The sequence below is a fragment of the Mesorhizobium sp. M1006 genome (assembly GCF_040318825.1).
Lineage (GTDB): Bacteria > Pseudomonadota > Alphaproteobacteria > Rhizobiales > Rhizobiaceae > Mesorhizobium.
Window position 1 is genome coordinate 1 of record NZ_JAMYMZ010000005.1, and the last position, 111,372, is coordinate 111,372.

Below are 111,372 nucleotides of genomic sequence, written 5' to 3' on the forward strand. Positions count from 1 at the left end.
ACCAACCGGCGTCCCTGTCCACGCCACCCTACTCACCTCCTCTTCCGCCCGTGCCGGACGCCCCAGCGCCCCCCCCCCGCGGCCTGCCCCTCCGGCCCGCCATGGGCGGTCGCCCACACGGCCTCGGCGGCGGCCTTGTCGATGCGGCCGCCGAGCGCCGAGAGCGCGGCTCGGGTCTCGGCGTCGTAGACCGAAAGCCGGCCACCGCGGTGGAAATTATGCTGCCCTGCCGGTGGCCCGTCGGCAGCGTCGATCCGGTAGAGCGCAACCAGAAAGCCGGCCAGCGAACGGGCGAACTCAGTAAGATCGGCAATCAGTCCACCAGCCGCCGGTCTGCCGCCAAGCCAGCGATAGACGGACCAAGGCCATGGATAGCCTTCCCCGGGCGCGCCTTTGGCCAGCGGCACGGGTATCGGCAGAGGTAGGTGAGGCGCCAAGCGGGGCAGCCAGCGATGCTCCTTCTCGACCTGGGCGACATAGGCGGCAGCGCTCGGCAGCCGCACCGACATGCTGTCGCCCAGCCGGAACGTGCGGTTGTCCCAGCCGCCAGGCTCGACCGTCTCTACCGGCAGGTCCGCCCATTTGGGGAACTGCGCGGCAATCAGCCGGCGAACAAGTGCGGCATCTATCGGCATGCCTGGCGTTCGTTCATCGGGCGGCATCGGGCTTGCTCCGGTCTTCTGAATAGCCGGCGGTCCATCTTTTTGTCGTCGCACTCTTGCGGCGCCAGTGATTCCCTTGCCGGCAAATTCTCTAAGCCTTGCGTTCCCAGCGCCGGTCAGGCGTTTGCTGCCAGTAGGTCACGGTGTGGCCGGCCTCCTTCATTGTCTTCCAGTGCGTGCGTGCCGCCTCTAGCTGGGCTGCATCGTGACCGTCGAACAGGAACACGGCGCGCTGGTAGCCGCCAAGCTCCGGCGGCACCGCCCCATCGACCAGGAAGCGTATCTGCGCCTGGTTCGGATTGTCAGGGCCGACGGTCAGAAGCACCGGCTGCTCGGCGGGATGGGCTTCGCGATCCGTTGCGTGGGCCAGGAATGAATCGTCCCGGAAAGTCCACAGATGCTGGTCCAGCGCGTCGCGCCGTTCCTCGGTGCCGGTCTGCACCACGGCACGCCAGCCGCGATCGATACTGCGCTCCAGGAGGCCGGGCAACGCATCCTCCAGCGTCGATTCGGTCAGGTGATAAAACAGAATCTCGGCCATGCGTTCAGTCTACATTGTCGGACTCCCGCCCCAGCCGCTCATTGCTCGTAATGATCGCGCACCAGCCGGTCGAGCAGCCTGACGCCGAAGCCTGAAGCCCATGACTGGTTGATCTCGTTGGAAGGCGCGCCCATCGCGGTGCCGGCGATGTCGAGATGCGCCCAGGGCGTGTCCTTGACGAAGCGCTGCAGGAACTGCGCGGCGATAATGGCGCCGCCATGGCGGCCGCCGATGTTCTTCATGTCAGCATTCTTGGAATCGATCAGCTTGTCGTATTCGGCACCGAGCGGCATGCGCCACACCCGCTCCTGCGTCGCCTGTCCGGCCGCCGTCAACCGGTCCGCCAACTCGTCATTGTTGGAGAACAGGCCGGCATAATGCTGGCCGAGCGCGACCATGATGGCGCCGGTCAGCGTCGCCAGATTGATCATGAATTTCGGCTGGAAGCGGTCGTTGCAGTACCAGAGCGCATCGGCCAGCACCAGGCGGCCCTCGGCGTCGGTATTGAGCACTTCGATAGTCTGACCCGACATCGAGGTGACAATGTCGCCCGGTCGCTGAGCGTGGCCGTCGACGGCGTTTTCAACCAGCCCGACAATGCCGACGACATTGACCTTCGCCTTGCGCGCGGCCAGCGCGTGCATCAGCCCGGTGACGGCAGCAGCGCCGCCCATGTCGCCCTTCATGTCCTCCATGCCCGACGCCGGCTTGATCGAATTGCCGCCGGTGTCGAAGGTGACGCCCTTGCCGACGAAGGCGACCGGGCTTTCCTTGGCCTTGCCGCCGTCCCACCGCATGACCGCGATGCGGGCGCCACGCGGCGAACCCTGCGCTACGCCCAGCAGCGAACCCATGCCGAGCTTCTTCATCTCCTTCTCGGCCAGGATCTCGACCGTGACGCCGAGCGCCTCCAGTTCGGCGATGCGGGCGGCGAATTCCACCGGTCCCAAAACATTGGCCGGTTCATTGACCAAATCGCGCGCCAGCAAGACGCCGTCGATCACCGCCGCTTCATCGGCGAAGGCCTTCTTTGCAGCTGCCGGATCGGCGGTGTGAATAGTCACCTTGACCGGCTTTTTTGGCTCGCCCCTGTCGTCACCATTGTTCTTTTTGGTCTTGTACTTGTCGAAGGAATAGCTGCGCAGCAGGATGCCCGCTGCAAGCTGAACGGCTTGCCTGCCGCTGACGGCCGCACCGGGAAGATCGAGCACGACGGCCACTTCGGTTGCCTTGCGAAAGGATGCGGCAATCGTGCCGCCGAGCTTCAGCCAGGCGTAATCATCGAGATTGGAGCCCTTGCCGGCACCGACCGCCACCAGCCGCTCGATCGATGTCCCTTCCGGTGCCAGCACTTCGACCAGGCTGGCGAATTTGCCGGTGAAGTCGGCGACCGGAAAAGCCCGCTCGAGGGTCTTTGCCGGATCGCAAGCCCTGGCGGCATCGCTGAGGCCGCCCTCGTCGGCCACCAGAACGAAAACGCTGCCTTTTTTGGGCGCGGCGAATTTGGCAAAGGCGATCGAGGGTCTCGAATTCATCATGTCCTGCTTTCGGGGAAGTGAGTTGGATTATTGCGAGAAACGTTCGTCAGTGAGCGGCGGGTTGAAACAGCTCGATAACATTGCCCGATGGATCTTCGAGCAGCGTCTGGGAACCGCCGACGCCCGTTATGATATCGTTGCGAAAGACAAGTCCAGCACTCTTGAGGCGCGCAACCTCTTCTTTCAGGTCCGGCACCACCAACAGGATGCGATTCCAACCTCCCGGCACCGGCTGCCGGCCATCCGGCATCGCCCGTGCACCCGAACTGCCGGGGCCGCTTAGAAGGAGCCGTAAAGCGCCGCGTGTCACGGAAGCAAAAGCCGGTCGCGCGTCCTGTTCAACAGCGAAGCCCAGATGTCCACAGTAGAAGTCGATCGAGGCGGCGACATCATCGACCATGTAGCGAATGCTGACTGGCGTCATGACCATTGACCTTTCGGTTCGAGCACGCTCAACAAGGCGTGTCTATTGCGGGCGGAACAATCGGCATAGTCCGGCTCATCATCGCTGCTTGACAATCCGCGCCGCTATCGCCCTGGCCTGAATGCGGGCGTTGGCGAAACAACCGCGAATGCTCGGCCGCATGCCGGTAAACCACAGACCGGGCAATTTCGGATCGGCATCGCCGCCGTTGAAAAGCGGAACGCCCTTGCCGTCGAGAACGCCGAGCTTGCCGAACATCTGCTCCAGACCGGTGCGATAGCCGGTCGCCGCAATGACGATATCGGGCGTGATCAACCTGCCGTCATTCAATACGATGCCGTCTTGGGTAAATTCCCGCAATGGTGGCACCACCACGATCGTGCCTGCCTTTATGGCGCGAACCGCGCCGTCATCGGCTGCGATCGCCGTGTAGTCGGCGCTCAGACGGCTCGCACCGCCTATGGGAGCCGGCGGAAGCCCAAATTTCGTCAGGTCGCCGAAAACCAGGCGCTGGGTTGTCGCCATCACCGCATCGGCCAGCCGCACCGGCAAGCTCGCCATCAACGGTGAAAGCCTGTGGACGGCGACCTTGCCGATGCGTTTCGGCAGCAGCGACGGGCCGTTGCGGGCCGACAGCCAGATGCTTTGGGCATCTGCATTCGCAAGATGGTTGAGTGCGTCGAACCCCGAATTGCCGGCTCCGACGACCAACACCTTTTTGCCGACGTAGTCCTTCGCCTCGCCAAAATCGGCCGAATGGATAATCCGGCCTGCAAAATCCTTCATGCCTTTCCACGCGGGAATAAACGGCTGCCGGTCGCGCCCGGTTGCGACGACGACATGACGCGCCAGACGACGTCCGGCGTTCGTCCGCACGGTCCAGTGATCGCCATCGAACGTGATCTCTTCAACGGCAACGCCGAATGCGACCGGCAGACCATGCGCCTGGCTGAAATCGTTCAGATGGCGAATGACGGCCGATTTATGCGGAAAAGCCGGGGTGCCTGCGGGATAGCCGATGCCGGGCAGCGTCGAGAGATCGCGATGCGTATTGAGGTGCAGCCGCTGGTGCCGCCGATGCCAGGGTTCAGCAAGCCGGCTCTCCTTTTCCAGGACGAGCGTCGGTACGCCGGCCTTCATCAAGGCGTGGGCGGCGGCAAGGCCGGCCGCGCCGGCGCCGACCACGATCGCGCCGTCAAAGACCGTTTCCCGACCGGTTTGACCGCGCAATTTTTCCGCTTCCATGCTGGGACTCAACAGATCCTGACCCGTCTTATCACGCCGCGGCGGTCGCGACCGGCGCGACATTTGGTCGTTTTGCCGCATTTGACAAGACTTTGGCCGAAATCGCTCCCATATGCGATATCGAACCATCCACGATTCGTCGCGGCACGGCCCCGCTTCCCGCCGCAACCTGTTGTTAACCAACAATGTTCGCTCTTTCTTATCCATTGCCGCCGACACTCCGGCCCAGCGGATTTTGCGATCCGGGACAGAACCCAGATCGAACCGCCAAACTGAGCCAGTTGTGCAGCCGGCGCCGGACGACTACCTTGTTCCAAGGCATGATGCCGTTCGAAATCGCCGAGAAAAGCCTTCATGAAGGTCGTTGAACGTTACATCATGCGCCGTGCTTTCGCGGTATTCGCGCTGGCGCTCGTCTGGACGCTGGCGATCGTCTGGACGACTCAGGTGCTCGCCCGCATCGACCTCGTCACCGATAGCGGTCAGTCGGCCCTCACCTTCTTCGAAGTCGCAGCGCTGATCATCCCGACGATCGTTCCGATCGTCGTGCCGTTCGCCCTGGTGGTCGCGGTCGCCCAGATCCTCAGCGTGATGAATTCGGATTCGGAGCTGGCCGTCATCAATGCCGCCGGCGCTTCACGCTGGACCATCGTCAGGCCGATCATGCTTCTGGCACTTGCAGCCAGCGTTTTTTCCTTCGCCGTCGACAATGGCGTCGACCCTTACGCACGGCAGAAGAACCGCGAGTTGATTGCGTCATCGCGTGCCGATCTGTTGTCGTTGATCATCCAGGAAGGCACCTTCCGCAAGATCGACGACGGCCTGTTCCTGCAGGTTGGCGAACGGCTTCCCGACAACCGCCTCGGCGGCATCTTCGTCGCCGATTCGCGCGAAGAAGGCGTCAATCTCATCTACTACGCCAAGACCGGCAGCATCATCGAACGCGGCGACGAGAAGGTGCTGATGATGAATGACGGCGTCATCCATCGCAAAACCATGACCGGCGACCTCTCGGTGATCCGGTTCACCTCCTACGCCTTCGACTTGTCCGCTTTCATGTCGGCATCATCTGACATCCTGCTTTTGCCGAAGGACCGGACGACCCAGTATCTGCTCAATCCCAGTCCGAACGACAAGATGTACCAGCAAAAGCCGAACAGGTACCTGGCCGAACTCAACCAGCGTTTTTCCGAGTGGTCCTATTCGCTCGTCTTCGCGCTGATCGCGCTCGCCGTTGCCGGAGATGCGCGCTCGCATCGCGAGGCGCGTGTGCACCCGCTGATCACGGCAATCGCGATCGCGCTGTTCGTGCGCTGGCTCGGGTTCTTTGCCGCCGGCAAGGCCGACAAGGTGCCGCAATATGCCTATATGGTCTACGGCGTCCCGATCGTGGCATCGGCGATCGCCATCTGGTTCATTGTTTCCAACCGGACCATGGAACTGCCGGTTGCCTGGGCCGATTGGATAACCAATCTTGCCGGCCGCTTCAGTGACGGCTGGAGCGCCATCAAGCTCCGTTTTGCCGGGCGTGGCGCATCCGGACAGGGAGCCGGCTGATGGGCTGGACTCTGGGTCGGTACTTCTTCTTTCGCTATGTGACGATCACCATCTGGTTCTTCATCGGCCTCTTGGCGCTGGTGTTCCTGATCGATTTCACCGAGCTTTCCGGCCGCACGACTGGCGTGCCGGGCTTCACCTACGCAACTGCGTTCGCCATTTCGGGGCTCAGGATGCCGATGATCATGCTGCAGACGGTGCCGTTCGTCGGCCTGTTCTCGGCGATGGCGACGTTGGTGTCGCTCAACCGCAAATACGAATTGGTCATTGCCCGTTCCGCCGGGGTTTCCGCATGGCAATTCCTGCTGCCGTGCTGCATCGGGGCGCTGCTGTTTGGAGCCTTGTCGGTCGGCGTCATCAATCCGGTAGCCGCGCACGCCTATTCCTGGTCCGAGGAGATCGAGACCCAGCTCCGCTCGGGCAAGTCGAACAGCGTCTCGGCCGATGCTGCGCCCTGGATCAGGCAGAAAACCAACGCCGGCGACACCATCATCGGCGCGCGCGCCATTCTCAATCAAGGCCTGGAGATGGCCGACGCGGTCTTCTTCAGCTTCAGCCCGCAAGGCGACATCATCGAGCGCAGGGATGCGGCGCGCGCCTTTTTGCGGGACGGCTACTGGGAATTGCAGGACGTCAAGGTGTTCCGGGACGGTACCATCCAGTCGTTACCCAGCGATCGGCTGCCGACCAATCTCAAGCCGGAATTCGTGCAAGAGCGATTGGCGCGCCCTGAGACCATTCCCTTCTACGATCTGCCCGGCAAGATCGAAGTGGCCCGCTCCTTCGGCCTCAAGGCAAATGCCTTCGCCATGCAGTTCAATTCCCTGATTGCGCTGCCGTTCCTGCTTGTCGCGATGACGCTGATTGCGGCAACGGTATCAATGCGATTTGCGAGGATGGGGCAGTCGGCAACGATGATTCTGGGTGGCATCGTGGCCGGGTTTCTGCTTTATGTCGTTTCGGTGCTGGTCAAGGCATTCGGCGTAGCGGGATTCGTACCCACGGCCGTAGCGGCTTGGGTCCCGGTTGTCGTGGCTATGTTCTTCGGGGTGACATTCCTGCTATACAAGGAAGACGGCTAGTGAGGGAGGCGGTTTTGCGCAGCCATAGGCACGCCGGTTTGGCACGCCTCTCTGCGGCGAGCGCCTTGGCATGCCTGCTTGCCAGCGCCGCCCCGGTTGCTCCGGCTTTCGCCCAGGATGTCAGTGAGCTGGCAACGAAGGTTCCGAGCGGCACGCAGATGCTGTTGGCAGCCGATACGCTGGTCTACGACAACGACAAGCAGACAGTGACGGCCGTCGGTGGCGTCCAGATCGACTACGGCGGCAACCGTCTCGTCGCCCAGCGGGTCGAATACAACCGCAACACCAAACGCCTCGTCGCCAGCGGCAATGTCGAACTCGTCAATAGCGACGGCACCAAAATCTATTCGCAACATGCCGACATCACTGACGATTTCGCCGACGGCTTCGTCAACGCGCTGCGGGTCGAGACCATAGACAAGGCGTATTTCGCCGCCGAAAGCGCGGAGCGCATGGGCGGCGTGCTGACGACGTTCCACAATGGCGTCTACACCGCCTGCGAGCCGTGCGAGGACAAGCCCGACAAAGCGCCGACCTGGCGTATCAAGGCCAGGAAGATCATCTGGAACGGCGAGAAGAAGACGGTTCGCTTCGAGAACTCGAATTTCGAGTTCTTCGGCTTTCCGCTGGCCTATCTGCCGGCTTTCGAGATCGCCGACCCAACGGTCAAGCGCAAGAGCGGCTTCCTGATCCCCGGCGTCGCCTACAAGAGCGATCTCGGCGTCGGTGTTAAAGTCCCCTATTATTTCGCGCTCTCGCCGACCTACGATCTCACTGTCACTGGCAGCGGCTATACCAAGCAAGGTTTCCTCGGTGAGGCCGAGTGGAGGCAGCGCTTCAACAACGGTCAGTACAGCCTGAAGATTGCGGGCATCCGGCAGGAGAATCCCGACGCCTTCATCGACGACAATGGCCACAACGTGAATTCGGGTACCGAAGGCGACCCGAACAGGTTCCGCGGCATGATGGGCACCCAGGGCCAGTTCGCCATCAACCCGCGCTGGGACTTCGGCTGGGACATCCTGCTGCAGAGCGACGAGAATTTCGCGCGCACCTACGACATCGATGGCTTCAACGATAGCGTGCACCGCTCCGAGGTGTACCTGACGGGGCTCAACGATCGCAATTACTTCGACGTGCGCACCATGCACTTCGCGGTTCAGGAAGACACGCTCGCCAGCGATCCGACTGCACGCGCCGCCAAGCAGCCCTGGGTGCTACCCTCGCTCGACTACGCCTATATCCCCGACATGCCGGTGGCCGGCGGGCAGCTGTCGTTCGACGTCAACGCGCGGGTCATTGACCGCGACAGGCTCGATACGGCTCTTGCAAATTCGGGCATCCCTTCGTCCGTCAACAACGTCCGCGGCATCGACGGTCAATCCGGGCGCCTTACCGCGGAAGCCGAATGGAAGCGCACCTTCACCACCGATGGCGGGCTGCTGCTGACACCGCTCCTGGCGCTGCGCGGCGACGCCGGCTACGTCAACGCCTCCTCGGCCTCGCTCGACGCCGTCAACCAGATGGCGACCAATCTCGGCGTCGAGGACGATATGCGTTCATCGCTTGCCCGCTACATGGCGACCGCCGGCCTTGAGATGCGCTGGCCGGTGCTGTTTTCGATGACCAGTTCCAGCCATGTCTTCGAACCGATGGCGCAGGTATTCATGCGTCCGAACGAGCAATATGTCGGCGGGCTGGCGGTCCCCAACGAGGACGCCCAGAGCTTCGTCTTCGACGCCACGACGCTGTTCGAGCGCGACAAATTCTCGGGCTATGACCGCATGGAAGGCGGCACACGCGCCAATGTCGGGCTGCGCTATTCCGGCGCATATGACAATGGCTGGGGCACCAATGCGGTGTTCGGCCAATCCTACCAGCTGGGCGGCCAGAACTCGTTCGGCACGCCGGACCTGGTCAATGTCGGCGCCTATTCAGGCCTTGAAACTGCAACCTCCGACTATGTCGGCCTTGTCGGCTTCAACAGCCCCAGCGGGTTTTCCGGCTCGGTCAGCGGCCGTTTCGACGAGCAAAGCTTCGAGATCCGCCGCGCTGAGGTAAAGGCCGCCTTTTCAGGCCTGCCGGTATCGCTGAGCGCCAAATACGCCTTCATCCAGGCGCAGCCACTCTATGGCTTCTCAACCGATCGCCATGAGGTTACGCTCGGCGCCTCGACACATCTTGCCGAGAATTGGCGCGTCTTTGGCACCGGCACATATGATCTGGAGCAGAGCGTTCTGGTCAAGGACGGGGTCGGCTTTGCCTATAGTGATTCGTGCTTTACCTATTTGATGACGTTTTCGGAAAGACGTGACCTGAACACCAAGGAAGTATCGCAGAACGTCGGCTTCAACCTGTCGTTCCGCACGCTCGGCGATTTCGGCTCGTCGCAACGCTCCATCGACACCATTCAATAACGGGCAGCGGTCGGCAACGGGGCGGCTGGCGGACGACATTGTTTCGCCGCATAGAGCAGGCACGAATTTTGACGGCCTGAACTGGGATAGGTTTCGGCTGAATCGGGATGGAATTGGGATGCTTTCGATGAGGAAATACCTCTTTTCGGCAGGGTTCGCGCTGCTGGTGGCGTTCTCGACCACCGCGGTAACGCGGCCAGTTTTCGCCACCGAGATCAAATACGTCGTCAACAATATACCGATCACCACCGGCGACATCCAGCATCGGGCCGCTTTCCTGCGCCTGCAGCACAGAAAGGGCGATGCCGGCCAGGAAATGATCGACCAGACGCTGCGCCTGGCCGAAGCCCGGCGGCTCGGCATCCGCATCAGCGACGAGCAGGTCGATGCCGCTTATCAGCGTTTCGCCACCAGCAACAAGATGCCGCTCAAGCAGCTTGACGGCGCGATGGCGCAATCCGGCGTCACCAAGGAGCATTTCAAGGACTTTATCCGGGCGCAGATGGCCTGGAACCAGGCGCTGACGGCGCGTCACCGTTCTAGCGACGGCGGCGGCGCCATGAGCGAGCAGGACCTCGTCAAGCGCATGCTCGAAAAAGGCGGCAGCAAACCGAGCGCCACAGAGTACATGCTGCAGCAGGTCATCTTCGTGGTGCCGGCGGCCGAGCGCAGCGCGACGCTGGCCAAGCGCAAACGCGAAGCCGACGCTATGCGCGCCCGCTTCAACGGCTGCAACACCACGCGCGAATTCGCCAAGGGCCTGATCGATGTCACCGTTCGCGATCTCGGCCGGGTGCTGGCGCCGCAATTGCCGGCGGACTGGGCCGAGCAGATAAAGGCTACAAAGGTCGGCGGCGCCACCACGACGCGCGAAACCGACCGCGGTGTCGAATTCATCGGCATCTGCTCGTCGCGCGAAGTGTCAGACGACAAAGCCGCGCAGATGGTGTTCCAGAGTGAAGGTTCGAGCGACAAGAACGCCGACGAACTCTCGAAGAAATATGTCGAGGAGTTGCGGAAGAAAGCCCGCATAATCGAGCGCTGAAGTCGAAGCGCCGTGGCTGACGCAGAGCTTCCGCTGGCGTTGAGCGTCGGCGATCCGTCCGGCGTGGGGCCGGACATCGCCATCGCTGCTTGGCAGGCCCGCGAAAGCGCTGGCGTTCCGTCATTTTATCTCCTTGCCGATCCGGCACTGATTGCCGCGCGAGCGCACAGGCTCGGCACCGATATCGCGATTGCCGAGACGACGCCGGCGTTAGCGCCGGGGGTGTTTTCGCGCGCGCTGCCGGTGGTGGCGCTTGCTGCCCGTTTCGTCGACAGTCCCGGCCGCCCGGATCCAGCCAACGCCGCCGGCATCATCGAGGCGATCGACCGCGCCGTTGCCGACTGCCTGGCCGGCCGCGCTGCCGCGGTCGTCACCTGCCCCATTGCCAAGAAGTCGCTCTACGACGCCGGCTTTCGCTTTCCCGGCCACACCGAATATCTGGCGCATCTGGCATCGCTTCACACCGGCACCGAAGTGACGCCTGTGATGCTGCTTGCCGGACCGGACCTGCGCACCGTGCCGGTCACCATCCACATCGCGCTGGCCGAGGTGCCGAAAGCGCTGACGACGGACCTTATCGTCGCCACCGGCCGCATCACCGCCGCCGACCTTGCGAACCGCTTCGGAATTGCCAAGCCGCGGCTCGCCATTGCCGGCCTCAACCCGCATGCCGGCGAAGGCGGCACCATGGGCACCGAAGACGAGCGGATCGTGCGCCCGGCGGTCGACCGGCTGAGGCAGGAAGGGATCGACGCCTTCGGGCCGTTGCCGGCCGACACGCTGTTTCATGCTCGCGCCCGCGCCGGCTACGACGTGGCGCTCTGTATGTATCATGACCAGGCGCTGATCCCGGCCAAGGCGCTGGCGTTTGACGAGGCGGTCAACGTCACACTCGGCCTGCCCTTCGTCCGCACCTCGCCCGACCACGGCACCGCCTTCGACATCGCCGGCAAGGGCATCGCCCGTGCCGGCAGCCTGATTGCAGCGCTGAAACTCGCTCGCGTTCTTGCCGATACCGGGAAAAGGCCGTAGGCCCTGAGCCCAATCAGCCATATTCGATGGCCTTAACCCGATGAGCCCGCCTGATGAGCCCAGCCCGATGAGCATAGACGGCCTGCCGCCACTGCGCGAGGTGATCGAGCGCCATGGGCTGCAGGCGAAAAAGGCGCTGGGCCAGAATTTTCTGCTCGACCTTAACCTGACAAGCAAGATTGCGCGAACCGCCGGCGACCTGAGCGACGTTACGGTTATCGAGGTCGGTCCCGGTCCGGGCGGGCTGACCCGGGCCCTGCTCCTCAACGGCGCCCGGCGGGTCGTCGCCATCGAGCGCGACGAGCGCTGCCTAGCGGCCCTGGCCGAGATCTCGAACCACTATCCGGGCCGGCTAGAGATCGTAGCCGGCGATGCGCTGAAAACCGATTTTGCAGCGCTTGCTAAAGGGGAAAGCGGCGGGCCGACGAAAATCGTCGCCAACCTGCCCTACAATATCGGCACCGAATTGCTGATCCGCTGGCTGACCGTCACCGAGTGGCCGCCCTTCTACACATCGATGACACTGATGTTCCAGCGCGAGGTCGCCGAACGCATTGCAGCCAGCCCCGGAAGCGATGTCTATGGTCGGCTCGGCGTGCTGGCAGGCTGGCGGACGGAGGCGAGGATTGCCTTCGACGTGCCGCCGCAGGCGTTCACGCCGCCACCCAAGGTGACGTCCTCGGTGGTGCATCTTGTGCCGCGTGCCAACCCCTTGCCGGCCGAGGTGAAACGGCTCAGCCGCGTCACCGAAGCGGCATTCGGCCAGCGCCGGAAAATGCTGCGGCAGAGCGTGAAAAGCCTCGGCGGCGAGGCGCTGCTCACCCGCGCCGGCATCGATCCGACCAGGCGTGCGGAGACGCTCAGCGTCGAGGAATTCGTTCGCCTGACCAACGCGGTGTGATGCCGGGAAGCGTCCGCGTGGAATTTCCGCTCTCATGGCATAGATAGCCGGACAAACCCTGCCCGGAGACAAACAGTGGCCGCCTATGTCATTTCCGACGTCACGATCCGTGACGCAGAGGCTATCGAAGCCTATCGCGCCCACGCGGCTGCCTCCATCGCCCAGCATGGCGGGCGCTATCTGGTACGCGGCGGCGAGGTGGAAATGTTGGAAGGCGACTGGTCTCCCGGGCCGCTGATCATCGTCGAATTCCCCGACATGGACACGGCGCGGCGCTGGTATCGCTCGGCCGAATACGCCGCTGCATTGGAGCTGCGCGACGCCGCGCTCAGCCGCAATCTGATCCTGGTCGCGGGGATAAGCGCCTTGATCAATCCGTCTTCTCGTCGAGCAGCCCCGAGACGAAATCGAACAGGCCGGGCCGGCGATCTCGTCTGAGCCGTTCGGCGGTGACGATGCCGCGCACCTCGGCGAAAGCGCGGTCGAGATCGTCGTTGACGATGACGAAATCATATTCCTTCCAGTGCTCGATCTCGTTGCGGGCGTTCTTGAGCCGCGTCTCGATCACCGCTTCCTGGTCCTCGGCGCGACGCTTCAGCCGCGCCTTCAATTCCTTCATCGATGGCGGCAGGATGAATATCGAGACGATGTCGGCGCGCATCTTCTCCTTGAGCTGCTGAGCGCCTTGCCAGTCGATGTCGAACAGCATGTCGCGGCCTTCGGCCAGCGCCTGTTCAGCCGGCTCGCGCGGCGTCGCGTAGCAATTGCCGTGCACCTCCGCCCATTCGAGCAGCGCATCGGAATCGCGCAGCCGCTCGAACTCGCGCATGGTACGGAAGTGGTAATGGACGCCCTCGATCTCGCTGCCGCGGCGTGGCCGCGTGGTGACCGAGACCGACAATTCCAGGCTGGAATCGCTCTCCAGCAGATTGCGCGCAATCGTCGACTTGCCGGCGCCTGACGGCGACGACAAGACCAGCATCAGCCCGCGGCGCCGAATGCGGGAACCCACATCCCTAGCGGTCATGGGGCTTGGCAGTCATGTGGCTTGGCATCGGGATCATTCCAGATTCTGGACCTGTTCGCGAAACTGGTCGACGACCGCCTTCAGTTCCAGCCCGATGGCGGTGACCGCGGCAGCATTCGACTTGGAACACAGCGTATTCGATTCGCGGTTGAATTCCTGTGCCAGGAAATCGAGCTTGCGGCCGATGGCCCCACCGCCGGAGAGCAGCGCCCGCCCCGACGCCACGTGCGTCTTCAGCCGGTCGATCTCCTCGCGTATGTCGGCCTTGGTGGCCAGGAACGCCGCTTCCATATGCAGCCGGCTGGCGTCCAGATTGGCGGACGCGTCCATCAACAGGCGGATCTGCTCGGCGAGCCTTTCGCGGATCGTGGCCGGCTCGCGTGATGGATCGGCCTCGGCCCGCAGCGTCAGCGCCTCGATGGCATCGATATGGCCGGACAGCAGGGAACGAAGTGCCGCACCTTCGCCCTGGCGCGCCTGCTGCAGTCCGTTCAGTGCTGCTTCCAGCGCCGACAGTATTGCGGTATCGAGCGCACTGCGCGCCTCTTCGGTTTCGATGGTTTCGGGAATGTCGAGGACGCCGCGCAGCGCAAGCAGGCCGTCGGCCGCCGCAGGGGCTACTCCGAACTGCTCCTGCAGCCGCTTGGCCAAGCCCGCCAGATCCTTCAGGAAAGCCTCGTTGACCACGGGTTGCGCTTGCGCGTCGGCGGCGCGGCCAATGGTCAGCGTCATCTGGAAATTGCCGCGCGCAAAACGCTTCTGCACCGTCTGCCGGACGGCCGGCTCCAACCGGTCGAAACCTTGCGGCAGCCGCAGCCTGACCTCGACGCTTTTGCCGTTGACGGACTTGGCTTCCCAGGCAATCGAAGTGCCGTCGTGTTCGGCGACACTGCGCGCAAAACCGGTCATGCTCTGCAAGTTCATGTAGCCGTGCGTCCCTTTGCCGAATGCCCCTCAAGCCGGAGCGATTTTCTCCGGACAGGACCATGTGAATTTCAATGCCATGGCAGCCCTTGCACATCCACCCGGATATGCACAGGGCCAAACTGATGGCGTCCGGCCCTACTGGGCGGCGGTGGGGCCTGCATCGTCAACGATGGCTCCCGCCGGCGTGTCGGCTCCGGTATTGGTTGCTCCGGCCTTGGCGGCGTCCTGCGCCTGCTTTTTCAGCAGTGCCCGGTAGCGAGCGACATTCTCGTTATGCTCATCGAGCGTCGAGGCAAAGACGTGCCCGCCGCTGCCGTCGGCGACGAAGTAGAGATCGCTGGTCTTCGACGGATTGGCGACAGCCTCCAGCGCCGCACGGCCGGGATTGGCGATCGGCGTCGGCGGTAACCCGTTGATCAGATAGGTGTTGTAGGGCGTCGGCTTCTGGATGTCCGACTGATAGATCGGGCGGTCGATGGGTTTGCCTTTGCCGCCGAACAGGCCGTAGATGATGGTCGGGTCCGACTGCAGCCGCATACCCTTGGCCAGCCGGTTGAGGAAGACGGCGGCTACGCGCGAGCGTTCATCGCCCTTGCCGGTCTCCTTCTCGACGATAGAGGCCAGGGTGACAAAATCCTCAACGTTGGCGATCGGCAGATCCGGCGCTCGGCGTTGCCAGACCTCGTCGACCAGCTTCTTCTGGTCGGCCAGAAGCTTGTCGACCATCTGCTGGCGTGTTGCGCCGCGGGTGAAACGCAGCGTGTCAGTGGCGAGGCTGCCCTCAGGTGGAGTGGTCGACGGCATATCGCCGGTCAGCGCGTCCTGCTCGGCGATCCGTTGCAGCGCCTGCTCGACCGTCAGCCCCTCGGGGATGGTCAGCGAATACATCACCGACTTGCCGCTCTTCAGCAGTTCCATGATATCGTGCATCGACGCCTGCGGCTTGATCTCGTATTCGCCGGCCTTCAGGGCGGAATCATTGCCGAAGGCGCGCACGCCAAGGCGGAAAATGCGGGCGTCGCTGATCAGCCCTCGCCGCTCAAGCTGGTCGGCGATCTCCTGGACGCCGCTATTCGGCTTGACCAGGAAAGTGTCGCCATTGGCCGACGGGCCGGGCTCGTTGAACTCCTGCTTGCCGAAATACAGCGCAACGCCTGCCGCCAGCACCATCAGCATCACCGAAGAGATGACGAAGTTCATGAACACGACGAACTGGCTGCGCGAGGCACGCGAGCGCTTCGGCGGCGGCGTGCCGGCCTCGGGCCGCAACGCCTCGCTGGCCGTCTTCGGCACGATCGGGCCGGGCGTGGGCGTTGCTGGCCGTTGCCCGAATTCCCCGTTATCGGCCGGATTTGTGTTCATAGCGCCCTACCATTTGATCTTGCGACGAATCCCCTCGGGCAGAGTAGGGGCGAATATGGCAAAATTGACGGCAGACGGAAACCGGCAGAGCGGTCAGCCATTGTAGCGCTGGAAGACGAGCGAGGCGTTGGTGCCACCGAAGCCGAAGGAGTTGGACAGCGCCACGTCTATCTGCCGGGCCCGCGGCTTGTGCGGCACCAGGTCGATCGCCGTTTCGCGCTCCGGATTGTCAAGATTGATGGTCGGCGGCGCGATGTTGTCGCGAATGGCGAGGATCGAAAAGATCGCCTCGGCAGCACCAGCCGCGCCCAGCAGGTGGCCAATCGACGATTTGGTCGACGACATCGATATCTTCGAGGCGGCGTTGCCGACCAGCCGCTCGACGGCGCCGAGTTCGATCGTATCGGCCATGGTCGAGGTGCCGTGCGCGTTGATGTAGTCGACATCGGCCGGCGTCAGCTTCGCCCGGTTCAGCGCCGCGGTCATGCAACGGAAAGCGCCGTCGCCGTCCTCGGCAGGCGCGGTGATGTGATAGGCGTCACCGGTCAGACCGTAGCCGGTGACCTCGGCATAGATCTTGGCGCCGCGGGCCTTGGCGTGTTCGAGCTCCTCGAGCACGACAACACCGGCGCCCTCGCCCATGACGAAGCCGTCGCGATCGCGATCATAGGGGCGTGAGGCCGTTTGTGGCGCATCGTTGCGCTCGGTGGAGAGCGCGCGGCAAGCGGCGAACCCCGCGACCGACAGTCTCGTCACCGGCGCTTCGGCGCCGCCTGCGACCATAACGTCGGCATCGCCCCAGATGATCAGCCGGGCGGCATCGCCGATGGCGTGCGCACCGGTCGAGCAAGCGGTGACGACGGCATGGTTGGGGCCTTTCAGCCCATGCCGGATCGAGACCTGACCGGAGACGAGGTTGATGATCTGGCCAGGGATGAAGAATGGGCTGATGCGGCGCGGACCGCGTTCCTTGAGGATCATCGCATTCTCGGCGATGCCTTCGATGCCGCCGATGCCCGAACCGATCAGCACGCCGGTGGCGCACTGTTCCTCATGCGTCTTCGGCTGCCAGCCGGAATCCTTGAGGGCCTCGTCGGCGGCCGCGATCCCGTACAGAATGAAGTCGCCGATCTTGCGCAGTTCCTTCGGCTCGAGAACGGCTTCAGGATTGAAAGTGGCATTGGAGCCGTCACCGCGCGGAATGACGTGGGCGACCTTGCAGGCAAGGTCTTCCACCTCGAATTCGGTGATGCGCTTGGCTGCGCTGCGGCCGGTCAGAAGCTCCTTCCAGCTGTGCTCGAAGCCCATGCCGAACGGCGAAAGCAGCCCAAGGCCCGTGACGACGACACGCCTCATCGCAGGTCCTCCCCGGTGATGACTGCAAATAGCGTCAGGCGGAGGCCTTGTCGATGTATTTCACCGCATCGCCAACAGTCAGGATGGTCTCGGCGGCGTCGTCCGGGATTTCGACACCGAACTCTTCTTCGAACGCCATGACAAGTTCGACCGTGTCGAGGCTGTCCGCGCCCAGATCATCGATGAAGCTCGCCTGCTCCGTCACCTTGTCGGCATCGACGCCAAGGTGCTCGATGACGATCTTCTTGACGCGCTCTGCGGTGTCACTCATTTGGGCATCCTCGTCTTTTGGTTGTCTGTCTTCGTTAGCGGGCAGAATGCCGCTAATCAAGCTGAAAGATGGTCCTGCCGGAAACGCAGCGGAACAGGACCGGTTTTTGCCCGAACCGCCGGGTTGCGGGCGGCATTACACGAAAAATCCCGTGCATCCAAGACGGAATGAAGCGTTTTCCCAAGTGTTAGATCATTGCCATGCCGCCATTCACATGAATGGTCTGGCCGGTGACGTAGGCTGCCTCGTTGGAAGCGAGGTAGGCGACGGCTGAGGCGACTTCGGCGCCCGTGCCCATGCGCCGGGTCGGGATCGCCGCCATGATCGCCTCTTTCTGCTTGTCGTTGAGCTTGGCGGTCATCGCCGATTCGATGAAGCCCGGGGCGACGCAGTTGACGGTGATATTGCGGGTGGCGATCTCCTGCGCCAGCGATTTGGAAAAGCCGATCATACCGGCTTTGGAGGCGCAATAGTTGGTCTGGCCGGGATTACCCATGACGCCAACCACTGAAGTGATGTTGATGATGCGGCCATGGCGGCGCCGCATCATCGGATGGGTAAGCTCGCGGGTCAGCCGGAACACGGCGGTCAGGTTGACCTCGAGCACGCTATCCCAGTCGGCGTCAGCCATGCGCACGAACAACCCGTCCTTGGTGATGCCGGCATTGTTGACGAGGATGTCGACGCCTTCGAGGTCAGCTTCCGCCTTCTGGCCGAGCGCCTTGACGTCGTCGCGGTTGGAAAGATTGGCCGGGAAAAGCTTGACCCGGTCCCCCAGTTCGGCGGCCAGCGCCTCCAATTTCTCGATACGTGTGCCATGCAGGCCGACGATGGCGCCCTGGCCGTGCAGCACGCGGGCGATCGCCTCGCCTATACCTCCCGATGCGCCGGTGACGAGCGCCTTGCGGCCGGTCAATTCGAACATGCTTTATCCTCTTCCCAAATCGTACTGGCCAATCATACGGGCCGGTGAGTTCGGCTATCTGTAAACGTTGCCGCGGTGGCCTATGGTTACCACCAGAATGACGAGCCGGTTATCCTGCACATCGCAAATGATGCGATAATCCCCGACGCGATATCTCCAAAAGGTTGCGAGCGGGCCCTTCAGCGGTTTGCCGAGTTCACGCGGGTTGTCGAGAACGGCAATGCGGTTTTCAATAAAATCACGGATACGGTGACGTGTCTGCGGATCCAGTTTTTCGACAAATTTTCGCGCCGAGTGGGCGTATTCAACCGTCCAGGCCACGCCAGAAGTCCTCGGCTCTCATGACGTCTTCTTCACCACGCCTGATCCGCTCAACGACTTCGGCAGCCAGGTAGTAATCCTCCAAGTCCTCCAGACCACGTTCAATGAGCTCGCGCAGATAGTAGGCCTTGCTGCGACCAGTCTTGGCCGCGAGAAAATCCAGGCGCTGCTCGACTTCAGGAGAAAGGCGGATCGATGTGGGCATGCCGCACCTTGTTGCGATACATGTATTCATGTAGCGGCAAGCACTGATGAATTCAAGCTACGTGGTCACCCAAGGCGGCAAGTGCCGTCTCGACCTCCGCCGCCGATCCGATGCTGCTGGTGGCAATGTCGCGGTTGATGCGGCGGGCCAGCCCCGACAGCACCTTGCCGGCGCCCACTTCGTAAAGCGTCACAACGCCGTTGCTGCCGAACCACTCCACCGTTTCGCGCCAGCGCACGCGCCCGATCACCTGTTCGACGAGTCGGCGGGCGATCTCGTCGGGATCGCTCGTCGGGGTCACCGTAACATTGGAGACCAGCGGCACGACCGGCGCACTCTTCGTCACGGCGGCCAGCGCCTCCCGCATGATCTCGGCCGCAGGCTTCATCAATGCCGAATGGAAGGGCGCCGAGACCTGCAGCATCAGCGCCCGCTTGGCGCCCTTCTCCGTGCATAGCCTCGCCGCCAGTTCGACCGCTGGCCTGGCGCCGGAGATCACCAGCTGGCCGCCGCCATTGTCATTGGCGATCTGGCAAACCAAGGCTTGTGCGGGATCTTTGGCGGCGCCCTGGGCGGCCTCTGCGCAAGCGGCTTCGACGTCGGCCTGTTCCAGCCCGATGATCGCCGCCATGGCGCCCTCGCCGGCCGGCACAGCCGCCTGCATGGCATTGCCGCGGATGCGCAACAGCCGGGCGGCGTCGGCGACCGAAACGAAACCTGCGGCCGCAAGTGCCGAATATTCGCCGAGCGAGTGGCCGGCGACATAGGTGACCTTGCCGTTCAGGGAGAAGCCGCGCGCCTCCAGCGCCCGGATTGCGGCAAGCGACACCGCCATCAGCGCCGGCTGGGCGTTGGCGGTCAGCGTCAGCGTCTCTTCCGGGCCTTCCCAGATCAGCTTCGATAGGTTTTCGCCGAGCGCGTCGTCAACTTCCTCGAAGATCCGCCGCGATTCCACAAAGGTATCGGCGAGGTCCTTGCCCATGCCGACAGCCTGGCTGCCCTGCCCCGGAAAGGTGAATGCGATGGCCATCGGCGGCTCCCAGCTGCTGGTTCACGTTGCCTGTGACGCAAGGCGTGCGGCCAAGTCAAGTCCAACCTTGATCGCGTAATATCGGCCGAGTGCCTGTTTCGGCAGGCTTTTTGGCGATCACTCATGATGAAAACCGCTCACGATTTGTTTGCTGGCTCTTCTTATTTCCGCCACAGGCGCTAGGCTTTGCGTGACAGTTCGATGACAATCGAGTGACGCTTTTGTTGCGGGCCGGGGAACTATTGAAGTGGCAAAGACCAAGCAGAGCGCAGCCGAGGCGGCGCCCCAGTTTCTTGAAGGCGATCCGTCGACCGGCTATCTGCCGGCGCGCAAATGGCCTGTCATCCGCTATGGCCTTATCAGCTTGCTGGCTGCGGCCATCCTTGTGTTTGCCATCGAACTGATCGTGCGCGGCAACTTTGCCGGCACCATTGATTTCTTTCTGCAGCCTTTCAAACCCGGCTGGACCACGATCATCATTTTTGCGCTGATCCTCATCGGCCTCGACGCCGTGCTCGGCCGCAGTCATCAGAGCCTGATGATCGTCGCGCCGCTGACATTGTCGCTGGCGTTCGTCGGCCACCAGAAGTCGCTGTATCTCGGCGATCCGCTCTATCCGACCGATTTCCTTTATTCCCGGCAGATCGTGGCACTGATGCCGCTTCTGGTACGCGATCGCCCGGGAACCGCCATTGCCCTGGCGATCGGCATCGTCGGCGGGCTGTCGCTGCTCGTCTATGGCTGGCGGCTATGGCGCCGCCGCGTTCCGGCGCTCAGCCACAAGGGCCGCCTTGCCCGGCTGACGCTGACAGTACCGCTGATCGCCTTCTTCGTTTCCATCATGGACTATGCCACTTTCTCGTGGACGCGCGACCGGCTGCAGATCATCCCGATCATGTGGGACCAGAAGGAAAACTATGCCTCGAACGGTTTTGCGCTCGCCTTCGCGCTTAACGTTCCGATGGCGCATGTCTCGGCGCCGCCCGGCTATTCCGACAAGGCGATCGAAGCGATCGGCAAACCGCAGGTGACCGCCTCGGTACCTGCCGAGAAGCCCGACATCATCGTCGTCATGAGCGAATCCTTCTGGGATCCGACCAAGCTACCCGGCGTCACCATCACACCCGACCCTATCCCCAATGTGCGGGCACTGCGCACGGGTTACATGTTCTCGCCCGAGTTCGGCGGCATGACGGCCAACATCGAGTTCGAGGCCCTGACCGGCTTTTCCAACGCCTTCCTGCCGGCGGGCAGCATTCCCTACCAGCAATATGTGCGGACACCGACTCCCTCGCTGGCGACCTTCCTGAAAAGTCAGGGCTACCGGGCGCGCGCCATCCATCCCGGCACCAATTGGTTCTGGAACCGGGGGGCCGTCTATGCCGATTTCGGCTTCAACGACTTCAAGTCCGAGGAGACGTTGCCGCCCATGCAGAAGCGCGGACCGCTCGCGTCGGACGCTGCGATGACCGACGAGATCATCCACGAAGCCGATACCAGCGCCGAGCCGGTGTTCTTTTTCGCCGTCAGCCTGCAGAACCACGGGCCGTATGAGCCGTATCGCTATAACAATCCGACCCACAAGGTGCAGGCGCCGATCAGCCAATGGGCCCGTGAATCGCTGTTGAGCTATGCCGAAGGCTCTTCCGACGCGGACCGCGGCCTCGAGCGGCTGATCGAATGGGCGAAGAAACGCGAGCGGCCGACCGTCATCGCGTTCTTCGGCGACCATCTGCCGCCGCTTGGGCCGGTCTACGTCGAGACCGGCTTCCTGAAGGACAATGTTGCGCCGCGCAAGGAGGCGGCGGACCAGATGCTGCTGCACCACCAGACGCCGCTGATCGTCTGGTCGAATCGCAGCGGCCCGGCCGAGGATCTGGGCGCCGTCAGCCCGTCCTTCCTGCCTTACCATATCCTGAAGACAGCCGGCATCAGCCATCCCTATTACACCGGCTTCCTCGGACAGTTGCGAGAGCGCTACCGCGTTATCGACCGCAATTTGCTTTTGGCACCGGGGGGCGACGCCACCCCCGATTGGTCGCGTCAGAAAGAGATCGATCCGGCAATCCGCGACTTCCGTCTGCTGCAATACGACATGATGTTCGGCAAGCGCCATGCGGCGCCCGATTTCTTCCCTGAAACCACAGGCAAAGTGGCTGCACACACGAGTTGAGCAGCGGCGGCGGGAGAGCGGCCGACGTCGTTCAGTTCGTCAAGTGCAGCTGCGAAATCGAGCTTCCGATTTTCAGGAAGACGCTTTCGAGCTGACTGACGTCGTTGGTCGGGTAATAATCCGACGGCGACGATGCGCAGGCCTCGTAGAGCTTGCGGTTGGCTGCGGTGTCGGCCTGCAGCAGCACTGTGAAGATCTGCACGTCCTGCTTCTTCAATGTGTTGCATACATTGGTTGTCCAATCGTCGACATTGCGCGCAGCCGCGGTCTGGTCGCTGGATCCAAACCGACCCGAGGCCAGGAATCCGTAGGAGCCATAGTCCGACTTCTGTGGCGTATCCTTCGCGCCATAGACAACATTCTCGCCGTCGGTGAGCAGCAGCACCGTTTTGGTCGTGCCTGACGCCCTGAACGGCGCGCCGTCGCTGTAAGGCGGTTCCGGCGAGAGCACCCGCATCCCCCATGACAAGCCTTCCGAAACATTGGTCCCCGAGCCGTTCCATTCGATCATCTCACCGACGGCCTTCCGCAATTTGTCGAAATCATCGGTCAGCGGCACTATCGGCGTGGGACAGGCCCGGTTTGGGCCGATAGTCAGTGGGCCTCTCTTGTCGTTGATCAGCTTCATCGTCGAAACACTGTACTTCGCCATGTCGCTGGTGAGGCCGGGAAGCAGGGTGACGACGGTATCGTCGAGATAGGAATTGTTGTAGCCGGTCGCTGAATTGCCGTAGGAGCTGTTTGGATTTCTAGCGTTACCTGGATCGTCCGGCGCGAAATAAGGTACGAACAGGGTGTCCGGTTTGTTTTGGTCGGGCGAAATCTCGGAAACATTGTTGGTTCCTGGCCGCGCTTCGACACAGCCTCTCCATTCGACGCCCAATTGCTTGAACAGATCTATATGGTTGACGCGCTTGCCGCCGACCGAGGGGAAATTGGCGCCGTTGTTCGGCGATTTGCCGGCCATGTCGATCCAGGCCGGATCGTAGTCCTCGCCCTTGACGTTGACCGCGGTGACGAACGGCACCACCGCGACACGTACGCTGCGCGTCGGCGACTTCGCCGCTTCGAGCATATCGATCAGGGCCGTTGCCGCCGTCCGCAATGCGCCGATGCGATCGTTGCTGGCCATCGACCCGGTATTGTCGAGCACCAGCACGACTTCGAGCTGATTGGTCGATTCGACGGCGCCGGCATCGACGGTGATGCGCCTGTCGTTGCCGAACAGGAAGGCGAAGTTCAAATTGACGTCCGCCGTGGCGACAGCTTTGGTCTGGATGTAATTGAGGCCCCTTTCCACGGTAAGCGTCGCTTCGGCGTTCCTCAACTCGCTGTGGCCGGCGACATTGGTCTGGAAGTAGCGGTCGAAGACGTCCTTGCGCGAAGCCTCGATGTCGCCGAGATGCGAAGATGCAAGGTTCGCGGCATCGAGCGCATTCTGCAAGCTGACCTTGGCCCTCATCAAGGTGGACACGTCCACGGCAAAGGCGACGGCGGTCAGAACCGCAGGCAGCCCGAACGCCAGCATCAGGGCAAAGTTGCCGCTCTTCGAACGGCAGAATTTGTCGAAAAGCATTTTTGTCCCCAAACCGCCTGCTGCCGAACTCGCGCAGACTGTTTGCTTTTGCATCCGCATGATGAACGAGGGGTTGCCGCCACGCCCGCCGGTGCTGGAACTTCGCATGGTGGTTAAGGTCCGGTTTCAGGAATCCGTAAGCCTTGCCGTCGAGACCCGTGGCGCTCTGGGACGGCAGGGCCGTTTGCTTCGTGGTTTGCCCTTGCTTTGCGGTCAAATTCCTGTATAGACGCCCGCAATCTGCCGGTCCTTGCTGGGGGCTGAACGGAGGGCCGGAGGTTTTTCGAAACCTTCGCGTGAAGCCAGAAGCGCTTCCGCCTCCCGTGTCTCCGCTCTCGACCGTCTCGTCATGCTCCTTTCTTCCCCGCCTTCGCAAGGATTGCGGGTCAGAGAAGTTGCAGAGGCTTTTGCCGCCGGGAACCGGGAGAGAAACGAAGAAAGGCACAAACACTATGGCTCTATACGAACATGTGTTTCTTGCCCGGCAGGACCTCTCGCAGCAGCAGGTCGATGCGCTTGTCGAACAGTACAAGGGCGTCATCACCGCGAATGGCGGGTCCGTCGGCCGGGTCGAGAACTGGGGACTGAAGTCCCTCACCTACCGGGTCAACAAGAACCGGAAGGCATATTATACACTCATGGACATCACCTGCCCGCCGGCCGCGCTCAACGAGATGGAGCGCCAGATGGGCCTGTCCGAGGACGTGCTGCGTTTCCTGACCATCAAGGTCGATGCGCATGAGGAAGGTCCGTCGGCAATGATGCAGAAGCGCGAAGAGCGCTCGGAACGCGGCGGCTTCGGCGACCGCGACCGTGGCGATCGTGGCCCGCGCTCATTCGGCGACCGCGATCGCGGTGACCGTGGTGATCGTCCGCCGCGCAGCTTCGGCGATGGCGGTGCCGATCGTGGCCCGCGCCGTCCGCGCGAAGGCTTTGAAGGAGCCGCAGAATAATGGTCGACATCAACCAGATCCCAACCCGGCGCCCCTTCCACCGTCGCCGCAAGACCTGCCCGTTCTCCGGCGCCAATGCGCCGAAGATCGACTACAAGGACGTGCGGCTTCTGCAGCGCTACATCTCCGAGCGCGGCAAGATCGTTCCATCGCGTATCACCGCCGTCAGCCAGAAGAAGCAGCGCGAGCTCGCCAAGGCGATCAAGCGCGCCCGCTTCCTCGGCCTGCTGCCCTACGTGGTCCGCTAACACTGATTAGTTGACCATGATCTTATCCGAAAACCGGTTTCCACTTTTCGGGATCATGGTCTAGCCAGCGGGCGGTTCGCCGCCCGCTTTTCACCGGCCACGACGGGCGTAGCCGGATCGAACACCAAATCCCGGGTTGGATTTCGACAAGAGATCCTAACTGCCGCGACAGGCAGGACAGCGACACAGGCGGCGACGCCCCAGCTTCCTGACCTGTTCCAGACAACTCGGCGCCGATCCTGAGGATAGCGCCCAAGCGAAGGAACAAAACCATGGAAGTCATTCTTCTCGAACGCGTTTCCCGCCTCGGCCAGATGGGCGATACCGTCAAGGTCAAGGACGGGTTCGCCCGCAATTTCCTGCTGCCGCAAGGCAAGGCGCTGCGCGCCAACGAAGCTAACAAGAAGAAGTTCGAGGGGCAGCGGGCCCAGCTCGAAGCCCGCAACCTGGAGCGCAAGTCCGAAGCCGCGCAGATTGCAGAAAAGCTCGACGGCAAGAGCTTCATCGCCGTGCGCTCGGCCGGCGAAACCGGTCAGCTTTATGGTTCGGTCTCGACGCGCGACATCGCCGAGCTGGTGACGGCGGAAGGTTTTTCGGTCAACCGCAACCAGATCCTGCTCAACCAGCCAATCAAGACCATCGGCGTCACCAATGTGGCGATCGCGCTGCACCCGGAAGTCGAGGTTACCATCACGCTCAACATTGCCCGCACGGCCGACGAAGCCGAGCGCCAGGCCAAGGGCGAAACACTGACCACCGCCGAAGCCATCTACGGCGAGGACATCAACGATAATGCGCGGCCGGAAAACTTCTTCGATCCGAATGCGGAGTTCGAAGGCGGCGAAGACAACGGCTGATCGTCATTCGTCGGCATTCGCCGGCTAATCGCTATTCTGGACCAATGCCCGGGCCTCGTACCCGGGCATTTTTATGCCAAATGGAACTTTTCGAACCCCTATATCTTGATGCAGAATAGGACAGCATGTCTGGCCGAGAGGGGACAATTGGTCATGAATATTCTGCTGAAACGCGTTCTCGACCGCCTGGTCCGCACAGGCAATCTCAAGGTGACAGGGCCGCAAGGCTCGATGGTGACTTTCGGTGACGGCAGCGGCGAGCCGGTGCACATGCACATCAAGACAAGGCATGCCGAGCGCGCAATAACCTTCGATCCGATGCTGGCGGTGCCGGAAGCCTACATGGACGGTGAACTCGACATTCTCGAGGGCGGCGTGCTGGGGGTGATGCGGATTGCCTTCCAGAACATGGGCAGCGGCGGTATCGATGCCACCTGGTCGAAGGCGATCGAAGGTCTGCGCCACGCCTTCCGGCGCCTGCAGCAGATCAACACGGCGTCGCGGGCGCGCCGCAACGTGCAGCGCCATTACGATCTGTCGGGCGACCTCTACCGCCTCTTCCTCGATGAGGACATGCAATATTCCTGCGCCTATTTCGAGCAGCCGGACATGACGCTCGACGAGGCCCAAGCAGCCAAGAAGCGCCATATCGCTGCCAAGCTCAGGCTGAAGGCGGGCCAGACGGTTCTTGATATCGGCTCCGGCTGGGGTGGGCTTGGGCTCTATCTAGCCAAGGCGTTCGACGTCGACGTACAGGGCGTGACGCTGTCGACCGAGCAGCACGGCGTCGCCACCGACCGCGCCCATGCGCAAGGCCTGCAAAACCGGGTGCATTTCGACATCAAGGACTATCGCGAACTCAATGAACGTTTCGACCGCATCGTCTCCGTCGGCATGTTCGAGCATGTCGGGGTCAATCATTTCCGCACCTTCTTCGACAAGTCGGCGACGCTGCTGAAGCCGGACGGCGTCATGCTGCTGCACACGATCGGCCGCTCCGGCGTGCCGTGGGCAACCAGCGCCTTCATCCGCAAGTACATCTTCCCGGGCGGCTACATCCCGTCGCTATCCGAAGTGATGCCGGCCATCGAAAAATCGGGGCTCGTCGTCACCGACATCGAGGTTCTGCGGCTGCATTATGCCGAGACGCTGAAGCATTGGGGCGAGCGCTTCGCGGCCAACCGCGACAAGGCCAGGGCGATTTATGACGAGCGCTTCTGCCGCATGTGGGAGTTCTATCTTGCCGCCTCGGAAGCTGCCTTCCGCTGGCAGGATCTGGTGATCTTCCAGATCCAGATTGCCAAGAAGAACGACACGCTGCCGATGACGCGCGACTACATGGCCAGTTGCGAGAAGGCGCTGGAGATGCGCGATCTTGGACGTCGCGAAAAGGCTCCGGTTGCCAAGCCCACTCGCCGCCGCAAGGTGGCGGATCCGGAGTAGACTGCCGGCATCACGCCATCGCCACTTGCCATTGCCGGCCGGCACGCTGAAAAGGGTCCCGTTAAACGCGGGACCTTTTTTCATGACCTACCTCCTCTACGTCGCCGCCGCACTTGCCGAGATCGCCGGCTGCTTTTCGTTCTGGGCGTGGTGGCGGCTGGACAAGTCGCCGCTGTGGTTGGCGCCCGGTCTCGTCTCGCTCGTGCTATTCGCGTGGCTGCTGGCGCTGGTCGACACCAGCGCGGCGGGCCGGGCCTACGCCGCCTATGGCGGCATCTACATTGCCGCCTCGCTGGCCTGGCTGTGGCTGGCGGAAGGCGTGCACCCCGACCGCTGGGATCTTGCCGGTGCCGCGATCTGCATCGTTGGCGCCTCGGTCATTCTGCTCGCACCTCGGACTGCCTAAGCGATGGAACTGCCCGTCCCGCTTAGACAAGGCGTCGACCGCCTTCTCGAACAGGTGCCTTTGCCGATGCTTAAGCACGCGGCAAAGACGCTGTCGGACCGCTACCGCGCAGAGTTGCGCGACGGTCGCCTGCACATGGCCGAAGACATGGCGGTGAAGGCCTATCTGGCAACGCGGCTACCGGCGACCTATGCGGCCGTTCGCGCCAGCCTCGATGCGGTGGGCGAGTCTCGGCCCGACTATGCTCCGAAGACCTTGCTCGATGTCGGCGCCGGCCCTGGCACGGTGCTTTGGGCCACAATCAATCTCTGGCCGGATCTCGAACAGGCGGTGCTACTCGAGGCCGGCGCCGCGGTACGAAGGGTCGGCGAAGCACTTGCCGCGGATGCGATCACGGCCAGGACCGCCTGGCGGACCGGCGACATCACCATCGACCTGGTCGATCTGGAGCCGGCCGAGCTGGTGACTTCAGCCTATGTGCTGGATGAGATCGCGCCGGCATCGCTGGCAAAACTCGTCGACCGGCTCTGGCAGCTGACCGCAGACACGCTGCTGGTGGTCGAGCCGGGCACGCCGGCCGGCTGGCAGCGTATTCTTGCCGTGCGGCGGCAGTTGATCGAGGTGGGCGCGCACGTGCTTGCGCCCTGCCCGCATGAGGCGCCCTGCCCGCTCGTTGCCCCCGACTGGTGCCATTTCGCCCGCCGCGTCGCCCGCTCGCGCCTGCACCGTCTGGCCAAGGATGCCGAGGTGCCGTGGGAGGACGAGAAATTCATCTTTGTCGCGGCCTCCCGCCATCCGGCCGCTCCGCCTCGAGCGCGAGTGATCGCACCGCCGAAGTCGGGGTCCGGCAAGGTCTTGCTGAAGCTTTGCAAACAGGATGGGGGTGCTGCCGAGCGACTGTTCACCAAGCGCGACGGCGAGACGTTCAAGGCCGCGCGGCGACTGGATTGGGGTGATGCCTTGCCGGAATGACCCGGCAGCTATTTTCCTGTTTTGTTCTCGCCTGAGAACGGCTAGGCTCGCCATCTTGATTCGAGTCAATCGAGATTCTTTCCACCGAAAGATCCTGGCTGTGAATCGCGGGCATCAAAGTTGGTTGGTTGGGGACTGATGCAGATAAGTCATCACCGACTTGTCTCGTTCTGATATCGAAAGACGGGGATCAGGACCGGGGACATCATGGCAGAGGCAGCACGAAAATTCGGCGTGGCGGAAACACCGCTCTATCGCGAGGCGCCGAACAATATCGAGGCCGAGCAGGCGCTGCTCGGCGCCATACTGGTCAACAACGATGCCTTCTACCGCGTCTCCGACTTCCTGAAGCCCGGCCATTTCTACGAGCCGCTGCATAGAAAGATCTTCGAGGTCGCGGCCGAGCTCATCCGCATGGGCAAGATTGCGACGCCGATCACGCTGAAGACCTTCCTGCCGGCCGACGAGAAGGTCGGCGACATGACGGTGGCGCAATATGTCGTGCGGTTGGCGGTCGAGGCCGTCACCGTCGTCAACGCCACCGACTATGGCCGCGCCATCTACGATCTGGCGACGCGGCGCGCGCTGATCACTGTCGGCGAGGACATGGTCAACATCGCCTATGACGCGCCGGTCGACATGTCGCCCTCCGACCAGATCGAGGATGCCGAGCGGCGCCTGTTCGAATTGGCCGAAACCGGCCGCTACGATGGCGGCTTCGAGAGCTTCACCGATGCCGTCAAGACCGCCGTCGACATGGCCAATGCGGCTTATATGCGCGACGGGCATTTGTCGGGCGTTGCTACCGGCTTGCGCGATCTCGACCGCCGCATGGGCGGCCTGCAGTCGTCCGACCTGATCATCATTGCCGGCCGCCCCGGCATGGGCAAGACTTCGCTCGCCACCAATATCGCCTTCAACATCGCCGAGGCCTATGTCCCGGCGCAGCAGGCGGACGGCTCGTTCAAGGCGGCCAATGGCGGCGTCGTCGGCTTCTTTTCGCTCGAAATGTCATCCGAACAGCTGGCCACCCGCATTATTTCCGAACAGACGGAAATCCCGTCGTCGAAAATCCGGCGCGGCGAGATCAGCGAGATGGATTTCGAAAAGCTGGTCGCCTGCTCGCAGACAATGCAGAAAATCCCGCTGTTCATCGACCAGACGGGCGGCATTTCCATCGCTCAGCTGTCGGCCCGCGCGCGTCGCCTGAAGCGCCAGCGCGGCCTCGACGTCATCGTTATCGACTATATCCAGCTGATGCAGGGATCGAGCGCGAAATCCTCGCAAAACCGCGTCCAGGAAATCACCGAGATCACCACCGGCCTCAAGGCACTAGCCAAGGAGCTGGCGGTGCCGATCATCGCGCTGTCGCAGCTGTCGCGCCAGGTCGAGAGCCGCGACGACAAGCGCCCGCAGCTTTCGGATCTGCGCGAATCGGGCTCCATCGAGCAGGACGCCGACGTGGTGCTGTTCGTCTACCGCGAGGAATATTATCTGAAGAACCGCGAGCCGAAGCCGGGCACCGACGAATACATCAAATGGGAACACGAGATGAACGAGATGCGCGGCAAGGCCGAGGTCATCGTCGCCAAACAGCGCCACGGCCCAACGGGATCGGTCAGCCTCGCCTTCCAGGGCGAGTTCACCCGCTTCTCGGACCTTGCGGAAGAGCATCATATTGCGGAGAGGTTTGAGTAAGCGTTTGGCAGATGTCGCAACAAGAATGCGGGAGTACGGCGTTCCTTCACGCCCCCCTCTGTCCTGCCGGACATCTCCCCCACGAGGGGGGAGATTGGAGATGTCCGGCAGGACAGAGGGGGGCGCTGTCCCGCCGACCTGTCTTTCAATTGTCGCAGGCCGCGCCTGATGGCCAAATCCCGCGTCCAGTTCATCTGCCAGAATTGCGGCTCCGTGCATCAGCGCTGGGCCGGCAAATGCGATGCCTGCGGCGAGTGGAACACGCTGGTCGAAGAAGGCACGGCAGGCGGCATCGGCTCGGGCCCGGCCAACATGCGCAACGCCCGCAAGGGCCGCGCGGTGGTGCTGACCAGCCTGTCCGGCGATATCGAGGACGCGCCGCGCATCGTCTCCGGCATCGGCGAGCTCGACCGCGCCACCGGCGGCGGCTTCGTGCGCGGCTCGGCGCTGCTGGTCGGCGGCGATCCCGGCATCGGCAAGTCGACGCTGCTCACCCAGGCCGCGGCCGCGCTGGCGGCAAAGGGCCACCGCATCGTCTATGTCTCGGGCGAAGAGGCGGTCGCGCAGATCAGGCTGCGCGCCCAGCGGCTCGGCGTCGCCGACACCCCGGTCGAGCTCGCCGCCGAAACCAATGTCGAGGACATCCTCGCCACCATCGCCGATGGTAAGCGGCCGGATCTGGTCATTCTCGATTCGATCCAGACGCTGTGGACCGATATGGCCGATTCGGCGCCCGGCACGGTGACCCAGGTGCGTGCCGCCGCCCAGGCGATGATCCGCTACGCAAAATCCACAGGGGCGGCGATCGTTCTGGTCGGCCACGTCACCAAGGAGGGCCAGATCGCCGGACCGCGCGTCGTCGAGCACATGGTCGACGCGGTGCTCTATTTCGAGGGCGAAGGCGGCCACCACTACCGCATCCTGCGCACGGTCAAGAATCGCTTCGGGCCGACCGATGAGATCGGTGTTTTCGAAATGTCGGACAAGGGCTTGCGGGAAGTCGCCAACCCGTCCGAGCTTTTCCTCGGTGAGCGCCATGCGAAGTCGCCGGGTGCCGCGGTTTTCGCCGGCATGGAAGGCACACGGCCGGTGCTGGTCGAGATCCAGGCGCTGGTGGCGCCATCGACGCTGGGCACACCGCGCCGCGCCGTCGTCGGCTGGGACGGTGCCCGGCTGTCGATGATCCTGGCGGTTCTGGAAGCCCATTGCGGCGTCCGCTTCGGCACGCACGACGTCTATCTCAACGTTGCCGGCGGCTACCGCATTTCGGAGCCGGCGGCCGACCTGGCAGTGGCGGCGGCACTGGTTTCCTCGCTCACCGGTCTTGCCCTTCCCGCCGATTGCGTCTATTTCGGCGAAATCAGCCTGTCGGGTGCGGTGAGGCCGGTTGCGCATGCGCAGCAGCGCCTCAAGGAAGCCGAAAAGCTGGGTTTCGGACGCGCGGTTCTGCCCTTGGGCAGCGAGGAACTTGTTGGTGGTAATGCGGTCGGGGGGATCGGAGCCAGCGCTTTCCAGCCCACCGAGCTTGCCGATCTCGTGGCGCGAATAGCCGGCTCTCGGCGCAGCCGCGCCGACGAGCAAGAGTGATGCGGCTCGTCGGGCCGTGAAAAAGAGATCGGAGTGGGGCGAAAAACATGCCGATTACGCTGCTTGACGGAATTCTCGTCGGCTTCACCCTGGTCTCGGCGATGCTCGCTATGGTTCGCGGCTTTTCGCGCGAGATCCTGTCGATCATCTCCTGGGCAGCCGCCGCGGCCGCCGCCTTCTTCTTCTACAAGCCGGTGCTGCCTTACATTCAGCCCTATGTCGACAACGAAAAGGCCGCCATGGCGGCGGCCGCCGGTATCGTCTTCATTGTCGCGCTGATCGTCGTTTCGGTCATCACCATGAAGCTCGCCGACTGGATCATCGATTCCAGGATCGGCGCGCTCGATCGTACACTTGGCTTCCTCTATGGCGCGGCGCGCGGCATCCTGGTCGTCGCTGTCGCGCTGCTTTTCTTCAATTGGCTGGCCGGCGCCAAGGCTCCAGGCTGGATTGCCAACGCCAAGTCAAAGCCATTGCTCGAATCGATCGGCGCCAAGCTCGAAAGCCTGCTGCCCGAGGATCCGGAAAACGCCATCCTCAACAAGCTCAATCCGAATCAGCCGGCCACCGAGACGCCTCTGGCCCCCGATGCGCCTGCAGCGGAAGCCCCTGCCGCCGGCGACGACGCCACTGCTCCGGCACCCGACGACAGCGATGCGCCGCCGGCCGACAATGCGCCCGCGACGCCGGCACCTGCAAACCCGGCGCCGGCAAACTGATTTCGACAGACTTGCGAGGCTCAAGACTGTCGATCATGTGAACGCCGCACGACGTGCGTTGCTTTCGATGCGCTATGACCTTATATGGCGACTTTAGCGGAGCTTGAGCCCCAATGGCAGCCTCAGTGGCAGACGCAGACGACGTGCTTTCCGCCGAAGCCGACGACCATTTCCACGACGAATGCGGCGTGTTCGGCATTTTCGGCCGGCAGGACGCCGCAGCCATCGTAACGCTCGGTCTGCATGCGTTGCAGCATCGAGGCCAGGAAGCGGCCGGCATCGTTTCCTATGACGGCACCCAATTCCATGTCGAACGCCATGTCGGCCTGATCGGCGACACCTTTACTAAGCAGCGTGTCATCGACAGCCTGCAAGGCAACCGTGCCATCGGGCACACACGCTATGCCACCACCGGCGGCGCCGGTCTGCGCAATATCCAGCCTTTCTTCGCCGAACTTGCCGATGGCGGCTTTGCCGTCGCCCATAACGGCAATCTCACCAACGCCATGACCGTTCAGCGCGCCCTCCAGAAGCAAGGCGCCATCTTCTCTTCCACCTCCGACACCGAAACGCTCCTGCACCTGGTTGCCACCAGCAAGGAGCGCGACCTGAATTCGCGCTTCATCGATGCGGTGCGCCAAGTCGAAGGCGCCTTCTCGCTGGTGGCGATGACGTCCAAGAAGATGATCGGGTGCCGCGACCCGCTCGGCATCCGCCCGCTGGTGCTCGGCGATCTCGACGGCGCCTGGATTCTCGCCTCCGAGACCTGCGCGCTCGATATTATCGGTGCGCGTTTCGTGCGCGACCTGAAGCCCGGCGAAATGGTCGTCGTCACCAGCAAGGGCATCGAAAGCCTGTTCCCGTTCGAGCCGCAGAAGACCCGCTTCTGCATCTTCGAATATGTCTATTTCGCGCGGCCGGATTCGTCGGTCGAAGGCCGCAACGTCTATGAAGTGCGCAAGCGCATCGGCGCCGAGCTGGCGCAGGAAAGTCCGGTCGAGGCCGACATCGTCGTGCCGGTGCCGGATTCGGGCACGCCGGCGGCGATCGGCTTTTCGCAGGCCGCGGGCATTCCGTTCGAGCTCGGCATCATCCGCAATCACTATGTTGGCCGCACCTTCATCCAGCCCGGCGATTCGATCCGCCACATGGGTGTCAAGCTCAAGCACAACGCCAATCGCCGCATGATCGAAGGCAAGCGTGTGGTGCTGGTCGACGATTCGATCGTGCGCGGCACCACCAGCCAGAAGATCGTCCAGATGGTGCGCGATGCCGGCGCCAAGGAAGTGCATATGCGCATCGCTTCGCCACCGACGCGCGCCTCCTGCTTTTACGGCGTCGACACACCGGAAAAGTCGAAGCTGCTGGCGTCGCGCATGTCGGTGGAGGAGATGGCCGAGTTCATCCGCGTCGATTCGCTCGGCTTCCTGTCGATCGACGGGCTCTACCGCGCCGTCGGCGAGGCCGGCCGCGACAACGAGCAGCCGCAATTCTGCGACGCCTGCTTCACCGGCCAGTATCCGACCCGGCTTGCCGACTTCGAAGGCTCCGACAATGTGCGCACGCTGTCGCTGTTAGCGGCCGGCGGGTCATAGGCCTTGCCGGTCCGTTTGTCTCCCTCCCCTTAGCCCCTCACGGCGGTTTCACCTTGCCTGTCGGAATCCATCGTATGAGCCTTGACCTCTCCGGCCGCGTTGCGGTCGTCACCGGCGCCTCGCGCGGCATCGGCTATTTCATCGCCAGGGAGCTTGCCGCGGCCGGTGCGCATGTGATTGCGGTTGCTCGCACCGTCGGCGGGTTGGAAGAACTCGACGACCAGATCAAGGCAGGTGGCGGACAGGCGACGCTGGTACCGCTCGATCTTGCCGACATGGCGGGGATCGACCGGCTGGGCGGCGCCATCCACGAGCGCTGGGGCAAGCTCGACATACTGGTCGCCAACGCCGCCGTGCTCGGCGTCATCGCCCCGATCGGCCATGTCGAGGCCAAGACCTTCGAGAAGGTGATGACCATCAACGTCACCGCAACATGGCGGCTGATCCGCTCGGTCGACCCGCTGCTCAGGCTTTCCGATGCCGGCCGTGCTATTGTGCTGAGCTCCAGCCTTGCCCACTCCGCACGCGCCTTCTGGGCGCCTTATGCGGCGTCGAAGGCGGCGGTCGAGGCCATGACGCGTTCATGGGCGCATGAGACCGAAAACCTCCCGCTCAGGGTCAATGCCGCCGATCCCGGGGCAACGCGCACCGCGATGCGGGCGCAGGCGGTACCCGGCGAGGATCCTGAAACACTGCCGCACCCTTCGGAGATCGCCAAGCGAATCGTGCCGCTGGCCAGCCCCACGCTCAAGGAGACCGGGCTGATCTTCCAGGCCAAGCACAATCGCTTTGTCGCCTACCGGCAGCCGGAGTAGCCACACATCGCATTTTGCCGGAAGAATTGCGCCGGCACCAACGTTGTTCGGGTGCCACAATTCGAGAAACGGAGGACCATATGCGGAGACTGCTTCTCTTGACTGCCACCGCGCTGCTTGCAGTGATCGGCGCCGCGTCGTCGCAGGAGGCAACGATGAGCTTTTTCGTCACCAGCGTCGGCTCTGGCAAAGGCGCCGATCTCGGCGGTCTCGCCGGCGCCGACGCCCATTGTAGTTCACTGGCCGAAGCCGCGGGCGTTACCGGCAAGACATGGCGCGCCTATCTCTCGACCAGCGATACCGATGCACGCGACCGTATCGGCAAAGGCCCGTGGTTCAACGCCAAGGGCGTCAAGATCGCCGATGATGTCGCTTCCCTGCATAGCGATGCCAACGCCATCACCAAACAGACGGCACTCGACGAAAAGGGCCAAATGGTCAACGGCCGCGGCGACGCGCCCAACCGGCACGACGTGTTGACCGGCTCCAAGCCGGATGGCACGAAAATAGCCGACCAGACCTGCGGCGACTGGACGCTGAGCGGAGCAGAAGGTGTGGCGATGATGGGTCATCACGATCGTACCGGCCTCGATGATTCGGCAGCCGCCAAATCGTGGAATTCCTCGCATGCGTCACGCGGTGGCTGCAGCCAGGAAGCGCTGAAGGGCACCGGCGGCGACGGCCTGTTCTATTGTTTTGCGGTGAACTGAACCAAAACGACCCGACATCACGTGGCTGTGATACCGTGGCTTAACGCCGCGCTTTGGCCCAGCTTTCGCCGCTGGGCCGGAGTTGCTAGGATCGTGCGACTCCCAAAACAAGCAGAGCGAGGAAATACTCATGGCGACACCGAGCGTAGCGTTAGTCTGGTATCTGGTGATCGCCGGCCCGCAAGGCGGCATGGTCGTGCTGCCCAGCACATTCGACACCCGCGAACAGTGCGCCTTCGCCATAACCGAATACCAGAAGCAACCGACGCCGGCCGGCTGGTCGGTGCAGTGCGTGCCGAGCGCCTCGCCCTTCGCCGACGAGGGCGACGCCGAGGAGCCGTCGGCGCAGTAGGACAGCGTGATCTCCCCACTTGAGGGGGAGATCGTCAGCGTCGCGCGCTTACCGTCAGCTCCGGCTTCTGGCTGATGGTCTGCAACACGACGCAGTAGCGCTCGGTCAGCTTGAGCAGCGCATCGATGCGCTCCTGCGGCTCGTCGGTGTCGAGGCCAAATGTCAGCCGGATGGCGCGGAAGCCAACCGGCGCATCCTTTGCCACGCCAAGCGTGCCGCGAAAGTCTAGGTCGCCTTCGGCCTCCACCGTGGCGGCCCCAAGCTTGAATTCCAGCGCCGTGGCCACCGCCTTCAGCGTGACGCCGGCGCAAGCCACCAGTGCCTCCAGCAGCATGTCGCCGGAGCAGAGTTCGAGCCCGGTGCCGCCGGTCGCCGGATGCAGCCCGGCAATGGCGATCGCCCTGCCTGTCTCGACCTTGCAGGCGATCGATTGGTCGTCGATCGAGCCTTTGGCGCGGAGAGTAATCAGCGCGCGCGAGGCGTCGTCGCGATAGGCCACCTTCAGCGGCGCCTGTATGGCCTTCAATGCGATCGCGTCCATTTCGTTTCTCTCCCATAGTTGCCTGGCTTCGCCGCCTAACGGCGATGCCGTCTGCCCAAACGCAAGTCTCCGCTGGCGTAGCGCTTGGCAGGGTTTCGCCCGTATAGCCTGACGATAAGGGGAGCATCCAACGCCTTCACACCGTCTCTCGCAACACATTCGTAAGGCCGCCGGACATATGGCCGACATCGCCATCGTGGAAACCCGCGAACGCGTTCTTGCCGGAATCCTGTTCACCGGGGCTGCCTACCTGCTGTTTTCGATGCAGGACGCCTCAAGCTGACACTATGGTGTCAGGAAGGGGCAGCGTAGGCTGGTGAGATGACGGGATCGCTGGACATGCCATGCACAGTGGAAAGCGCCCGCGAGCGTACCCTCGGCATCATCCTGGTCTCGGCATCGGCGGCCGTCTTCGGCCTCACCGGCGTGCTGACCAAATCGATCCATGCCGACCCGCTGACCATTACCTGCTGGCGCGGCTTCGTCGGCTCGATCCTGATCAGCCTCTATGTCCTATGGCGCCGCCAGCGCTCCGGCGGTCGCGACAGCTTGCGGCTCGGCTGGCGAGGCTGGCTGCTGGCGATCGAGGGCGCGCTCGCGAGCATCGCCTTTATCTCGGCGTTCAAGTTCACCTTTGTCGCCAATGTCGCGATCATCTATGCCACGGCCCCGTTCGTCACCGCGCTGCTGGCCCTCCTGTTGGTCCGCGAGCCGTTCCGGCTGCAGACGCTTGCCGCCGCTGCTGTGTCATTATGCGGTGTGGCAATCATGGTCTGGTCCGGCTTCGGCACCGGCCATTTGTTCGGCGACGGGCTGGCGCTGCTGATGACGATCGGCAGCGCGCTCTACATGATCATGGTGCGCGCCTTCCGCGACACGCCGGTGGTGTGGGCGGGTGCGGTGTCGGCATTCCTTTTGTTCGTGCTCGGCTGGTTCGTCGCCGATCCGCTGGCTGTCTCGGCCAGGGACGCTGTGCTTCTGGCCACCTTCGGCGCCTCGTTCGCGCTGGCTTCGATCCTGTGGACGGAGGGCACCCGGCTTATTCCGGCGGCCGAGTCCGGATTGCTGGGTTCAGCTGAAGTGCCATTCGCGATCCTGTTTGCCTTCCTGTTCCTGGCGGAGATCCCGCCGGCAGCCAGCATGGTCGGTGGCGCCATCGTGCTTTGCGCGGTGTTCGCTCACGCCGGCCGCGACTGGCTGATGGCCAGGCAGCGCGCAGCGGATGCATGACCAATCCTCGCCGCGTCCGAGCGCGAGTTGGTGGTCCGATCACGAGAAATCCGGTCCTGAAAATTAATTTGAAAAGTCATGGAACCATCATAGGGCTCAGGCATTATGGCTGCGACGGGCCACCCCAAGTCCCCCCAAACCCCTCGGCCCGTCCTACTCAGAAGCCGACCGCAAGGTCGGCTTTTTCTTTGCTGGCTCAATTGGCCAAGGCCAGGTTGCCGCTGAACAACGCTGCCAGATCCTGCGCCGGCCGGTCGGCATCCTCACGCAAGCGGACGGCGAATTCGGCGACCGGCACCGGCGGCAGATCAAGATCGCGCGGCGCCTCGACGATGCCGGAATGAGCGAAGCGCGCCGTCCTCAACGTCAAGGCGATGCCGGCGTGCACCGCCGTGCGCAGGCCGGCAAGGCTGGCACTGCCGGCAGCAATGCGGTAGCGACGGCCGGCCGCATCGAGTGCACTGGTCGCCGCTTCGCGAAACCCGCAATGGGGATCGAGCAACGCCAAGGGCAGTTCGTCGTGGCGGGTGGCCAGCCCGTTCTGTGAGCAAAGCCAGATCATTGGTTCCTTGAGCACACCGACTTCGTCCCGTGTCGGCACCTGCCGCATGGCAATGGCCAGATCAAGGGTGCCGGCCTGCAAAGCCTGCGCCAGTTCGGCGGAACGGCCGACGCGCAGTTCGATCCTGACGCGCGGATGGCTGACAGCAAAAGCCCTGAGAAGCTGCGGCAAGCCGCTGTCGGCGAAATCCTGCGTGGTGCCGATGGCGACGCGCCCGTCGGCGTGCGCGCCTTTGAGGGCCAGCCACGCCTCGCGGTGCGCGGCAAGGATGCGACGCGCGTGAACGATCAGATCCTCGCCTGCCGGCGTCAGGCCGCGCCCTCGCCCCTGCGGCACCAGCAGCGGTTCGCCGACAACATCCTCCAGCCGCTGCATCTGCGCGGTCACTGCGGACGGCGAGCGACCGACGATCGACGCGGCCCGCGCCAGGGAACCGCCATCGACGAAAGCGAGGAAAGTCTTGAGGAGGTCGGGATCGAACAACTGCATAATTCGATGCTATCAAAGTGTTTATCAAAAACAATTCTATTTTTTTGATCAAAGGACGATGGCATGATTTTCTCGACGGCGAAGAGGCGCCGCTTGAAACCGAGGAGAAGAAACATGCCGATCATCAATGTCAGCGTTACCGGCAAGCCCGATGCCGCTTTGTCCGCCGCCATTGCCAGGGAAGTGACCGAACTGACAGCCACGCATCTGCGCAAGGACGCGACGATCACAGCTGTTGCCATTTCCTATCACGACCCCGAGCACTGGTTCGCCGGCGGCAAGTCGCTGGCCGAGCATGGCACCAACACGGCCTGGCTCGACATCAAGGTTGTCGACGGTACCAACACCAAGCTCGAACTGGAGGCGTATCTGCAGGCAATTTTCGCGGCATTCGGCCGGCTGCTGGGTAAGGTGCATGAGGAAAGCTACGCCCTCGTGCATGAAGTGCCTGCGGCCGCCTATGGCTTTGGCGGCAAGACGCAGGAATTCCGCTTCATCAGCGGAAGGATGAAAGCGGCGTAGCTGCGATAAGCAGCCGAGCCGAATCAAACATAGGCGAATCAAACATAGGAGAGAAGGAAAAATGGAGCCGCATTGACGTTGATCCAACTTCGGCTAGGTTCTCACCCGAAGCGGCCGGTGAAGAGCCGCGACGTGAGATCGTTGGGAGATGCGGCGATGATCCTGACACTGGCGCTGCTTGCGGGTCTTGTCGCGGCCTGGCTGCTGATCGGCGTGGTGGAGAAGTTCCGCCTCGGCCTGCGTTTGAGCCAGGCGCTGCTCTACGTGCCGTTCAAGCTCGCCTACCGGATCAGCGACGAGCGCATCAAGATTGCGCGCAGGTCGGTGGCCCCGGTCATCTATGTCATCTGGCATCAGTCACGCATCGAGCCGGCGCTGATGCTGTCGCTGCTGCCGGAAGACACGCTGCACATCCTCGACCAGGCTTCGGCCAGATCGCCGTGGCTGGAGCCGTGGCGCGAGCTCGGCCGCACCATCGCCTTCAACGCCGAGCATGTCTTCGTCAGCCGCAGATTGGTGCGGGTGCTGAAGGGCAAGGGCCGGCTCGCCGTTTACCTGCCGGATGCGGTCGAGCCAGACGTCAAGTCGTTTCGGTTGTTTCGCGCCATCACCCGTATCGCCATGCAGGCCGACGCCCGTATCGTGCCGATCTTCGTTGCCGGCGCACGCAGCCTGCCGGCCTCGCTGACGCCGGCGGACAAGGCGCCGCGCCATTGGTTTCCGCAGCTGTCGATCAGCGCGCTGGAGCCGATGACCATCGCCGAGCTGGTGGCGCGGAACCCAGATCAGGCCTCCAACACCAATGCGCTGTTTGATCGCTTCGCCGAGGCCAGGCTTTTCGGCAGTGATCTCGACCGAGGGCTGTTCCTCGCCATGCGCGATGCGGCCGACCGTGTTGGCGCTTCGCACCCAATAATCGAGGACGTCATTGGCGGTGCCCTGAGCTACCGGAAAGTGTTCATCGGCGCCAGGGTTTTGGGCCGACGGTTCGAGGCAATAACGGCGCCGGGCGAAGCGGTTGGGCTGCTCCTGCCCAACGCCAATGGCGTCGTGCTGTCGTTCGTCGGACTTTTGTCGGCTGCGCGGGTGGCAGCAATGATCAACTATACCGCCGGCCCGGCCAGCGTCACCGCCGCCATCCGCACGGCGATGATCCGCACCGTGGTCTCCTCACGCGCCTTTGTCGAAAAGGCCAACCTCGCCGACATCGTCGAGGCGGTGGAAAAGGGCGGGGCGAAACTGCTGTGGCTGGAGGATGTCCGCGCAAGCGTGACCGTGCTGGACAAGGCCGCAGCCGCCTTGCTGTGGCGCCGGCCGTTGCAGCGCCAGGATGCGGCCAAGCCGGCGGTGATCCTGTTCACCTCCGGCTCGGAAGGCACGCCCAAGGCCGTGGTGCTGTCGCACCGGAATCTTCTTGCCAATGCGATGCAGGCGGAAGCCCGCATCACCATCTCGCCGGCCGATATCCTGCTCAACGTGCTGCCGGTGTTCCACTCGTTCGGGCTGACCGGCGGCACCATCCTGCCGCTGGTCACCGGAGTAAAGCTGTTCCTCTACCCGTCACCGCTGCACTACAAACTTATTCCGGAGGTGGCGCGCAAGGTCCGGCCGACGGTGATGTTCGGCACCGACACGTTCCTCGCCAACTATGCCCGCACCGCCAAGGACGGCGATTTTTCCAGCCTGCGCTTCGTCGTGGCCGGTGCCGAGGCGGTAAAGCCGGAGACGCGCCGAGTTTACCGCGAGCGCTTCCAGGCCGAGATCATCGAAGGTTTTGGCTTGACCGAGGCCGCACCAGTGGTTGCCGTCAACACCGCCATCCACGGCCGCGACGGAACGGTCGGGCGGCTGCTGCCGGCCATGCGCATGAAACTCGAACCGGTCGAAGGCATCAGCGACGCCGGCCGGCTGTGGCTCGACGGGCCGAACCTGATGATGGGCTACATGACCGGCGACCGGCCGGGCGAGTTGCAGCCGCTCGAAGGCTGGCACGACACCGGCGATATCGTTTCGGTCGATCGCGAAGGCTTCATCACCATTCGCGGCCGCGCCAAGCGCTTCGCCAAGATAGCCGGCGAGATGGTATCGCTTGGCGCGGTCGAGATGCTGGTGCAGTCGCTGTGGCCGGAAGAGCATCACGCCGTGGTGGCAGTGCCGGACAAGCGGCGCGGCGAGCGCCTCGTTCTGGTCACCACGGCCGACAATGCCGATCCCGACGAATTGCGGGAATTCGGCAAAAAAGCCGGGGCGGCCGAACTGATGGTGCCGAACGACATCGTCAAGGTCGAGGAGATCCCGGTACTGGGCTCCGGCAAGACCGACTATGTCTCGACTAGAAAGCTGGCGCTCGAGAGGCTGGGACTGAGCGCGGCCGCCTGAGGCTTGCTGTCGAAAACTCTAAAGCGCGTCGCGTTCGACCGGCCTTGTGCGACGCGCTTTAGATTCTTGTTTTTATGCATGTCGTTATCGCAAAACCGCTGCACACTTTTGCGCGAATGCATTAGAAGACCACCACCGACAACAGCAGAATGGCGCCGACGGCCATCATCAGAAGGCCCGGCCAGTTCTGCGACAGGCCGAGAAAACGGAGCCCGCGCCGCCGCGGCTCCAGGGTCGGACCTGGTGTTGCGAGATAAGGCGTCGGACTGTCCGGCGCGGTGGAGACAGCGGCCGGTTCACTAAGCCGCCCGCGCATGATGGCTGCTACCGCCATATAGACGAGGCCGGCGACAGTCAGTAACACGCCGATGAGGATGACAGCCATTTCTCCTCGTTTCCGATGGTTCTGCGCCCGATGCGGCAGCTTGCGCGACGTAGATGACATACCACGAGCAGCCGCTCAGACGGACCTACCAAACACAAACGGTCTAGCCGCCCAGCAAGTTCCGAAAACGGGGCTTTTGAGGTGCATTCCACAGCGCCGCGCGCTGTGTGAGCCGGTCCTGAGTCTAAACGGACGACCCTTTTCGGAATCATGCACTGCCAGGCGCGACGCGAACTGGCACCAAATCTGTCAGCCAATATCCGAGGACGGCACCTTCTCGCCTTCGCGCTTGGCGCGTCTCGAATAGGCGCGCACACTGAACGGCAAGAAGACCAGATAGCCGGCAACCGAGGCCGTCAGCGTATACCAGGGATAGGTCATCAAAAGCAGGACGTAGAGGACGACTGCGAGGATGATCGGCAGCACCCTGTCGCCCGGTATCCTGACGCTCTTGCCGGAATAGACGGGCAGTCTGCTGACCAGCAGGAACGCCACCAATATTGTAAAGCCGGTGGCAATGAAGGCTGCCAGGCGGCTGGGTTCAAGCCCAAGCCTTAGGAAGAACAGATAGAGCGGCAGCATCACCAGCACCGCACCCGCCGGCGCCGGCACGCCGACGAAATATTCGGTCTGCCACTGCGGACGGTCGAGCTCTTCGTCGAGCACGTTGAAACGGGCAAGCCTCATCCCACAGGCGATTGTGAACAGCAGCGCGGCGATCCAGCCCGGCGAACCTGCCCTGTCGAGCAGAAAGGCATAGAGCACCAGCGCCGGTGCCACGCCGAAATTGACGATATCGGCCAGCGAATCCATCTGGGCGCCGAATTTGGAAGTCGCCTTCAGCATTCGCGCCAGACGGCCGTCGATACCGTCGAGGAAGGCCGCGAGCAGCACCATCACCACCGCTGGCTCGAAGCGGCCCTCGAAGCCGAAGCGAATACCGGACAGGCCGGCGCAGATGGCGAGCACCGTGACCAGATTGGGCAGCACCATGCGCATCGGGATTTCGCGAATGCGCGGGCCACCGCCGCCATGCGCCTCGAATTTCTTGAACGGCGGGGCCACCGGTCAGGAGATCCGCACGAGCGGCGTTGCGGCAACGCCGCCGAATTCCGCCAGCACCGTCTCACCGCCAACCGCGGTCTGGCCGACGGCGACACGCGGCGTCGCGGTCGAGGGCAGGAATACATCGACGCGCGAGCCAAAGCGGATCAGCCCGAAGCGCTCGCCGGTGCCGATGGCGCCGCCGGGCTCGGCCCAGCAGACGATGCGCCGCGCCACCAGGCCGGCAATCTGTACCGCGGCGACCGTTCCATTGGGGCTTTCGATGACCAGCCCGTTGCGCTCGTTCTCGGTGCTTGCCTTGTCGAGTTCGGCGTTGAGGAATTTTCCTGGCCGATGCTCGATCCTGGAAATGCGGCCGCGCACCGGGGAGCGGTTCACGTGGCAGGAAAAGACGTTCATGAACACCGAGATGCGGGTCATTTCACCGCCGCCGAGGCCAAGCTCGCGCGGCGGCACGGCCGGGCCAACCGCCGAGACGATGCCGTCGGCCGGGCTGACAACCAGCCGGTCATCGATCGGCGTGACACGCTCGGGATCGCGGAAGAAATAGGCGCACCAGGCCGTCAGGATGAGACCGATCCAGAACAGGGTCGAGGAGAAGTAGCCAAGAAAGAGCGTCGCCGCGCCGAACGCAGCGATAAAGGGATAACCCTCGCGATGGATCGGAACGAACGCATTCTTGATCGTGTCAACGAGGCTCATGGGATGAGGGCAACCTTGGTTCCAAGTCCGGCCTCAATAGCGGAAACACCCCGCGGTCGCAACGCGACAATGAGAGCGCTCGGGGGGTGGCGGTCGCCGCCGTTTCGGGATGCCGTTAGCAGCATCCGGACTGCCGAAGTGATCAACCGGAAATGTTCATTGCGATTGTCGGAACGCAGCACTCTCGCCCGTCCTTGGCAAGACAGCGCCTCTCATCGGCCTTTCGGCCATGACGATTTGCGCAAAAACCCGGAGGTTCTCGGCCCATGCAGAAATCAGTAGCCAGGCAAGTGCAAGTGGTGATGAACGGCTTGGCCTTCGGCGAGTCACCGCGCTGGCACGACGGCCGGCTGTGGTTCTGCAACTGGGGCACAGGCCAGATCATCGCCGTTGACGCCCTAGGCAACAGCGAGATCGCGCTCACCGTGCCGGCCACCCTGCCCTATTCCATTGACTGGCTGCCGGACGGGCGCCTGCTTGTCGTGTCCGGCCGCGAAGGGCTGATCCTCAGGCAGGAGGCAGACGGGACATTGGTCACCCATGCCGATCTGAGACAACTATCAAAGAGCCCGTGGAACGAGATCGTCGTCGATGGACGCGGCAACATCTATGTCAATGGTGGTGGGCCCGCTCCGGGTCCCGGCCAGCATTTCGGCCCCGGCGCCATCGTGCTGGTCGCGCCTGACGGCTCGGTTCAGCAGGTGGCTGAGAACCTCGCCTTCGCCAATGGCATGGCGGTGACGCCTGACAACAAGACGCTTATCGTTGCCGAGTCCCACGCCAACCGGCTGACCGCCTTCGACATCGCTGCCGATGGTGGCCTTTCCAACCGCAGGATCTGGGCCAATCTCGGCAACGGTTTTCCCGACGGCATCTGCCTCGATGCCGAAGGTGCGGCCTGGTATGCCGACGTTCCGAACCGGCATTGCGTGCGGGTGCGCGAGGGCGGCGCGATGCTCGAAAGTGTCGATGTCGACCGCGGCTGCTTTGCCTGCATGCTCGGCGGCAGCGAGGGAAAAAAGCTGTTCATCGTCGCCGCCGAATGGCGCGGCTTCGAACATATGATCAGCGATGCCCGTACCGGCCAAGTGCTCAGCGTCGACGCTACTGCGCCGGGCGCCGGCTGGCCGTAGAGAGCTTACATCCCGGGAATCCGCTGATAGTTGGCAATATCGGCCTTGACGCCAAGTCGCGCGATGGTCTCCTGAGGCTTGAAGCCGCTGCGCTCATGCGCGGCCTTGATGATCGGCACGACCTTGTCGACCGCGGCCTGCCCTTCCCATTCGACAATGGTCACGAGGTTGAACTCGCCCGGCCCCGAGAATTGCTCAAGCAGGAAATCCTGGACGAACCCTTGCTGCTGGCGCAGCAAATCATGCGTCATCCGGACCTTGGCAAGAATCTCCTCGCGGGCGTTGGCCGGAACGACAAACTTGTCCACCCGGAATACACTGCCGCCACTAACTGCCTGATTTATCCCATTCATATCGATTGTCTCCGTTTTTGAACGACGCATTTTGCTGCGATCCAAAACGGCCTACGATCTCAACTTAAGTTGAGGTCAAGCACGAATTTTCAGCTCACCTCCGAGGTGCGGCGGCGGACGACGACGCCGAACTCGTCGCTTTCGCGGGCAATGCGCAGCCGCTCCTCGGCCTCGCTTGCCTCGCGCTGGCGGTCCCACATCGATGCATAAAGGCCGCGCTTGGCTATCAAGGCGACATGGGTGCCGCGCTCGGCGATCTGGCCATCCTGCAGGACGATGATCTCGTCGGCCGAAATCACTGTGGACAGCCGATGGGCGATGACGAGGGTGGTGCGGCCCTGGCTGACCAGGTCGAGTGCCGCCTGGATCTCCTGCTCGGTGTGGCTGTCCAGCGCCGAGGTCGCCTCGTCGAGCATCAGGATCGGCGGCGCCTTCAAAATGGTGCGGGCAATCGCCACCCGCTGCTTCTCGCCGCCGGACAGTTTTAATCCGCGCTCGCCGACCATTGAGCGATAGCCGTCGGGCAGCCGCTCGATGAACGGTCCGATCTGGGCCAGTTCTGCCGCCTTGCGCACATCCTCCTCGCTGGCGCCGACGCGGCCGTAGCGGATGTTGTAGGCGATGGTGTCGTTAAACAGCACCGTGTCCTGCGGCACCATGCCGATGGCAGCGCGCAAGCTCTCCTGCGTCACGTCGCGAATGTCCTGGCCGTCGATCAGAATCTTGCCGCGCTGGATGTCGTAGAAGCGAAACAAAAGCCGCGAAATGGTCGACTTGCCGGCTCCGGAGGGTCCGACGATGGCCACCGTCTTGCCGGCTGGCACCTCGAAGCTGATGCCCTTCAGGATCTTGCGGTTGGGGTCGTAGGAAAAATGTACGTCGCGGAACTCGACCCTGCCGGCATCGACGACCAGCGGCTTGGCGCCCGGCCGATCGACGATCTCACGCTTGACGTCGAGCAGATCGAACATGTTTTCGATGTCGGTCAGGCCCTGGCGAATTTCGCGGTAGATCATGCCGATGAAATTCAGCGGCACCGAAAGCTGCATGAGCATGGCGTTGACGAAGACGAAATCGCCGACGCTCTGTGTGCCCGCCTTCACCTCGAGCGCCGACATCACCATGACGACGGTCATGCCGATACCGAAGATCACACCTTGGCCGAAGTTCAGCCAGCCAAGCGAGGTCCAGGTCCTGGTCGCCGCCAACTCGTAGCGCGCCGTGGACCGGTCGAACCGCTCGGCCTCCATGGTTTCGTTATTGAAATATTTGACTGTTTCGTAGTTGAGCAGCGAGTCGATCGCCTTCGTGCTGGCTTCATTGTCGCTTTCGTTCATCTCACGGCGGATCGAAATACGCCAATCGCTCGCCCTGACGGTGAACCAGACATAGAGCCAGACCGTGACCGCGATCACCAAGACGTATAGCCAGCCATAGGTGACGGCGAAGATGCCGGCGGTGAGCGCGAATTCGACGATTGTCGGCGCCGTCGCCAGCATGGTGAAGCGGACTATCGTCTCGATGCCCTTGGTGCCGCGCTCAATGACGCGCGACAGTCCGCCGGTGCGCCGTTCGAGGTGGAAGCGCAGCGACAGTTCGTGCATGTGCACGAAGGTGCGGAAGGCGAGCCGGCGGACCGCATGCTGGCCGACCCGTGCAAACAGGGCATCGCGTAACTGGTTGAAGCCGAGCTGCACCAGCCGCACCGCATTGTAGGCGACGACCAGCATGACCGGCGCCAGCAGCAGGGCCGGCAGCGGCGGCGGCGATTTGCTATCGCCGGCCAGTGCGTCGGTCGCCCATTTGAAGAAATAGGGTCCGGCCACCAGGGTCAGCTTGGCGACCACCAGCAGTACGGTGGCCCATACCACTCGGGCCCTCAGGTCGGCGCGGTCGGCCGGCCACATATAGGGCCAGAGATTGCGCAACGTTCTGAAGGTCGAGCCGGAATCTGCGGAAACGGTTTTCTCGGCCATTCTTGTTTACCTTATGATTTTAGCGGCCGGAGCAGCAGGAATCGACCAGCGCGGCCAGCGATGCCGAAACATCGGCGAGCGCGGCGCGGTCGAGCTCATAGCGGGAGCGCTGGCGGTCAGGCTCGAAGCGGATCAGCCCGGCCTCGACCAGGATCTTCAAATGCTGGGAAACGGTGGACTGCGCCAGGTCGAGATGCTCGACGACCTCGCGACAGCAGCAGGAACGGCTTGCGGAAAGGTGTTTGAGAATTTCGATCCGCGCTGGATGCGAAAGGGCCGCGAGCCGGACAGCGACAGCGCGGCTATCCGGCATGCAGTTGGCCGGCGTGCAGTTGGCCGGCGGGCGTTCATCTGCCGCGCGGCTTTGGTCCGTTACGAGGGGGGATTCGGTCATCGTCCATCGGCGATAAACGATGACTGGCCCTGCCGCAAGCTATCCTGATGGGCAGAACGGCTATTCGGCCTTGACTGGCGCCGTCGTCATCTGGTCGCCCATTGCCTTGAGATCGGCGGGCTCGCCTTCCTTCGATTTCTCCGGCACCTTGAACACCTGCCCCGGCCAGATTCGGTTCGGATTGCTGATCTGGTCCTGGTTGGCGAGATAGATGGTCGAGTAGCGCATGCCCTGGCCATAGACCCGCCGCGAAATCCGCCACAGCGTGTCATGGCGGCGGATGATGACTGCGCCATCGGCATGTTCGAGCTTTGGCGCCACGGTCTCGGGCGTTTCGCCCGGAGGCGTTGCGACAGCCATTTCGGCCGGGGCCTCGGTTGTAGGAGCGGGGGCAGTTGCGGGCGTTTCGGCGGCCGTTGCCGGTGCGCCTTCGGTCGCCGGAGCATTCGGCTCGGCTGGTTTTATCCCGGCAGGCTTCTGCTCGGCCGGCGCCACGGCCGCAACCGCCTCACCAGGCTCGCGCTCGAACGGCACAGCCGCACGGGCCACCACCGTCACGCCGTCGGCGTCGAGCGCATCGACGTGGATGGTGTAGGTGCCGACCGGGATGTCGCGTGTCGCTTCGACCAGGAAGTGGCGGTCGGGCGAGGTCTTCGCGTCACCGAGCAGGATATCGTTGGCATACGCACGCACCTTGCGGCCGGGATCGGCGACGCCGGCAACGAAAATCTTGTTGCCGTCGATTTCGACAGCTTCGACGACGATCTTCCGCTCCGCCGCGGAAGTAGCGGGCGCTGCCGGTGTGGCGGGCGCTGCCGGAGCCGGCGCGGCTTCAACAGCGGCCGGCGCGGCAGGAGCAGACGCTGCTGGAACGTCAGCCGCCGGGGCGGCTGGCGCCGGCGCTGCGGCAGCCGGCAATTCGGTGCCCGTGGCGGGTGGCGGAACGGCCGCCTGTTCGCCGACAGGCGGCGAGGCGTCAGATTTCGCCTGAGGGGCCGGAACAGTGAGCAGTTCGGACGGCTTGCCCGGCTCCTCGACCATTGCCAGCACCTGGCCGGTGGAATTCTGGGGGATCGAAACGACCGCGGTCTGCGCCGAGGCGGTCACGACATTGCCAGCCGTCGAGCGCAGCGTGATCGTGTAGTCGCCGGGCTTCAGCGGATCGTCGAGAATAATGGCAAAGGCGCCGTCGGGACCGGCGACCGTCGAGCCGAGCACAGCCGAACCGTTGAGAATCTCGACCTTGGCGTTGGGCGCCGCATTGCCGGCGACGACGATCGAGCCGTTGCTTTCGACGCGCACGATGTCGAAGGTCGGCACGATTGCACCTGCTGTGGCCGGCGCGGCGGGCGCTGCCGCATCGGTGGACGCGGCAGACGCAGGCGGCAGCCGGTCCTCGGTCGCCGGAGCGGCCGGTTTCGAAGCCGGCGGCGTCAGCGCCGCGACCTCCGCAGGCCGGGTAGAATTGAGATACGGGTCGAGTGCGCCCGATACATAGGCGGTTCCCGCTGCTGCGACAGAGCCGCCAGCCGCGAACAAAAACGCCTTCAATGGATTAATTGCCATGTTTCCCTGCCCCTTAGCCACCTAATTTCGGTCTAGCCTGTTTTGCCAAAGCCGACAAGAAAAAGCCCGCCCTGGGGCTTGACCATGCCTATAGTCCCTATCACCAATCATAACATGAACACGATTCGATCTGTCTGCGTCTATTGCGGCTCGTCCCCGGGCCGAGATGAGACCTATATCAAGGCCGGACACCTGCTTGGCCGCTCGATCGGCAAGTCTGGCCTGCGTCTGATTTATGGCGGCGGCACTAAAGGGATCATGGGTGCCGTCGCTGAAGGGGCATTAAAGGCCGGTGGCAAGGTAACCGGCATAATTCCACGCTTTCTGATCAACCGGGAGGCGACCGAAACCGCGCTTAACCGGCTCGACGAGCTCGTCATCACCGACAACATGCACGAGCGCAAGCACAGGATGTTTGAGAAATCCGACGCCTTTGTGGCGTTGCCCGGCGGCATCGGCACGGTCGAGGAGATCGTCGAGATCATGACTTGGGCGCAGCTCGGCCATCACCGCAAGCCGATCGTCTTCGGCAACGTCGGAGGGTTCTGGGATCCGATGCTGGCGTTGCTCGACCACATGGCAACGGAGGGCTTCATCCACACGGCGCAACGGGTCAAGCCGCTGGTGGTCGAGGATCCGGAAGCAATCGTCGCCGCTATCATGGTGGCGGGATCCTCCGTCGATGCACCGACGGAGGGTGTGCAGTCGGTGATTGATAAGATGTAGAGTGAATGGTGAATGGTGAATGGTGAATGGTGAATGGTGAAGTAGAAGACTTTCCAAACCGGCGCCTGTCCATTCACTATTCACTATTCACTCCTTGCCTACTGCCTTCCTCAAGTCTCCGATGACCGCACGCTTGTCCTGACGCCGCCAGGCGAGATGGATCGAGACGGTGCGTTCAAACCACGGCAGATCGCGAAACACGGTCTGAGGCGGCGCGGCACTCCGCAGGCTGGCCTGCACCGTCGCCAGCCCAAGCCCGGCGCTGACCAGGCCCAACGACGTCAACGGATCGGTCGTCTCATAGGCAATGTCGGGCAGGAAGCCCGCCTTCGCGCAGGCGGCGAGAAATTGGCTGCGGTTGGTGTCGTCAGGCTGGCGCACCACCGTGATCCAGGTGCGTCCGTCCAGTTGCTGCGGCAGTATCTCCACGATATCGGCCAATGGATCGCCTTCCGGCATCGCCAGAACCAGCGGCTCGCGCATAATGAGCATGGCGGCGATGTCGGGATCGTCGGCAGGAGGAGGCGTGTAGACGAGGCCCAGATCGAGCGATCGTTCGCGCAGCGCTTCGATCTGGGCGGCGGAACGCTGACCCTTCAGTTGAAGATGAAATTCGGGCCGGTCGCGGCGAAACTGGCGCAGCATCCGAGCGACAAGCCCGGCATGGACCGCACCTTCCACATAACCGATGGCGAGACGGCCGACCGTACCGCTGGCGAGATTGCGGCCGAGCTCCTCCAGCCGTCTTGCATGGGCCAGCAGCGCACGCGCCTCGGCAAGAAAAGCGCGGCCCTCGGCATTGAGATGAACACGCTGCCTCGCCCTCTCGAACAGTGCGACGCCCAGCTGCTCCTCCAGCTGAATGATCTGACGGCTGAGCGGCGACTGCGAGATGTGCAGCAATTCGGCGGCACGCCCGACGTTGCCGGTTTCGGCCACCGTGATGAAATAGCGAAGCTGGCGCAGGTCGAACATTGTTGCTTCGATGCTCAAGTCCCGTGAGGTCTCAAATTTAGCCTAATCAGTCTTGGACTGTCTGGCCAGCAGAAGCGAATATTTCCGCCATTCCAACGGCCAACATCAGGAGATTCCGATGCAGTTCTTTGCCCTTCTTGCGCGCAACACCGAAAAGTTCACCGACGCCGATTTCGCGCCGCTGCTGCCTGGCGAGGCCGAGCAGCGCCGCACGCTCTATGCCGAAGGCGCCGTGCGTCAGGTGTGGAATCGGGGCGACATTCCCGGCAGCGGCATGATGTTCGAAGCCGGCAGCGATGCCGACGTGCGCCACCATCTTGCAACTTTGCCGCTGGTCAAGGCCGGCATGATGGATATTGCCGCCGTCGTGCCGCTGCAGCCATATCCCGGCTTCGGGCCGAAGCGCTGAGCGCTCGTGAAAGACGCGGCTGCCGGCATTAAGACCGGCCAGCCGCCTTTCTTCGTTACGCGGCTCGAGCTGATGCGGAAACGGTCTTGCGCGCCGAAGAAAACATCGACCAGGAGTACATCGCCAGTGCCGCCCAGATCAGCCCGAAGGCTATGGCCTGAACACTGCCGAAAGGTTCGCCGAAAATCAGCACCGCGATCAAAAAGACGATCGTCGGCGCGATATATTGCATGATGCCGATGGTGGAGAGGCGCAGCAGCCTGGCGCCGAACGCAAACAACAGCAGAGGCACGGCGGTGACCGGACCGCAGCCGATCAGCAAGGCGGTGTCGTTCAGCGAGCTCGAGACGAAATGATCCTGTCCTGTGGCGATCAGGAAGATGATGTAGCCGAGTGCCGGCACCGACAGCAGCAGCACTTCAAGCAGGAAGCCCTGGCTCGGGCCGATTGGCAGCGTCTTGCGGAAGAAGCCATAGGCGGCAAAGGAAAAGGCTAGCACCAGCGACACCCAGGGCAGTTTGCCAGCGTCGATGGTCAGCACCGCGACCGCGATTGCCGCCAGCACCACCGCCGCGATCTGCAGACGGTCGAGCCGCTCGCCGAGGAGCAGCGCGCCGACAACGACGCTGACCAGCGGGTTGATGTAATAGCCGAGCGCGGTCTCGATGGTGCGTTCGACCGCGATCGCCCAGACATAGATGCCCCAGTTGACCGAGATCAGCGCCGCCGTCAGCACCGCCATCGAAATGATGCGCGGCGAACGAACTGCCGCTTTGAAATCGGCAGTGCGACCGGCCCAGACCAGGACAGCGGCCGCGATCGGCACCGACCAGACGATGCGGTGGGCGATAACTTCGGCCAGCGGCAGATGCGCGACAGCCTTCATGTAGAAGGGCAGCAGCCCCCAAAGCAGGTAGGCGCCGAGCGCCAGCAGGAAGCCGCGACGAGCTTTGGTGTCGGCCTCGATGTGAAGTGCTTGGGTAGTCATGGCCCAAGGCTATGCGCCAGCGGCTTGCCCAAAACCATCGCAAATTGCTGATGGATCAATGGAGTCTTGCTGATGGTTCAACACGACCGCTAAACGTCGAACAATTGCCGCTGTCTGCGAGAGTGATTGCAGGCCCGGCACGACACGGTCTCAAGGCGGAGCAGGCTTCTCCTTGAGTTCGAAAAAGACGTTGTCGGGCGAACCTTCATCGTGCCGAAAGCCCGTCAGTTCCGCCGCAAGATCGAGGGGAAGGTCAAAAACAAGATCGACCTCTGTACCTTTGCTATCTTCTTCATCCTGCTTTGAAAAACACTGTTGCTTCAGCGCTTCGAAAGACGCAGGGAGATCACCCGTGACATGCAAGTCCCGCACGGTCTTGTCGCCGCTGTGCCAGACTTTCCAGATGTTCCTTCCGTCGCGCCAGAGCTCGGCGCGCGCGAACATTACATGCTCTTCTATGTGCGCGATCACGATTTCCCGCTCTTGCGAAATCGCGGCCAGATATTGCTGAGGCGGGTTCGGAAAGCTGCAGGGATCGAGGATGATGATCGCCCAGTTCTTTTCGCTGGCATAGGCGTTCACAGGCGCTTCGAAAATCTCCGATGGATCGCCAATCTCGCGTCCGAACAACGCCGCAGCTTCCTTTATCCCGTAACCGCGAAAGCCCAGCCAACTTATCGAAAAGCCCATTTCTTACTCCGCCGCCGCCAAGCCCGCCATGTCGCGGTTCTTCATCAGCTTATAGACGATCGAATCCATCAGCGCCTGGAAGGAAGCATCGATGATGTTTTCGGAGACGCCGACCGTCCACCAGCGCGCACCGGTGCCGTCATGCGATTCAATCAGCACGCGGGTGATCGCCTCGGTGCCGCCGTTGAGGATACGCACCTTGAAGTCGGCCAGTTCGAGATCGGCGATCTCGCTCTGGAATTTGCCGAGATCCTTGCGCAGCGCAATGTCGAGCGCGTTGACCGGGCCGTGGCCTTCGGCCACCGACATCTTCTCCTCGCCCTCCACCAGCACTTTCACGATCGCCTCCGAGACCGTCTTCAGCTGGCCGTTGGCGTCGAACCGGCGCTCGACCATGCAGCGGAAAGAAGTGACGCGGAAGAATTCCGGCAGGCCGTGCAGCATCTTGCGCGCCAAAAGCTCAAAGCTGGCGTCGGCACCTTCGTAGGCATAGCCCTCGGCCTCGCGCTCCTTGACCACGGCGATCAGCGCGTCGAGGCGATGGTCGTCCCGGGGCATGTCGATGCCACGCCGTTTCAGCTCAGCCAGGAAATTGGCCTTGCCGCCCTGGTCCGAAACCATGACGCGGCGGCGGTTGCCGACGGTCTCTGGCGGCACATGCTCGTAGGTCGCCGGCTCCTTTGCCAGCGCCGAGGCATGGATGCCGGCCTTGGTAGCAAAAGCGGAGGCGCCGACATAGGGCGCCTGCGCTTCGGGCGCACGGTTCAGCAACTCGTCGAAGGCGCGGGACAGGCGCGATATACCGGTCAACGCCTCTGCCGAAATGCCTGTAGCAAAGCGGCCCGAAAAGGCCGGCTTTAACGCCAATGTCGGCACGATCGAGATCAGGTTGGCGTTGCCGCAGCGCTCGCCGATGCCATTCAGCGTGCCCTGGATCTGGCGGACGCCGGCATCCACGGCGGCAAGCGAATTCGCCACCGCCTGGCCGGTGTCATCATGGGCGTGGATGCCGAGATGGTCGCCCGGTATGCCAGCGGCGATCACCTTTTCGACGATGGCGCGCACCTCGGAGGGCTGCGTGCCGCCATTGGTGTCGCACAGCACCACCCAGCGCGCGCCGGCATCGTAGGCCGTCCTGGCGCAGGCCAGCGCATAATCGGGGTTGGCCTTGAAGCCGTCGAAGAAATGCTCGCAGTCGACCATCGCCTCCTTGCCAGCAGTGAGCGCCGCCTCGACCGAGGCCTTGATCGCCTCGAGGTTCTCCTCATTGGTGCAGCCGAGCGCGACGCGGACATGGTAGTCCCAACTCTTGGCGACGAAGCAGATGGCGTCCGACTTCGACTGGACCAGCGCGGCAAGCCCAGGATCGTTCGAGATCGACACTCCTGCCCGTTTGGTCATGCCAAAGGCAACGAACTTGGCATCGGCCGTGCGACGCTCGGCAAAGAAGGCGGTGTCGGTTGGATTGGCGCCGGGGTAGCCACCCTCGACGTAGTCGATGCCGAACTCGTCGAGCAGCTTGGCGATGGCGATCTTGTCCTCGACGGAGAAGTCGATACCCGGCGTCTGCTGACCATCGCGCAGCGTGGTGTCGAACAGATAAAGGCGCTCGCGAGCCATGGTCATTTCCCGGCAAACATGTCCGTTGCGCGGATCAGCCTGTCGAGGATACCCGGCTCCGAATAAGCGTGGCCGGCGCCTTCGATCAGATGGAAATCCGCTTTCGGCCACGCCTTGTGCAGCGCCCAGGCGTAGCGCGCCGGGCACGGCATGTCGTAGCGGCCGTGAACGATGGTACCCGGGATATCCTTAAGCTTCCATGCATCGCGCAGCAGCTGTCCCTCTTCCAGCCAGCCGGCATGGACGAAATAGTGGTTCTCGATGCGGGCGAAAGCCAGGGCATAATCATCCTGGCCGAAGGGACCGCTGGTTTCCGGTTCCGGCAGCAGCGTGATCGTCTCGCCCTCCCACAGGCTCCAGGCGCGGGCTGCCTCGGCCTGCGCCACAGGATCGCTGCCGACCAGCCGTTTGCGGTAGGCGGCCATCATGTCGCCGCGCTCGGCCTCCGGGATCGGCGCCAGAAACCGCTCCCACTTGTCGGGGAACATCTCCGACACGCCGAACTGGTAGTACCATTCGAGTTCGGCGCGGGTCAGCGTGTAGATGCCGCGCACGACCAGTTCGCTGACCCGCTCGGAGTGGGTCTCGGCATAGGCCAGCGCCAGCGTCGAACCCCACGAACCGCCGAACACCAGCCATTTGTCGAAGCCGCACATTTTTCGCAGGCGCTCGATGTCGGCGACCAGGTGCCAGGTGGTGTTGGCTTCAAGCGAGGCATTAGGCGTCGATTTTCCGCAGCCGCGCTGGTCGAACAGGATGACATCGTACAGCTTCGGATCGAACAGCCGCCGGTGCTTTGGCGAAATGGTGCCGCCCGGCCCGCCATGCAGGAAGACAGCCGGCTTGGCCCCTCTGGTGCCGGAGCGCTCCCAATAGACCTGATGGCCATCGCCAACGTCGAGCATGCCGGACTCGAAAGCCTCGATCTCGGGATAGAGGGTACGGAATTCGCTGCTCATAATTTCAGGCCCTGCTGCGGCCAGTTGGCCGTCTCGTGATCGGGATGCTGGAAGGAGATGATGGATTCCTGTCGCGCGTAGAAATCCGGGTCGTCATGGATCGGCGCGTCGAAGATCGTCTCGACCCAAGGCAGCCTGGCGGCGTAGTTAACCTGGATCTGCGGCGCCAGATCGGAACGGTCGTCGAACGCGCCGATAGCGATCTCCAGCGCGCCGGGCTGGCGGTAGGTCAGCGGTGTGCCGCAGCGGGCGCAGAAGCCGCGATCGATGTTGACCGACGACTGAAAGTAACTCGGCTCCTCGCGCACCCATTCGACGCCGTCGCTCGGCACTGTCACCAGCGCGCCGAAAAACGACCCGAACTGTTTCTGGCACATGCGGCAATGACAAATGGACGGGCGGCCGAGCGCCCCGTGGATGCGGAAGCGCACGGCGCCGCACTGGCAGCCGCCGGTACGAACGGTTTCGGTCATGATTTTTCCTCCGGCGGCCATTGTTCGGTGTCGTGGTCGGGATGTTGGTAGGAGACGAGATCGGCGAGATAGGAGGCCGGCGAGACGTCGGCCATCGTTTCCTCACCTGGCAATTCGTGGACGTGATCCACGTACGGGAGCTTGGCTTCGACACCCCATTGGATGGTCGGCGCAATCTCCTCGGGGTGGTCGAATGTGGCGATGGCGAGGGCCACCCCGTCGGGCGCTTCGAAGGTCAGCGGCGTGCCGCATTCGGCACAGAAACCGCGCAAAGCCGCGTTGGACGAGCGGAAGCGTTTGGGCTCACCGCGCGTCCAGTCCAGCCTTGCGCCGCGCACCGAGACCAGCGGCAGGTAGAAATTGCCGCTCGCCTTCTGGCACATACGGCAATGGCATACGGAAGCATCGCCAAGAGCTCCTTCGACGCGGAAGCGCACCGCGCCGCACTGGCAGCCGCCTGTATAGACCGGTCTGTTGTCGAGGCTCATCGCGCACTACTCCGGGGCATGGCAAACCGCCTCGACATTGTTGCCGTCGGGATCGAAAACAAAAGCGCCATAATAGTTCGGATGGTAGTGCGGGCGCAGGCCCGGCCGGCCATTGTCCTTGCCGCCGGCGGCAATCGCCGCGGCGTGAAAGGCATCGACCTCGGCGCGGCTGCGAGCCGTGAACGCGACATGCTGATGATCCTTCGGCTTGTCCTTGCCGGCATGCAGCCAAAACACCGGCCGGTCGCGGCCGTAGCCGCCGACCTTGGCGCCGCCGGTATATTCCTGCGGCACCATGTAGAGCAGCGCGGCGCCGAGCGGCGCCATCGCCTTGTCGTAAAAAGCCTTCGACGCGTCGAAATCCGAAACGGTGATGCCGAGATGATCGATCATCTTTTTACCTCCCAGGTGGTGATGCGTTCGCCGGTGACGGGGTCCTTGCCGTCCTTCAACTGGATGCCTTGCGTCAGCAACTCGTCGCGGATGCGGTCGGCCTCGGCCCAGTTCTTTGCGGCGATCAGCGCGAGGCGTTTGGCGATCGCCTTGGCAATGGCGTCTTCATCCACCTTGGCTGTTGCGATGTCGAAGCCGAGGAACAGAAGCGATGCCTTCAGTGAAGCGGCAGCATCGTTGTCTTCGGCGGCTGCGTTGCCGCTACCTGCGTTGAAATCAACAGCATCACCAGCCAACTGCGTCAGCAACTGGAATGCGGCGTAGGTGGCAAGGTCATCCGACAGCGCTTCGATCACATCCGCCGGCACCGGCTTTGCCGTCGGCGGCGCCAGATCGGCCGCCCGCTTCCATTTGCGCAGCGTATTCTCCGCCTCTTCCAGCTTGCGCACGGAAAAGTCGATCGGCTCGCGATAGTGCGTCATCAGCATCGCCAGCCTGAGCACCTCGCCCGGCCATTTGCGGCCGCCAAAGGTATCCGTCTCCAGCAATTCGGTGATCGAATAGAAATTGCCCAGGCTCTTGGACATCTTCTGGCCCTCGACCTGCAGGAATCCGTTGTGCATCCAAACCTTGGCCATCGTTTCGGTGCCGTGGGCGCAACGCGATTGCGCGATCTCGTTCTCGTGGTGCGGAAAGATCAGGTCGAGACCACCGCCATGGATATCGAACACCTCGCCGAGATAGGCGGCCGACATCGCCGAGCACTCGATGTGCCAGCCCGGCCGACCCCTGCCCCACGGGCTGTCCCAGCCCGGCTCCTCGGGCGAAGACAATTTCCACAGCACGAAATCCTGCGGGTTCTTCTTGTGCTCATCGACGGCGACGCGGGCGCCGGCCTGCTGCTCATCGAGATTGCGCTTCGACAACTGCCCATAATCCGGCATGGAAGCGGTGTCGAACAAGACTTCTCCAGCCGCGACATAGGCATGGCCGCGTTCGATCAAGCGTTGAATCAAGAAGATCATGTCGACCTTGCCGTCGGGCCTGGGCTCGACGAACTCGGTGGCGCGCGGCTCGACCGTCGGTTCCAGGCAACCGAGCGCCGCAACGTCCTTGTGGAACTGACCGGCGGTCTTTTCGGTGACCCGCCTGATCGCTTCGTTCAGCGACAGCTTGCCCGATGCAATTTCGCCGCCGAAATCGCGCAGCGCGCGAGCGTTGATCTTGTCGTCGACGTCCGTAATGTTGCGGACGTAAGTGACGTGCGCTTGCCCGTAGAGATGGCGCAGCAAGCGGAACAGCACGTCGAAGACGATCACCGGCCGCGCATTGCCGATATGGGCGAAGTCATAGACCGTCGGGCCGCAGACATACATGCGCACGTTGCGCGGATCGATCGGGAAGAAATCCTCCTTGCTCCGCGTTAGCGTGTTGTAGAGGCGCAGGCTCTTCGATGCGTCAGACATACGTGCGTTCCCGGTGTGTTACTTTGGCATGACCTTTTGGGATCGTGCCTGGATGGAGTCGGTTACGCCGAGGCGCGAATCGGCTCCAGCCTGCTGGCCGGGGCGTTTGTCCAATCTGGGAGGAGATGAGGCGAAAACGTCCAGGACCAGCGCGAGGCTAGCCAATAATGCAAATGCCACAAATGGCGAAAGACGTTCTCATGGCCGGCTTTATCGCCTTGCCCGGTGTTGCCGTCAAGTCGCTACCTTCGCCAAAAATATCGTTGGCTCACAGGAATTGAGCCACTGAAACATTTTATTAAACAGGTCGGCACTGTGATGAAACATTCGCCGGCTAGATCAGCAAGCGTCACGATTTGGTCGGATTCGGCCAGCAAACGCAGACACGAAGACGTTACCAGGGAAGAGAACAATGCCTAAGCAAGAATCCAACCGCGCCAAGCAACCGGCGCTCGCCAGCCATTACCGGGCGATCGGCCCGGCAGCAATCGTCGCAGCTCTTCTGCACACCGCGAAGAAGAAGAAGCCGGCGCAAAAAATCGTTTCGCCGCGCGCTGCCTGAGAATGCCGTCGGGAAAGATTGAGGCGCTCACGGCGAACCAGTAATAGTAGCTTTTGCTAAAATAAACTCATCTGACTGTCGTTCGCGCCGGACTTCCGGCGCTTGACCTTGTCGGGCTCAAGCTCGACGACGCCCTTCTCCTGAATCTCCGGCCCGGTATTGGCGACCTTGTTGACGAGGTCGGAAATCGGGATCGCTTCGAAGAAATCGAGCTGGGCGGGTCTCAGCAGATCGGCCACGTCGCGCGGCTCGAGCGTGCGGCAATCCAGCCAGCGCGCGAAATCTTCGGGATGGATCACCACCGGCATGCGGTCGTGGATATGGGCAGTGTCGGCATTGGCGTGGGCGGTCAGAATGGCGCCGGTGTCCATTTCCGAGCCGCCCGGCTCGGCATAGGTCTCAATCAGCCCGGCGAAGGCGACAAGCCCGCCACCCCTTGGCCGCACCCAATAGGGCTGCCCTCTTCTGCCACCGGTTTGGTGCCATTCGTAGTATCCCGAAGCCGGTACCAGGGCGCGCCGATGGCGCATGGCAGCGCGAAACGACGCCTTTTCCGAAGCCCCCTCAGAACGCGCGTTGAACAGCAGCGGGAAGTTACGCGTATCCTTGACCCAGGCCGGGATCAGGCCCCAGCGCACCAGCATCGAGCGGCGGTCGGGCAGGTTCGAGCCCGGCGCCTGTGGCAATCCGGCGAACGCCATCAGCACCGGCTGCGTCGGCGCGATGTTGTAGCGGGCCGGAAACTCCTCAAGTTCCGCTAGGCTGAGAAAGGCGGCGGTCTGGTCCGGAGTGGCCGTCAAAGCAAAGCGTCCGCACATGAATTCAGCTCTCGAATTGATGGCATGTGAAAGTGGCTATGGAATCCGCCTTTCGCAACCGCTAAAGCTGTTCGCCGGCGGCCGGTCCACAACGGGCTATGCCAATCGAGCGATCCGAAGCCCATGGAAGCACGCAAGATCATTCCGGCAGTCTCGGTCTGCGTCGTGCGCGAGAACACGGTGCTGCTGGTCAAGCGGGCCAGGCCGCCCTCGCAAGGTCTCCATGCCTTTCCCGGCGGCAAGGTCGAAGCCGGCGAGACGCTGGAACAGGCAGCACGGCGCGAATTGCTGGAAGAGACCGGATTGCAGGCGCGCAGCTACCGGCCGCTGCGGGAAATCCACATCGACGGCAGCGGCGACGGGCATCCTGTCGACTACTGGCTGACGGTGTTTGGGGCCGAGTATGCTGGCGGCGAGGCGGTGGCCAGCGACGATGCCGAGACCGCGGGTTTCTATACGCTGGCCGAAATGACAGCGATGCCGCTCGCCGATGCAGTGTTTGAAATTGCCGACGATCTACTCGGTCCCGACAAAGACGGCGAGATCTGAGCCAGAGAACCGCCTTGCAGGCGACAAATTGTTTCAGCACAAGGACCCATGAGCCGCACGTCTTCGTTTCTCGCCGCATGCCTCGCCGTCAGTGTGGTTGTCGGTGCGCGCCCGGCGATTGCCGCCGAAGCACCGTTCGAGCCCGGGCTGATGCGGCTGGCGGAAGTGCTCGGCTCGCTGCATTTCCTGCGTAATCTGTGTGGCGAGAAGGGCGATCGGTGGCGAGCCGAGATGGAAAAACTGATCGCATCGGAAAATCCGAACCCGGAGCGGCGCGCCCGCTTCATCGCCAGCTTCAACCGCGGCTACCGGTCGTTCGGCGGTACTTATACGCAATGCACGGCCTCGGCGACGGAAGCCATCAGCCGCTACATGAAGGAAGGCGAGACGCTGTCTCGCGACATCGCCTCGCGCTACGGAAACTGACGGCGGCAGCCGCTTTGCGGAAAAGCCGCATCAAGGGTCGGCGCCGTTGCGGCGGACGCGTTCGACGCTTCTCCGCTTGCCTCGAGTGAGGTCTTGGTGCAAACCTGATGTTGCACTTTTGCAACTATGTTAACGAAACGTTAGCGCGCAGATGTGAAATTAACTCAAACTGAAGGTTTCCGTCCCCTTGGCCTGCCTAATCGGCTAAGTTTGAAACGGATCGGACGCAGGTTTGCTGGACGCGACGGAATTTGTAGACGACGACCAAAAAAATGTCGCATTTACAAATACTTACTGCGCCTGCGTGTAAAAGGACAACTCAAGCTTGATCCCTGTCCAACGGATCACCGCTTGAAAGGGTGGACATCGCAATGGAACATGGCGTCAACGACATCGACGCGCTGGTCAGGGAAGAAAAGCGCCTGACCGCCGTGGAAAGCCACAGCGAAGCCTGGGCAGAAGGATTGTCGGCCGGGATCGAGCCGGAAATCATCGCCGAGGCGGCCCTCGAAACGGCATTCGGCGAAATGCTGCGCACCAATGGCGAGACCTCGGCGCTTGCCCTGCTCGATCGCATGCGTGAAAAGGTGATTGCCGGGGCCTTCGAGCCCGAAAGACTGCGTCACTGACCCCCGTTCTTTGACGACGGCGCGCCGCCGGACATCGTGTCCGGGCACATGGATGGGCTGGAACCAGGGAGTAGCAGGCGGTGAATTTTTCGATATCAGGCAAGCCGCGCGGCCTGGTCCTCAGCATTTGGTTCACCGCTTCCTGCGCCATGATTCCTTCTGCACTGTTTCTTGCGAGCAGTCCCTCTCAAGCCCTCAGCGAGATCAAGCGCGAAGACCTTCCCTCACCGGTCACGCCGCCGCCCGACGCTGACATGTCGCCGCCCGGAAGTACCGTGCCGATGCCCGGCCCGCTCGGCACGACGCCACCACCGGCCAGCCAGCCGACGCCATCCGACGAGCCGGAACAAACCGAACCGAAAGGGCCGGCCAACGATGGCGGCATGGCCAATCCGCATGTCGATCCGGACGCGCCCGTGCCCGAAGTCGTCTACGACCTGGCCAAGTTGCCGGAACCGGTCAGGCGCATGCACGATCTGATAGTCGAGGCCTGCAAAAGCGGCGACATCGAAAAACTTCGACCGCTGATCGGCAAGGGCGACATGATGACCCAGTTGTCGCTGGGTGACATCGAGGGCGACCCGATCGCCTTCCTGAAGGGCCTTTCGGGCGATACGGAAGGCCAGGAGATTCTCGCCATCCTGGAAGAAGTGCTCAGTGCCGGTTTTGTCCATGTCGATGCCGGCACGCCGCAGGATCTCTATGTCTGGCCCTATTTCTTCGCCCTGCCGCTGGACAAGCTCGATGCCAGGCAGCGGGTCGAGCTGTTCAAGATCGTCACCGCCAGCGACTATGACGACATGAAGCAGTTTGGTGCCTACATTTTCTACCGCGTCGGCATCACGCCGACCGGACAATGGACGTTCTTCGTCGCCGGCGACTAGCGCGCCAGCGCCTCGGAAAATTCCACCGCCCTGCCCTGGCTTGGCGTGACGATCTCGCCTTCCCACATCACGCGCCGGCCGCGCACGATGGTGCCGACGGGCCAGCCGGTCACCTGCCTGCCGTCATAAGGCGTCCAGCCGGCCTTGGAGCCTTGCTGGGCGTTGGCGATGGTGTCGCGGCGCTTCAGATCGACGATGGTCAGATCGGCATCGTAGCCGGCGGCAATACGGCCTTTCCTGGCGATGCCGAAAATACGCTGCGGGCCGTGGCTGGTCAGGTCGACAAAGCGCTGCAATGTCAGCCGGCCGGCGTTGACATGATCCAACATGATCGGCACCAACGTCTGCACCCCGGTCATGCCGGACGGCGACGCCGGATAAGGCTTTGCCTTCTCGGCCAGCGTGTGCGGCGCATGGTCGGAGCCGAGCACATCAACGATGCCTTGCGCAACGCCGTACCAGACCCCGTCGCGATGGCGCGTGGCGCGCACCGGCGGGTTCATCTGGATCAGGGTGCCCAACTGCGCATAATCGTCGGCGCTCAGCGTCAGATGATGCGGCGTCGCCTCGCAGGTCGCGACATCCTTGTGCTGCTCGAGGAAGCCTACCTCCTCGGCGGTCGAGATGTGCAGCACATGGATCCGGGCGCGGACCTGGCGCGCGATGCGCACAAGGCGCTCCGTGCAGCGCAACGCAGCGATCTCGTCGCGCCACACCGGATGTGAGGACGGATCGCCCGCGATGCGCTCGCCAAGCCGCTCGCGCAGCCGGAACTCGTCCTCGGAGTGAAAGGCGGCGCGGCGGCGTGTGTTCCTCAGGATCGAGGCAACGCCTTCGTCGTCCTCGACCAGCAGGTCGCCGGTGGACGAGCCCATGAAAACTTTTATGCCGGCCGCACCAGGCAGCCGCTCGAGATCGCCAGCGTCTTTTGCATTGTCGCGGGTCCCGCCAACCCAGAAGGCAAAGTCGCAATGCATGCGGCCGGTGGCACGCCGCACCTTGTCGGCAAGGGTTGCCTCACTGGTGGTCAGCGGATTGGTGTTCGGCATCTCGAAGACGGCGGTGACGCCGCCGAGCACCGCTGCCCGCGAGCCCGTCTCCAGATCTTCCTTGTGCTCCAGGCCCGGCTCGCGGAAATGCACCTGGCTGTCGACGACGCCCGGCAGGATGTGCAGCCCGCGGCAGTCGATCGTCTCACCGGCCGACGCCTGGCGGAGGTCGCCGATCGCAGCGATGCGCCCACCATTGATGCCGACGTCGCGAAAACCCTGGCCGTCGTGATTGACCACGGTGCCGCCTGTCAGGATGAGATCGTAGATGGGGGCCATACGGATCCGGTCTCTTGCGGGGGGAGTGCCAGCGGCTTACGTAATGGCCGATAGTTTTGCAAGATCAGGCTCGTTTTCCCACCATGCCCTTTGCCCCGCTCAGAGATCGCGCACTCGTTTCCGTGTCCGGGCCGGATGCCGAGCACTTTTTACAGAACATCCTGACCACCGACCTCGACGTGCTCGGCAGCAGCGAAGCAAAGCCCGGCGCGCTGCTAACGCCGCAAGGCAAGATCCTTTTCGACTTCCTGATCTCGCGCGCCGGCGAAAATGCTTTCCGACTTGAATGCCGTACCGAGACCGCCGATGATTTCATGCGCCGGCTGACGCTCTACAAATTGCGCGCCAAAGTCGAAATTGCCAAGCTGGATCAGCCGGTTGTGGCCGTCGCATGGGGAAGCGATTCAACCACTTCGCAATTTGAATCAGCACCGTTTGCTGATGCGCGGTTTGTCGATACTGCCGTTAAGCGCTTCTACGATGACACCGCAGATGGCGGCGACCTTGCCGCATGGCAAGCCTTTCGCATCGCCCATGGCATTGCCGAAAGCGGTGCGGACTACCAGCTCGGCGACGCTTTTCCGCATGACGTGTTGCTCGACGAGATCGGCGGTGTCGGCTTCAAGAAGGGCTGCTACGTCGGCCAGGAGGTCGTCTCGCGCATGCAGCATCGCGGCACTGCCAGGCGTCGGGTGTTGATTGTCTCGGCCGAACGCACCCTGCCCACTTCGCGCGCAGAGTTGACCGTGGAGGGGCGACCGGTCGGGCAGCTTGGCTCGACCGCGGCCAGGACAGGCCTTGCCATTGCCCGCATCGACCGGGTCAAGGCAGCGCTCGACGCCGGCCTGCCGATCCTTGCGGAGGACGTCGCCGTGTCGCTCGCTATCCCGTCCTGGGCGAAATTCAGCTTTCCGCGGGAAGCCATCGGCGCGGAGGACGCCTGATGGCTGCCGATCGCGCCGGGGCGCCGCCGCGCGCCTGGCAGCGCATGCTGTCCGGCCGACGGCTCGATCTGCTCGATCCCTCGCCGCTCGACATCGAGATCTCCGATATTGCCCATGGCCTTGCCCGCGTCGCACGCTGGAACGGCCAGACCAGAGGCGAGCACGCCTTTTCTGTCGCCCAGCATTCGCTGCTGGTCGAAACGCTTGTCGGCGAGCTGATGCCGGATGCCGACGCCGACGCGCGGTTGGCGGCGCTGCTGCACGACGCGCCGGAATATGTCATCGGCGACATGATCTCGCCGTTCAAATCCGTGATGGGCGGCAGCTACAGGGATTGCGAGATCAGGCTGCAGCGCGCCATCCATCTGCGCTTTTCACTGCCGGCCGAACTCGACGCGGGACTGCGCAAGGAGATCAAGCGAGCGGATCAGATCGCCGCTTATTTCGAAGCAACGCTGCTTGCGGGTTTTTCGACGGCAGAGGCGACGGAGTTCTTCGGCCGGCCGCGCGGCTTCAATGCCGAGCGCTTCGACGTCACGCCGCGCTCGGTGACTTGGGCGCAGAATGCCTTTCTCAAACGCTTTGCGACGATCGAAAAGTCGCGACGCCAGACTGCCGTTCCAGCCGGCTGAAAACGGTAAATTAACCGGCAGGGACAACAGTGCCATGGTTAACCATGGTCCATAGGCTTGCCTCATGCCCGTTGCCGGTATCAAGGCTGGTTCGTCCGTCCGCCGACAGAGGGCCAAAGGCGTTGGTCAGCCGCAACCTATTGAAGACGAACTGCGCGAACAGAACGAGCGTTTTTCGGCAGCGGTCGAGAACATGTCGCATGGCCTGTGCATGTTCGATGCCGATGAACGGATGATCATCTGCAACGGGAACTACATCAGTATCTTTCGCCTCGACGCCGAAGTGGTGCGGCCCGGCATCCGGTTTTTCGACATCCTCCAGCACAGCGTGGATATCGGCATCGCCTCGCAAAGCGCTGAGCAACTCTATGCTATCCGCAAGCCCTATATCGACCAGGCAAAACCTTCCACCTATGAGGAAACGCTTGCAGACGGGCGTATCGTCAACATTTCGCACCGGCCGCTGGCGTCAGGCGGTTGGGTATCGATCTACGAGGACATCACCGAGCAACGGCGCGCCGAGCAGGAGTTGAAGGAGCAGCACCGCCGTTTCGACGCGGCACTTGCCAACATGTCGCAAGGCCTTTTGATGTACGATGCGGATGGCAAGCTGATCGTGCGCAACGAACGTTTCCTGGAACTTTATCATGTCAGGCCGGCCGACTTCCCGCTTGGTATGAGCCACCGTGATGCGTTCAAGCGGCTGCTGGAACTGGGCATTTATACAAAGCTCGACCCCGACAGCGAAATCTCGCAAATCGAAGCCTGCCTGCGGGCGGGGAAAACACACGTAACGCATCGCCATCTCGCTGACGGCAGGACGCTGCTGGTTGCGCGCCGGCCGATGAGCGGCGGCGGCTGGGTCGCGACGTTCGACGACGTCACCGAGCGCAGGCGCGTGGAAGAGCGCATGACCCATCTTGCGCACCACGACACACTGACCAACCTGCCCAATCGCTCGATGCTTCGCGAACGGCTCGACCAAGCCCTGAGTGAGACGAGAGACGGATCGCTGGCGATATTCTCGCTCGACCTCGATCACTTCAAGGCGGTCAACGATAGCTGGGGCCACCCCGCCGGCGACTGGCTGCTGAAATGCGTGGCCGAACGGCTGCAACGGTGCCTGCGCAATGAAACGGACGTTGTCGCCCGCTTCGGCGGCGACGAATTCGTCATCATCCAGTTCAATCTCAAAAGCCCGGGCGACGCGGAAAAGCTGGCCAAACGCATCGTCGAGATCATCGGAAAGCCGTTTCGCGACAAAAGACACGACATGCGTGTCGGCATCAGTCTCGGCATTGCGCTGTTTCCGAATGACGGCAAGGACGCCGACACTTTGCTGAAAAATGCCGATATGGCGCTCTATCGGGCAAAGAGCGAAGGGCGCAACCTGTACCGCTTCTTCGAACCAGCCATGGACGCGATGGTGCGGGCACGCCGGGCGCTCGAAATCGATCTCAGGGCAGCGCTGTCGCGCCGGGAATTCGAGCTGGATTTCCAGCCGATCATGAACATCGCCTCCGGCGAAATCGTCGGTGCCGAAGCCTTGATGCGCTGGCGTTCGCCGGTGCGCGGCCTGGTACGGCCGGACGACTTCATTCCGGCCGCCGAGGAGACCGGGCTGATCGTGCCGCTTGGAGAATGGGCGCTGCGAAAAGCCTGCACGACCGCGGCAGGCTGGGCGGCTTGGCGCATCGCCGTCAATGTCTCCGCCGTACAGATCAAAAGCGGTACCTTTGCCCGCAGCGTTATCTCGGCCCTGGCGTTCTCGGGCGTGCCGGCCAACCGGCTTGAACTGGAAATCACCGAAACGGTGCTGATGGACGAGAGCGATCTGGTGCTCAAGACACTCAGGCAGCTACGCGATCTGGGCGTCCGCATCGCGCTGGATGATTTCGGCACCGGCTATTCGTCGCTGGGCTACCTCAGGCGCTTTCCCGTCGACAAGATCAAGATCGATCGCTCTTTCACCCGTGACATCGACAGTCGCGATACCGCGGCGATCGTGCGCACCATCATCGGGCTTGGCGCACAGCTGGGCATCACCGTCACCGCCGAAGGTGTCGAGACCGAAGCGCAGCTTGAATTCCTGCAAAAGGAGGGTTGTGTTGAGGCCCAAGGCTATTTGATCGGGGTGCCGTCAAAGGCGTCGGACATTAATCGGCTGCTGAAGTCGAGCGCGACGATCCGGCAGTCCGGCTAAGTGCGACAGTCTCGCGGAAGCGCGGGCAACCGGCTCCTTGAGATGACGCTCGATCCGCGAATTCCTTGATAGGAGAAGGCGGCATTCAGGTGTGGCGAACCAGGAGGTTCCCAACGGGTCAGAGATGTCCGCTCAATGCCTCCACCATATCCTTGTTCGTCGCCACGGGAACGATCTCGAATTCGACCAGATCCGCCCATTCGATGACCCACCGCTGCAGGAGCGTGACGTCATCGGCCTCCACCAGCAGGAAGCAGCGGCTCATATCCGCTGCGATCCAGCTGTGGTGCACGAGAAGCCCGTCCGGCTTCAGGCGGCCCTGGTCGCGGAAACGGCGGTAGATCTCCTTGCGGTCGCAGCCACGAAAATCCTCGGTTACGAAGAACAGCATCTTTTTCCCCTCAGTTCGGATATTATCGCCCCGGCCGGTCCAGCCGCTCCAGGAACCACTGCGTCAGCCGCACCCAGACCTCGTCTTTTTCGCCGGAGTCTTCCCAGCCGTGGTCGAGGTTGGGGTTGTCGTTGACCTCGATGACGAAGACGCCGTCCCTGGTTTCCTTGAGGTCGACGCCGTAGAGGCCGTCGCCAATGCAGCGCGCCGCGCTCACCGCCGTCTCGACGACATGGGCCGGTGCTTCCTTCAGGGTGAACGTCTTGATGCCGCCCTGGTCGGGCTTGCCGTTGGCCTTATGATTGACGATCTGCCAATGTTTCTTGGCCATCAGATAATGGACGGCGAACAAGGGCTGGCCGCCGAGGACACCGACGCGCCAGTCATATTCCGTCGGAATGAATTTTTGCGCGATCAGGAGGTCGGAATCCTCCAGCCATTCGGTTGCGAGCGTCTTCAACTCTTCAAAGGTGCCGCATTTCTTGACGCCGCGCGAAAACGAGGAGTCCGGGATCTTCAGCACCAGCGGGAAGCCCAGCGTCTGTGCCGCAACTTCCAGGTCCGAAGTGCCAGCAATCATCACCGTCGGCGGCACCGGTACCTTGTTGTAGGTCATCAGCTCGTTGAGATAGACCTTGTTGGTGCAGCGGATCATCGACAGCGGATCGTCGATGACCGGCATACCTTCCTGCTGGGCGCGGCGGGCAAAGCGGTAGGTATGATTGGAGATCGAGGTGGTCTCGCGGATGAACAGCGCGTCGTAGTTGGCGAGCTTGGCCAGATCCCGCTTGGTGATCGGCTCGATTTCGACGCCCATCTTTTCAGCGATCTTGGCCCAGTGGCGCAGCGACGAAATCTCCGACGGCGGCAGTTCCTCATGCGGATCGACCAGCGTGGCGAAAGTGTAGCGCGCCGGCGTGCGGCCCTTGGTGTCGCGCCACTCGCGGTTGGTGTAGGTCTCCAGGCACTGGAGAAAGTGCGTTTCCTCGTCCTCGGTCATCCTGGCCAGGGGATGGAACCCGATCTTGCGGATCGAGGCCCATTCGGCGCTGTCCCTGATGTGAACCTCGAGCGCCGGGGCACGGAACCAGTCGAACAGAAGTTTTGCGAAGCGGTCCCAGATCCTGGATGGTCCGATGCCGAAGAAGATGCAGACCTTCTGCGGAAAAGCGCCGCCCAGGTCCTTGCGGCACTTGTTGAGTGCGAGTTCGAGTTCCGGCAACGCGTGCTCATAGAGCTTGCGTTCTGACAGGTCGATCATCGTTTCGACCGTCGGGATGACCTTATGGCCGCGCGAACCGGCAAGCAGCGACGCGTAATAGCCGCGGCTCTGGTAGCCGTAATTGTTCGACAGGTTGATTACCTTCGGCCGCTGACCGCGAAACAGTGCCGGATGGGCAAGGTAGTCGCGATTGGTGATGATCTTGTGCGGCGTCGCCACTTGGTCGAGATCGTTCTGCCGGCCGGTAAGGATGACCCAGGTCATTGGCTGTCGCGCTTTCCGAGAGTGATGGCGGCGCGCAATCCGTCGCGGCCGAATTGCGCCATGTTCATGAAGATGCCGTAAGGCACGGGAATGTTGGCAGCATCGAGGATCGTCTCCTGCCGCTCGTCCTCGACCCAGGGGTCGTGGATCAGGATATGATCGCCGTCGTCACCGATGGCCAATACCCAGTGCGGAACCTTCTTGCCGAACATCAGGAAGCCGCTGATCAGGACCAGTACCAGTTTTCCCTCTGCGATCGCGGTGCGAATGTCGTCAAGCCCGAATGAACGGTAATTCACCGGGATGCCGTAAAGTTCCGCGCGGCGGCGAAAGTCGACCTGCGCCAGCTCCATCACCCGGCGCTTGTCCTCGCTGCGCACCGACTGCAGGAACAGCGCGCCGTAGAAGGAGACATAGATCTCAGCAGCAAGCCCGCTCTCATAGCCGGCGACGGCCAGCCCGAACGGTTCGCAGCCGCCCGGCCCCGACATCATGAAAACGGTCGTCGCCTCACGCCACAGCCTGATTTCCATAACCGGATCCGGCACGAATCCGGGGTCGAAGTTAGCCATCGCCATCATCAGGCAGCATGGTCCGCAGGTGAATTCGCAAGTCTGCTGATAAAACGGCACTTCGGTGGCGACCGGAATGTCGCCGCGCAAGGTCTTTTCATAGCGCAGCGCAGTGGCGCCATCCTCGTAGTAGCCCGGTTCACGACCGATCTTGCGGTAGCCGCTCTGCTCGTAGATCTGGATGGCGCGCGGGTTGTCCTCGCGGACTTCCAAACGAAGCATCATGCGGCCATGCTCGAAAGCGGCGGCTTCAGCCTGTTCCAGCAGCAGGCGGCCAACGCCGCGGCCGCCGAAAAATGGACCGACGGCGATCGAATAAAGCCGCGCGACGCCGCTGCCCTTGCGAAACAGCACGACCGCATAGCCGGCGACGTGGCCATCGTTCTCGCCAACCAGCAGTTCGGCGGTGTCGCGTTCGATCAGTTGGCGAAAAGAGCGACGAGAAATGCGGTCGCTCGAGAAAACAGCTTTTTCGATGGCGGCGAGGTCATCGACGTCGGACGCGCGGGCCTTGCGAATCTCGGCAGGCATGCGGGCTCAGAAAACCTCGATTGGGTTGTGGAAACTGCCCTAGTCTAAACATCGGTCACACCAGCCGAAGTGCCAGCATTCAGCAAGCGCTATCGCACCTCGATTAGGGCCGAATTGTGACAGTTTTCAAGGCAGGCAGGTCGCGCAAAGGCTTTGAAACGACCTTCGTGTTTCGGCATCGGCGCGGCTCCGGAAAAACGAGATCCTGCTCAGCTTTTCAAGCCCGCCAGAAGCTGGCCATAGGCGCTCTTGGCCACTGCGGCCAGCTGCTCGCGCGGCAGCGATCCGACGACGGCGCAGCCATAACCCTTGTCCAGCCAGTAGACGGCCTCAGGACCATCTTCTTCCCCATAAGTGCCCTTGGCCTTGGCTGCCGATTCGGCGATGACGAAGAGCGAAATGCGCTCGCCCTTGTCGTCCTCGTAAAGCAGCATCGCGGCCTTGCCCTGGCCGGCAGGCAGCAGCCGGCCACCGACCAGTTGGAAACCTTGCGCCGCCAGATCCGGTGCGACGAGCTTCAAACCCACCTGGTTCGACAACCAGCTCTGCAAATGATCCTTATCGCTTGCCGGCACTTCCACCGCATGCCGCTTTTCGGCGGCATAGATGACATGGGCGGCGATCGCCTCTTCGGCAAGCTGGTCTTCGGCCGTGTTTTCCAGGCCGAGGCGGCCGATGCCGGCAAGGTAGCCGCCAGCGCCGCCAATCACCAGGATGGCGGCAGCGGCGGCCGCAAGCCACCAACGCGAGCGCGACGGCGACACTCTGACCACCGGCGCCTCGCCAAGCACCACCTTGGTCAGCCGCACCGGGACGGGCTCGTCCAGCACGCCGTTAAAGGCTGCGCGCAACGCTGCCCGGTCGGCGGCGTAGCGTGCGCTCCTGGCCTTCATCTCGGCATTGGCCTCGAGCCATGCCTCATAGGCCGTCCGCTCGTCGCCCGGCAACTCGCCATCGAGAGCCATGTGGATGTCGCGTTCGGAGAAATCGCGTCGGCTCATTTCTCGACGATCCTTATCGATCGACGGCGCGCGGTATCATCAAGCAGCGCGCGCAGTTCCTCGCGCCCGCGCGCGATGCGCGACATCAAGGTGCCGGCGGGAACCCCAAGGATGTTGGCGGCTTCGGCGTAGGAAAACCCTTCGATGGCGACCATCACAAGTGCCGCGCGCCGGTCAGGGCTGATCGCCTGCAGCGCGTCGACGATCTCGCGCGAGGCGATGCTCTCGACCTGCTCGGCGGGTGCTGCCTGCGCCTCGCTCGCCTCGAGCGGCAGCATCGCTGCCTCGCCGCGCCGGTTCACCTTGCGCATCTGGTCGATGAACAAATGATGCATGATCGTAAACAGCCACCTCCTGGGGCTTTCTCCTGTCTGCCAATTGTCGAGCCGCACAAGTGCCCGCTCGAGACAATCCTGGACGAGATCGTCAGCGGAATCGCGGTCGCGCAACAGCGAGCGTGCATAGCGGCGCAGACGCGGTATTTCACCAAGGATTGCTGCCTTCTTTTCGTCCATGACCGCTGGTTCTGGGGGGCCCTGTCCGTGATGATTGAACGCGCCTTTGCAGCGCGGCGCAAGCGGCCAGCGCGAAGCGGTCCGCCGCCCCGGTCACCCAAGCAACTGAATAACGCTGCCAGTGGCAGGTTTATTCCCGGCCGATCCCCACCTGAAGACCCCTCTACAAATTCCCCTTCGAGAGGTGCTGAACTTCAAATTGCAATCCGGCCTTTTCGACTGATACCGCAGCTGCGGTAAAGAACCATTGTACCTCGGCTGGCATAATAGACAACAATGCCACCGAAATCATAACGGGTCGCCCCACAGCATCCGGATGTTCTTTGTAGAATTGCCCTTCTAAAACGAAAACACAATATAGATTCAGTTTATTCTCTAGAAGCTCAAGATGATTTTCTACATCATCCCAATCGAGATCATCTACAATGCTGAGCAAATATTCACCATTTTTGCCTTTTGCGACAATATCGACGACGTCCGTATGCTGAACAGCCATCTGTCAATAGCCTTTTCCCGTGATCATAGACTCACACTAATTTACCTCTCTCGCCGCCCTTGTCAGCAGCCGCTGATAGAACAGGCCGATGCCGATGAGCACCGCGCCGAGGCCGATGAAGGACAGCGCCCGCAACACGCCTTCCAGTTCCGACATGTCGAAGATGAAGACTTTGAGCACGGCGATCGAGATCAGCGCCGCCGACGCTATGCGCAGCACCTGCGACTTCAGCCATACACCTGCGGTGAGCAGCACCACGCCGATGACCAGCCACAGTGCCGAATAAGTATAGGTCTCGAGCTGGCCGAGACCGCTCCACAGCCCGATGAACTCGCCCTTGAACAGGCGCCTGACCGACAGCGTGGCATAGGCGAAGCCGAGCACCGCCGCCACCATCGCCAGCATCTGCGCATACCATTTCGGTCGTTTGTCGCGGGCATAGAGCGCCAGTGCGCCTGCCGCAACCGCCGGCAAGAGGTAGGCGAGGAACAGAAGGTTGAACACCGGAATGCTGCCGGTCGATTCATCCGTCAGCAGCGGGTTCAGCGCCAGAAAATGCTGGAGGACGATGAACGCGACCGAGACCACGCCCGCTGCAATCGAGCCGTAGCGCAGCACCGAACTTGGCGAGCGCATGTCGATGGCGACCAGGATGGCGCCGGCACCGATGGCGATCAGCGTGTAGATCGCCTGTTCGGCAAGCGTCGCAGCAGCCGTATCGATGACGCCGCCATGCATGGCATGGCGCACCAGCATGGCGACGGTGAGCAGGGCAAACAGCGCGGCGCCGGCCTCCATTGCGAGGCGCGGTCGGCCGTTGATGGTTCGGGCAAGCTGCCAGGCGGCAAAACCGAAAGCGAGCGCCGGCACGCCATATCCAAGCAGCAGCCAGTTGAACACCGGCGTCTTCGACAGGAACTCGGCACCGACGATGGTCGGGTCGAAGGCAGCGCGACCAAGCACTGCAATCACCGCGCCAACGGAAATCCAGCCAAGCACCGGATAGCTGCGCCAGCGCGTCGCCAGCGCCGGCACGACGGCGGCTGCTCCGAGCAGGATGGTTGTCCAGCCGGAACCAAAGGCCATGTGCAGCATCAACAGGCCGGCGATTGCCGCGCCGCCGAGCGCGAAGGAGACGGCAGCGCCGCCGGTCAGCGGCGGCGCCTCGCCGCGCGCTATCCATTCGCCGCCGGCGACGAAGACTCCGACCAAAACGGCTGCGACCGCCGCATAAGCAAGGTCTCGGTCGAGATTGCCGAAGGTAGACCAGAGCGCCAGCAGGATGACCAGTGGCGCGACAACGCTCCACGCCGCCCATGCGGCGGCGCGCAGCCAGCCAGAGGCCGCAAAACAGCGCGCCGCCCAAAAGCCGGCGCCGATGAAGACCAGGCCGAGCGCGATGCCGACCCTGAGCATCAATGCATCGGACGCCACGACCGGCATGCCGTCGACGCCGAGAGCGCCACCCGAAAAATCGGAAGCGATCGTGGTCGGCGGAATGATGCCGAGATAGACCAGTACCGTCGCCAGCCCGGCGGCGTGCAGCAGTGCAAGCGCCTGCGGCCGGTAGAGCGCCACCGCCACCAGGGCTGCGACAAGGGCGGCCCCCGGCAATGCACCGCGGATGGCGGCGAAGGCCGGATCGACAAACAGGGCCAGCGCCGAAAGGCCGACGAAGAAGCCCGGCGCGATCGACGGCCAGTCGAAGCCGCTGCCGGCGACCGCTTCGTCGCGGCGGCCAAGCCAGACGAAGGCGAGCACGGCCAGTGTCACCCCGTCGATAAAGAGGATGACGGCAAGGTTCGCCCCCGGCGCATCGGTCATGTAGAAGATGGTCCAGATCCCCGTAGCGACGAAGGCTGCGGCCATCAAAAGCCTCCAGTCGCGGATGCGGGCAATGACGCAGGTGGCGGCGAGCACGATCGCCAGATAGCCGAACAGCGCCCACGGATTGGGCGCCTGCGAGGCGACCAGCAGCGGCGTCACCATGGCACCGAGCAGGCCGACGCCGGCCAGCGCCTGACCGTGGACCAGGCTTGCCGCGATCGTCGCCACCCCGATGGCGCCGAGCAGCGTGAAAGCGAGCGTCGGGCCGATGAAGCCGTAAATGCTGTACGCGGCGTAGACGGTACCGAACAGGATGAAAGCGCCGGCCGCCGTCAGGATCGCCGGGATATAGGCACCGGCGGCACCTTGCACCGGCACCCTGAAGCCGGTGCGCCGGATGAACTCGCCGCCGGCGACCAGCACCAGCCCGAGTGCCGCCGCCATGACAAGCCGCACGCGTGGCCCGAAAATGCCGGCCTCGATGGTGTAGCGGATCAGAAACAAGCCACCCAGCGCCAGCGCGATGCCGCCGACCCAGACCGCCCAGCGGGTACCGAGCGCCGTTTCGACGTCGGACTGGCGAGCTGCCTTCGCCGCTGTCGCCTGTTGCGCCGACTCCGGCGCGGACGGCGCCGTTGTATCGGCATCGGCCTCTGTAGCTGACACGACCGCTGCGGTCCGTGGCGATACGGCCATGTCGCCTGCTGCCGCAAGCGGGATTGCGGCATCCGCCGGTTTGCTGTCGTTTGCAGCCGGTTCCTTGGCTTGCGGCGGCAGCGCAGGCGTGCCCGAAAGCACAAGGCTGCGCAAGGCGCCAAGCTCGCGCTCGATCAGGCCGATGCGGCTCTGCTGGCGTGAAATGATGACGAACAGCACGATGATGGCGACGAGGCCAATCAGGCCTTCAAACATGGCGGTTCCCCCAAACCAGGCCAGTTGTCACTGACATTCAATGTTCAGTGACATTCAAATGCGGCGGCCAAACGGCCGGTCCATTCAACGTGCCGCCAGATTGGCCGGAAAGATCGAGCATGTTTCGGTGCCGAAAGCCAGCAGCTTTGCCGTTGGCGTCCTTCAGCGCCGCTTCCGAAACCGTCAGCGTGCGGCCCTTGTGCACCACTTTGCCCTCGCACACCACCTCGCCCGTCCTTGGCGTGATCGGCCGCGTCAAATTCACTTTGAACTCGGCCGTCGCATGGGCCTCGCCCACCTGCGAAATGGTGCCAAGGCCGAGCGGCGAAACGTTTTCGGGATCAGGTTCAACTTCGCTCATCTGGTGGTTTCCCCGGTGGCGGCTTCCCCGGCGCTTGCCTTGCCGGATTCACGGCCGGGTGAATGATGCCTGCGCAAGGCGGCGAGAAACCCGGCGCGGGCGCCGGGAGGCTCGATGCCGCGCGGTTCGTAGACACGGCGGGTCAAAAAGAAGCCGGTCAGCCGGAAGGCGTCCTCGATCGCCGCCGGATCGGCGCGCAGCCCGGAGCCGCGCTGCAGGAAGGCAGGCAGCGCCAGCATCTTGTCGCGCCACGGCGCGCCCGCCGCCAGCGACACGGCGCGGCCGGATTTCGGCGAGACATAGGCAAGGTCCTGCCTGGTGCCGGTCGCCGCACACTGGCTGAGATCGAGGCCGAAACCGAGTTCGTCGAGTACCAGCAGCTCGAAGCGGGCCACCAGCTCGCCGGCGGCATCGGCATCGTCGAGATGAGCGATCATCACCGCAAGCGTCTCGTAAAGGCCGCCATGGGCGTCACGCTCAGGCAGAAGACGCAAATGCGCGGCCATCGTCTGCAGGCCGTAGACGGCAACGGCGCTGTCCATCAGCCGGGCGGCGTTCATCTCGATAGCCTCGATCTGGAAGGTGCCGAGATGCTCGTCGAGCCGCGCCCGCCACAACAGGTCGACGCGATTGCCGGGCTGCAAGACAGGCTGCTGTTTGCGCGAACGGCCGCCGCGCACGAGACCGAGATGGCGGCCATGCGCGCGTGTCATCACCTCAAGAATGGCGCTGGTTTCGCCATGCTTGCGGGTGCCGAGAATGATTCCCTCGTCGCGCCATTCCATGACGAGAGCTTGTCACCGGTTGGATGGCGAAATCAAGATGAGCGACGAATCCGCCGCCAAACCAAAACGGCCCGTAGCGTATCGCTACGGGCCGTTTTTTACGAGATCGTCGTTTGATCAGAACGAGCGCTGGAAGCGGAAGATGCCGCCGATTGCGTCGGCATCGTCGGCATCGAAATTGTCGTAATAATCGACTTCGGCGGTGATCGTGTAACCAGGAACGATGGTGTAGGCGACGTTGGCCGCAACGGCGAAGTCTTGGTCGTCGGTATAGGAGACCTGGGCGTTCAAAGAGGTCTTCTTGTTGACGGCATAGCTGCCGCCGCCCCAGACGGCAAAGTTGCCAGTCCACGGCTTGTAGAAGTTCTTCGCGACGTTGTCGTCGCTGCCGTAGCCCGCCATCACGAACAGGGTCAGGTCAGTAATCGGCTTGACGTCGAGGCGAGCTTTGCCGGCCCATTCTTCCGACGTGCTGTTATAGGCGCCGACCGCGGTGATCGCACCCCAGTCGCCCTTGTATTTCACGCCGCCGACGACAAACGGAACGTAGCTGTCGATCGACTGGTCAGCGCCGGAGCCCGTTTCGACCGAGGCGACTGCCGTAAAGCCATTACCGCCGTCGAAATAGTAACTGATCAGGTTGGTGTCCTTGGTGCCGTAAGGAATGATAGTGTCCTGGACGACGTTGCCGGCGTAACCGATGAACGAATCATAGACAGTTTCATCCTTACCGACGCGGAAACCTCCAAGCTGGATCCAGGCGAAGTTCAGGGTAACCGCCTTGTTGTCCTGCACGCTGAAATCAACACCGCTCACGGTGCGTTTGGTATTGCCGAAGTTGAAACGGGTCTCGGTATAGGTCTTCAACGTGCCGAGCTCGGTTTCCTGGCCGGTCCACGTCTTCAAATTGAAGCGGGCATTCTTGTTCCAGGTCTGCTGCTCGTCACCGTCCAAAAGGTCGTGTGTCGTCGCGCCATCGAAAACGCGGCCGGCGTCGCCGAAGCTTGCGTCATAGCGGACATAGCCGCCGATGCGCAGGCAGGTCTCGGTGCCGGGAATGTAGAAGTAGCCGGCGCCGTAGACGTCGCAAATCTTGACGTATTCGGCGGGTTCCGGCTCGGCGACCACAACAGCGTCGGCGGCGCGCGCACCGGAGACCGCGACGAATGCCGCGGCTGAGCCGAGAAGAAGGCTCTTGATATTCATTTTCTGACCTCTCCAGTCAAAGTTAAAAATGGCTTTGGATTCATGGGTTGAACGGCTGAACGCCTCACCCACGTCGAAAAAGGCGCGCACCGCACCCCCTCTTCAGGCGGCGAACATACTCATCCGCATTCCAGTCTCAATGACGATTCCAAAAATAATCAATGTTTGCATAACAGAATAAATCCATGTTGCACAAATATCACTTCATATTTGCTTCACATTTGCCCATCGAAACAAACGAGACACTGTCACAATTGTACAAAAATATACTTATGCCATTAGCCAGCAAACCGGTAGGAATCCGACATACATTCCTTGTGCGTGTTCTTTTTTTAGAATAGACTTCTAGCGTTGGCAGCGAGATCAAGTCGACTTCGCCATCGCTGCGTTCTGTGCGGCAAGAAAGACTTCCGCCACCAGATCCCGTTTGAGCATTTCAATGGGAATACGTCCGGCGAGGCCGGGCGCGGGGCCGATCAGCCACGACCAGGCATGCCGTGGATCGGGCATCGCGGATAACACTTCCTTGATACCCGGCGCCGGCCTGCCGTCGATGAACTGCGCCAAAGGAAATACATGTTTGCGGCCACCGGTGCGCAACGCAACGACCGTGCCGCTCCGCTGCCAGCGATGCAGGGTCGAGCGCGATATGCCGAGATTTTGCTGCAGGAACGTCGACCCGGCGACCCGACCGGCCCAGTCCTCGAGCCGCATCGAGTCGAGGTCGCCCGTTCCGGCCAGGCGTTGGATGTCTGCCCCTTGGCCTTCGTGCGCCGTCGACAGATGCGTCCGGGCACGGCGTTCCGCCGCTTCGTCTGCCAATATCCGCACGAAACGCGACGCCATGCCGGGTAATCTTTCCTGCATGGTGTCGATCGCACTGATGTCGGTCGGCGCAAGCAAAGCGACGGCGGCGGCAACGGCGCCGGCGACCCTGCCCGCTGCAACGACCGCATCGCTGTTCGTCACCTTGCCTTGCCGCGCCAGCGCGCGCTCGATCTCAACAGCGACGGCGTTTGCAAACTCGATCTGACGGATGCGGTCGATGCGATTCCAAGTCCCTGTCATGTCCTGATCTGGCTGCTTGCCCGCCGGTTCCGGTTTGCTCGGAAGCGGGTCTTTCGCACAGCCTATAGGCAGAGTGTGTGACGGAGAGACGACGAACGGGAACCATGGACGATCGCAGTGTCGGCAGGTGCTCGAACCGGTCTAACTGGCCGGTTCTGCATGAAATATCGCAAATTTTTCAGAACCCGCTCAGGATTTCCCGTCGCGCCGGTACCAATAAGGAACGGGTCGACCCGACATGGCCGGCGCATGGTCTCCCGGAATGATTCGGTCGGCTGTTCAATATGCAAGTCGACCGATCGGGCAGCCCGGCGACCGCTCAGAAACCTGAGGCGGCCAACAGGCCGCTCTGCGGATCGCCCAAACAGGCTCAGTGCGGAAATTCGAGCCCCATTTCGCGGTAGCGCTCGGGGTCGTCACCCCAGTTCTCACGCACCTTGACGAACAGGAAGAGGTGCACCTTCTGTTCGAGTACGCCAGCTATTTCCATGCGTGCCGCCTGGCCGATGGCGCGGATCGTCTCGCCCTTATGGCCGAGCACGATTTTCTTCTGGCTGTCGCGCTCGACATAGATGGTCTGGTCGATGCGCACCGAGCCGTCCTTCTTCTCTTCCCATTTCTCCGTCTCGACATGGGAGGAATAGGGCAGTTCCTGATGCAGCCTGAGATAGAGCTTTTCGCGGGTGATCTCGGCGGCGAGCTGGCGCATCGGCAGGTCGGAGATCTGGTCTTCCGGGTAGTACCAGGGTCCGGCCGGCAGGGTCTCGGCGAGATAGTCGAGCAGGTCCTTGCAGCCGGATCCGGTCAGCGCCGAAACCATGAAGGTGCGCTTGAACGGCACCCTTTCGTTGGCTGCAGCCGACAATGCCAGCAGCGTCTCGTGCTTGACCCGATCGACTTTGTTGAGGATCAACACCATCGGCTGCCGAACATCCTTCAGCCGCTCGAGGATGGCGTCGGCATCGCCCCGGATGCCGCGCTCGGCGTCGATCAAGAGCAGCACGATATCGGCGTCCTTGGCGCCGCCCCACGCGGTCGTCACCATCGCCGTGTCCAGCCGGCGCTTCGGCTTGAATATGCCCGGCGTGTCGACGAAGACGATCTGCGCGTTGTTGTGGGTGGCAATGCCGCGCACGATCGCACGGGTGGTCTGCACCTTGTGCGTCACAATTGACACCTTGGCGCCGACCAATTGGTTGACCAGCGTCGATTTCCCCGCATTGGGCGCGCCGATCAGCGCGACGAAGCCGGAGCGGGTAGCGGGAGCTTCTGTTGCCGGAGCTTCGGTGGCGGTCATGCGGCACTCCCTTGATCGAGCCAGACGCCTTCCCGCTGCAGAAGTGCCGCGGCTGCAGCCTGCTCCGCCTCGCGCTTGGAGCGCCCGCTGCCGGTCGCCGGCGGATAGGCGCCAACCTTGACACTGACGGTGAACAGCGGATCGTGGTCCGGTCCCTCGCGGCTGTCGATTATGTAAACCGGCACTGCGCCTGCCGCCTGATGCGCCCATTCCTGGAGTTCGGTTTTCGCATCGCGACGGGCGGCGTCAATGGCTTGCGAGCGCGGCTGCCAGTATTTGTGGATGAAGGCACGGGCCGCTTCCAACCCTCCGTCGAGATAGAGCACGGCGATCAGCGATTCCAATGCATCGGCGCGCAGATTGACGCGCTTGCGCCCGTCGAGGCCGCGTACGTCCGAACCGGCGCGAATAAGTTCCGGCAGGCCGATCTCCTCGGCAATTTCCGCCAGGGCTTCAGCGTTGACCAGAGCGTTCAATCTCAGCGACAGCTCACCCTCGGCGGCGTCGGGAAATGCCGCCAGCAGCATATCGGCAACGACAAGGCCGAGAACGCGGTCGCCCAGGAATTCGAAACGTTCGTAGTCGATGCCGGCGTGACTGCCGCGAGCGCTGGCATGGGTCAGCGCCCGCTGCAGGCGCTGATGGTCGCCAAAACTGTGGCCGGTGCGCTCCCTGAGCGCCTCGGCGAGCGCATCGGCGGTCAGCCGTTTCGTCGCCGCCATGGCCCTAATTGACGAAATGGAACAGGCGCGAGGCGCGCATCAGTGACGGCCATTTCCAGATTTCGAGCGGGCTGGCGCTGCCGCCGATCGAGAAGAAAATGAGGTTGGCGCGGCCGACCAAATTCTCGTCCGGCACGAAGCCGACGGTGAAGCGGCTGTCCGACGAGTTGTCGCGATTGTCGCCCATCATGAAATAGTGACCGGGCGGCACCTTGAACTCTTTGGTATTGTCGCCGATCGAAGCCTGCGTCAGGTCGAGCGTGTCGTAGCTGACGCCGTTCGGCAGCGTCTCGCGATAGACATCGACCGGCCCGTTCTCCTCGGTGATGTCGCGGTTGTCGATCTGCCCGACCTTGACGCGCGGCACGCCCACGTCATTGATGAAGAGCTGGCCATCCTTGACCTGGATCTTGTCGCCCGGCAGGCCGACGACGCGCTTGATATAATCGACAGAAGGATCCGGCGGAAACTTGAACACCACCACGTCGCCGCGCTTCGGCTCTGAGCCCCAGATGCGGCCCGAAAAGATGTTCGGCCCGAACGGCAGTGAATAGCGGGAGAAGCCGTAGGACCACTTGGTGACGAAGAGATAGTCGCCTTCGAGCAAAGTCGGCCGCATCGACCCGGACGGGATCGAGAACGGCTGGAACAGGAGCGTGCGGATGACCAGCGCAAGCAGCAGGGCCTGGACTATGACGCTGACGGTTTCGCCAAGTCCGCCGGATTTCTTCTGGGTTTTTTCAGCCACGCTCATGTCGTCCTCGATTGTGCGTTGGATGGTATAGAGTCTCGGCGCGCGCTGGGCAACGTCATGCCGGTGGTCAGATGCAATCAATGTGGCGCTTCTTCGACCGGCAACGCTTCAATGATCACAAAGGCTTGAGCGAGCGGAAAATCATCGGTGATGGTGAGGTGGATCACCGCGCGGTGCCCTTCAGGCAGAATTTCGTCCAGCCGCGCTGCCGCCCCATTGGTCAGCGCCATGGTCGGCTTGCCGCTGGCCAGGTTGACGACCCCCATGTCGCGCCAGAACACACCCTGCGCCATACCGGTGCCCAATGCCTTGGCGCAAGCTTCCTTGGCAGCGAAACGCTTGGCGTAGGAGGCCGCACGCGCCGCGCGGTTTTCGGACCGCGCCTGTTCGATCTCGGTGTAGATGCGCTGGATGAAGCGTTGGCCATGGCGTTCCAGCGACTTCTCGATGCGTCTGATGTCGATGAGGTCGCTGCCAATACCGATAATCATTCGGCAGGAACTTCCGGCCCGGTTTTTCCAGCCTTTGCCGCTCTTTCGGCCAGCCGCTTGCGGCGCTGCTCGTGGAAAGTGATCATGCCCCAGCGGGTGATGCCGTAAAACAGCAGGCCGAAAACCAGGCCGAGCGGTATTGCGCCGATCGTCATCGGCTTCAGCACCGGTCCCCACAATTGCGCAAAGGAAAGATTATGCAGCATGTCGCCGAGATGCGCGGGCGGGCCATGCGCCGGCAGGTGTTCATGCAGGATCAGCTTGCCGACCTCCCAGGAGGCGGCCCATAGCAGCGGAAAGGTCAGGGGGTTGCCGAAGACCGTGCCGAGTGCTGCCGCGACAAGATTGCCGGCGATCAGCCAGCACAGGATGGCAGCAATGATGAAGTGAAAGCCAAGCGGGAAAAACGACGCGAATACGCCCGCCGCAACACCGGCGGCCACGGCATGCGGCGTGGCCCTAAGCCGCAGGATGCGTTTGGAGAAATACCGCAGCGAGCGCGAGAACGAGCGGCGCGGCCACAAATAAGTACGCACCCGCTCGAAAAAACCATCAGGCTTGCGCCGTCGAAAAAGCACTCTGTTCCTGTTCCTAGTTCCGTCGATGGCTTCACGCCGGCCTTTCCTGCCAGGCGCGACAGCCTATGCTGCGCTCTGCGGTCGCCGAAAAGCAACTACGACTTTGATATAGCGATGCGCTGGCCGAAGAACAACGAGGCCGAGGGCATCCGCTCGGTGGCCGGTCGCGCCAGCCTTGGGTATCGCCGTTTTGAACAGGGCATGATCGCGGCGAATTTAAGGAGCGTCACTCAGGATCGATATTCGCTGACCTCGACGAGGTTGCCGTCCGGATCGCGGAAATAGACCGACATCATCGCGCCCCGAGCGCCGACACGCTCGACCGGGCCGATCTCTATCACCACACCATTGGCGGCGAGGTTGGCACATATCTCGGCGAGCGGCCGGGCAGCAATCAAGCAGAAATCTCCGGAGCCCGGCGTCGGCGCCTTGGCCTTCGGCTCGAAGGTACGCCCGACCTGATGCACATTGATCTTCTGCATTCCAAACAGCAGCGCCGTTGGTCGGTCCGGCTCGTCGAGGCGCTTGAAGCCAAGCACGCGCTGATAGAAGGCGCAGGTATCGTCCACCGAACGAACCGTCAGCACGAAATGATCCATGCCGGCAATCACGGAAGCGCCTCTTGACTTGTTTTTATGCATGTCGTTGTCCCAAAACCGCCGCACACTTTTGGGCGACATGCATTAGATATTGCGGCTGCCGGGCTTGATCGCCGGTATGGCGGCGAGCTCGGGCGGCAGCCTGTCGGCCGGATAGGCCGGAACTTCATATTCGGCGAGCGCGATCAGCGGCACGCCGACATCGGTCTTGCCGGCCGAGCGGTCGATGATGCACGCAGCGGCAACGACATCGGCGCCAAGTGCGCGCAGACAGTCAATGGTCTCGCGGATCGACAGGCCGGTGGTGACGATGTCCTCGACAATGACGACGCGCGATCCCTTGGCGATCTCGAAGCGGCGCAGCCTGAATTCACCCCCTTCCCGCTCGACCCAGATCGCCGGCGCACCAAGATGGCGCGAGGTCTCATAGGCCGGGATCAGCCCGCCGATCGCCGGGCCGACGACGTAGTCGATCCTGCCGGGCACGTCAGTGCGGATCTTTTCGGCGAGCGCCTTGCACAAGCGCTCGGTCTTGTCGGCATGCATGAAAACACGCGCTTTCTGCAGAAAGACCGGGCTGCGCAGGCCCGACGTCAGGATGAAATGCCCTTCGAGCACGGCGCCGGCCTCGCGAAAAATACCCAGCACTTCATCGGTGTTCATCGTTCACTCCATGTCCATGGTGAATGGTGAATGGTAGTGAGAGCACCCTCTTCACTATTCACTATTCACCCATTCACGCGCCTTGCGTCACTGACGCTCGAATTGTCCTTTAGCTGCGACAGCAGCCGGTTCAAGTGCTTGAGGTCCCACACTTCGAGATCGATCAGCATTTCGGTGAAATCGGGCGCGGTGCGCACCATCGACAAAGTGTGGATGTTGGCGTCGTTGGATGCGACGACCTGTGCAATATCGGCCAGCGAACCCGGCGCGTTGATGGCGGTGACCGAGACGCGCGCCGGGAACCGCTCCTTGGTGCGCTCGTCAATGTCCCAGCGCACGTCGATCCAGCGCTCGGGCTGGTCGTCAAAGGCCTGCAGCGCCGGCGACTGGATCGGATAGATGGTGATACCGGTTCCCGGCTGCACGATGCCGACGATGCGATCGCCTGGCACTGCCCCCTCCGGCGCGAAGCGCACCGGCAGATCGCCGCGCACACCGCGGATCGGCACCGCGTCGTCGCGCGGCTGGTTCTTGTCCTTGCGTGCGGCGCGGCCCGGAATCTGGAACAGCATGCCGGCGGCGTTGCGGATCTTCGACCAGCCCTCCTCGCGCTGCTTGGGCGCTACCAGCGTGACACGCTCGTCCTTGTAGTCGGGAAACACCGCCTTCATGACATCGGTGGAGGCAACTTCGCCTCGGCCGACCGCGGCCAACACATCCTCGATGTCCTTGCGCGCCAGCCGGTGCAGCACCGGCTTCAGGCTTTCCTTGGTGAAGGTCTTGCCGGACCGTTCGAAGGCGCGCTCCAGAATGCGGATACCGAGACCTGAATATTGCTTGCGAATGGCGTTCTTGGTGGCGCGGCGGATGGCCGAGCGTGCCTTGCCGGTAACGACCACCGATTCCCACGCCGCCGGCGGGACCTGCGCCTTCGAGCGGATGATCTCGACCTCGTCGCCGTTCTTCAGCTCCGTCATCAGCGGCATGATGCGGCCATTGACCTTGGCACCGACGCAAGTGTCGCCGACGTCGGTGTGGACGGCATAGGCAAAGTCGATCGGCGTGGCGCCGCGCGGCAGCGCGATCAGCATGCCCTTCGGCGTAAAGCAGAATACCTGGTCCTGAAACAGTTCCAGCTTGGTGTTTTCGAGGAAGTCCTCGGGATTGTCGCCTTCGGCAAGCTGCTCGATGGTGCGCCGCAGCCAGGCATAGGCATTGGTTTCCTTCGAGATCGCATGGGCGGCACCATTCATCTTGCCACCGGTATCCTTATAGATCGAATGAGCAGCGACGCCGTATTCGGCGATCTTGTTCATTTGATAGGTGCGGATCTGCAATTCGACGCGCTGGCGCGACGGGCCGACGATGGTGGTGTGGATCGAGCGGTAGTCGTTCTGCTTCGGCGTGGAGATGTAGTCCTTGAAGCGGCCGGGCACCATCGACCAGGTGGTGTGGATGGCGCCGAGCGCCCGGTAGCAGTCCTCGACGGTATCGACGACGACGCGAAAGCCGAAGATGTCGGACAGCTGCTCGAAGGACAACGCCTTGGCTTCCATCTTGCGGAACACCGACCACGGCTTCTTCTGCCGGCTCTTGACCTCGGCCTTGATCGAATATTTGTCGAACAGCGCGGAGAGCGCCTTCTCGATCTCCGACAGCACGCCCTTGTTGCGCTCGAAGATTTCGGCCAGCCGTGCGGTGACGGCGCGGTAGGCTTCCGGATTGATGAAGCGGAAGGCAATCTCTTCCAGCTCCTCGCGCATGCCTTGCATGCCCATGCGGCCGGCCAGCGGCGCGTAGATGTCCATCGTCTCTTCGGCGATGCGCAGGCGCTTGGCTTCCGGCACATGGTCGAGCGTGCGCATATTGTGCAGGCGGTCGGCGAGCTTGACCAGAAGCACGCGCACGTCTTCCGAGATCGCCAGCAACAGCTTGCGCAGGTTCTCCGCCTGCTCGGCCTTCTTCGAGACGAGGTCGAGTTTCTTCAGCTTGGTCAGGCCCTCGACCAGCTTGCCCATTTCCGGGCCGAACAATTCGTCGATCTCGGCCCTGGTCGCCGTGGTGTCCTCGATCGTGTCGTGCAGCAAGGCAACGGCGATCGTCGCCTCGTCCATATGCATTTCGGTGAGGATGGCGGCGACTTCGAGCGGATGCGAGAAATATGGGTCGCCGGAGGCGCGTTTCTGGTGGCCATGCTTCTGCATGGCGTAAACATAGGCCTTGTTGAGCAGCGCCTCGTTGACGTCAGGCTTGTAGCGCTGCACGCGCTCGACAAGCTCATACTGACGCATCATGGGCGGGATCTCGCAATGCTGAAATGAATCATGCGCCGCACTGGCGTACGGCGCATGTCATAGATAGCCACGAAACTGCCGACGCGAAAGTGTCGGCAGTTGTCGCTAAGATCAATAATCGTCGCTTTTTTCCGGCGGCACCAGGCCTTCGATGCCGGCCAACAGGTCTTCTTCGGTCATGCGATCGAAGGTGACGTTGTCCTCGGCGTCGTCGGCATCGGTGGCCGCAACGGCGCTGCCGGTCTGGTCGGCAATCGCCTCGCCATCGGCTTCCGGCTCGTCGACCTCGACATGCTTCTGCAGCGAATGGATGAGATCTTCCTTGAGGTCGTCCGGCGACAGCGTCTCTTCGGCGATTTCGCGGAGCGCAACGACCGGATTCTTGTCGTTGTCGCGCGGTACGGTGATCTGCGCGCCCTGGCTGATCTGACGGGCGCGGTGGCCGGCCAGGAGCACCAGCTCGAAGCGGTTGTCGACCTTGTCGATGCAATCTTCAACGGTTACGCGGGCCATGAGTTGCCCCTTTCATGCCTGGATTTGATGGAAAACAGGCGCGGTCCATAACCCGAACGCCGCCAAAATACAAGCTTTTATGGCGGTGCGCAGCTCTGACGCGGGCCGCCTGCGGCGACACAGCGCCGATCACAATTGCTTGCGGTGCGCCATGGTGCCTTGGATTGCCGTAAAACTGGCGTTATCTCGAACGATGAAGGCCAACAGGTCTATTATCAGACCGGCCGATAGTCGCCACGCATTTAGACGACCGCTTATTTCGAAAAAGGACATTTTCCATGTTCGATCCTCGTGAAAAAATCGCTCTCTTTATCGACGGTGCCAATCTCTACGCCACCTCGCGCGCGCTGGGCTTTGACATCGATTACCGCAAACTTCTGGCGAGTTTCCAGAAACGCGGCTATCTGCTGCGCGCTTATTACTACACCGCGCTGGTCGAGGATCAGGAATACTCCTCGATACGGCCGCTGATCGACTGGCTTGACTATAACGGCTTCAAGGTGGTGACCAAACCGGCCAAGGAATTCACCGACTCGACCGGCCGGCGCAAGATCAAGGGCAATATGGATATCGAGCTGACCGTCGATGCGCTCGAACTTGCCGATGTCGTCGACCATTATGTCATCTTTTCGGGCGACGGCGATTTCCGCACGCTGGTCGAGGCGCTGCAGCGGCGCGGGCGCAAGGTGTCGATCGTCTCGACCATGGCTTCGCAGCCGCCGATGATCTCCGACGATCTGCGCCGCCAGGCCGACCATTTCATCGACTTGATGACGCTCAAGAATGAAGTCGGCCGCGACCCGTCGGAGCGGCCGGTGCGCCGGCCCGAACCGGCCGAAGTCGACGAGGAAGACTATTGACGGTCGTTGCCTTGACCGCTCCCCTGGTCGTCTCCCCCGAACCCGATCGCGATTGCCCGCTCTGCCCGCGGTTGCACGACTTCATCGCCGAGTGGCGGCGGCGCGAGCCGTCCTGGTTCAACGCGCCGGTGCCGACCTTTTTGCCGCCGGAAGGCGAGGACGCAGTGCGTCTGCTGATCGTCGGGCTGGCGCCTGGACTGCGCGGGGCGAACCGGACGGGGCGCCCCTTCACCGGCGATTTTGCCGGCGACCTGCTCTACAACACGCTGATCGCGCACGGCTTTGCGCGCGGCGAATTCAAAGCGCGACCGGATGACGGGCTGGAGCTTGTCGGTACGGCGATTACCAATGCGGTGCGCTGCGTGCCGCCGGACAACAAGCCGGTTGGCGCCGAGATAGCGACCTGCCGGACGTTCCTGGTGCCGACGATCGCGCGATTTCCAAATCTGCGCGCTGTGCTGGCGCTTGGCTCGATCGCGCACCAGTCGACCGTGCGGGCGCTCGGCCAACGCGTTGCCGCCTATCCGTTCCGGCATGGTAGGCAGCAGCAGGCCAATGGCATCACGCTGTTTTCCAGCTATCATTGCTCGCGCTACAACACCAATACCGGCGTGTTGACGGAAGCGATGTTCGTCAACGTCTTCAGTCAGATAGAAGCTTTTCTGAAGACATAGAGTCGGACGACGCCCGCCAGGGCACGAGCCCTAGATTCGGGCGATCGCGAACAACCAGGCCAGGAGATCCAGCAACCACAGAAACAGTGCAAGCTGCAGCGCGACGCGCAGGCGTTGGATGATCCGCCAATTGCTGGCCATGTCGGATTTGATGCGCAGCGCAAGCGCTCGGTGCATCCCGTCCAGGGTTGCGGGAGGGTGCTGATCGACGAAGTCCTGGAGCAGCTTCTCTGGATCGAAACGGAACGTATAGTTATAATACGGCCACACCATAATCGCGACCAGCAGCCCGATAAGAAAAAGCAATATCAGCGCCAGCCAGTCCCAGGGCCCCACGCCATCCAGGAGCGCCCTGCCTCCGAGGAGAGAACTCGCGAACGCGGTTGCGAAGATCAGATTGCCGGCGCGCGTATTGAGACTTTCAACCACGCCCTGCTGGTGCTGGAGGCCACGCACCGCCTCCGCATAGACAAATGCCAGGCGGGGGTCGCCGCCGTCCGTCGCAGCAGGCGGGGCGTTGCTGTCATTGGTTGATGAAGGGCGCTCCGCATCAAATGTACTTAGCACGGCGCCGCCTGCGATATGAGAGGGTGTTTTGGTGGACGGGAATAGCATCAATCCGACGCTGTCGTTTCAGGCGCTGCGGCAAACAATGCGGCCAGCGTCGCAGGTCCGCCCTGGAGAACATTCAGGTCGACGTCGCCGCTGATGCCGTCGACGCGGCCCCGGTTGTGATACTGCCAGTAGATCCAGTTGTCATGGCCCGGCCGCAGCGCCAGCGAACGCAGCCAGCGCGGGCGGCTGGCTAGCTGCCCGGCATAGGCTTGCGCCACCTCGTCGGTCACATAGAGGATCGCCGTCTTGCCGAACGCCGCCTCGACCGGGCCGAGGAAGGCGGAGAGTTCGGCGCTCAGCTGTTCGGGAGTTGGCCGCTGCGGCAATTGCCGCCGAACTCGATGTCTACCACCGGCGGCAGCAAAGGCTGATTGTGCGGCACCACCGAGATGAAGTTGCGTGCCTGATCCGCACCCGATCTGCAGAAGGTGAAGAAATGATAGGCACCGACGGCAAGACCGGCGGCGCGGGCCGCGCGCAAATTGGCGGCGAAGGCATCGTCGACATGATCGCCGCCTTCCGTCGCCTTGATCACGGCGAAGGCGACATCGTCGGCGGCAACACGCCGCCAGTCGATCTGCCGCTGATGATGGGAGACGTCGATGCCCCTGACCGGATATTTGCGGCGGTCCGGAGAAAACGTCTGGAAGTAGGTATAGCCGCCGGCCAGAACGAGGCCCGCCACGAGCAGACCGGCCGCGCCCCATAAGACGATCCGGTTTTTCAAACGAGACCTATCCCTTTTGGTCCGCCCTGCCCGCCGCTAAGGCTCCGGGCGTTCGTCGCTCGAAAAGCCAAATCGCTGGCTTTTCCTCCGCTTCGCGGACCGCTCCTCACCCTCGCTCCTTCAGCAGCCGGCCCTTCTCGCGCGACCAGTCGCGCTGCTTTTCGGTCTCGCGCTTGTCGTGCAGCTTCTTGCCGCGGCCAACGGCGAGCAGCAGCTTGGCACGGCCTTGGTCGTTGAAGTAGATCTTCAGCGGCACCAGCGTCATGCCTTCGCGGTCGACGCTTTGCGCCAGCTTTGCCATCTCGCGCTTGTTGAGCAGCAGTTTGCGGCGGCGGCGCGGCTCATGGTTGAAGCGGTTGGCCTGCAGATACTCCGGCAAATAAGAGTTGATCAGCCAGATCTCGCCGCCCTCGACCGAGGCGTAGCTGTCCTGGATATTGGCCTGGCCCTGGCGCAGCGATTTCACTTCCGTACCGGTCAGCACCAGGCCGGCCTCGATCGTGTCGAGCACCTCATAGGAAAACCGCGCCTTGCGGTTTTCCGCAACGGTCTTGTTGTTGGGATCGGCTTTTCTGACTTGATTCATGATGCGGAGAGGTGGCGCCTCATCCCTAGTTTATCAAGCCGGCGTGCTTCATCGCCGCGTCGATCTTCTCGGCGGTCGACGGCTCGACCGTCATTAGCGGCGAGCGCAGCACGTTCTCGACCTTGCCCAGCTTCGACAGCGCATATTTCGCGCCGGAAACGCCGGGCTCCATGAAAATCGCCTTGTGCAGCGGCAACAGACGGTCCTGCAGGTCGAGCGCCTTGGCGCTGTCGCCGGAAAGCGTTGCCTCCTGGAATTCAGCGCAAAGCCTGGGTGCGACATTTGCCGTCACAGAAATACAGCCGACGCCGCCATGCGCGTTGAAGCCGAGCGCCGAGGCGTCTTCGCCGGAGAGCTGGATGAAATCCTTGCCACAGGTGGCGCGCTGCTCCGAAACCCGCTCGACCTTGCCGGTGGCATCCTTGACGCCGACGATGTTCTTGAAGTCATGCACCAACTGGCCCATCGTCTCGGGGCTCATGTCGACCACCGAGCGCGGCGGAATGTTGTAGATGATGATCGGCAGACTGGTTGCCTTGGCGACGGCGGCGAAATGCGCATAGAGGCCGCGCTGTGTCGGTCTGTTGTAATAGGGCGTGACGACAAGGGCCGCGTCGGCACCCGCCTTCTCGGCATACTGGACCAGGCCGACCGCCTCTTCGGTGTTGTTGGAGCCGGCGCCGGCGACGACCGGAACCCGGCCCTTGGCGACCTCGATGCAAACCTTGACGACTTGGCGGTGCTCGTCATGCGACAGCGTCGGCGACTCGCCGGTGGTGCCGACCGGGACCACGCCCGTCGTGCCTTCGGCGATCTGCCAGGTGATGAACGCGCGAAAGGCTTTCTCGTCGAAACGGCCGCTCTTTTCGAACGGTGTGACGAGCGCGGTCAGCGAGCCTCTTAGCATGTCGTCCAACTCCTTGGGACTAGCGCATGACCCCGAAAATCGCAGTCGATTTCGGAAAGGGTTATGCGCCAAATTTAAATTGCTACAACGTCCTTTGCGCGTCTGAGAAGACCCGCGGCGCTGTAGGTGTTTGTCGTGCGCGCCTTCTAGCCGAAAGCGAAGCGGCGCACCATAGTCTCGACATTGTTGCGCGGCAAGCATTGCGCCAGCAATTGCAATTCGAACGACCTCGATAAGGTTTTCTTTACGGGCCCTTCATCACAGACGAATAGGCTGCAGTTCATCTGTGCCAGTGGTAGCATCGAAGAATAGGAAATGACCAAATCCATGCCGACCAGGCGGCCTCATCTTTTCGCGCTTCTCGGCGCGATCGTTGTGCTGGTCCCCGGCGCGGCGATCGGCGGCAGCGTCGATGGGCAGGTCACGTCGGCGATCCCGATGACGGAGCCGCAGAACGATGCACTGCAGCAGTCCCCTTCGCCATCCGCCAGCGTCGCGGCGCTGAAGAGCGGTCTCGATGCGCTTGCGGCAAACGACATTCAGCGCGCGCGCCAGGTGCGCGAAGCGCTGCCGGCCAAATCGCTCGATCGGCACATCCTTGCCTGGGCGATTGCGCTCTATGGCGGCGACCAGGTGCCGAGCGGCGACATCGCCGATGCCGCGAAGATGCTGCCGAACTGGCCGGGCACGATCGCCTTGCGCAAGAACAGCGAGCGCGCGCTCTATCGCGAGAACCCCGCGCCACAGGTCGTGGTGCGGGCGTTCGACGGCAGCCAGCCGCTGACCTTCGAGGGCGTGGTGATCCTTGCGCGCTCCTATGTAGCGCTAGGCAATACCAAGGCGGCGCGCTCGGTGCTGTCGCCATTCTGGCGCACCGAAAAGCTCGAAGCCGGGGACGAGGCGGCGGTCATCCGCGAGTTCGGCGCGCTGATCCCGGCCGCCGACCATCGCTTCCGCATGGAGCGCATGTTTTATGCCGACCGGGTCGCTTCGGCGCTACGCGTCGCCGGTCTCGCCGGCGCCCAGCAATTGGCCGACGCCTGGGCGGCGGTCAGCAAGGGCGACAAGAACGCGGCCAAGCTGCTGAAGGCGGTGCCGGCAGCGCAGCGGGCGGTCGGCTATCTCTTTGCCGAAGCCGAATATCTGCGCAAGCAACAGAAATTTTCCGACGCAGCCGCGCTGGTGATGAAGGCGCCGGGCGATCGTGACGCTCTGGTCGATGCGGACGCCTGGTGGGTCGAACGCCGGGTGCTGTCGCGCGAGCTGGTCGACCAGGGCGACATGAAGACCGCCTACAGAATAGTCGCCGCGCATGCCGCCGAAAGTCCCGCCAATGCCGCCGAGGCGGAATTCCATGCAGGCTGGTACGCGTTGCGCGGCCTCAACGACCCGAGCACCGCCGCCAAGCATTTTGCGCAAATCGCGGAGCTCGCCCAAGGGCCGATGTCGCTGTCGCGCGCCTATTACTGGCTCGGCCGTGCCGCCGAAGTCGGCGGGCCCGGCAATGCCAAGGATTTTTTCAGCCGTGCCGCTAGCTACGGCACGACCTTTTACGGCCAGCTCGCCGGCGAGCGTGTCGGCCGGCAGACCCTCAATATCGTCTACCCCCAGCCAAGTGCCGCCGACCGCCGGAATTTTACCACCCGCGAGGCGGTCAGCGCCATCGAGCGGCTGCAGCAGGCAGGCTATGACCGCTATGCCGAAACCCTCTACCGCGACCTTGCCGGGCAGCTGAACAGCCCCGGCGAACTGGCGCTGCTTGCGGTGTTGGCGGAAAGACAAGGCAACCATTTCATGGCGCTGAAGGTCGGCAAGATCGCCGGCGCCCGCGGCATCGACGTAGGCGCGCTGTCGCATCCGCTCGGCGTCATTCCCGACACCGCCAACGTCTCCGGCTCGGGCAAGGCGCTGGCCTATGCGATTGCCCGGCAGGAAAGCGAGTTCAACATCGGCGCCGTCTCCAGCGCCGGCGCGCGCGGACTGCTGCAGCTGATGCCAGGCACGGCCAAGCAATTGGCGAAGAAGGCCGGCATGACTTTCTCGCAGGCGCGGCTGACCACCGATGCCGGCTACAATGCAACGCTGGGCGCCGCCTTTCTGGGCGAGCAGCTCGGCCGTTTCGACGGCTCCTACGTGCTGACCTTCGCCGGCTACAATGCCGGCCCCGCCCGCGCCGCCCAGTGGGTGGCGAAATACGGCGACCCGCGCGGCGAGGACGTCGATGCAGTCGTCGACTGGATCGAGCGGATTCCCTATACGGAAACAAGAGGTTACGTTCAGCGCGTGATGGAGAATTACGAGGTCTACAAGATGCGTATCTCCGGCAAATATGACATTGTCGGGGACTTGGTGAACGGCCGGGGGTGACGACCGGGCTTCAAACCGAGTCAGGCTACGAAGAAACGCGAATTTGTCGGCCACGGCGTATTTTGTTCTTGCTTTGTGCCGGCAGCTATGCTACTAATTTCGGTATGGTGCTAATTGGCTCCAACGACCCGCCCACCGAGGCGGTTTTTTTGTTTCTGGCTATGAAGGTTCCGGACGTGGAGTTGGCGGGACAGCGGCCCGCTCTGTCCTGCCCTCCTTGCCAATCACCAGACATCCCCCCAAGCGCAGGGCAATCGCATTTGGATTCTTGCGAAGATGGACCCCCACCCTAACCCTCCCCACAAGGGGGAGGGAATGCTGCCGCGCGCCCTTACTTCCCCTTTGGCGCCGAAAGGCAGGCAATTTGCCGAGGTCAGTGCCAACGGAAGTCTCCCTCCCCCTTGTGGGGAGGGGTTAGGGGTGGGGGTCCATCGTAGAGCGAAAGCCTCGGCTTTCCACCTGCGATAGCCCTGCCCCACGAGGGGGAGATCAGCAGCTTCGGGGACAGTGCCTTTCTGCATCCTACGAAACCTGGCGAAAGCGACGATGGCAGCCAATCTTCCCGTTGAGGGACCTCCAACGCCGGCGCCTTCCCTATTTTGACCTTACCTGCCCCTCGCCTGTAGCAGTCGAAGCGATCCGGCGGTGAGAGGAACGGAGTCTACATGCCAATCGAGCAGGGTTTTTCCGATTTCTTCTACGCCGCGCCGGACGGGCTGTCCCTGCACGCCCGCATCTACGGCGAAGCGAATCCCGGCGGTTGGCCAGTCGTTTGTCTGACTGGCCTGACCCGCAATTGCCGTGATTTTCACGATTTGGCGCTTTATCTATCGACGCAGGCGAGGCGTAGGGTTGTCGCCTTCGATTATCGCGGGCGCGGGCAGTCCGCCTACGATGCCGATATCGGCCATTACAATGTCGGTATCGAAGCGGGCGATATTCTCGCCGGGCTGGCGGCGCTGAGCATCGAGGAGGCTGCCTTCATTGGGACGTCGCGCGGCGGACTGATCATCCATGTGCTCGGGGCGATGCGGCCGGCCGTGCTGAAGGCCATCGTCCTCAACGACATCGGCCCGGTGATCGAGGCGCAAGGTCTCGCCCATATCCGCTCCAATCTCGACCCCGCGCCCAGGCCAACGGCGTACGCGGAGGTGGTCCGCGGCCTGCGCGGCACCCATGGCGCGGATTTTTCGACGCTGACCGATGCGGATTGGGAGCGGATGGCATCAGCCCTCTACCGCGAGACCGAGGAGGGATTTCTGCCCGATTTCGATCCGAAACTGGTCGAGACGCTGGCGGGGCTCGATCCCAGCCGGCCGCTGCCAGATCTTTGGCCACAGTTCGACGCGCTGGCGGCCATCCCGATGCTCGTCATACGCGGCGCCAACTCGAAGCTGCTGTCCGCCGAAACGCTCGAGCAGATGCGGACGCGCCATACCGATATCGAGACGATCACTGCCGACGGCCAGGGGCATGCACCGTTTTTGGAGTCCGGGATCCTGCCGGGCAGGATCGCTGGTTTTTTCGATCGGGCGGAGCAGCGGGGTGGTTAGAAGTAAAGCTCGACCGAGCGAAGTAATTCACGCGCAGGTTTTGCGTCGGTCAAAGCATTCCGGCGGCCGTTGATAGTTCCGTTGGAATTAGCGGTGAAATAATTTTATCGATGTCGGCGCTGCCCCTCATCCGCCGGCCGGCACCTTCTCCCCGTATAGTGACGGGGAGAAGGGAGGTGTCTGCAACGCTGGGGATTAGCGAAATCTTTCGCAAGGGCGCCTTTCTCCCCGTCGCTATACGGGGAGAAATGCCCGGCAGGGCAATGAGGGGCAGCGCAACCCTGAGCGGGCTGATGTCTCACGTCAGATCCGTCAGGATTTGGCGCTTCTCTTTGCGGGCTTTGGGGCCTTGCTTGCGGCCGGCTCGCTTTTTGGCTCTCGCCTTGCCGGAGGTGGAGCAGACAAAGCGCTTGCGCCGCCACTGTCCGCGCCACTGCACCGCGGCGTCTCCAGCACAGTGACGCAGCCATCGAGGTCGTTGGTGGCCAGATGGGCGTAGCGCATGGTCATCGACAGCGTCTGGTGACCGAGCCACATCTGCACGCGCCTGATGTCGATGCCGCCCTGGACGAGACGCGAGGCGCAAGTATGGCGCAATATATGCGGCACGACCTGATCGTCGGCGCCAAGCCCGACTTCGGCCTTAGCATCGTTCCAGATGGCGCGAAACTGCGCCTGGCTGAGCTTGGTGAACGGGCCTTTGGGCCGGCGGCCCTCGGTGGCCGGCAGCTTGATCACCTCTTTTACCCGCTCGGTCATCGGAATGGTGCGGCTGCGGCCGGATTTGGTGATCCAGAAACTGACGCGGTGCTCCTGGATATCGTTCCAGATCAAACCCAGCGCTTCGCCGAGGCGGCAACCGGTGTCGACGAGAAAGACGGAAAGCCGATAAGCGTCCTCGCTGCGGCTCTTGATGGCAGCGAACAGCCGGGCCTCCTCGTCCCTTTCGAGGAAACGAATCCGTCCCGCCCGCTCCTTCTGGCGGCGGAACTCGGGCAGGCTGTGGATATCTCCCATCTTGTGAGCCTTGCGCAGCAGTTTGCTGAGGGCAGCCATCTTCCGGTTGATGGTTGCGTTGCTGTTGCCGCGCTGGCGCAAGGTGCCGATAAGATTGTCGAGGGTGCTTTGGTCAAAGGCGCTGAAACGCTCCCCAAGGAGGATCTCGTCTATTTCGCCGATGAAGGAGCTGACATTGTATTTATGCCGCCCGTCATCCCAAAGTATATCCCGGTATGCTGAAAAAAGTTCTCCGATCCTATGCGACTTTACTTCTCGTATCTTGTTGTAACTGTATTTTATCTTTGCAGTTTGAGAAGAAAACATCGAAAAATGATCAGAGGTTCCTCCCTCTTGAATCGCATCGTTCGTCATTATTCGCCACACCCCCGAGTGGATAGGCCTAGACCTACCTGCTTGGCGGTGCCCTTTCAAGAGTTTTAAGCGCTGCGGCCGATCTCATCCACCACTGGCGGATCCCAACGACATCGTTCCACAACCCTGTTCAGCTACCGAACCCCCTTTTCCTTCTGTTTGCTACCAGTCGCGAAAACACAAACAGCCCGGGCGTTAAAGCGCCCGGGCTGGATTTCACTTGCCTTAAGTCCAGCCCTTAGAACGAGCGCTGGAAGCGGAGGAAGCCGCCAACGGCGTTTTTCTTGTCCGCCGGGATGCCGGTCCAGTTGTATTCATAGCCAGGCAGCGAGTCGCTATCGATGTGGTGGCTGTTATGAGCCCAGTCCACTTCGGCCGTGATCGTCATGCCGGGAACGATATCGTAGGCGATATTGGCCGCGACGCCAGCTTCCTTGGCTTCGTCATACGACGCCTGCAGGTTGAACGAGGTCTTCTCGTTGATGGTGTAGGTGCCACCACCCCAGACTGCCCAGTTACCGCCCCACTGCTTGTAGAAGTTGCGCGGGAGATTGTCGTCAGAGCCGTAGCCGGCCATCAGGAACAGCGACAGGTTCTGCATCGGCGTCACGTCGAGGCGAACCTTGCCGGCCCATTCTTCCAGGCTGCTGTCATAGGCAACAACACCGCTGATGGAACCCCAGCCCTGCGTGTACTTCACGCCGCCAACGACATACGGAACATAGCTGTCGACCGAGTCGTGACCGAGAGTGATGGCAGTATTGGCGCTGTTAAGGATAAAGCCTTCACCGGTTTCCAACGACGCCACGGCCGAGAAGCCGTTGCCGGCATCGAAGTAGTACTGGACGACATTGGTGTCGAAGCCGCCGTAGGGAACGATCGTATCCTGGATGACGTTGCCGGCGTAGCCGGTGAACGTGTTGAAGGCTGTTTCGTCCTTACCGACGCGAAGACCACCGAGCTGGATCCAGGCGAAATTCAGCGAAACGCCTCTGCTACCAAACCTGGAAAAGTGCTCGTCGAACCCAGGCACGTCTTGATAACCGGTTCCCCAGTTGAAGCGGGTCTCGGTGTAGGTCTTCAAGGTGCCCATCTCGGTTTCCTGGCCGGTGTAGGTCCTCAACGTGAAGCGAGCCTGCTTGTAATAGCCGTCGTTGACGTTGTCTTCACCATCCAAGGCATCCGACAGGTCCTGGTACCTGGCGCCGTCGAACGAGCCAGCCTGGCCCACGGAGATGTCATAGCGGACATAGCCGCCGATGCGCAGGCAGATTTCGGTGCCGGGGATGTAGTAGTAGCCAGCGCCGTAGACGTCGCAGATCTTGACGTATTCAGCGGGTTCCGGCTCGGCGACGACGACGGCGTCGGCGGCGCGCGCACCGGAAACTGCGATCAGTGCCGCAGCGGAGCCGAGAAGAAGGCTCTTGATGTTCATTTTCTGACCTCCAGTCAGAATCGGGACGGAGGTCGGCGAAAAACAGCTCGTTGGGTTTGTTTTTATTTATATTTCAAGTAGATAGGTCCTAAGGCCGTCAGCGAGGCCCTGTCGGCCAAAAACGTTTACTCGCAAAGGCCTTGCCCGAACCGGTCTTGAAATATCGCTCGAGTTGCCGTGCGTTGGCCTCGGTTTCAACCCCGATGTAGGCCTTCAAAGTTACAGGCAGATAGGCCTTGGTCGAAGTCACATAGCCTGATCGATGCGATTCGAAACGGCGCCGAAGGTCGTTGGTCGACCCGACGTAGACATCGCCGTTACGAAGTTGCAGGAAATAGACGTACCACATGGTCCCCCTACGCTACTTCGTAGCTTCGGGCGACACCCTACGCCCAAAATGCGGGTCCGGGTGGCCTGCCACCCGAAGCCCGCAGGGCGTGGGGTGGCGGAGAGGATGGGATTCGAACCCACGAGAAGCTTTTGACCTCTACTCCCTTAGCAGGGGAGCGCCTTCGACCACTCGGCCACCTCTCCGTTGCGCCGGTGGATAAAGAAAAGCGCCGGCACAATCAACAAGCTGACGCTATTATCCTTGAAAAATCGACCCTTCGCCAAAGCGCCGCGCGGCGATGTGGCGATTCTACGGCAATTCCCTGGTTCGCGACTCGGGCCATGGTCACATTTCGGGCCGACCATCGCCGGAATCCGCGGTTTGCAACGGCTTGCGAAGGGCCGTTGGTTAACGGGAGCTTTCGGAGTGAGGCCAAATCGTGTCATTTGTGCAACAACGCCGGGGTATAGCGCCAACACAAACCTTTTGCCGGTACGATCGTGGTTGAACGCCGCCGTCTCATGGGTAATGTCGGGTTTGAAGGAGCGGCGCGGTGCGCATCTTTTTCGGTAGTGGGGATGGGGCAGGGAACGCTGTCCTTCAGCAAAGAATACCCAGACCCGTTTTTTAACTTTTGACTGGAGGTCAGAAAATGAATATCAAGAGCCTTCTTCTCGGCTCAGCCGCGGCATTCGTCGCGGTCTCCGGTGCGCGCGCCGCCGACGCTGTTGTGGTCGCCGAGCCGGAACCCGCCGAATACGTCAAGATTTGCGACGTCTACGGCGCCGGCTACTTCTACATCCCCGGCACCGAGACCTGCCTGCGCATCGGCGGCTACGTCCGCTATGACATCGGCATCGGTGACGTCGGCTCATTTGACGGTGCAAAGACTACCGATCAGCAGGACGGCGACTCGCAGGATACCTACTACAAGCACGCCCGCTTCACGCTCAAGACCTGGACCGGCCAGGAAACCGAGCTCGGCACCTTGAAGACCTACACCGAGACACGCTTCAACTGGGGTAACCACAACGATTACCTTGATGACAACTTCAATGGCGGTACGAGCGTTTCGCTGAACTTTGCCTGGGTCCAGCTTGGCGGTCTCCGCGTCGGTAAGGACGAATCGGCGTTCGATACCTTCATCGGCTACGCCGGCAACGTCATCCAGGATACGCTGGTCCCCTACGGCGGCTTCGACACCAACGTCGTCCAGTATTACTTCGATGCCGGAAACGGCTTCTCGGCCGTGGCTTCGTTGGAAACCGGTTCGGGCAGTGCCGCCGCTGATCCTGGCATTTTCCAAGACAGCAACAGCGGCAATGATTCCATCGACAGCTATGTCCCGTATGTTGTCGGCGGTATCAAATACACGCAGGGCTGGGGCTCGATCACCGGTGTCGCCGCCTATGACAGCACCTGGGAAGAGTGGGCCGGTAAGGTTCGCGTCGACGTTACGCCGATACAGAACCTGACACTGTTCATCATGGCCGGCTACGGCTCTGACGACAACATCGACCGCAACTTCTACAAGCAGTGGGGCGGCAACTGGGCAGTCTGGGGTGGTGGCACCTACACCATCAACGAGAAGACCTCGTTCAATCTCCAGGCCTCGGCTGACGATGACAAAAACTACGGCGTCGCTGCGAACATTGCCTACGATATCGTTCCCGGTCTCACGATCACTGCCGAAGTCGATTGGGCCCGCGACGGTCAGTTTGACAAAGCCTACGATCGCAACTGGACCAATGCCGACGACAAGGACAGCGTCGGCGGCATGCTCCGCTTCCAGCGCTCATTCTAACAGTCCGAGCTAGATTGAGATTGAACCCGGCGGGCAACCGCCGGGTTTTTCGTATCGGCGCGACGCAGCTGTCAACTCTCGACGCATAATGCAGGCTGCTGCTGAGCAGCCGATCGCAGGGCTGGTCGAATGCAATGCTCGCTCCGCACGCTTGTTCGTGCAAAAGAAAAACTTGGGCCGATCTGAAGAGCTGGCCTACCGGATCAATGTATCTCGACAGCAAGTCACGATCGACCTCGGCCGATCGGGCGCATCTACTTGTTCAAATCTCAGCCAGATCGCCCAAGGCGTCAATCAGCGGCTGAATTGCGCTCTCATATTTTTTCCAGCGCTTGACCGATGATGTATAGATCGGCTGCCGGACCTGCCAGCGGCTGGGGGTATTGACCGACCTGTCCTTCTCGAAAAAGCGCAGGCAGGAATCGTCCCAAGGCAATCCAAGATGATCGATGAGACGACGCGACTGTGTCTCCTGATCCGCAACCAACGTCTCGTAGCGGCTTTCGAATATACGTCCGGGAAAGACCTCATTCCAATGCCGCATCAAGCGATCATATTCGCGGTAGTATAGGCCGAGTGTCTCAAGGTCGGCGTTGTAGCCGTGGTCCTTGGTGAAATGTAGGACGAAGCAGGACACGCAATTGTCGATGGCATCGCGGCGGCAATGAATGATGCGCGCGTTGGGAAAGAGAATTCCGATCACGCCGATAAACTCGAAATTGTGCGGCATCTTGTCGACGATGCGGAGTGCGCCGGGCGCGTGCTGGCGCAGATAGGACAGGTATTCTTCGGCCAGCGCCCTCGACTGATCCCTCGTCATCGACATGATCGAATTGCGCAGGTCTTTATCCGACAGTGTTCTAAAGCCCATCGAGTTCGCGATTCGCCGCAGCTTCGTAAGCTCCCCGGCGCCATGGACATCCGGATGGCTCGCGCAGATCTGCTCGGTCAGCGTCGTCCCCGACCGGGGCATGCCCAGCACAAACACAGGCACTTCGGACGGACTGCCGTGGCCAGCCTTGGCTTCCAATAATGACGGGCTGAATATCTCGATCATGGAATCGACACTTCGGCGGTAGTGCTCCAGGTCGAAATCGTGACCAGCGGCCTTTTTCGCCTTCTTGAAGTGATCCATCGCCTCTTCATAGCGCTCAAGATCGTTCAGCACTTTGCCTGCGGCGTGATGGAGCTGCGATGCAGCAACCGGTTCGAGCCTGGGATTGGACAATTCGCGCAGGATAGAATCGAGCTCGGCAGGTTTTTCGGTGAACTTTTGCGTGTCGACCAGGTAATTGTAGGCTGCCCCAACATCGACGCGACGTTCTATTGCCTGATCGAGATAGGCTCTGGCTTCGTCCATGCGGCCGAGGCCGGTGAGCGCACCAGCCAGACCAATCCGGACCATGGGATGGTCGCCGTTGATCTTTAGCGCCTTCTCGTAAAGGGGCAAAGCCATCTCGGCCCTGTCGAAGTTGACGTAGGCACGCGCCAGTCCGCAAAGCGCTTCCACCAGATCGGGCTTCAATTCGCAGGCGCGCTGCAGGTGCCTGATCGCAAGCAAGCTGTCGCCAAGTTTCAGACCGGCCTCTCCCAGGCTAAGGTGGAAATATGGATTTTGAGGCGTCTGGCTTACTGCCCGCGCAAAATATTTGAGAGCCAACTCATCGTCGACACCGAGGCCCAACGTGCCGAGTATATAGAGCGAAAGCGGGTGGTTGGGCGTGCGGGCGAGAACGCGATGGCATAATTCTTCCGCCTCCGGGAGCCGCTTGGCTTGCTGAAGTTCGAGCGCCTGTCGCAGCAGCATGTCGTCAGCTTGCGCGCGCGACGGCGGTTTCACTTTCGGCGGTTCCACTTTCGGCGCCGAACGGGACTTTACATGCTTGGACCACGCGGGCGGCAGTCGGTTGTTCATCATGTCTCGCTAGCAAAATGATCCGGGAGAATCCAGCCTGACGTTTCCGCCTGCCGCGGAACTTGCGCGAGGCGAGCCGGCAGGCTAGCGAGGGCCCTCCCCTCGGCGTCGGCGCCGACAATGTTGTCGTCGGCGAAGGCATAGACGGGCTGCTCAGCCTGGTGGCGCGCATGTATGGCGCCCGGCGACGCGGTGGTGACCTCGCTCGGCGCCAACCCAACCTTCAATTTTCATATTGCCGGCGTCGGCGGCATGCTTCGCTTACATTGCTCGTTCTAACGGGCCTTGTCGCACCTACTTGTTCAAAGTTCGGCCAGGTCGCCCAAGGCGTCAATCAGCGGCTGGATCTTGCTCTCATAATTTTTCCATTGCTTGATGGACGAGTTGTAGATGGGCTGCCGAACCTGCCAGCGACTGGCCGTGTTGACCGAACCGTCATTCTCGAAGAAGCGCAGGCAGGCATCGTCCCAGGGCAATCCAAGATGATCGATCAGACGGCGCGATTGTGCCTCCTGATCCGCAACCAGCGTCTCGTAGCGACTTTCGAAGATGCGTCCCGGAAAAACCTTGTCCCAATGTCGCATCAGGCGATCATATTCACGATAATACAGCCCGAGCGTTTGCAGGTCGGTGATGTAGCTGTGTCCCTTGGAGAAATTCAGGAAAAAGCATGAGAGGCAATTGTCGATGGCGTCGCGGCGACAGTGAATAATCCGCGCGTTGGGGAAAAGAAGGCCTATGAGGCCTATCAGTTCGAAATTCTGGGGCATTTTGTCGACTATGCGAAGTGCGGTCGGCGCACGCTCACGAAGGTAGGACAGGTGCCCCTCGGTCAGCATCTTGGCTAGGTCGGGGGTGATCGGCACGATCGATTGGGCCAAGCCCTGTGCCGAAAGCCTCGTAAGGCCGATAGCATTTGCGGTTCGTCTTAGCTTGCTGAGTTCTCCTGCGCCGTGAACATCCGGGTGGCTCGCGCAAATCTGCTCGGTCAGGGTGGTCCCCGAGCGGGGCATGCCCAGTACAAACACGGGCACTTCCGATGGGCTTCCATAACCCGCCTTGGCAGCCAACATATCCGGGTTGAAGAACTCGATCGTGGAGTCGACCCAGCGGCGATAGGCTTCCAGATCGAACTTATAGCCGGCGACCTGTTTGGCTTTCTTGAAATGATCTATCGCGTCGTCGTAGCGCTTAAGGTCGTTCAGCACCTTGCCGGCAGCGTGATGAAGTGTCATCGCACTGTCCGGGTCAAGCTTTGGGTTGCCAAGCTCGCGCAAGATGGACTTAAGTTCCGCCGGCTCTTCAGTGAATTTGCGCGTGCGCACAAGCTCATTATAGGCGGCTGGCATGGCTATGCGACGTTCGATCGCCTCTTTCAGATAGATTTCGGCTTCGTCCATGCGGCCGAGACCGATGAGGGCGCTGGCCAATCCCGCCCGAACGCGGGGATGATCGCGGTTGATCTTGAGCGCTCTCTCGTAAAGCGGCAGAGCTATGTCAGCCTTGTCGAATTCGACGTAAGCGCGTCCCAACGCGCAAAGCGCTTCCAGCAAATCCGGCTTCAACTTCAAGGCCTGCTGGATATGCGTGATTGCGGGCGAATATTCGCTGACCTTCAGATAGGTTTCACCCAGACTAAGGTGGTAATAGGGGTTTCGAGGCTCCTCGCCGACGGCTAACGCCAAATATCGCAATGCAATTTCATCGTCGAGCCCGATGAATAGCGTGCCCATGATATACAATGCCAAGGGATGGTTGGGCGTGCGCTCCAACACGCGACGGCACAGTTCCTTAGCCTCGGCCAACCGCTTGGCCTGCTGAAAGTCATATGCCTGTTTCAGCAGCATGTCGTCGGCCTGCGCCCGCGACAATGGTTTGGCTTTCGGCGGTTCCACTTTCGGCGCCGAGCGCGACTTTATATGTTTGGACCAGGCGGGCGGCAGTCGGTTGCTCATCATGTCTCGCTAGCAAAATGATCCGGGAGAATCCAGCCTGACGTTCCCGCCTGCCGCGGAACTTGCGCAGGCCAAGCCGGCAGGCTAGCAAGAAGGCCCCCTTTCGAACGAGCCCTATCATGCGCCTGCGCCCTCCCCTTACGCCGCTCATCGACGCGCTTCCCTCCACGGTGCCGTTTGTCGGCCCGGAGGCGCAGGAGCGTGATCGCGGCCGCGCCTTTCGCGCCCGCATCGGCGCCAATGAGAGCAGTTTTGGCCCTTCCCCGCGCGTCATTGCCCGCATGGCTGAGATTGCCGGCGACATGTGGATGTATTGCGACCCCGATAATCACGATTTGAAGGTAGCTGCCGCCGGGCATCTCGGCGTCGGCGCCGAAAACGTCGTCATCGGCGAAGGCATAGACGGGCTGCTCAGCCTGGTGGCGCGCATGTATGTGGCGCCCGGCGACGCGGTGGTGACCTCGCGCGGCGCCTATCCGACCTTCAACTTTCATGTTGCCGGCGTCGGCGGCCGGCTGGTCGCAGTGCCCTACGAGAACGATCGGGAAAACCTCGACGGCCTGCTGGCGGCAGTGGCCAGGGAAAAGGCGCCACTGGTCTACCTGTCCAATCCGGACAATCCGATGGGCAGTTGGTGGGAAGCCGCCGAGCTCAGCCGCTTCATCGAAGCCTTGCCGGAGACCACGATGCTGGTACTCGACGAAGCCTATGGCGAATTAGGGCCAGCCTCAGCGCTGCCGCCGATCGATATGGCGCGGCCGAACGTCATCCGCATGCGCACATTCTCCAAGGCCTATGGGCTGGCCGGCATACGCTGCGGCTATGCGGTGGCCGAGGCCCAGGTGATTCGGGACTTCGAGAAGATCCGCAACCACTATGGCGTCAGCCGCATGGCGCAGATCGCCGGTGTCGAGGCGCTTGCCGATCAGGCCTGGCTGGAGAGCGTGGTGGCGCGGGTCGCCGCCGGCCGTCGACGCATTGCCGCAACAGCCGAAGCGAACGGGCTGAAGCCGCTGGCTTCGGCGACCAATTTCGTCACCATCGACTGCGGCCGCGACGGCGCTTTCGCACTGAAAGTGCTGCAGGCGCTGTTGTCACGCGACGTCTTCATCCGCAAGCCGATGGTGCCGGTTCTCGACCGCTGCATCCGGGTCAGTGTCGGCCTCGACCACGAGCTCGACATCTTTGCCGAGGAACTGCCTGGCGCGCTGGCGGCAGCGCGAGGGAATTGAAGAGCCTTCGCCCTATGTGGCTGACCGGCGGCAACGCGGTTGAATTTGCACGGCGATGCGCCAGACTCGCCTCAGAGGATGGAGAGCGTGATGACCGACCGGACTGTGCAGGTACGCATTTACGGCAAGGTGCAAGGCGTCAGCTACCGGGTCTGGGCGCGGCGCGAGGCGTCGGCGCTTGGCCTTGGCGGGTGGGTGCGCAACGAAGTTGACGGCTCGGTGACAGCCTTGATTGCAGGGACCGATGCGGCGGTCTTGGCAATGATCGAACGGCTTCGGCAAGGGCCCCCAGGGGCAGCGGTTTCGAAGGTCGATGTCGAGGAGATCGAGGCTCGCGACATGTCGGCCGATTTCAGGATTGTTGCCTAGCAAGGCATGGTCCTGCTCATTCGCTTCCATCGCACAAAGTTCTCGAGGGTGCAGATAGAGCAAATCTGAAGCCATTGCCCTGCCCGGACGCGCCTCTTGAATTAATTGAACGTTTGTTTTATTTTCCGCGAAAAGGCGGCTTGTCATGGCGCGTACGACCGGTTCCGACGGAGAGAAGACCGAAGCTGCGGTCCGCGAGGCGGCAGTCAGCCTGATTGCGCGTCTCGGCTACGAGGCGATGTCGATGCGCCAGCTGGCGGCCGAGGTCGGCGTCCAGGCAGCGGCGCTGTACCGCTACTTCCCGACCAAGCAGGACCTTCTGTTCATGCTGATGCGTGAGCATATGGAAGGCTTGATCGAGGCGTGGCGCGCAACACGCCCTGTCGGCGCTGATCCGGCAGCGCGGCTTGCCGCTTATGTCGAAAACCACATCGCTTTCCATATCGAACGCCGCCACTCCACCCATGTCTCGAACATGGAGCTGCGCAGCCTGTCGCATGAAAAACTCACGCAGATCCTGCGCATGCGCACGGCCTACGAGAAGGAGCTGCGCGCCATCCTGCGCGACGGCGTCGAAGCGGGGTTATTCAGCATCGAAGACACCGGGCTCACCGCCATGGCGCTGATCCAGATGATGACCGGCGTCATTGTCTGGTTCCGGCCGGGCGAGCGGCTGTCGATCGCCGAAGTCACCGCTACATATCTGGCAATGACAATGCGCCTTGTTGGAGCAAAGAGCGATGGCGCGTCAACGAGCTACGACGCCGCGCCTCTATTCGGGCGCGCAAAGGACGCTCTAGCAACTTGATTTCGCGCATGATCCCGATTTCGGGATCGTGCGCCGGGAGGAACGGCATGTACATGCATACGCTCAACTTCGGGCTTGACGAAGACATCGAGGCGCTGCGCGACCTGGTGCGGCGCTTCGCCCAGGAAAAGATCGCACCGATCGCCGCCGAAATCGACCGCTCGAACGAATTCCCGGCACATCTGTGGGCCGAACTCGGCGGGCTCGGCCTGCTCGGCATCACCGCCGATCCCGATTTCGGCGGCACCGGCATGGGCTACCTTGCCCATGTCGTGGCGATGGAGGAGATTTCGCGCGCCTCGGCCTCGGTCGGCCTCTCCTACGGCGCCCATTCCAACCTCTGCGTCAACCAGATCAACCGCTGGGCAACGCAGGCGCAGAAGGAAAAGTATCTGCCATCGCTCTGCAGCGGCGAAAAGGTCGGCGCACTGGCGATGTCGGAATCGGGTGCCGGCTCCGATGTCGTGTCGCTGCGCCTGCGCGCCGAAAAGCGCAACGACCGCTATGTGCTCAACGGCACCAAGATGTGGATCACCAACGGGCCGGATGCCGAGACGCTGGTCGTCTACGCCAAGACCGATCCGGAACTCAATTCGCGCGGCATCACCGCCTTCATCGTCGAAAAAGCCTTTGCCGGTTTTTCGGTGGCGCAAAAGCTCGACAAGCTCGGCATGCGCGGCTCGAACACCGGTGAGTTGGTGTTCGAGAATGTCGAAGTGCCATTCGACAATGTACTGCACGAGGAAGGGCGCGGCGTCGAGGTGTTGATGTCGGGCCTCGACTACGAACGCGCCGTGCTGGCCGGCGGGCCGGTCGGGCTGATGGCAGCGTGCCTCGACGTGGCGATACCTTACGTGCATGAACGCAGGCAGTTCGGTCAGCCGATCGGCGAATTCCAGCTGGTGCAAGGCAAACTCGCCGACATGTATGCGACGATGAACGCGGCGCGCGCCTACGTCTATGCCGTAGCCGCCGCCTGCGATCGCGGTGAGACGGCCCGCAAGGATGCTGCCGGCTGTATTCTCTTCGCCGCCGAAAAGGCAACGCTGATGGCGCTCGACGCCATCCAGCTTTTGGGCGGCAACGGCTACATCAACGACTACCCGACCGGCCGGCTTTTGCGCGACGCCAAGCTCTACGAGATCGGCGCCGGCACCAGCGAAATCCGTCGCTGGCTGATCGGACGAGAAATTATGGCGGAGGGCGCCTGATGGCGTCTTTTTGAGATTTTGCCAGAAGCCGCACGATGTGGCATACATGGGGTAATGTGCCACAATCCAGGCGAGGTGGACCATGGCGGGCAGAACGGGAAAGTCCGGATTTGACGAAGATCCGCAAACACAGTTCGATGCCGGCGCTCGCCAACCACAGCTTCGTGCTCCGGCGAAACGCGAGCGTGTCAAGCTTGGCGAGGGCGGGCGCTTCGTCATCCCTGCCGCGATGCGCGAGGAGATGGGCGTGAAGCCTGGCGACGATATGATCCTGCATGTCGAGAACGGCGAACTGCGGGTAAGATCGTGGCTGCAGAATCTGCGACGCGTCCAGGCCGAATTGTCAGCGTTGAAACAGCCCGGTGAAAGCGTCGTCGACGAATTTCTGAAAGAGCGACGGGAAGAGCAGCGCCGAAGCGACAAGCGTCTCGACCGGCTTCACGCCGAAGGGACAACGGGAAAGCGGGCGAAATGAAGCCCTATGTCATGGACAGTTCGGCGGCGCTCGCAATCCTGCTCAACGAGCAAGGCACCGATAATGCTTTGGGGTTCGCGCCGGATGCACAATGCAGTTCGGTCAATGCGGCCGAAATCATCGCCAAGCTGATCGACAAGGGACGCAGCATGGAACAGGCTGCGGACGACCTCGCCAGTCTCGGCATGCCGATCGCCGTTTTCGACGACGCGATGGGCATCGCCGCCGGGCAGCTTCGCCAATTGACGCGGCATCGCGGCTTGTCGCTGGGCGATCGGGCTTGCCTGGCGCTGGCAATTCGCGAGAATGCCATTGCCGTCACCGCTGATCGCGATTGGGGCGACCTCGATGTCGGCTGCAAGATCGAGCTGATCCGGTAGCGCCATGGCCCCCCTCACCTCGCAGATATCGCCCGCCTCCGATATTTTCCGCGCCAATGCCGGGCGCATGCGGGCGCTGGTCGCCGATATTGCTGAAAAAGCCGCCGCCATCGAGCGCGGTGGCTCGGAAGAGGCGCGTGAGCGGCACGAATCCCGCGGCAAGCTCCTGCCGCGGCAACGCCTAGCCCAATTGCTCGACACAGGCTCGCCCTTCCTCGAAATCGGCCAGTTCGCGGCATGGTCGATGTATGGCGAGGACATCCCTTCGGCCGGCCTCATCGCCGGCATCGGCCGCGTCGAAGGCACCGAAGTGATGGTCGTCGTCAACGACGCCACGGTGAAGGGCGGCACCTATTATCCGCTGACGGTGAAGAAGCATCTGCGTGCACAGGAGATCGCATTGCAGAACAATCTGCCTTGCGTCTATCTGGTCGACAGCGGCGGCGCCAATCTGCCCAACCAGGACGAGGTGTTTCCCGACCGCGATCATTTCGGCCGCATCTTCTACAACCAGGCCAACATGTCGGCCGCCGGCATTCCGCAGATCGCCTGCGTCATGGGCTCGTGCACGGCCGGCGGCGCCTATGTGCCTGCGATGTCGGATGAGACAATCATGGTGCGCAACCAGGCGACCATCTTTCTCGGCGGGCCGCCGCTGGTGAAGGCGGCCACCGGCGAGGACGTCACCGCCGAGGACCTCGGTGGCGCCGACGTGCACACAAGGCTTTCCGGCGTTGCCGACCACTATGCGCTCGACGACGAGCATGCGCTGGCCATATGCCGGCGTATCGTCAAAAACCTGAATCGGAACAAAAATGTAAGCCTGGCCTTGCAGAAATCGATTCCGCCGCTTCACGATCCACATGAACTCTACGGCATCGTGCCGACGGATCTGCGCCAGCCCTATGACGTGCGCGAGGTAATCGCCCGCACCGTCGACGGCTCCGAGTTCGATGAGTTCAAGCAGAATTATGGCACCACGCTGGTCACCGGTTTCGCCCATCTCAGCGGCATGCCGGTCGGCATCGTCGCCAACAATGGCGTGCTGTTTTCGGAAAGCGCGCTGAAGGGCGCGCACTTCATCGAGCTGTGCTGCCAGCGCAAGATCCCGCTGATTTTCCTGCAGAACATCACCGGCTTCATGGTCGGGCGAAAATACGAGGCCGGCGGCATCGCCAAGGACGGCGCCAAGCTGGTCATGGCGGTCGCAACGGCCAAGGTGCCGAAGGTGACCGTGATCATCGGCGGCTCGTTCGGTGCCGGCAATTACGGCATGTGCGGACGCGCCTATTCGCCACGCTTCCTGTGGATGTGGCCGAATGCCCGCATTTCGGTGATGGGCGGCGAGCAGGCGGCAACGGTGCTGGCCGTGGTCAAGCGCGAAGGCATCGAGCGCAAGGGCGGGGAATGGAGCGCTGAGGAGGAAGCGAAATTCAAGAAGCCGATCCTGATGAAGTACGAGCACGAGGGACACCCGCTCTATTCGTCGGCAAGGCTCTGGGACGACGGCATCATCGACCCGGCCAAGACCCGCGAGGTGCTGGCGCTCAGCCTTTCGGCCGCGCTCAACGCCGAGATCGAGGAGACAAAATTCGGCGTGTTCAGGATGTGAGATGAGCGAAATCGGCCAGAGGATTCGCATTCAAACCGGCGACATCACGAAGCTGGCGGTCGATGCCATCGTCAACGCCGCCAATACCTCTCTTCTCGGAGGCGGCGGCGTCGACGGCGCTATCCACCGCGCGGCCGGCCCCGAGCTTGTGGCAGAATGCCGGACCTTGCATGGCTGCAAGGTCGGAGACGCAAAAATCACCAAGGGCTACAGGCTGCCCGCGCGCTACGTCATTCATACGGTCGGGCCGGTCTGGCAAGGTGGCAGCAAAGGAGAAGCCGAACTGCTCGCCTCCTGCTATCGCCGGTCGCTCGAAATCGCCGCCGCAAAGGACTGCCGGACGGTGGCGTTTCCTGCGATCTCGACCGGGGCCTACCGCTATCCGAAGGATCAGGCGACGCAAATTGCTGTCGGGACCGTGAGCGCCTTCATCGGCCAGAACATCGCTCCGGCAACCGTCATTTTCTGCTGCTTCGACGAGCCGACGGCCGAATTGTATCAGCGGGTCGTCGCTGCACTCGGCAGGGTGTGACCCTGCGCGGGAGACAACCCACCACATCTCCAGACTATTTTTTGCTTCTCGATCTGGCCAGACGAAAGAATCACGGCTATTGATCATCGCAAATACCAATGGGGATTGGGCGAAGATGAGGCGGCGGGTTTTTCAGAGAACAACTGCGCATATACTTGCGGCGTTGCTTATATTAGCGACGCCTGGCATCAGTGCAGCGGAGTCGCTGGCGGGAAGCAAGGGCGAGACCCGTTTCTATCCCTATTTGCCGCAGAGCCCGAAGGATCCGTGTACCAGGGCCTACAAGGCCTATGTAGCGGCCGGCGGCCATTCAGCCTATGCAACCACTCCGTATTCCCGGGTGCGTTTTCTGTACATCATCTGCGGCTCGCGCTTGAATGCACCGTCACAGCAAGCTGCCGAAGAATTGGCGTTGAAATCCTGTCAGGCCGCCCGCAACAGTTACAGAGTTACAACAGGCGGCGGCTGCGAAATCGCTGCCTCCAAGTAGGCGAATATATTTCAGTGTTTGGGGTTCAAATGGGTTTGGCAATGAAATCTTTATCAATCAAGCGAGCAACCATGTCGGTACTTGCACTGCTTGTGGCCTCTGCACCGAATGTCGGCGCCGCCGAATCGCTGGCGGGAAGCAAGGGCGACAGCCGCTTTCCGGTCTATTTTGCACCGGGTACAATCGGAGGCTGCGGCAAGAATTACAAGGACTATGTGGCGGCTGGCGGTCACTCGGCCTATGCGATGACGCCATTCAACTGGGCAACCGAATTCACTATTTGCGGTGCTTATCTGAATGCAACATCCCAGAAGGCTGCCGAGGCGCTGGCGTTGAAATCCTGCCAGTCCGCGCGCAGCAAGTACAAGGTCACGACTGCAGGGGCCTGCGCCATAGCTGCCTCCAAATAGACCGACACTCGTCGGCCTTCGACATATTCAATGGGTGGGAAAAATGAAATCTATAAGCGTCAAACAAGCAGTCTTCTCGCTAATAACCGGGTTGCTTCTAATCTCGAGCCCCAATGTCGGCGCGGCGGAATCGCTGGCTGGAAGCAAGGGCGACGTCCGCTTCTACCCGTATTTTCCGGCGACCGCGGATCGGCCATGCACCAAGGCATATAAGGCCTATGTCGCGGCCAGCGGCCATTCAGCTTATGCGACCACTCCGT

At 62.3% G+C, this 111,372-nt stretch carries 115 protein-coding genes, 1 tRNA gene and 2 pseudogenes (1 of these 118 only partly in view); 52 read left to right on the forward strand and 66 right to left on the reverse strand.

The window, feature by feature from the left end:
• Window positions 1–104: 104 nt before the first annotated feature.
• The 5 genes and pseudogenes from NKH60_RS06015 to NKH60_RS06035 form a co-directional block, all read right to left on the reverse strand.
• A pseudogene (locus tag NKH60_RS06015) lies at window positions 105–662 on the reverse strand (phosphotransferase); the annotation flags it as partial.
• A gap of 91 nt (window positions 663–753) precedes the next feature.
• Window positions 754–1,203 (reverse strand): DNA polymerase III subunit chi, encoded by a 450-nt coding sequence (locus NKH60_RS06020; protein WP_023719810.1) that lies wholly within the window; start codon window positions 1,201–1,203, stop codon window positions 754–756.
• 38 nt (window positions 1,204–1,241) lie between these two features.
• Window positions 1,242–2,738: a leucyl aminopeptidase gene (locus NKH60_RS06025; RefSeq protein ID WP_352871624.1), complete on the reverse strand. Its 1,497-nt coding sequence runs from the start codon at window positions 2,736–2,738 to the stop codon at window positions 1,242–1,244.
• 49 nt (window positions 2,739–2,787) lie between these two features.
• Window positions 2,788–3,171 (reverse strand): VOC family protein, encoded by a 384-nt coding sequence (locus NKH60_RS06030; RefSeq protein ID WP_352471101.1) that lies wholly within the window; start codon window positions 3,169–3,171, stop codon window positions 2,788–2,790.
• Window positions 3,172–3,243: 72 nt separating this feature from the next.
• Window positions 3,244–4,410: a flavin-containing monooxygenase gene (locus NKH60_RS06035; protein ID WP_352871455.1), complete on the reverse strand. Its 1,167-nt coding sequence runs from the start codon at window positions 4,408–4,410 to the stop codon at window positions 3,244–3,246.
• 354 nt (window positions 4,411–4,764) lie between these two features.
• Here NKH60_RS06035 and lptF point away from each other — a divergent pair, with 354 nt between their 5' ends.
• The 7 genes from lptF to NKH60_RS06070 all read left to right on the forward strand — a co-directional run bounded on the left by lptF (window position 4,765) and on the right by NKH60_RS06070 (window position 12,882).
• Complete coding sequence (gene lptF / locus NKH60_RS06040; protein WP_352471099.1) at window positions 4,765–5,967, forward strand: LPS export ABC transporter permease LptF; 1,203 nt, start codon at window positions 4,765–4,767, stop codon at window positions 5,965–5,967.
• Window positions 5,964–7,049 (forward strand): LPS export ABC transporter permease LptG, encoded by a 1,086-nt coding sequence (gene lptG, locus NKH60_RS06045; RefSeq protein ID WP_352493163.1) that lies wholly within the window; start codon window positions 5,964–5,966, stop codon window positions 7,047–7,049. The genes lptF and lptG overlap by 4 nt, the downstream gene beginning before the upstream one ends.
• Window positions 7,049–9,466, forward strand: a complete 2,418-nt coding sequence (locus NKH60_RS06050) for an LPS-assembly protein LptD (protein ID WP_352871457.1) — start codon at window positions 7,049–7,051, stop codon at window positions 9,464–9,466. Before lptG ends, NKH60_RS06050 begins: the two co-directional genes overlap by 1 nt.
• A 118-nt stretch (window positions 9,467–9,584) precedes the next feature.
• Window positions 9,585–10,511: a peptidylprolyl isomerase gene (locus NKH60_RS06055; RefSeq protein WP_352453231.1), complete on the forward strand. Its 927-nt coding sequence runs from the start codon at window positions 9,585–9,587 to the stop codon at window positions 10,509–10,511.
• A gap of 12 nt (window positions 10,512–10,523) precedes the next feature.
• Complete coding sequence (pdxA, locus tag NKH60_RS06060) at window positions 10,524–11,543, forward strand: 4-hydroxythreonine-4-phosphate dehydrogenase PdxA (RefSeq protein ID WP_352871460.1); 1,020 nt, start codon at window positions 10,524–10,526, stop codon at window positions 11,541–11,543.
• A 67-nt stretch (window positions 11,544–11,610) separates the two neighbouring features.
• Window positions 11,611–12,444, forward strand: coding sequence for a 16S rRNA (adenine(1518)-N(6)/adenine(1519)-N(6))-dimethyltransferase RsmA (gene rsmA, locus NKH60_RS06065; RefSeq protein ID WP_352818225.1), 834 nt, complete (start codon window positions 11,611–11,613; stop codon window positions 12,442–12,444).
• A gap of 75 nt (window positions 12,445–12,519) precedes the next feature.
• Complete coding sequence (locus NKH60_RS06070; protein WP_352818228.1) at window positions 12,520–12,882, forward strand: DUF1330 domain-containing protein; 363 nt, start codon at window positions 12,520–12,522, stop codon at window positions 12,880–12,882.
• Here the strand turns inward: NKH60_RS06070 and gmk are convergent.
• The 9 genes from gmk to fabD all read right to left on the reverse strand — a co-directional run bounded on the left by gmk (window position 12,815) and on the right by fabD (window position 19,868).
• Entirely contained in the window at window positions 12,815–13,471 is a 657-nt protein-coding gene (gene gmk, locus NKH60_RS06075; protein ID WP_023677701.1) for a guanylate kinase, read from the reverse strand. The two genes, NKH60_RS06070 and gmk, sit on opposite strands and share 68 nt — an antisense overlap.
• A 33-nt stretch (window positions 13,472–13,504) precedes the next feature.
• Window positions 13,505–14,395, reverse strand: coding sequence for a YicC/YloC family endoribonuclease (locus tag NKH60_RS06080; protein WP_352871463.1), 891 nt, complete (start codon window positions 14,393–14,395; stop codon window positions 13,505–13,507).
• A 138-nt stretch (window positions 14,396–14,533) separates the two neighbouring features.
• Window positions 14,534–15,760, reverse strand: coding sequence for an endolytic transglycosylase MltG (gene mltG, locus NKH60_RS06085; protein ID WP_352471094.1), 1,227 nt, complete (start codon window positions 15,758–15,760; stop codon window positions 14,534–14,536).
• Window positions 15,761–15,853: 93 nt separating this feature from the next.
• Window positions 15,854–17,116: a beta-ketoacyl-ACP synthase II gene (gene fabF, locus NKH60_RS06090; protein WP_352454402.1), complete on the reverse strand. Its 1,263-nt coding sequence runs from the start codon at window positions 17,114–17,116 to the stop codon at window positions 15,854–15,856.
• A 34-nt stretch (window positions 17,117–17,150) separates the two neighbouring features.
• Window positions 17,151–17,387, reverse strand: coding sequence for an acyl carrier protein (locus NKH60_RS06095; protein WP_006203723.1), 237 nt, complete (start codon window positions 17,385–17,387; stop codon window positions 17,151–17,153).
• A 187-nt stretch (window positions 17,388–17,574) separates the two neighbouring features.
• Window positions 17,575–18,312, reverse strand: coding sequence for a 3-oxoacyl-[acyl-carrier-protein] reductase (gene fabG / locus NKH60_RS06100; protein WP_352471093.1), 738 nt, complete (start codon window positions 18,310–18,312; stop codon window positions 17,575–17,577).
• Window positions 18,313–18,366: 54 nt separating this feature from the next.
• The gene (locus NKH60_RS06105) at window positions 18,367–18,633 is read right to left on the reverse strand and encodes a type II toxin-antitoxin system RelE family toxin (protein ID WP_352871466.1); all 267 of its coding nucleotides are present in this window, start codon (window positions 18,631–18,633) and stop codon (window positions 18,367–18,369) included.
• Window positions 18,617–18,838 carry a type II toxin-antitoxin system RelB family antitoxin gene (gene relB / locus NKH60_RS06110; RefSeq protein ID WP_352871468.1) on the reverse strand — a complete coding sequence of 74 codons (222 nt, stop codon included), beginning with the start codon at window positions 18,836–18,838 and terminating at the stop codon, window positions 18,617–18,619. The genes NKH60_RS06105 and relB overlap by 17 nt, the downstream gene beginning before the upstream one ends.
• Window positions 18,839–18,890: 52 nt before the next feature.
• Complete coding sequence (fabD, locus tag NKH60_RS06115) at window positions 18,891–19,868, reverse strand: ACP S-malonyltransferase (protein WP_352471091.1); 978 nt, start codon at window positions 19,866–19,868, stop codon at window positions 18,891–18,893.
• Window positions 19,869–20,115: 247 nt separating this feature from the next.
• Here fabD and NKH60_RS06120 point away from each other — a divergent pair, with 247 nt between their 5' ends.
• Window positions 20,116–22,041, forward strand: a complete 1,926-nt coding sequence (locus NKH60_RS06120) for an LTA synthase family protein (protein ID WP_352493155.1) — start codon at window positions 20,116–20,118, stop codon at window positions 22,039–22,041.
• 31 nt (window positions 22,042–22,072) lie between these two features.
• On the opposite strand, the gene NKH60_RS06125 is transcribed toward NKH60_RS06120, so the two are convergent.
• Complete coding sequence (locus NKH60_RS06125) at window positions 22,073–23,617, reverse strand: pilus assembly protein TadG-related protein (RefSeq protein WP_352871470.1); 1,545 nt, start codon at window positions 23,615–23,617, stop codon at window positions 22,073–22,075.
• Between the two features lie 452 nt (window positions 23,618–24,069).
• Here NKH60_RS06125 and rpsF point away from each other — a divergent pair, with 452 nt between their 5' ends.
• From rpsF to NKH60_RS06190, 13 genes are all read left to right on the forward strand, one after another.
• On the forward strand, window positions 24,070–24,570 hold the full coding sequence (rpsF, locus tag NKH60_RS06130; protein WP_292663863.1) for a 30S ribosomal protein S6: 501 nt from the start codon (window positions 24,070–24,072) through the stop codon (window positions 24,568–24,570).
• Entirely contained in the window at window positions 24,570–24,818 is a 249-nt protein-coding gene (gene rpsR, locus NKH60_RS06135; RefSeq protein ID WP_006203718.1) for a 30S ribosomal protein S18, read from the forward strand. The genes rpsF and rpsR overlap by 1 nt, the downstream gene beginning before the upstream one ends.
• A gap of 272 nt (window positions 24,819–25,090) precedes the next feature.
• Window positions 25,091–25,675, forward strand: coding sequence for a 50S ribosomal protein L9 (rplI, locus tag NKH60_RS06140; protein ID WP_254820243.1), 585 nt, complete (start codon window positions 25,091–25,093; stop codon window positions 25,673–25,675).
• 153 nt (window positions 25,676–25,828) lie between these two features.
• Window positions 25,829–27,118 carry a cyclopropane fatty acid synthase gene (locus NKH60_RS06145; RefSeq protein WP_352471088.1) on the forward strand — a complete coding sequence of 430 codons (1,290 nt, stop codon included), beginning with the start codon at window positions 25,829–25,831 and terminating at the stop codon, window positions 27,116–27,118.
• Window positions 27,119–27,200: 82 nt separating this feature from the next.
• Entirely contained in the window at window positions 27,201–27,524 is a 324-nt protein-coding gene (locus NKH60_RS06150; protein ID WP_352467171.1) for a YnfA family protein, read from the forward strand.
• 3 nt (window positions 27,525–27,527) lie between these two features.
• Window positions 27,528–28,496 carry a small ribosomal subunit Rsm22 family protein gene (locus NKH60_RS06155; RefSeq protein WP_352871473.1) on the forward strand — a complete coding sequence of 323 codons (969 nt, stop codon included), beginning with the start codon at window positions 27,528–27,530 and terminating at the stop codon, window positions 28,494–28,496.
• A gap of 207 nt (window positions 28,497–28,703) precedes the next feature.
• A complete protein-coding gene (locus NKH60_RS06160) occupies window positions 28,704–30,194 on the forward strand; it encodes a replicative DNA helicase (RefSeq protein ID WP_352471085.1) in 1,491 nt (496 codons plus the stop codon).
• 168 nt (window positions 30,195–30,362) lie between these two features.
• On the forward strand, window positions 30,363–31,781 hold the full coding sequence (gene radA / locus NKH60_RS06165; RefSeq protein WP_352615843.1) for a DNA repair protein RadA: 1,419 nt from the start codon (window positions 30,363–30,365) through the stop codon (window positions 31,779–31,781).
• A gap of 47 nt (window positions 31,782–31,828) precedes the next feature.
• Window positions 31,829–32,500 carry a CvpA family protein gene (locus NKH60_RS06170; protein ID WP_023677716.1) on the forward strand — a complete coding sequence of 224 codons (672 nt, stop codon included), beginning with the start codon at window positions 31,829–31,831 and terminating at the stop codon, window positions 32,498–32,500.
• Between the two features lie 125 nt (window positions 32,501–32,625).
• On the forward strand, window positions 32,626–34,095 hold the full coding sequence (purF, locus tag NKH60_RS06175) for an amidophosphoribosyltransferase (protein WP_023677717.1): 1,470 nt from the start codon (window positions 32,626–32,628) through the stop codon (window positions 34,093–34,095).
• A gap of 74 nt (window positions 34,096–34,169) precedes the next feature.
• On the forward strand, window positions 34,170–34,910 hold the full coding sequence (locus NKH60_RS06180; RefSeq protein ID WP_254820236.1) for an SDR family NAD(P)-dependent oxidoreductase: 741 nt from the start codon (window positions 34,170–34,172) through the stop codon (window positions 34,908–34,910).
• Window positions 34,911–34,990: 80 nt separating this feature from the next.
• Complete coding sequence (locus NKH60_RS06185) at window positions 34,991–35,620, forward strand: hypothetical protein (protein ID WP_352871477.1); 630 nt, start codon at window positions 34,991–34,993, stop codon at window positions 35,618–35,620.
• 130 nt (window positions 35,621–35,750) lie between these two features.
• Window positions 35,751–35,972: a hypothetical protein gene (locus NKH60_RS06190; RefSeq protein ID WP_023677720.1), complete on the forward strand. Its 222-nt coding sequence runs from the start codon at window positions 35,751–35,753 to the stop codon at window positions 35,970–35,972.
• Between the two features lie 34 nt (window positions 35,973–36,006).
• On the opposite strand, the gene NKH60_RS06195 is transcribed toward NKH60_RS06190, so the two are convergent.
• Window positions 36,007–36,513: an OsmC family protein gene (locus tag NKH60_RS06195; protein ID WP_352871479.1), complete on the reverse strand. Its 507-nt coding sequence runs from the start codon at window positions 36,511–36,513 to the stop codon at window positions 36,007–36,009.
• A gap of 321 nt (window positions 36,514–36,834) precedes the next feature.
• Between NKH60_RS06195 and NKH60_RS06200 the strand changes: the two genes are divergently transcribed.
• The gene (locus NKH60_RS06200; RefSeq protein WP_502899634.1) at window positions 36,835–37,743 is read left to right on the forward strand and encodes a DMT family transporter; all 909 of its coding nucleotides are present in this window, start codon (window positions 36,835–36,837) and stop codon (window positions 37,741–37,743) included.
• A 196-nt stretch (window positions 37,744–37,939) separates the two neighbouring features.
• On the opposite strand, the gene NKH60_RS06205 is transcribed toward NKH60_RS06200, so the two are convergent.
• A complete protein-coding gene (locus NKH60_RS06205; protein WP_352771628.1) occupies window positions 37,940–38,794 on the reverse strand; it encodes a LysR substrate-binding domain-containing protein in 855 nt (284 codons plus the stop codon).
• A gap of 114 nt (window positions 38,795–38,908) precedes the next feature.
• Here NKH60_RS06205 and NKH60_RS06210 point away from each other — a divergent pair, with 114 nt between their 5' ends.
• Both NKH60_RS06210 and NKH60_RS06215 read left to right on the forward strand, forming a co-directional pair.
• Entirely contained in the window at window positions 38,909–39,316 is a 408-nt protein-coding gene (locus NKH60_RS06210; RefSeq protein WP_352540794.1) for a tautomerase family protein, read from the forward strand.
• Between the two features lie 156 nt (window positions 39,317–39,472).
• Window positions 39,473–41,695: an AMP-binding protein gene (locus tag NKH60_RS06215; RefSeq protein WP_352871482.1), complete on the forward strand. Its 2,223-nt coding sequence runs from the start codon at window positions 39,473–39,475 to the stop codon at window positions 41,693–41,695.
• A 121-nt stretch (window positions 41,696–41,816) separates the two neighbouring features.
• Here NKH60_RS06215 and NKH60_RS06220 read toward each other — a convergent pair whose 3' ends face one another.
• The 3 genes from NKH60_RS06220 to NKH60_RS06230 all read right to left on the reverse strand — a co-directional run bounded on the left by NKH60_RS06220 (window position 41,817) and on the right by NKH60_RS06230 (window position 43,847).
• Window positions 41,817–42,080, reverse strand: a complete 264-nt coding sequence (locus tag NKH60_RS06220) for a hypothetical protein (protein WP_023677727.1) — start codon at window positions 42,078–42,080, stop codon at window positions 41,817–41,819.
• A 249-nt stretch (window positions 42,081–42,329) separates the two neighbouring features.
• Window positions 42,330–43,145 carry a CDP-alcohol phosphatidyltransferase family protein gene (locus NKH60_RS06225; RefSeq protein WP_023677728.1) on the reverse strand — a complete coding sequence of 272 codons (816 nt, stop codon included), beginning with the start codon at window positions 43,143–43,145 and terminating at the stop codon, window positions 42,330–42,332.
• Between the two features lie 3 nt (window positions 43,146–43,148).
• On the reverse strand, window positions 43,149–43,847 hold the full coding sequence (locus NKH60_RS06230) for a phosphatidylserine decarboxylase (RefSeq protein ID WP_023677729.1): 699 nt from the start codon (window positions 43,845–43,847) through the stop codon (window positions 43,149–43,151).
• A gap of 266 nt (window positions 43,848–44,113) precedes the next feature.
• Here NKH60_RS06230 and NKH60_RS06235 point away from each other — a divergent pair, with 266 nt between their 5' ends.
• Complete coding sequence (locus tag NKH60_RS06235; RefSeq protein WP_352871484.1) at window positions 44,114–44,980, forward strand: SMP-30/gluconolactonase/LRE family protein; 867 nt, start codon at window positions 44,114–44,116, stop codon at window positions 44,978–44,980.
• Between the two features lie 5 nt (window positions 44,981–44,985).
• Here the strand turns inward: NKH60_RS06235 and NKH60_RS06240 are convergent, their stop codons facing one another.
• From NKH60_RS06240 to NKH60_RS06255, 4 genes are all read right to left on the reverse strand, one after another.
• Window positions 44,986–45,333, reverse strand: coding sequence for an antibiotic biosynthesis monooxygenase (locus tag NKH60_RS06240; protein ID WP_352871626.1), 348 nt, complete (start codon window positions 45,331–45,333; stop codon window positions 44,986–44,988).
• Between the two features lie 89 nt (window positions 45,334–45,422).
• Window positions 45,423–47,309, reverse strand: a complete 1,887-nt coding sequence (locus tag NKH60_RS06245) for an ABCB family ABC transporter ATP-binding protein/permease (protein ID WP_352501837.1) — start codon at window positions 47,307–47,309, stop codon at window positions 45,423–45,425.
• 19 nt (window positions 47,310–47,328) lie between these two features.
• A complete protein-coding gene (locus NKH60_RS06250; RefSeq protein ID WP_352871487.1) occupies window positions 47,329–47,703 on the reverse strand; it encodes an ArsR/SmtB family transcription factor in 375 nt (124 codons plus the stop codon).
• 60 nt (window positions 47,704–47,763) lie between these two features.
• A complete protein-coding gene (locus NKH60_RS06255; RefSeq protein ID WP_352871489.1) occupies window positions 47,764–49,269 on the reverse strand; it encodes a LysM peptidoglycan-binding domain-containing protein in 1,506 nt (501 codons plus the stop codon).
• A gap of 114 nt (window positions 49,270–49,383) precedes the next feature.
• Between NKH60_RS06255 and NKH60_RS06260 the strand changes: the two genes are divergently transcribed.
• On the forward strand, window positions 49,384–49,995 hold the full coding sequence (locus NKH60_RS06260) for an LOG family protein (RefSeq protein WP_352471073.1): 612 nt from the start codon (window positions 49,384–49,386) through the stop codon (window positions 49,993–49,995).
• Window positions 49,996–50,082: 87 nt separating this feature from the next.
• Here the strand turns inward: NKH60_RS06260 and NKH60_RS06265 are convergent, their stop codons facing one another.
• The gene (locus tag NKH60_RS06265; RefSeq protein WP_352871491.1) at window positions 50,083–50,988 is read right to left on the reverse strand and encodes a LysR substrate-binding domain-containing protein; all 906 of its coding nucleotides are present in this window, start codon (window positions 50,986–50,988) and stop codon (window positions 50,083–50,085) included.
• 100 nt (window positions 50,989–51,088) lie between these two features.
• Between NKH60_RS06265 and NKH60_RS06270 the strand changes: the two genes are divergently transcribed.
• The gene (locus NKH60_RS06270) at window positions 51,089–51,379 is read left to right on the forward strand and encodes a muconolactone Delta-isomerase family protein (protein WP_352448978.1); all 291 of its coding nucleotides are present in this window, start codon (window positions 51,089–51,091) and stop codon (window positions 51,377–51,379) included.
• Between the two features lie 55 nt (window positions 51,380–51,434).
• On the opposite strand, the gene rarD is transcribed toward NKH60_RS06270, so the two are convergent.
• The 8 genes from rarD to cysS form a co-directional block, all read right to left on the reverse strand.
• Window positions 51,435–52,367 carry an EamA family transporter RarD gene (gene rarD, locus NKH60_RS06275; RefSeq protein ID WP_352615876.1) on the reverse strand — a complete coding sequence of 311 codons (933 nt, stop codon included), beginning with the start codon at window positions 52,365–52,367 and terminating at the stop codon, window positions 51,435–51,437.
• A gap of 150 nt (window positions 52,368–52,517) precedes the next feature.
• The gene (locus NKH60_RS06280) at window positions 52,518–53,057 is read right to left on the reverse strand and encodes a hypothetical protein (protein ID WP_352501831.1); all 540 of its coding nucleotides are present in this window, start codon (window positions 53,055–53,057) and stop codon (window positions 52,518–52,520) included.
• Window positions 53,058–53,060: 3 nt separating this feature from the next.
• Window positions 53,061–54,683, reverse strand: a complete 1,623-nt coding sequence (gene cimA, locus NKH60_RS06285) for a citramalate synthase (RefSeq protein WP_352471068.1) — start codon at window positions 54,681–54,683, stop codon at window positions 53,061–53,063.
• Complete coding sequence (gene pip / locus NKH60_RS06290) at window positions 54,680–55,636, reverse strand: prolyl aminopeptidase (RefSeq protein WP_352871494.1); 957 nt, start codon at window positions 55,634–55,636, stop codon at window positions 54,680–54,682. The genes cimA and pip overlap by 4 nt, the downstream gene beginning before the upstream one ends.
• A complete protein-coding gene (locus tag NKH60_RS06295; RefSeq protein ID WP_352448982.1) occupies window positions 55,633–56,109 on the reverse strand; it encodes a GFA family protein in 477 nt (158 codons plus the stop codon). Before NKH60_RS06295 ends, pip begins: the two co-directional genes overlap by 4 nt.
• Window positions 56,106–56,597, reverse strand: a complete 492-nt coding sequence (locus NKH60_RS06300; RefSeq protein ID WP_352471066.1) for a GFA family protein — start codon at window positions 56,595–56,597, stop codon at window positions 56,106–56,108. The genes NKH60_RS06295 and NKH60_RS06300 overlap by 4 nt, the downstream gene beginning before the upstream one ends.
• Window positions 56,598–56,603: 6 nt before the next feature.
• A complete protein-coding gene (locus tag NKH60_RS06305; protein WP_352471065.1) occupies window positions 56,604–56,990 on the reverse strand; it encodes a VOC family protein in 387 nt (128 codons plus the stop codon).
• The gene (gene cysS / locus NKH60_RS06310; protein WP_352471064.1) at window positions 56,987–58,456 is read right to left on the reverse strand and encodes a cysteine--tRNA ligase; all 1,470 of its coding nucleotides are present in this window, start codon (window positions 58,454–58,456) and stop codon (window positions 56,987–56,989) included. The genes NKH60_RS06305 and cysS overlap by 4 nt, the downstream gene beginning before the upstream one ends.
• A gap of 412 nt (window positions 58,457–58,868) precedes the next feature.
• Here cysS and NKH60_RS06315 point away from each other — a divergent pair, with 412 nt between their 5' ends.
• Window positions 58,869–59,018 (forward strand): hypothetical protein, encoded by a 150-nt coding sequence (locus tag NKH60_RS06315; protein WP_023677745.1) that lies wholly within the window; start codon window positions 58,869–58,871, stop codon window positions 59,016–59,018.
• A 56-nt stretch (window positions 59,019–59,074) separates the two neighbouring features.
• On the opposite strand, the gene NKH60_RS06320 is transcribed toward NKH60_RS06315, so the two are convergent.
• Complete coding sequence (locus NKH60_RS06320; RefSeq protein WP_352871497.1) at window positions 59,075–59,836, reverse strand: SOS response-associated peptidase; 762 nt, start codon at window positions 59,834–59,836, stop codon at window positions 59,075–59,077.
• A 123-nt stretch (window positions 59,837–59,959) separates the two neighbouring features.
• On the opposite strand from NKH60_RS06320, the gene NKH60_RS06325 reads away from it, so the two are divergent.
• The 4 genes from NKH60_RS06325 (at window position 59,960) to NKH60_RS06340 (ending at window position 62,324) form a co-directional block, all read left to right on the forward strand.
• A complete protein-coding gene (locus NKH60_RS06325) occupies window positions 59,960–60,385 on the forward strand; it encodes an NUDIX hydrolase (protein WP_352871499.1) in 426 nt (141 codons plus the stop codon).
• 48 nt (window positions 60,386–60,433) lie between these two features.
• Window positions 60,434–60,811: a TIGR02301 family protein gene (locus NKH60_RS06330; RefSeq protein WP_023677748.1), complete on the forward strand. Its 378-nt coding sequence runs from the start codon at window positions 60,434–60,436 to the stop codon at window positions 60,809–60,811.
• Between the two features lie 371 nt (window positions 60,812–61,182).
• On the forward strand, window positions 61,183–61,440 hold the full coding sequence (locus NKH60_RS06335) for a hypothetical protein (RefSeq protein WP_023677749.1): 258 nt from the start codon (window positions 61,183–61,185) through the stop codon (window positions 61,438–61,440).
• Between the two features lie 80 nt (window positions 61,441–61,520).
• Complete coding sequence (locus tag NKH60_RS06340) at window positions 61,521–62,324, forward strand: hypothetical protein (protein WP_352771616.1); 804 nt, start codon at window positions 61,521–61,523, stop codon at window positions 62,322–62,324.
• Here the strand turns inward: NKH60_RS06340 and NKH60_RS06345 are convergent.
• Window positions 62,321–63,652, reverse strand: a complete 1,332-nt coding sequence (locus tag NKH60_RS06345; RefSeq protein ID WP_352540781.1) for a dihydroorotase — start codon at window positions 63,650–63,652, stop codon at window positions 62,321–62,323. The genes NKH60_RS06340 and NKH60_RS06345 overlap by 4 nt on opposite strands.
• Window positions 63,653–63,735: 83 nt before the next feature.
• Between NKH60_RS06345 and ygfZ the strand changes: the two genes are divergently transcribed.
• The 3 genes from ygfZ (at window position 63,736) to NKH60_RS06360 (ending at window position 67,431) form a co-directional block, all read left to right on the forward strand.
• Window positions 63,736–64,596, forward strand: a complete 861-nt coding sequence (ygfZ, locus tag NKH60_RS06350; RefSeq protein WP_352871502.1) for a CAF17-like 4Fe-4S cluster assembly/insertion protein YgfZ — start codon at window positions 63,736–63,738, stop codon at window positions 64,594–64,596.
• Window positions 64,596–65,228, forward strand: coding sequence for a YfbR-like 5'-deoxynucleotidase (locus NKH60_RS06355; RefSeq protein ID WP_352448990.1), 633 nt, complete (start codon window positions 64,596–64,598; stop codon window positions 65,226–65,228). Before ygfZ ends, NKH60_RS06355 begins: the two co-directional genes overlap by 1 nt.
• Window positions 65,229–65,292: 64 nt before the next feature.
• Complete coding sequence (locus NKH60_RS06360; RefSeq protein WP_352871505.1) at window positions 65,293–67,431, forward strand: putative bifunctional diguanylate cyclase/phosphodiesterase; 2,139 nt, start codon at window positions 65,293–65,295, stop codon at window positions 67,429–67,431.
• A 118-nt stretch (window positions 67,432–67,549) separates the two neighbouring features.
• Here the strand turns inward: NKH60_RS06360 and NKH60_RS06365 are convergent, their stop codons facing one another.
• The 20 genes from NKH60_RS06365 to rpoZ all read right to left on the reverse strand — a co-directional run bounded on the left by NKH60_RS06365 (window position 67,550) and on the right by rpoZ (window position 86,493).
• Window positions 67,550–67,822: a DUF3303 domain-containing protein gene (locus tag NKH60_RS06365; protein WP_352684554.1), complete on the reverse strand. Its 273-nt coding sequence runs from the start codon at window positions 67,820–67,822 to the stop codon at window positions 67,550–67,552.
• Between the two features lie 22 nt (window positions 67,823–67,844).
• On the reverse strand, window positions 67,845–69,308 hold the full coding sequence (locus NKH60_RS06370; RefSeq protein WP_352471056.1) for a RimK family ATP-grasp domain-containing protein: 1,464 nt from the start codon (window positions 69,306–69,308) through the stop codon (window positions 67,845–67,847).
• Window positions 69,305–70,411 (reverse strand): peptidase C39 family protein, encoded by a 1,107-nt coding sequence (locus NKH60_RS06375; protein WP_352833224.1) that lies wholly within the window; start codon window positions 70,409–70,411, stop codon window positions 69,305–69,307. The genes NKH60_RS06370 and NKH60_RS06375 overlap by 4 nt, the downstream gene beginning before the upstream one ends.
• 209 nt (window positions 70,412–70,620) lie before the next feature.
• Window positions 70,621–71,412, reverse strand: coding sequence for an anti-sigma factor family protein (locus tag NKH60_RS06380; protein WP_352471054.1), 792 nt, complete (start codon window positions 71,410–71,412; stop codon window positions 70,621–70,623).
• Complete coding sequence (locus NKH60_RS06385) at window positions 71,409–71,927, reverse strand: sigma-70 family RNA polymerase sigma factor (protein ID WP_023719875.1); 519 nt, start codon at window positions 71,925–71,927, stop codon at window positions 71,409–71,411. The genes NKH60_RS06380 and NKH60_RS06385 overlap by 4 nt, the downstream gene beginning before the upstream one ends.
• 163 nt (window positions 71,928–72,090) lie before the next feature.
• Entirely contained in the window at window positions 72,091–72,423 is a 333-nt protein-coding gene (locus NKH60_RS06390; protein ID WP_051406156.1) for a DUF6572 domain-containing protein, read from the reverse strand.
• 36 nt (window positions 72,424–72,459) lie between these two features.
• Window positions 72,460–75,162, reverse strand: coding sequence for a DUF2339 domain-containing protein (locus NKH60_RS06395; RefSeq protein WP_352871508.1), 2,703 nt, complete (start codon window positions 75,160–75,162; stop codon window positions 72,460–72,462).
• 37 nt (window positions 75,163–75,199) lie between these two features.
• Window positions 75,200–75,523, reverse strand: coding sequence for a hotdog family protein (locus NKH60_RS06400; RefSeq protein WP_352871510.1), 324 nt, complete (start codon window positions 75,521–75,523; stop codon window positions 75,200–75,202).
• The gene (gene recO, locus NKH60_RS06405; RefSeq protein ID WP_352871512.1) at window positions 75,520–76,308 is read right to left on the reverse strand and encodes a DNA repair protein RecO; all 789 of its coding nucleotides are present in this window, start codon (window positions 76,306–76,308) and stop codon (window positions 75,520–75,522) included. The genes NKH60_RS06400 and recO overlap by 4 nt, the downstream gene beginning before the upstream one ends.
• 117 nt (window positions 76,309–76,425) lie before the next feature.
• Window positions 76,426–77,514 carry a porin gene (locus NKH60_RS06410; RefSeq protein WP_352540773.1) on the reverse strand — a complete coding sequence of 363 codons (1,089 nt, stop codon included), beginning with the start codon at window positions 77,512–77,514 and terminating at the stop codon, window positions 76,426–76,428.
• Between the two features lie 363 nt (window positions 77,515–77,877).
• Complete coding sequence (locus NKH60_RS06415; protein WP_352871514.1) at window positions 77,878–78,582, reverse strand: antitoxin Xre/MbcA/ParS-like domain-containing protein; 705 nt, start codon at window positions 78,580–78,582, stop codon at window positions 77,878–77,880.
• 370 nt (window positions 78,583–78,952) lie between these two features.
• Window positions 78,953–79,879 carry a GTPase Era gene (era, locus tag NKH60_RS06420; protein WP_352501817.1) on the reverse strand — a complete coding sequence of 309 codons (927 nt, stop codon included), beginning with the start codon at window positions 79,877–79,879 and terminating at the stop codon, window positions 78,953–78,955.
• The gene (gene rnc, locus NKH60_RS06425) at window positions 79,876–80,601 is read right to left on the reverse strand and encodes a ribonuclease III (protein ID WP_352501816.1); all 726 of its coding nucleotides are present in this window, start codon (window positions 80,599–80,601) and stop codon (window positions 79,876–79,878) included. The genes era and rnc overlap by 4 nt, the downstream gene beginning before the upstream one ends.
• Before the next feature lie 4 nt (window positions 80,602–80,605).
• The gene (lepB, locus tag NKH60_RS06430; RefSeq protein WP_352471047.1) at window positions 80,606–81,355 is read right to left on the reverse strand and encodes a signal peptidase I; all 750 of its coding nucleotides are present in this window, start codon (window positions 81,353–81,355) and stop codon (window positions 80,606–80,608) included.
• A 77-nt stretch (window positions 81,356–81,432) separates the two neighbouring features.
• A complete protein-coding gene (acpS, locus tag NKH60_RS06435) occupies window positions 81,433–81,846 on the reverse strand; it encodes a holo-ACP synthase (protein ID WP_352467214.1) in 414 nt (137 codons plus the stop codon).
• A complete protein-coding gene (locus NKH60_RS06440; protein WP_352871517.1) occupies window positions 81,843–82,424 on the reverse strand; it encodes a DUF2062 domain-containing protein in 582 nt (193 codons plus the stop codon). The genes acpS and NKH60_RS06440 overlap by 4 nt, the downstream gene beginning before the upstream one ends.
• A gap of 230 nt (window positions 82,425–82,654) precedes the next feature.
• Window positions 82,655–83,065 (reverse strand): VOC family protein, encoded by a 411-nt coding sequence (locus NKH60_RS06445; RefSeq protein ID WP_352818285.1) that lies wholly within the window; start codon window positions 83,063–83,065, stop codon window positions 82,655–82,657.
• Between the two features lie 42 nt (window positions 83,066–83,107).
• Window positions 83,108–83,686, reverse strand: a complete 579-nt coding sequence (pyrE, locus tag NKH60_RS06450) for an orotate phosphoribosyltransferase (RefSeq protein WP_352471045.1) — start codon at window positions 83,684–83,686, stop codon at window positions 83,108–83,110.
• A gap of 65 nt (window positions 83,687–83,751) precedes the next feature.
• Entirely contained in the window at window positions 83,752–85,980 is a 2,229-nt protein-coding gene (locus NKH60_RS06455) for a RelA/SpoT family protein (RefSeq protein ID WP_352501814.1), read from the reverse strand.
• Between the two features lie 111 nt (window positions 85,981–86,091).
• Window positions 86,092–86,493 (reverse strand): DNA-directed RNA polymerase subunit omega, encoded by a 402-nt coding sequence (rpoZ, locus tag NKH60_RS06460; RefSeq protein ID WP_023677773.1) that lies wholly within the window; start codon window positions 86,491–86,493, stop codon window positions 86,092–86,094.
• A 278-nt stretch (window positions 86,494–86,771) separates the two neighbouring features.
• Here rpoZ and NKH60_RS06465 point away from each other — a divergent pair, with 278 nt between their 5' ends.
• A complete protein-coding gene (locus NKH60_RS06465) occupies window positions 86,772–87,353 on the forward strand; it encodes a LabA-like NYN domain-containing protein (protein WP_023677774.1) in 582 nt (193 codons plus the stop codon).
• Complete coding sequence (locus tag NKH60_RS06470) at window positions 87,350–88,027, forward strand: uracil-DNA glycosylase (protein ID WP_352871520.1); 678 nt, start codon at window positions 87,350–87,352, stop codon at window positions 88,025–88,027. Before NKH60_RS06465 ends, NKH60_RS06470 begins: the two co-directional genes overlap by 4 nt.
• 30 nt (window positions 88,028–88,057) lie before the next feature.
• Here the strand turns inward: NKH60_RS06470 and NKH60_RS06475 are convergent, their stop codons facing one another.
• The 5 genes from NKH60_RS06475 to dapA all read right to left on the reverse strand — a co-directional run bounded on the left by NKH60_RS06475 (window position 88,058) and on the right by dapA (window position 90,862).
• A complete protein-coding gene (locus NKH60_RS06475) occupies window positions 88,058–88,642 on the reverse strand; it encodes a hypothetical protein (RefSeq protein WP_352871628.1) in 585 nt (194 codons plus the stop codon).
• Window positions 88,642–88,968, reverse strand: coding sequence for a GH25 family lysozyme (locus tag NKH60_RS35110; RefSeq protein ID WP_502907733.1), 327 nt, complete (start codon window positions 88,966–88,968; stop codon window positions 88,642–88,644). Before NKH60_RS35110 ends, NKH60_RS06475 begins: the two co-directional genes overlap by 1 nt.
• On the reverse strand, window positions 88,938–89,369 hold the full coding sequence (locus tag NKH60_RS35115; RefSeq protein WP_502907734.1) for a GH25 family lysozyme: 432 nt from the start codon (window positions 89,367–89,369) through the stop codon (window positions 88,938–88,940). Before NKH60_RS35115 ends, NKH60_RS35110 begins: the two co-directional genes overlap by 31 nt.
• Window positions 89,370–89,475: 106 nt before the next feature.
• The gene (smpB, locus tag NKH60_RS06485; RefSeq protein ID WP_023768487.1) at window positions 89,476–89,955 is read right to left on the reverse strand and encodes an SsrA-binding protein SmpB; all 480 of its coding nucleotides are present in this window, start codon (window positions 89,953–89,955) and stop codon (window positions 89,476–89,478) included.
• A gap of 25 nt (window positions 89,956–89,980) precedes the next feature.
• Window positions 89,981–90,862: a 4-hydroxy-tetrahydrodipicolinate synthase gene (gene dapA, locus NKH60_RS06490; RefSeq protein ID WP_352540767.1), complete on the reverse strand. Its 882-nt coding sequence runs from the start codon at window positions 90,860–90,862 to the stop codon at window positions 89,981–89,983.
• A gap of 327 nt (window positions 90,863–91,189) precedes the next feature.
• On the opposite strand from dapA, the gene NKH60_RS06495 reads away from it, so the two are divergent.
• A complete protein-coding gene (locus tag NKH60_RS06495; protein WP_352871630.1) occupies window positions 91,190–93,229 on the forward strand; it encodes a lytic transglycosylase domain-containing protein in 2,040 nt (679 codons plus the stop codon).
• Window positions 93,230–93,894: 665 nt separating this feature from the next.
• Window positions 93,895–94,782: an alpha/beta fold hydrolase gene (locus tag NKH60_RS06500; RefSeq protein WP_352871522.1), complete on the forward strand. Its 888-nt coding sequence runs from the start codon at window positions 93,895–93,897 to the stop codon at window positions 94,780–94,782.
• Between the two features lie 312 nt (window positions 94,783–95,094).
• Here the strand turns inward: NKH60_RS06500 and NKH60_RS06505 are convergent, their stop codons facing one another.
• From NKH60_RS06505 to NKH60_RS06520, 4 genes are all read right to left on the reverse strand, one after another.
• Entirely contained in the window at window positions 95,095–96,153 is a 1,059-nt protein-coding gene (locus NKH60_RS06505; RefSeq protein WP_502898578.1) for a tyrosine-type recombinase/integrase, read from the reverse strand.
• 238 nt (window positions 96,154–96,391) lie between these two features.
• The gene (locus tag NKH60_RS06510; RefSeq protein WP_352833207.1) at window positions 96,392–97,588 is read right to left on the reverse strand and encodes a porin; all 1,197 of its coding nucleotides are present in this window, start codon (window positions 97,586–97,588) and stop codon (window positions 96,392–96,394) included.
• 97 nt (window positions 97,589–97,685) lie between these two features.
• On the reverse strand, window positions 97,686–97,937 hold the full coding sequence (locus NKH60_RS06515; RefSeq protein ID WP_352833205.1) for a GIY-YIG nuclease family protein: 252 nt from the start codon (window positions 97,935–97,937) through the stop codon (window positions 97,686–97,688).
• Window positions 97,938–98,031: 94 nt separating this feature from the next.
• A tRNA-Ser gene (locus NKH60_RS06520) sits at window positions 98,032–98,122 on the reverse strand.
• A 449-nt stretch (window positions 98,123–98,571) separates the two neighbouring features.
• Between NKH60_RS06520 and NKH60_RS06525 the strand changes: the two genes are divergently transcribed.
• Entirely contained in the window at window positions 98,572–99,723 is a 1,152-nt protein-coding gene (locus NKH60_RS06525; protein ID WP_352616846.1) for a porin, read from the forward strand.
• A 262-nt stretch (window positions 99,724–99,985) separates the two neighbouring features.
• Here NKH60_RS06525 and NKH60_RS06530 read toward each other — a convergent pair whose 3' ends face one another.
• Window positions 99,986–101,638 (reverse strand): tetratricopeptide repeat-containing sulfotransferase family protein, encoded by a 1,653-nt coding sequence (locus NKH60_RS06530; RefSeq protein ID WP_352833202.1) that lies wholly within the window; start codon window positions 101,636–101,638, stop codon window positions 99,986–99,988.
• A 107-nt stretch (window positions 101,639–101,745) separates the two neighbouring features.
• On the opposite strand from NKH60_RS06530, the pseudogene NKH60_RS06535 reads away from it, so the two are divergent.
• Window positions 101,746–101,896: pseudogene (locus tag NKH60_RS06535) on the forward strand (pyridoxal phosphate-dependent aminotransferase); the annotation flags it as partial.
• 44 nt (window positions 101,897–101,940) lie between these two features.
• On the opposite strand, the gene NKH60_RS06540 reads toward NKH60_RS06535, so the two are convergent.
• Entirely contained in the window at window positions 101,941–103,593 is a 1,653-nt protein-coding gene (locus NKH60_RS06540) for a tetratricopeptide repeat-containing sulfotransferase family protein (protein WP_352566164.1), read from the reverse strand.
• 119 nt (window positions 103,594–103,712) lie between these two features.
• Between NKH60_RS06540 and NKH60_RS06545 the strand changes: the two genes are divergently transcribed.
• The 11 genes from NKH60_RS06545 to NKH60_RS06595 all read left to right on the forward strand — a co-directional run.
• Entirely contained in the window at window positions 103,713–104,825 is a 1,113-nt protein-coding gene (locus NKH60_RS06545; RefSeq protein ID WP_352871526.1) for a pyridoxal phosphate-dependent aminotransferase, read from the forward strand.
• Between the two features lie 90 nt (window positions 104,826–104,915).
• Window positions 104,916–105,194, forward strand: a complete 279-nt coding sequence (locus tag NKH60_RS06550) for an acylphosphatase (RefSeq protein ID WP_352871528.1) — start codon at window positions 104,916–104,918, stop codon at window positions 105,192–105,194.
• Between the two features lie 145 nt (window positions 105,195–105,339).
• Window positions 105,340–106,002 (forward strand): TetR/AcrR family transcriptional regulator, encoded by a 663-nt coding sequence (locus NKH60_RS06555; RefSeq protein WP_352540763.1) that lies wholly within the window; start codon window positions 105,340–105,342, stop codon window positions 106,000–106,002.
• Between the two features lie 47 nt (window positions 106,003–106,049).
• Window positions 106,050–107,213 carry an isovaleryl-CoA dehydrogenase gene (locus tag NKH60_RS06560; RefSeq protein WP_352566160.1) on the forward strand — a complete coding sequence of 388 codons (1,164 nt, stop codon included), beginning with the start codon at window positions 106,050–106,052 and terminating at the stop codon, window positions 107,211–107,213.
• An 82-nt stretch (window positions 107,214–107,295) separates the two neighbouring features.
• On the forward strand, window positions 107,296–107,688 hold the full coding sequence (locus NKH60_RS06565; RefSeq protein ID WP_352616865.1) for an AbrB/MazE/SpoVT family DNA-binding domain-containing protein: 393 nt from the start codon (window positions 107,296–107,298) through the stop codon (window positions 107,686–107,688).
• Window positions 107,685–108,068 carry a type II toxin-antitoxin system VapC family toxin gene (locus tag NKH60_RS06570; protein WP_023677795.1) on the forward strand — a complete coding sequence of 128 codons (384 nt, stop codon included), beginning with the start codon at window positions 107,685–107,687 and terminating at the stop codon, window positions 108,066–108,068. The genes NKH60_RS06565 and NKH60_RS06570 overlap by 4 nt, the downstream gene beginning before the upstream one ends.
• A 4-nt stretch (window positions 108,069–108,072) precedes the next feature.
• Complete coding sequence (locus NKH60_RS06575) at window positions 108,073–109,680, forward strand: carboxyl transferase domain-containing protein (protein WP_352871531.1); 1,608 nt, start codon at window positions 108,073–108,075, stop codon at window positions 109,678–109,680.
• A gap of 1 nt (window position 109,681) precedes the next feature.
• Window positions 109,682–110,212, forward strand: a complete 531-nt coding sequence (locus NKH60_RS06580; RefSeq protein ID WP_352616871.1) for an O-acetyl-ADP-ribose deacetylase — start codon at window positions 109,682–109,684, stop codon at window positions 110,210–110,212.
• A gap of 115 nt (window positions 110,213–110,327) precedes the next feature.
• Window positions 110,328–110,702: a hypothetical protein gene (locus NKH60_RS06585; protein ID WP_352471111.1), complete on the forward strand. Its 375-nt coding sequence runs from the start codon at window positions 110,328–110,330 to the stop codon at window positions 110,700–110,702.
• Between the two features lie 29 nt (window positions 110,703–110,731).
• On the forward strand, window positions 110,732–111,112 hold the full coding sequence (locus NKH60_RS06590; RefSeq protein ID WP_245274740.1) for a hypothetical protein: 381 nt from the start codon (window positions 110,732–110,734) through the stop codon (window positions 111,110–111,112).
• Window positions 111,113–111,155: 43 nt separating this feature from the next.
• Window positions 111,156–111,372 carry the 5' portion of a hypothetical protein gene (locus NKH60_RS06595; RefSeq protein ID WP_023677798.1) on the forward strand. 158 nt of this gene lie beyond the right edge of the window, so the window shows 217 of its 375 coding nt (coding positions 1–217); it begins with the start codon at window positions 111,156–111,158; its stop codon lies beyond the right edge, outside the window.

Coding starts and splice junctions, on each gene's coding strand:
- NKH60_RS06370 (WP_352471056.1), bottom strand. CDS start 69,308: ATGACCTGGGTCATCCTTACCGGCCGGCAGAACGATCTCGACCAAGTG.
- pyrE (WP_352471045.1), bottom strand. CDS start 83,686: ATGAACACCGATGAAGTGCTGGGTATTTTTCGCGAGGCCGGCGCCGTG.
- radA (WP_352615843.1), top strand. CDS start 30,363: ATGGCCAAATCCCGCGTCCAGTTCATCTGCCAGAATTGCGGCTCCGTG.
- NKH60_RS06195 (WP_352871479.1), bottom strand. CDS start 36,513: ATGGACGCGATCGCATTGAAGGCCATACAGGCGCCGCTGAAGGTGGCC.
- NKH60_RS06375 (WP_352833224.1), bottom strand. CDS start 70,411: ATGCCTGCCGAGATTCGCAAGGCCCGCGCGTCCGACGTCGATGACCTC.
- NKH60_RS06210 (WP_352540794.1), top strand. CDS start 38,909: ATGCCGATCATCAATGTCAGCGTTACCGGCAAGCCCGATGCCGCTTTG.
- NKH60_RS06145 (WP_352471088.1), top strand. CDS start 25,829: ATGAATATTCTGCTGAAACGCGTTCTCGACCGCCTGGTCCGCACAGGC.
- fabF (WP_352454402.1), bottom strand. CDS start 17,116: ATGAGGCGTGTCGTCGTCACGGGCCTTGGGCTGCTTTCGCCGTTCGGC.
- cimA (WP_352471068.1), bottom strand. CDS start 54,683: ATGACCATGGCTCGCGAGCGCCTTTATCTGTTCGACACCACGCTGCGC.
- NKH60_RS06345 (WP_352540781.1), bottom strand. CDS start 63,652: ATGGCCCCCATCTACGATCTCATCCTGACAGGCGGCACCGTGGTCAAT.
- NKH60_RS06150 (WP_352467171.1), top strand. CDS start 27,201: ATGACCTACCTCCTCTACGTCGCCGCCGCACTTGCCGAGATCGCCGGC.
- NKH60_RS06560 (WP_352566160.1), top strand. CDS start 106,050: ATGTACATGCATACGCTCAACTTCGGGCTTGACGAAGACATCGAGGCG.
- NKH60_RS06465 (WP_023677774.1), top strand. CDS start 86,772: ATGTTCGATCCTCGTGAAAAAATCGCTCTCTTTATCGACGGTGCCAAT.
- NKH60_RS06360 (WP_352871505.1), top strand. CDS start 65,293: ATGCCCGTTGCCGGTATCAAGGCTGGTTCGTCCGTCCGCCGACAGAGG.
- relB (WP_352871468.1), bottom strand. CDS start 18,838: ATGCCCACATCGATCCGCCTTTCTCCTGAAGTCGAGCAGCGCCTGGAT.
- NKH60_RS06475 (WP_352871628.1), bottom strand. CDS start 88,642: ATGCTATTCCCGTCCACCAAAACACCCTCTCATATCGCAGGCGGCGCC.
- NKH60_RS06500 (WP_352871522.1), top strand. CDS start 93,895: ATGCCAATCGAGCAGGGTTTTTCCGATTTCTTCTACGCCGCGCCGGAC.
- NKH60_RS06495 (WP_352871630.1), top strand. CDS start 91,190: ATGCCGACCAGGCGGCCTCATCTTTTCGCGCTTCTCGGCGCGATCGTT.
- NKH60_RS06230 (WP_023677729.1), bottom strand. CDS start 43,847: ATGAGCCTCGTTGACACGATCAAGAATGCGTTCGTTCCGATCCATCGC.
- rnc (WP_352501816.1), bottom strand. CDS start 80,601: ATGGCGGCGACGAAACGGCTGACCGCCGATGCGCTCGCCGAGGCGCTC.
- NKH60_RS06515 (WP_352833205.1), bottom strand. CDS start 97,937: ATGTGGTACGTCTATTTCCTGCAACTTCGTAACGGCGATGTCTACGTC.
- NKH60_RS06575 (WP_352871531.1), top strand. CDS start 108,073: ATGGCCCCCCTCACCTCGCAGATATCGCCCGCCTCCGATATTTTCCGC.
- NKH60_RS06155 (WP_352871473.1), top strand. CDS start 27,528: ATGGAACTGCCCGTCCCGCTTAGACAAGGCGTCGACCGCCTTCTCGAA.
- dapA (WP_352540767.1), bottom strand. CDS start 90,862: ATGCTAAGAGGCTCGCTGACCGCGCTCGTCACACCGTTCGAAAAGAGC.
- NKH60_RS06300 (WP_352471066.1), bottom strand. CDS start 56,597: ATGAGCCTCGACAACAGACCGGTCTATACAGGCGGCTGCCAGTGCGGC.
- NKH60_RS06215 (WP_352871482.1), top strand. CDS start 39,473: ATGATCCTGACACTGGCGCTGCTTGCGGGTCTTGTCGCGGCCTGGCTG.
- fabG (WP_352471093.1), bottom strand. CDS start 18,312: ATGTTCGAATTGACCGGCCGCAAGGCGCTCGTCACCGGCGCATCGGGA.
- NKH60_RS06590 (WP_245274740.1), top strand. CDS start 110,732: ATGGGTTTGGCAATGAAATCTTTATCAATCAAGCGAGCAACCATGTCG.
- NKH60_RS06355 (WP_352448990.1), top strand. CDS start 64,596: ATGGCTGCCGATCGCGCCGGGGCGCCGCCGCGCGCCTGGCAGCGCATG.
- NKH60_RS06200 (WP_502899634.1), top strand. CDS start 36,835: ATGACGGGATCGCTGGACATGCCATGCACAGTGGAAAGCGCCCGCGAG.
- NKH60_RS06415 (WP_352871514.1), bottom strand. CDS start 78,582: ATGACAGGGACTTGGAATCGCATCGACCGCATCCGTCAGATCGAGTTT.
- lepB (WP_352471047.1), bottom strand. CDS start 81,355: ATGAGCGTGGCTGAAAAAACCCAGAAGAAATCCGGCGGACTTGGCGAA.
- NKH60_RS06235 (WP_352871484.1), top strand. CDS start 44,114: ATGCAGAAATCAGTAGCCAGGCAAGTGCAAGTGGTGATGAACGGCTTG.
- NKH60_RS06530 (WP_352833202.1), bottom strand. CDS start 101,638: ATGAACAACCGACTGCCGCCCGCGTGGTCCAAGCATGTAAAGTCCCGT.
- acpS (WP_352467214.1), bottom strand. CDS start 81,846: ATGATTATCGGTATTGGCAGCGACCTCATCGACATCAGACGCATCGAG.
- NKH60_RS06185 (WP_352871477.1), top strand. CDS start 34,991: ATGCGGAGACTGCTTCTCTTGACTGCCACCGCGCTGCTTGCAGTGATC.
- gmk (WP_023677701.1), bottom strand. CDS start 13,471: ATGACCGCTAGGGATGTGGGTTCCCGCATTCGGCGCCGCGGGCTGATG.
- NKH60_RS06330 (WP_023677748.1), top strand. CDS start 60,434: ATGAGCCGCACGTCTTCGTTTCTCGCCGCATGCCTCGCCGTCAGTGTG.
- NKH60_RS06025 (WP_352871624.1), bottom strand. CDS start 2,738: ATGAATTCGAGACCCTCGATCGCCTTTGCCAAATTCGCCGCGCCCAAA.
- NKH60_RS06585 (WP_352471111.1), top strand. CDS start 110,328: ATGAGGCGGCGGGTTTTTCAGAGAACAACTGCGCATATACTTGCGGCG.
- NKH60_RS06445 (WP_352818285.1), bottom strand. CDS start 83,065: ATGCATAAAAACAAGTCAAGAGGCGCTTCCGTGATTGCCGGCATGGAT.
- cysS (WP_352471064.1), bottom strand. CDS start 58,456: ATGTCTGACGCATCGAAGAGCCTGCGCCTCTACAACACGCTAACGCGG.
- rsmA (WP_352818225.1), top strand. CDS start 11,611: ATGAGCATAGACGGCCTGCCGCCACTGCGCGAGGTGATCGAGCGCCAT.
- NKH60_RS06390 (WP_051406156.1), bottom strand. CDS start 72,423: ATGGCTGTTCAGCATACGGACGTCGTCGATATTGTCGCAAAAGGCAAA.
- NKH60_RS06080 (WP_352871463.1), bottom strand. CDS start 14,395: ATGAACTTGCAGAGCATGACCGGTTTTGCGCGCAGTGTCGCCGAACAC.
- NKH60_RS06260 (WP_352471073.1), top strand. CDS start 49,384: ATGAACACGATTCGATCTGTCTGCGTCTATTGCGGCTCGTCCCCGGGC.
- mltG (WP_352471094.1), bottom strand. CDS start 15,760: ATGAACACAAATCCGGCCGATAACGGGGAATTCGGGCAACGGCCAGCA.
- NKH60_RS06245 (WP_352501837.1), bottom strand. CDS start 47,309: ATGGCCGAGAAAACCGTTTCCGCAGATTCCGGCTCGACCTTCAGAACG.
- NKH60_RS06455 (WP_352501814.1), bottom strand. CDS start 85,980: ATGATGCGTCAGTATGAGCTTGTCGAGCGCGTGCAGCGCTACAAGCCT.
- NKH60_RS06570 (WP_023677795.1), top strand. CDS start 107,685: ATGAAGCCCTATGTCATGGACAGTTCGGCGGCGCTCGCAATCCTGCTC.
- NKH60_RS06205 (WP_352771628.1), bottom strand. CDS start 38,794: ATGCAGTTGTTCGATCCCGACCTCCTCAAGACTTTCCTCGCTTTCGTC.
- NKH60_RS06095 (WP_006203723.1), bottom strand. CDS start 17,387: ATGAGTGACACCGCAGAGCGCGTCAAGAAGATCGTCATCGAGCACCTT.
- NKH60_RS06555 (WP_352540763.1), top strand. CDS start 105,340: ATGGCGCGTACGACCGGTTCCGACGGAGAGAAGACCGAAGCTGCGGTC.
- smpB (WP_023768487.1), bottom strand. CDS start 89,955: ATGAATCAAGTCAGAAAAGCCGATCCCAACAACAAGACCGTTGCGGAA.
- NKH60_RS06335 (WP_023677749.1), top strand. CDS start 61,183: ATGGAACATGGCGTCAACGACATCGACGCGCTGGTCAGGGAAGAAAAG.
- NKH60_RS06170 (WP_023677716.1), top strand. CDS start 31,829: ATGCCGATTACGCTGCTTGACGGAATTCTCGTCGGCTTCACCCTGGTC.
- NKH60_RS06325 (WP_352871499.1), top strand. CDS start 59,960: ATGGAAGCACGCAAGATCATTCCGGCAGTCTCGGTCTGCGTCGTGCGC.
- NKH60_RS06220 (WP_023677727.1), bottom strand. CDS start 42,080: ATGGCTGTCATCCTCATCGGCGTGTTACTGACTGTCGCCGGCCTCGTC.
- NKH60_RS06190 (WP_023677720.1), top strand. CDS start 35,751: ATGGCGACACCGAGCGTAGCGTTAGTCTGGTATCTGGTGATCGCCGGC.
- NKH60_RS06365 (WP_352684554.1), bottom strand. CDS start 67,822: ATGCTGTTCTTCGTAACCGAGGATTTTCGTGGCTGCGACCGCAAGGAG.
- pip (WP_352871494.1), bottom strand. CDS start 55,636: ATGAGCAGCGAATTCCGTACCCTCTATCCCGAGATCGAGGCTTTCGAG.
- NKH60_RS06280 (WP_352501831.1), bottom strand. CDS start 53,057: ATGGGCTTTTCGATAAGTTGGCTGGGCTTTCGCGGTTACGGGATAAAG.
- NKH60_RS06395 (WP_352871508.1), bottom strand. CDS start 75,162: ATGTTTGAAGGCCTGATTGGCCTCGTCGCCATCATCGTGCTGTTCGTC.
- NKH60_RS06385 (WP_023719875.1), bottom strand. CDS start 71,927: ATGGACGAAAAGAAGGCAGCAATCCTTGGTGAAATACCGCGTCTGCGC.
- NKH60_RS06160 (WP_352471085.1), top strand. CDS start 28,704: ATGGCAGAGGCAGCACGAAAATTCGGCGTGGCGGAAACACCGCTCTAT.
- NKH60_RS06410 (WP_352540773.1), bottom strand. CDS start 77,514: ATGAATATCAAGAGCCTTCTTCTCGGCTCAGCCGCGGCATTCGTCGCG.
- era (WP_352501817.1), bottom strand. CDS start 79,879: ATGACCGCCACCGAAGCTCCGGCAACAGAAGCTCCCGCTACCCGCTCC.
- lptF (WP_352471099.1), top strand. CDS start 4,765: ATGAAGGTCGTTGAACGTTACATCATGCGCCGTGCTTTCGCGGTATTC.
- NKH60_RS06315 (WP_023677745.1), top strand. CDS start 58,869: ATGCCTAAGCAAGAATCCAACCGCGCCAAGCAACCGGCGCTCGCCAGC.
- rpoZ (WP_023677773.1), bottom strand. CDS start 86,493: ATGGCCCGCGTAACCGTTGAAGATTGCATCGACAAGGTCGACAACCGC.
- rarD (WP_352615876.1), bottom strand. CDS start 52,367: ATGACTACCCAAGCACTTCACATCGAGGCCGACACCAAAGCTCGTCGC.
- NKH60_RS06270 (WP_352448978.1), top strand. CDS start 51,089: ATGCAGTTCTTTGCCCTTCTTGCGCGCAACACCGAAAAGTTCACCGAC.
- NKH60_RS06510 (WP_352833207.1), bottom strand. CDS start 97,588: ATGAACATCAAGAGCCTTCTTCTCGGCTCCGCTGCGGCACTGATCGCA.
- NKH60_RS06055 (WP_352453231.1), top strand. CDS start 9,585: ATGCTTTCGATGAGGAAATACCTCTTTTCGGCAGGGTTCGCGCTGCTG.
- rpsF (WP_292663863.1), top strand. CDS start 24,070: ATGGCTCTATACGAACATGTGTTTCTTGCCCGGCAGGACCTCTCGCAG.
- NKH60_RS06380 (WP_352471054.1), bottom strand. CDS start 71,412: ATGAGCCGACGCGATTTCTCCGAACGCGACATCCACATGGCTCTCGAT.
- NKH60_RS06580 (WP_352616871.1), top strand. CDS start 109,682: ATGAGCGAAATCGGCCAGAGGATTCGCATTCAAACCGGCGACATCACG.
- NKH60_RS06125 (WP_352871470.1), bottom strand. CDS start 23,617: ATGCTTTTCGACAAATTCTGCCGTTCGAAGAGCGGCAACTTTGCCCTG.
- NKH60_RS06545 (WP_352871526.1), top strand. CDS start 103,713: ATGCGCCTGCGCCCTCCCCTTACGCCGCTCATCGACGCGCTTCCCTCC.
- NKH60_RS06180 (WP_254820236.1), top strand. CDS start 34,170: ATGAGCCTTGACCTCTCCGGCCGCGTTGCGGTCGTCACCGGCGCCTCG.
- rplI (WP_254820243.1), top strand. CDS start 25,091: ATGGAAGTCATTCTTCTCGAACGCGTTTCCCGCCTCGGCCAGATGGGC.
- NKH60_RS06295 (WP_352448982.1), bottom strand. CDS start 56,109: ATGACCGAAACCGTTCGTACCGGCGGCTGCCAGTGCGGCGCCGTGCGC.
- NKH60_RS06400 (WP_352871510.1), bottom strand. CDS start 75,523: ATGAGCGAAGTTGAACCTGATCCCGAAAACGTTTCGCCGCTCGGCCTT.
- NKH60_RS06550 (WP_352871528.1), top strand. CDS start 104,916: ATGACCGACCGGACTGTGCAGGTACGCATTTACGGCAAGGTGCAAGGC.
- NKH60_RS06320 (WP_352871497.1), bottom strand. CDS start 59,836: ATGTGCGGACGCTTTGCTTTGACGGCCACTCCGGACCAGACCGCCGCC.
- NKH60_RS06505 (WP_502898578.1), bottom strand. CDS start 96,153: ATGACGAACGATGCGATTCAAGAGGGAGGAACCTCTGATCATTTTTCG.
- NKH60_RS06240 (WP_352871626.1), bottom strand. CDS start 45,333: ATGAATGGGATAAATCAGGCAGTTAGTGGCGGCAGTGTATTCCGGGTG.
- NKH60_RS06305 (WP_352471065.1), bottom strand. CDS start 56,990: ATGATCGATCATCTCGGCATCACCGTTTCGGATTTCGACGCGTCGAAG.
- ygfZ (WP_352871502.1), top strand. CDS start 63,736: ATGCCCTTTGCCCCGCTCAGAGATCGCGCACTCGTTTCCGTGTCCGGG.
- NKH60_RS06565 (WP_352616865.1), top strand. CDS start 107,296: ATGGCGGGCAGAACGGGAAAGTCCGGATTTGACGAAGATCCGCAAACA.
- NKH60_RS06255 (WP_352871489.1), bottom strand. CDS start 49,269: ATGGCAATTAATCCATTGAAGGCGTTTTTGTTCGCGGCTGGCGGCTCT.
- NKH60_RS06035 (WP_352871455.1), bottom strand. CDS start 4,410: ATGGAAGCGGAAAAATTGCGCGGTCAAACCGGTCGGGAAACGGTCTTT.
- NKH60_RS06540 (WP_352566164.1), bottom strand. CDS start 103,593: ATGAGCAACCGACTGCCGCCCGCCTGGTCCAAACATATAAAGTCGCGC.
- NKH60_RS06030 (WP_352471101.1), bottom strand. CDS start 3,171: ATGGTCATGACGCCAGTCAGCATTCGCTACATGGTCGATGATGTCGCC.
- recO (WP_352871512.1), bottom strand. CDS start 76,308: ATGGAATGGCGCGACGAGGGAATCATTCTCGGCACCCGCAAGCATGGC.
- NKH60_RS06020 (WP_023719810.1), bottom strand. CDS start 1,203: ATGGCCGAGATTCTGTTTTATCACCTGACCGAATCGACGCTGGAGGAT.
- fabD (WP_352471091.1), bottom strand. CDS start 19,868: ATGGCCATCGCATTCACCTTTCCGGGGCAGGGCAGCCAGGCTGTCGGC.
- NKH60_RS06525 (WP_352616846.1), top strand. CDS start 98,572: ATGAATATCAAGAGCCTTCTTCTCGGCTCAGCCGCGGCATTCGTCGCG.
- rpsR (WP_006203718.1), top strand. CDS start 24,570: ATGGTCGACATCAACCAGATCCCAACCCGGCGCCCCTTCCACCGTCGC.
- NKH60_RS06250 (WP_352871487.1), bottom strand. CDS start 47,703: ATGACCGAATCCCCCCTCGTAACGGACCAAAGCCGCGCGGCAGATGAA.